This is a genomic window from Caulobacter sp. UNC358MFTsu5.1 (genome assembly GCF_000712075.1).
In the GTDB taxonomy this organism is placed as follows: Bacteria; Pseudomonadota; Alphaproteobacteria; order Caulobacterales; family Caulobacteraceae; genus Caulobacter.
Window position 1 is genome coordinate 797,224 of the sequence record NZ_JONW01000005.1, and the last position, 108,758, is coordinate 905,981.

116 protein-coding genes, 1 pseudogene and 1 riboswitch (2 of these 118 only partly in view) are annotated in these 108,758 nt (G+C 70.0%); of the genes and pseudogenes, 52 read left to right on the top strand and 65 right to left on the bottom strand.

Going from position 1 to position 108,758, the window contains the following annotated elements; translation table 11 throughout:
- The 5 genes from BR39_RS0105545 to BR39_RS0105565 form a co-directional block, all read right to left on the bottom strand.
- On the bottom strand, window positions 1-1,291 hold the 5' portion of the coding sequence (locus BR39_RS0105545) for a feruloyl-CoA synthase (RefSeq protein WP_029908547.1). It extends 515 nt beyond the left edge of the window; 1,291 of the gene's 1,806 nt are visible here — the first part of the coding sequence; the start codon lies at window positions 1,289-1,291; the stop codon falls past the left edge of the window.
- A 282-nt stretch (window positions 1,292-1,573) separates the two neighbouring features.
- The gene (locus tag BR39_RS0105550; protein WP_029908549.1) at window positions 1,574-2,815 is read right to left on the bottom strand and encodes an RNA polymerase sigma factor; all 1,242 of its coding nucleotides are present in this window, start codon (window positions 2,813-2,815) and stop codon (window positions 1,574-1,576) included.
- 6 nt (window positions 2,816-2,821) lie between these two features.
- Entirely contained in the window at window positions 2,822-3,175 is a 354-nt protein-coding gene (locus tag BR39_RS0105555) for a YciI family protein (protein ID WP_029908551.1), read from the bottom strand.
- A gap of 114 nt (window positions 3,176-3,289) precedes the next feature.
- Complete coding sequence (locus tag BR39_RS0105560; protein WP_029908553.1) at window positions 3,290-3,646, bottom strand: YciI family protein; 357 nt, start codon at window positions 3,644-3,646, stop codon at window positions 3,290-3,292.
- Between the two features lie 237 nt (window positions 3,647-3,883).
- The gene (locus tag BR39_RS0105565) at window positions 3,884-5,218 is read right to left on the bottom strand and encodes a dihydroorotase (protein ID WP_029908555.1); all 1,335 of its coding nucleotides are present in this window, start codon (window positions 5,216-5,218) and stop codon (window positions 3,884-3,886) included.
- A 143-nt stretch (window positions 5,219-5,361) separates the two neighbouring features.
- Here BR39_RS0105565 and pip point away from each other — a divergent pair, with 143 nt between their 5' ends.
- Together pip and BR39_RS25670 are read left to right on the top strand one after the other, a co-directional pair.
- A complete protein-coding gene (pip, locus tag BR39_RS0105570; RefSeq protein WP_029908556.1) occupies window positions 5,362-6,447 on the top strand; it encodes a prolyl aminopeptidase in 1,086 nt (361 codons plus the stop codon).
- Window positions 6,448-6,548: 101 nt separating this feature from the next.
- Complete coding sequence (locus tag BR39_RS25670; RefSeq protein WP_051695212.1) at window positions 6,549-6,938, top strand: hypothetical protein; 390 nt, start codon at window positions 6,549-6,551, stop codon at window positions 6,936-6,938.
- Between the two features lie 7 nt (window positions 6,939-6,945).
- Here BR39_RS25670 and BR39_RS0105580 read toward each other — a convergent pair.
- Window positions 6,946-8,120: pseudogene (locus BR39_RS0105580) on the bottom strand (glycosyltransferase family 9 protein); the annotation flags it as partial.
- Between the two features lie 155 nt (window positions 8,121-8,275).
- Between BR39_RS0105580 and BR39_RS0105585 the strand changes: the two are divergent.
- From BR39_RS0105585 to ccrM, 7 genes are all read left to right on the top strand, one after another.
- Window positions 8,276-8,767, top strand: coding sequence for a low molecular weight phosphatase family protein (locus tag BR39_RS0105585; protein ID WP_029908562.1), 492 nt, complete (start codon window positions 8,276-8,278; stop codon window positions 8,765-8,767).
- Window positions 8,768-8,910: 143 nt separating this feature from the next.
- Entirely contained in the window at window positions 8,911-9,693 is a 783-nt protein-coding gene (locus BR39_RS0105590; RefSeq protein ID WP_156035594.1) for a folate-binding protein YgfZ, read from the top strand.
- Window positions 9,694-9,788: 95 nt separating this feature from the next.
- Window positions 9,789-11,291: a serine hydrolase gene (locus tag BR39_RS0105595; RefSeq protein WP_029908566.1), complete on the top strand. Its 1,503-nt coding sequence runs from the start codon at window positions 9,789-9,791 to the stop codon at window positions 11,289-11,291.
- Window positions 11,292-11,346: 55 nt separating this feature from the next.
- Entirely contained in the window at window positions 11,347-11,931 is a 585-nt protein-coding gene (locus BR39_RS0105600) for a DNA-3-methyladenine glycosylase I (RefSeq protein WP_029908568.1), read from the top strand.
- Between the two features lie 221 nt (window positions 11,932-12,152).
- Window positions 12,153-13,145, top strand: coding sequence for a glycerophosphodiester phosphodiesterase family protein (locus BR39_RS0105605; RefSeq protein WP_231499405.1), 993 nt, complete (start codon window positions 12,153-12,155; stop codon window positions 13,143-13,145).
- Between the two features lie 85 nt (window positions 13,146-13,230).
- The gene (locus BR39_RS0105610; RefSeq protein ID WP_029908572.1) at window positions 13,231-13,863 is read left to right on the top strand and encodes a ribonuclease HII; all 633 of its coding nucleotides are present in this window, start codon (window positions 13,231-13,233) and stop codon (window positions 13,861-13,863) included.
- A 320-nt stretch (window positions 13,864-14,183) separates the two neighbouring features.
- Complete coding sequence (gene ccrM / locus BR39_RS0105615) at window positions 14,184-15,260, top strand: adenine-specific DNA-methyltransferase CcrM (protein WP_029908574.1); 1,077 nt, start codon at window positions 14,184-14,186, stop codon at window positions 15,258-15,260.
- A 7-nt stretch (window positions 15,261-15,267) separates the two neighbouring features.
- Here the strand turns inward: ccrM and BR39_RS0105620 are convergent, their stop codons facing one another.
- The 3 genes from BR39_RS0105620 to mutY form a co-directional block, all read right to left on the bottom strand.
- Window positions 15,268-15,987 carry a transglutaminase-like cysteine peptidase gene (locus BR39_RS0105620; protein ID WP_156035595.1) on the bottom strand — a complete coding sequence of 240 codons (720 nt, stop codon included), beginning with the start codon at window positions 15,985-15,987 and terminating at the stop codon, window positions 15,268-15,270.
- Window positions 15,988-16,099: 112 nt separating this feature from the next.
- Window positions 16,100-16,729 carry a glycoside hydrolase family 25 protein gene (locus BR39_RS0105625; RefSeq protein WP_029908579.1) on the bottom strand — a complete coding sequence of 210 codons (630 nt, stop codon included), beginning with the start codon at window positions 16,727-16,729 and terminating at the stop codon, window positions 16,100-16,102.
- 77 nt (window positions 16,730-16,806) lie between these two features.
- Window positions 16,807-17,868, bottom strand: coding sequence for an A/G-specific adenine glycosylase (gene mutY, locus BR39_RS0105630; protein ID WP_029908581.1), 1,062 nt, complete (start codon window positions 17,866-17,868; stop codon window positions 16,807-16,809).
- A 204-nt stretch (window positions 17,869-18,072) separates the two neighbouring features.
- On the opposite strand from mutY, the gene BR39_RS0105635 reads away from it, so the two are divergent.
- The 4 genes from BR39_RS0105635 (at window position 18,073) to smc (ending at window position 23,531) form a co-directional block, all read left to right on the top strand.
- On the top strand, window positions 18,073-18,615 hold the full coding sequence (locus tag BR39_RS0105635; protein WP_029908583.1) for a DUF721 domain-containing protein: 543 nt from the start codon (window positions 18,073-18,075) through the stop codon (window positions 18,613-18,615).
- Between the two features lie 125 nt (window positions 18,616-18,740).
- Window positions 18,741-19,376, top strand: a complete 636-nt coding sequence (locus BR39_RS0105640; RefSeq protein ID WP_029908585.1) for a thioredoxin domain-containing protein — start codon at window positions 18,741-18,743, stop codon at window positions 19,374-19,376.
- Entirely contained in the window at window positions 19,373-20,068 is a 696-nt protein-coding gene (locus BR39_RS0105645) for a DsbA family protein (protein ID WP_029908587.1), read from the top strand. The genes BR39_RS0105640 and BR39_RS0105645 overlap by 4 nt, the downstream gene beginning before the upstream one ends.
- Window positions 20,069-20,084: 16 nt before the next feature.
- Window positions 20,085-23,531 carry a chromosome segregation protein SMC gene (gene smc / locus BR39_RS0105650; protein WP_029908589.1) on the top strand — a complete coding sequence of 1,149 codons (3,447 nt, stop codon included), beginning with the start codon at window positions 20,085-20,087 and terminating at the stop codon, window positions 23,529-23,531.
- A 65-nt stretch (window positions 23,532-23,596) separates the two neighbouring features.
- Here smc and BR39_RS0105655 read toward each other — a convergent pair whose 3' ends face one another.
- From BR39_RS0105655 to BR39_RS0105675, 5 genes are all read right to left on the bottom strand, one after another.
- The gene (locus BR39_RS0105655; protein WP_029908591.1) at window positions 23,597-24,106 is read right to left on the bottom strand and encodes a F0F1 ATP synthase subunit B; all 510 of its coding nucleotides are present in this window, start codon (window positions 24,104-24,106) and stop codon (window positions 23,597-23,599) included.
- Window positions 24,107-24,116: 10 nt separating this feature from the next.
- Window positions 24,117-24,653, bottom strand: coding sequence for an ATP synthase F0 subunit B' (locus tag BR39_RS0105660; protein WP_029908593.1), 537 nt, complete (start codon window positions 24,651-24,653; stop codon window positions 24,117-24,119).
- A 104-nt stretch (window positions 24,654-24,757) separates the two neighbouring features.
- The gene (locus BR39_RS0105665; RefSeq protein WP_018061086.1) at window positions 24,758-24,985 is read right to left on the bottom strand and encodes a F0F1 ATP synthase subunit C; all 228 of its coding nucleotides are present in this window, start codon (window positions 24,983-24,985) and stop codon (window positions 24,758-24,760) included.
- 50 nt (window positions 24,986-25,035) lie between these two features.
- Window positions 25,036-25,806 carry a F0F1 ATP synthase subunit A gene (locus tag BR39_RS0105670; protein ID WP_029908596.1) on the bottom strand — a complete coding sequence of 257 codons (771 nt, stop codon included), beginning with the start codon at window positions 25,804-25,806 and terminating at the stop codon, window positions 25,036-25,038.
- A 25-nt stretch (window positions 25,807-25,831) separates the two neighbouring features.
- On the bottom strand, window positions 25,832-26,212 hold the full coding sequence (locus BR39_RS0105675) for an AtpZ/AtpI family protein (RefSeq protein WP_029908598.1): 381 nt from the start codon (window positions 26,210-26,212) through the stop codon (window positions 25,832-25,834).
- Between the two features lie 469 nt (window positions 26,213-26,681).
- Here BR39_RS0105675 and BR39_RS0105680 point away from each other — a divergent pair, with 469 nt between their 5' ends.
- The 3 genes from BR39_RS0105680 (at window position 26,682) to BR39_RS0105690 (ending at window position 29,959) form a co-directional block, all read left to right on the top strand.
- Window positions 26,682-28,646 (top strand): hypothetical protein, encoded by a 1,965-nt coding sequence (locus tag BR39_RS0105680; RefSeq protein ID WP_029908600.1) that lies wholly within the window; start codon window positions 26,682-26,684, stop codon window positions 28,644-28,646.
- Window positions 28,647-28,760: 114 nt separating this feature from the next.
- The gene (locus BR39_RS0105685; RefSeq protein ID WP_029908601.1) at window positions 28,761-29,090 is read left to right on the top strand and encodes a DUF6481 family protein; all 330 of its coding nucleotides are present in this window, start codon (window positions 28,761-28,763) and stop codon (window positions 29,088-29,090) included.
- A 74-nt stretch (window positions 29,091-29,164) separates the two neighbouring features.
- Window positions 29,165-29,959 (top strand): TSUP family transporter, encoded by a 795-nt coding sequence (locus BR39_RS0105690; RefSeq protein ID WP_029908603.1) that lies wholly within the window; start codon window positions 29,165-29,167, stop codon window positions 29,957-29,959.
- 11 nt (window positions 29,960-29,970) lie between these two features.
- On the opposite strand, the gene BR39_RS0105695 is transcribed toward BR39_RS0105690, so the two are convergent.
- The 7 genes from BR39_RS0105695 to ispH all read right to left on the bottom strand — a co-directional run bounded on the left by BR39_RS0105695 (window position 29,971) and on the right by ispH (window position 36,860).
- Window positions 29,971-30,414, bottom strand: coding sequence for a hypothetical protein (locus tag BR39_RS0105695; RefSeq protein ID WP_029908605.1), 444 nt, complete (start codon window positions 30,412-30,414; stop codon window positions 29,971-29,973).
- Entirely contained in the window at window positions 30,411-30,827 is a 417-nt protein-coding gene (locus BR39_RS0105700) for a hypothetical protein (protein ID WP_029908607.1), read from the bottom strand. Before BR39_RS0105700 ends, BR39_RS0105695 begins: the two co-directional genes overlap by 4 nt.
- A gap of 134 nt (window positions 30,828-30,961) precedes the next feature.
- Window positions 30,962-32,551, bottom strand: a complete 1,590-nt coding sequence (gcvPB, locus tag BR39_RS0105705; protein ID WP_029908609.1) for an aminomethyl-transferring glycine dehydrogenase subunit GcvPB — start codon at window positions 32,549-32,551, stop codon at window positions 30,962-30,964.
- Window positions 32,548-33,894 (bottom strand): aminomethyl-transferring glycine dehydrogenase subunit GcvPA, encoded by a 1,347-nt coding sequence (gcvPA, locus tag BR39_RS0105710; RefSeq protein ID WP_029908611.1) that lies wholly within the window; start codon window positions 33,892-33,894, stop codon window positions 32,548-32,550. Before gcvPA ends, gcvPB begins: the two co-directional genes overlap by 4 nt.
- An 89-nt stretch (window positions 33,895-33,983) precedes the next feature.
- Window positions 33,984-34,349: a glycine cleavage system protein GcvH gene (gene gcvH, locus BR39_RS0105715; RefSeq protein ID WP_029908613.1), complete on the bottom strand. Its 366-nt coding sequence runs from the start codon at window positions 34,347-34,349 to the stop codon at window positions 33,984-33,986.
- A gap of 18 nt (window positions 34,350-34,367) precedes the next feature.
- Complete coding sequence (gene gcvT / locus BR39_RS0105720) at window positions 34,368-35,495, bottom strand: glycine cleavage system aminomethyltransferase GcvT (protein WP_156035596.1); 1,128 nt, start codon at window positions 35,493-35,495, stop codon at window positions 34,368-34,370.
- Window positions 35,496-35,634: 139 nt separating this feature from the next.
- Window positions 35,635-35,726: riboswitch (glycine riboswitch) on the bottom strand.
- A 162-nt stretch (window positions 35,727-35,888) separates the two neighbouring features.
- Complete coding sequence (ispH, locus tag BR39_RS0105725; protein WP_029908618.1) at window positions 35,889-36,860, bottom strand: 4-hydroxy-3-methylbut-2-enyl diphosphate reductase; 972 nt, start codon at window positions 36,858-36,860, stop codon at window positions 35,889-35,891.
- Between the two features lie 182 nt (window positions 36,861-37,042).
- On the opposite strand from ispH, the gene BR39_RS26390 reads away from it, so the two are divergent.
- The 4 genes from BR39_RS26390 (at window position 37,043) to rnhA (ending at window position 41,122) form a co-directional block, all read left to right on the top strand.
- On the top strand, window positions 37,043-37,750 hold the full coding sequence (locus BR39_RS26390) for a hypothetical protein (protein WP_029908620.1): 708 nt from the start codon (window positions 37,043-37,045) through the stop codon (window positions 37,748-37,750).
- A complete protein-coding gene (locus BR39_RS0105735) occupies window positions 37,747-39,588 on the top strand; it encodes an arginine--tRNA ligase (protein WP_029908622.1) in 1,842 nt (613 codons plus the stop codon). The genes BR39_RS26390 and BR39_RS0105735 overlap by 4 nt, the downstream gene beginning before the upstream one ends.
- A gap of 125 nt (window positions 39,589-39,713) precedes the next feature.
- Entirely contained in the window at window positions 39,714-40,676 is a 963-nt protein-coding gene (gene thrB, locus BR39_RS0105740) for a homoserine kinase (protein WP_029908623.1), read from the top strand.
- Complete coding sequence (rnhA, locus tag BR39_RS0105745; protein WP_029908625.1) at window positions 40,673-41,122, top strand: ribonuclease HI; 450 nt, start codon at window positions 40,673-40,675, stop codon at window positions 41,120-41,122. Before thrB ends, rnhA begins: the two co-directional genes overlap by 4 nt.
- Window positions 41,123-41,227: 105 nt before the next feature.
- On the opposite strand, the gene BR39_RS0105750 is transcribed toward rnhA, so the two are convergent.
- Complete coding sequence (locus BR39_RS0105750) at window positions 41,228-41,647, bottom strand: rhodanese-like domain-containing protein (RefSeq protein WP_029908628.1); 420 nt, start codon at window positions 41,645-41,647, stop codon at window positions 41,228-41,230.
- An 85-nt stretch (window positions 41,648-41,732) separates the two neighbouring features.
- On the opposite strand from BR39_RS0105750, the gene ftrA reads away from it, so the two are divergent.
- The 5 genes from ftrA (at window position 41,733) to BR39_RS0105775 (ending at window position 46,542) form a co-directional block, all read left to right on the top strand.
- On the top strand, window positions 41,733-42,710 hold the full coding sequence (ftrA, locus tag BR39_RS0105755) for a transcriptional regulator FtrA (RefSeq protein ID WP_029908629.1): 978 nt from the start codon (window positions 41,733-41,735) through the stop codon (window positions 42,708-42,710).
- A 74-nt stretch (window positions 42,711-42,784) separates the two neighbouring features.
- Window positions 42,785-43,432, top strand: coding sequence for a hypothetical protein (locus BR39_RS0105760; protein ID WP_029908631.1), 648 nt, complete (start codon window positions 42,785-42,787; stop codon window positions 43,430-43,432).
- A 71-nt stretch (window positions 43,433-43,503) separates the two neighbouring features.
- The gene (locus tag BR39_RS0105765) at window positions 43,504-44,055 is read left to right on the top strand and encodes an RNA 2'-phosphotransferase (protein ID WP_029908633.1); all 552 of its coding nucleotides are present in this window, start codon (window positions 43,504-43,506) and stop codon (window positions 44,053-44,055) included.
- Between the two features lie 346 nt (window positions 44,056-44,401).
- Window positions 44,402-45,331 (top strand): VOC family protein, encoded by a 930-nt coding sequence (locus tag BR39_RS0105770; protein ID WP_029908635.1) that lies wholly within the window; start codon window positions 44,402-44,404, stop codon window positions 45,329-45,331.
- Window positions 45,332-45,354: 23 nt separating this feature from the next.
- Entirely contained in the window at window positions 45,355-46,542 is a 1,188-nt protein-coding gene (locus BR39_RS0105775) for a Gfo/Idh/MocA family protein (RefSeq protein ID WP_051695217.1), read from the top strand.
- Window positions 46,543-46,629: 87 nt separating this feature from the next.
- Here BR39_RS0105775 and BR39_RS0105780 read toward each other — a convergent pair whose 3' ends face one another.
- Window positions 46,630-47,241 carry a TetR/AcrR family transcriptional regulator gene (locus tag BR39_RS0105780; protein ID WP_029908639.1) on the bottom strand — a complete coding sequence of 204 codons (612 nt, stop codon included), beginning with the start codon at window positions 47,239-47,241 and terminating at the stop codon, window positions 46,630-46,632.
- Between the two features lie 175 nt (window positions 47,242-47,416).
- Between BR39_RS0105780 and BR39_RS0105785 the strand changes: the two genes are divergently transcribed.
- Window positions 47,417-48,754: a cytochrome P450 gene (locus BR39_RS0105785; protein WP_029908640.1), complete on the top strand. Its 1,338-nt coding sequence runs from the start codon at window positions 47,417-47,419 to the stop codon at window positions 48,752-48,754.
- A gap of 800 nt (window positions 48,755-49,554) precedes the next feature.
- Here BR39_RS0105785 and gvpC read toward each other — a convergent pair.
- Window positions 49,555-49,641 (bottom strand): gas vesicle protein GvpC, encoded by an 87-nt coding sequence (gvpC, locus tag BR39_RS27425; protein ID WP_156035646.1) that lies wholly within the window; start codon window positions 49,639-49,641, stop codon window positions 49,555-49,557.
- Window positions 49,642-49,856: 215 nt separating this feature from the next.
- Here gvpC and BR39_RS0105795 point away from each other — a divergent pair, with 215 nt between their 5' ends.
- The 4 genes from BR39_RS0105795 to BR39_RS0105810 all read left to right on the top strand — a co-directional run bounded on the left by BR39_RS0105795 (window position 49,857) and on the right by BR39_RS0105810 (window position 53,117).
- Window positions 49,857-50,867: a phosphotransferase family protein gene (locus BR39_RS0105795; protein ID WP_029908642.1), complete on the top strand. Its 1,011-nt coding sequence runs from the start codon at window positions 49,857-49,859 to the stop codon at window positions 50,865-50,867.
- Window positions 50,867-51,298, top strand: coding sequence for a hypothetical protein (locus tag BR39_RS0105800; RefSeq protein WP_029908643.1), 432 nt, complete (start codon window positions 50,867-50,869; stop codon window positions 51,296-51,298). The genes BR39_RS0105795 and BR39_RS0105800 overlap by 1 nt, the downstream gene beginning before the upstream one ends.
- Before the next feature lie 137 nt (window positions 51,299-51,435).
- Window positions 51,436-52,359, top strand: a complete 924-nt coding sequence (locus BR39_RS0105805; RefSeq protein WP_029908644.1) for an ABC transporter ATP-binding protein — start codon at window positions 51,436-51,438, stop codon at window positions 52,357-52,359.
- On the top strand, window positions 52,356-53,117 hold the full coding sequence (locus BR39_RS0105810; RefSeq protein ID WP_029908645.1) for an ABC transporter permease: 762 nt from the start codon (window positions 52,356-52,358) through the stop codon (window positions 53,115-53,117). The genes BR39_RS0105805 and BR39_RS0105810 overlap by 4 nt, the downstream gene beginning before the upstream one ends.
- 103 nt (window positions 53,118-53,220) lie before the next feature.
- Here BR39_RS0105810 and BR39_RS0105815 read toward each other — a convergent pair whose 3' ends face one another.
- Genes BR39_RS0105815 through BR39_RS0105825 form a run of 3 tightly spaced genes read right to left on the bottom strand, consistent with a single transcriptional unit; the run spans window position 53,221 to window position 55,108 of the window.
- Complete coding sequence (locus BR39_RS0105815) at window positions 53,221-53,673, bottom strand: NfeD family protein (protein ID WP_029908646.1); 453 nt, start codon at window positions 53,671-53,673, stop codon at window positions 53,221-53,223.
- A 4-nt stretch (window positions 53,674-53,677) separates the two neighbouring features.
- The gene (locus BR39_RS0105820; RefSeq protein WP_029908648.1) at window positions 53,678-54,634 is read right to left on the bottom strand and encodes an SPFH domain-containing protein; all 957 of its coding nucleotides are present in this window, start codon (window positions 54,632-54,634) and stop codon (window positions 53,678-53,680) included.
- Between the two features lie 48 nt (window positions 54,635-54,682).
- Window positions 54,683-55,108: a TIGR02301 family protein gene (locus BR39_RS0105825; protein WP_029908650.1), complete on the bottom strand. Its 426-nt coding sequence runs from the start codon at window positions 55,106-55,108 to the stop codon at window positions 54,683-54,685.
- A gap of 159 nt (window positions 55,109-55,267) precedes the next feature.
- Here BR39_RS0105825 and BR39_RS0105830 point away from each other — a divergent pair, with 159 nt between their 5' ends.
- On the top strand, window positions 55,268-55,477 hold the full coding sequence (locus BR39_RS0105830; RefSeq protein WP_029908651.1) for a hypothetical protein: 210 nt from the start codon (window positions 55,268-55,270) through the stop codon (window positions 55,475-55,477).
- On the opposite strand, the gene BR39_RS0105835 is transcribed toward BR39_RS0105830, so the two are convergent.
- Window positions 55,474-56,022, bottom strand: a complete 549-nt coding sequence (locus tag BR39_RS0105835) for a hypothetical protein (protein ID WP_029908653.1) — start codon at window positions 56,020-56,022, stop codon at window positions 55,474-55,476. The two genes, BR39_RS0105830 and BR39_RS0105835, sit on opposite strands and share 4 nt — an antisense overlap.
- 140 nt (window positions 56,023-56,162) lie before the next feature.
- Between BR39_RS0105835 and BR39_RS0105840 the strand changes: the two genes are divergently transcribed.
- Window positions 56,163-56,915, top strand: a complete 753-nt coding sequence (locus tag BR39_RS0105840) for a Crp/Fnr family transcriptional regulator (protein ID WP_029908655.1) — start codon at window positions 56,163-56,165, stop codon at window positions 56,913-56,915.
- A gap of 157 nt (window positions 56,916-57,072) precedes the next feature.
- On the opposite strand, the gene BR39_RS0105845 is transcribed toward BR39_RS0105840, so the two are convergent.
- The 9 genes from BR39_RS0105845 to yaaA all read right to left on the bottom strand — a co-directional run bounded on the left by BR39_RS0105845 (window position 57,073) and on the right by yaaA (window position 63,882).
- Window positions 57,073-58,038 carry a nitronate monooxygenase family protein gene (locus BR39_RS0105845; protein WP_029908657.1) on the bottom strand — a complete coding sequence of 322 codons (966 nt, stop codon included), beginning with the start codon at window positions 58,036-58,038 and terminating at the stop codon, window positions 57,073-57,075.
- A gap of 247 nt (window positions 58,039-58,285) precedes the next feature.
- Complete coding sequence (locus tag BR39_RS26685) at window positions 58,286-58,423, bottom strand: hypothetical protein (RefSeq protein WP_197026647.1); 138 nt, start codon at window positions 58,421-58,423, stop codon at window positions 58,286-58,288.
- A 138-nt stretch (window positions 58,424-58,561) separates the two neighbouring features.
- Window positions 58,562-59,344 (bottom strand): SDR family NAD(P)-dependent oxidoreductase, encoded by a 783-nt coding sequence (locus tag BR39_RS0105855; protein ID WP_029908659.1) that lies wholly within the window; start codon window positions 59,342-59,344, stop codon window positions 58,562-58,564.
- Window positions 59,345-59,543: 199 nt separating this feature from the next.
- Window positions 59,544-60,086 carry a DUF1993 family protein gene (locus BR39_RS0105860; RefSeq protein WP_029908660.1) on the bottom strand — a complete coding sequence of 181 codons (543 nt, stop codon included), beginning with the start codon at window positions 60,084-60,086 and terminating at the stop codon, window positions 59,544-59,546.
- Between the two features lie 45 nt (window positions 60,087-60,131).
- Window positions 60,132-60,455: a hypothetical protein gene (locus tag BR39_RS0105865; RefSeq protein ID WP_029908663.1), complete on the bottom strand. Its 324-nt coding sequence runs from the start codon at window positions 60,453-60,455 to the stop codon at window positions 60,132-60,134.
- Between the two features lie 4 nt (window positions 60,456-60,459).
- Window positions 60,460-60,918, bottom strand: a complete 459-nt coding sequence (locus BR39_RS0105870) for an NUDIX hydrolase (protein ID WP_051695219.1) — start codon at window positions 60,916-60,918, stop codon at window positions 60,460-60,462.
- Window positions 60,919-61,051: 133 nt separating this feature from the next.
- Window positions 61,052-62,113, bottom strand: coding sequence for a patatin-like phospholipase family protein (locus BR39_RS0105875; RefSeq protein WP_029908667.1), 1,062 nt, complete (start codon window positions 62,111-62,113; stop codon window positions 61,052-61,054).
- Between the two features lie 106 nt (window positions 62,114-62,219).
- A complete protein-coding gene (locus BR39_RS0105880; protein ID WP_029908669.1) occupies window positions 62,220-63,017 on the bottom strand; it encodes a 3-hydroxybutyrate dehydrogenase in 798 nt (265 codons plus the stop codon).
- 97 nt (window positions 63,018-63,114) lie between these two features.
- Window positions 63,115-63,882, bottom strand: a complete 768-nt coding sequence (yaaA, locus tag BR39_RS0105885) for a peroxide stress protein YaaA (protein ID WP_029908671.1) — start codon at window positions 63,880-63,882, stop codon at window positions 63,115-63,117.
- 157 nt (window positions 63,883-64,039) lie between these two features.
- On the opposite strand from yaaA, the gene BR39_RS0105890 reads away from it, so the two are divergent.
- A complete protein-coding gene (locus BR39_RS0105890; protein WP_029908673.1) occupies window positions 64,040-64,372 on the top strand; it encodes a hypothetical protein in 333 nt (110 codons plus the stop codon).
- Window positions 64,373-64,427: 55 nt separating this feature from the next.
- Here the strand turns inward: BR39_RS0105890 and BR39_RS0105895 are convergent, their stop codons facing one another.
- Window positions 64,428-65,837, bottom strand: coding sequence for an FAD-binding oxidoreductase (locus BR39_RS0105895; RefSeq protein ID WP_029908674.1), 1,410 nt, complete (start codon window positions 65,835-65,837; stop codon window positions 64,428-64,430).
- Between the two features lie 67 nt (window positions 65,838-65,904).
- Here BR39_RS0105895 and BR39_RS0105900 point away from each other — a divergent pair, with 67 nt between their 5' ends.
- Both BR39_RS0105900 and BR39_RS0105905 read left to right on the top strand, forming a co-directional pair.
- Window positions 65,905-66,183, top strand: coding sequence for a type II toxin-antitoxin system VapB family antitoxin (locus BR39_RS0105900; protein ID WP_029908676.1), 279 nt, complete (start codon window positions 65,905-65,907; stop codon window positions 66,181-66,183).
- Entirely contained in the window at window positions 66,180-66,578 is a 399-nt protein-coding gene (locus BR39_RS0105905) for a type II toxin-antitoxin system VapC family toxin (protein WP_029908678.1), read from the top strand. Before BR39_RS0105900 ends, BR39_RS0105905 begins: the two co-directional genes overlap by 4 nt.
- On the opposite strand, the gene BR39_RS0105910 is transcribed toward BR39_RS0105905, so the two are convergent.
- The 4 genes from BR39_RS0105910 to BR39_RS0105925 form a co-directional block, all read right to left on the bottom strand.
- The gene (locus BR39_RS0105910) at window positions 66,575-66,892 is read right to left on the bottom strand and encodes a hypothetical protein (protein ID WP_029908679.1); all 318 of its coding nucleotides are present in this window, start codon (window positions 66,890-66,892) and stop codon (window positions 66,575-66,577) included. The two genes, BR39_RS0105905 and BR39_RS0105910, sit on opposite strands and share 4 nt — an antisense overlap.
- 6 nt (window positions 66,893-66,898) lie before the next feature.
- A complete protein-coding gene (locus BR39_RS0105915; RefSeq protein ID WP_029908681.1) occupies window positions 66,899-67,876 on the bottom strand; it encodes an L-threonylcarbamoyladenylate synthase in 978 nt (325 codons plus the stop codon).
- Entirely contained in the window at window positions 67,807-69,135 is a 1,329-nt protein-coding gene (locus tag BR39_RS0105920; protein ID WP_051695221.1) for a YceI family protein, read from the bottom strand. The genes BR39_RS0105915 and BR39_RS0105920 overlap by 70 nt, the downstream gene beginning before the upstream one ends.
- 90 nt (window positions 69,136-69,225) lie before the next feature.
- Window positions 69,226-69,846 (bottom strand): YceI family protein, encoded by a 621-nt coding sequence (locus BR39_RS0105925; protein ID WP_029908685.1) that lies wholly within the window; start codon window positions 69,844-69,846, stop codon window positions 69,226-69,228.
- A 174-nt stretch (window positions 69,847-70,020) separates the two neighbouring features.
- Between BR39_RS0105925 and BR39_RS0105930 the strand changes: the two genes are divergently transcribed.
- A complete protein-coding gene (locus BR39_RS0105930) occupies window positions 70,021-71,766 on the top strand; it encodes an acyl-CoA dehydrogenase (protein ID WP_029908687.1) in 1,746 nt (581 codons plus the stop codon).
- 105 nt (window positions 71,767-71,871) lie between these two features.
- On the opposite strand, the gene BR39_RS0105935 is transcribed toward BR39_RS0105930, so the two are convergent.
- Window positions 71,872-72,354, bottom strand: coding sequence for a peroxiredoxin (locus tag BR39_RS0105935; RefSeq protein WP_029908689.1), 483 nt, complete (start codon window positions 72,352-72,354; stop codon window positions 71,872-71,874).
- A gap of 123 nt (window positions 72,355-72,477) precedes the next feature.
- On the opposite strand from BR39_RS0105935, the gene BR39_RS0105940 reads away from it, so the two are divergent.
- Entirely contained in the window at window positions 72,478-73,089 is a 612-nt protein-coding gene (locus BR39_RS0105940; RefSeq protein ID WP_051695222.1) for a YqgE/AlgH family protein, read from the top strand.
- 164 nt (window positions 73,090-73,253) lie between these two features.
- Complete coding sequence (locus tag BR39_RS0105945) at window positions 73,254-74,078, top strand: hypothetical protein (RefSeq protein ID WP_029908693.1); 825 nt, start codon at window positions 73,254-73,256, stop codon at window positions 74,076-74,078.
- A gap of 151 nt (window positions 74,079-74,229) precedes the next feature.
- Here BR39_RS0105945 and BR39_RS0105950 read toward each other — a convergent pair whose 3' ends face one another.
- Window positions 74,230-75,897, bottom strand: coding sequence for a bifunctional diguanylate cyclase/phosphodiesterase (locus BR39_RS0105950; RefSeq protein WP_029908695.1), 1,668 nt, complete (start codon window positions 75,895-75,897; stop codon window positions 74,230-74,232).
- A 44-nt stretch (window positions 75,898-75,941) separates the two neighbouring features.
- Window positions 75,942-76,520, bottom strand: a complete 579-nt coding sequence (locus tag BR39_RS0105955; RefSeq protein WP_029908697.1) for a GNAT family N-acetyltransferase — start codon at window positions 76,518-76,520, stop codon at window positions 75,942-75,944.
- A gap of 286 nt (window positions 76,521-76,806) precedes the next feature.
- On the opposite strand from BR39_RS0105955, the gene BR39_RS0105960 reads away from it, so the two are divergent.
- Window positions 76,807-77,103 carry a hypothetical protein gene (locus BR39_RS0105960; protein WP_029908699.1) on the top strand — a complete coding sequence of 99 codons (297 nt, stop codon included), beginning with the start codon at window positions 76,807-76,809 and terminating at the stop codon, window positions 77,101-77,103.
- A 54-nt stretch (window positions 77,104-77,157) separates the two neighbouring features.
- Here BR39_RS0105960 and BR39_RS0105965 read toward each other — a convergent pair whose 3' ends face one another.
- The 12 genes from BR39_RS0105965 to coxB form a co-directional block, all read right to left on the bottom strand.
- Window positions 77,158-77,835 carry a hypothetical protein gene (locus tag BR39_RS0105965; protein ID WP_029908702.1) on the bottom strand — a complete coding sequence of 226 codons (678 nt, stop codon included), beginning with the start codon at window positions 77,833-77,835 and terminating at the stop codon, window positions 77,158-77,160.
- Between the two features lie 126 nt (window positions 77,836-77,961).
- The gene (locus tag BR39_RS0105970) at window positions 77,962-79,230 is read right to left on the bottom strand and encodes a pitrilysin family protein (protein WP_029908703.1); all 1,269 of its coding nucleotides are present in this window, start codon (window positions 79,228-79,230) and stop codon (window positions 77,962-77,964) included.
- A gap of 64 nt (window positions 79,231-79,294) precedes the next feature.
- Window positions 79,295-79,654 carry a hypothetical protein gene (locus BR39_RS0105975; protein WP_197026648.1) on the bottom strand — a complete coding sequence of 120 codons (360 nt, stop codon included), beginning with the start codon at window positions 79,652-79,654 and terminating at the stop codon, window positions 79,295-79,297.
- Between the two features lie 21 nt (window positions 79,655-79,675).
- The gene (gene thrC / locus BR39_RS0105980; protein WP_029908707.1) at window positions 79,676-81,073 is read right to left on the bottom strand and encodes a threonine synthase; all 1,398 of its coding nucleotides are present in this window, start codon (window positions 81,071-81,073) and stop codon (window positions 79,676-79,678) included.
- Complete coding sequence (locus tag BR39_RS0105985) at window positions 81,073-81,834, bottom strand: SURF1 family protein (RefSeq protein ID WP_029908710.1); 762 nt, start codon at window positions 81,832-81,834, stop codon at window positions 81,073-81,075. The genes thrC and BR39_RS0105985 overlap by 1 nt, the downstream gene beginning before the upstream one ends.
- The gene (locus tag BR39_RS0105990) at window positions 81,827-82,189 is read right to left on the bottom strand and encodes a DUF983 domain-containing protein (protein ID WP_029908712.1); all 363 of its coding nucleotides are present in this window, start codon (window positions 82,187-82,189) and stop codon (window positions 81,827-81,829) included. The genes BR39_RS0105985 and BR39_RS0105990 overlap by 8 nt, the downstream gene beginning before the upstream one ends.
- 71 nt (window positions 82,190-82,260) lie before the next feature.
- Entirely contained in the window at window positions 82,261-83,136 is an 876-nt protein-coding gene (locus tag BR39_RS0105995; protein WP_029908714.1) for a cytochrome c oxidase subunit 3, read from the bottom strand.
- A gap of 73 nt (window positions 83,137-83,209) precedes the next feature.
- A complete protein-coding gene (locus tag BR39_RS0106000) occupies window positions 83,210-83,848 on the bottom strand; it encodes a cytochrome c oxidase assembly protein (protein ID WP_051695335.1) in 639 nt (212 codons plus the stop codon).
- 31 nt (window positions 83,849-83,879) lie between these two features.
- Window positions 83,880-84,023, bottom strand: a complete 144-nt coding sequence (locus BR39_RS26690; RefSeq protein ID WP_018061469.1) for a hypothetical protein — start codon at window positions 84,021-84,023, stop codon at window positions 83,880-83,882.
- Window positions 84,020-85,078: a heme o synthase gene (locus tag BR39_RS0106010; RefSeq protein WP_029908718.1), complete on the bottom strand. Its 1,059-nt coding sequence runs from the start codon at window positions 85,076-85,078 to the stop codon at window positions 84,020-84,022. Before BR39_RS0106010 ends, BR39_RS26690 begins: the two co-directional genes overlap by 4 nt.
- Window positions 85,079-85,177: 99 nt before the next feature.
- Complete coding sequence (ctaD, locus tag BR39_RS0106015) at window positions 85,178-86,839, bottom strand: cytochrome c oxidase subunit I (RefSeq protein WP_029908719.1); 1,662 nt, start codon at window positions 86,837-86,839, stop codon at window positions 85,178-85,180.
- A gap of 24 nt (window positions 86,840-86,863) precedes the next feature.
- Window positions 86,864-87,817 carry a cytochrome c oxidase subunit II gene (gene coxB / locus BR39_RS0106020; protein ID WP_029908721.1) on the bottom strand — a complete coding sequence of 318 codons (954 nt, stop codon included), beginning with the start codon at window positions 87,815-87,817 and terminating at the stop codon, window positions 86,864-86,866.
- A gap of 377 nt (window positions 87,818-88,194) precedes the next feature.
- Between coxB and BR39_RS0106025 the strand changes: the two genes are divergently transcribed.
- From BR39_RS0106025 to BR39_RS0106055, 7 genes are all read left to right on the top strand, one after another.
- On the top strand, window positions 88,195-88,521 hold the full coding sequence (locus BR39_RS0106025; RefSeq protein ID WP_029908723.1) for a PadR family transcriptional regulator: 327 nt from the start codon (window positions 88,195-88,197) through the stop codon (window positions 88,519-88,521).
- Window positions 88,518-89,084, top strand: coding sequence for a DUF1700 domain-containing protein (locus BR39_RS0106030; protein WP_029908725.1), 567 nt, complete (start codon window positions 88,518-88,520; stop codon window positions 89,082-89,084). The genes BR39_RS0106025 and BR39_RS0106030 overlap by 4 nt, the downstream gene beginning before the upstream one ends.
- A gap of 10 nt (window positions 89,085-89,094) precedes the next feature.
- Entirely contained in the window at window positions 89,095-89,877 is a 783-nt protein-coding gene (locus BR39_RS0106035; RefSeq protein ID WP_029908727.1) for a GIN domain-containing protein, read from the top strand.
- A gap of 151 nt (window positions 89,878-90,028) precedes the next feature.
- The gene (gene tldD / locus BR39_RS0106040; RefSeq protein ID WP_029908729.1) at window positions 90,029-91,459 is read left to right on the top strand and encodes a metalloprotease TldD; all 1,431 of its coding nucleotides are present in this window, start codon (window positions 90,029-90,031) and stop codon (window positions 91,457-91,459) included.
- 201 nt (window positions 91,460-91,660) lie between these two features.
- The gene (locus BR39_RS0106045; RefSeq protein WP_029908731.1) at window positions 91,661-93,706 is read left to right on the top strand and encodes a TonB-dependent siderophore receptor; all 2,046 of its coding nucleotides are present in this window, start codon (window positions 91,661-91,663) and stop codon (window positions 93,704-93,706) included.
- Between the two features lie 92 nt (window positions 93,707-93,798).
- The gene (locus tag BR39_RS0106050; RefSeq protein WP_029908733.1) at window positions 93,799-95,607 is read left to right on the top strand and encodes a polysaccharide deacetylase family protein; all 1,809 of its coding nucleotides are present in this window, start codon (window positions 93,799-93,801) and stop codon (window positions 95,605-95,607) included.
- Window positions 95,604-96,428 carry a family 16 glycosylhydrolase gene (locus BR39_RS0106055; RefSeq protein ID WP_029908735.1) on the top strand — a complete coding sequence of 275 codons (825 nt, stop codon included), beginning with the start codon at window positions 95,604-95,606 and terminating at the stop codon, window positions 96,426-96,428. The genes BR39_RS0106050 and BR39_RS0106055 overlap by 4 nt, the downstream gene beginning before the upstream one ends.
- Window positions 96,429-96,437: 9 nt before the next feature.
- On the opposite strand, the gene BR39_RS0106060 is transcribed toward BR39_RS0106055, so the two are convergent.
- The 3 genes from BR39_RS0106060 to BR39_RS0106070 form a co-directional block, all read right to left on the bottom strand.
- A complete protein-coding gene (locus BR39_RS0106060; protein WP_231499406.1) occupies window positions 96,438-97,226 on the bottom strand; it encodes a DUF4908 domain-containing protein in 789 nt (262 codons plus the stop codon).
- 367 nt (window positions 97,227-97,593) lie between these two features.
- Complete coding sequence (locus tag BR39_RS0106065) at window positions 97,594-98,319, bottom strand: beta-ketoacyl-ACP reductase (RefSeq protein ID WP_029908739.1); 726 nt, start codon at window positions 98,317-98,319, stop codon at window positions 97,594-97,596.
- Window positions 98,320-98,445: 126 nt separating this feature from the next.
- A complete protein-coding gene (locus BR39_RS0106070; protein ID WP_029908741.1) occupies window positions 98,446-99,621 on the bottom strand; it encodes an acetyl-CoA C-acetyltransferase in 1,176 nt (391 codons plus the stop codon).
- A gap of 221 nt (window positions 99,622-99,842) precedes the next feature.
- On the opposite strand from BR39_RS0106070, the gene phaR reads away from it, so the two are divergent.
- Both phaR and BR39_RS0106080 read left to right on the top strand, forming a co-directional pair.
- Window positions 99,843-100,520, top strand: a complete 678-nt coding sequence (phaR, locus tag BR39_RS0106075; RefSeq protein ID WP_029908743.1) for a polyhydroxyalkanoate synthesis repressor PhaR — start codon at window positions 99,843-99,845, stop codon at window positions 100,518-100,520.
- A gap of 141 nt (window positions 100,521-100,661) precedes the next feature.
- Window positions 100,662-100,985, top strand: coding sequence for a hypothetical protein (locus tag BR39_RS0106080; protein WP_029908745.1), 324 nt, complete (start codon window positions 100,662-100,664; stop codon window positions 100,983-100,985).
- Here the strand turns inward: BR39_RS0106080 and BR39_RS0106085 are convergent.
- Window positions 100,982-101,305, bottom strand: coding sequence for a DNA-binding protein (locus tag BR39_RS0106085; RefSeq protein WP_029908747.1), 324 nt, complete (start codon window positions 101,303-101,305; stop codon window positions 100,982-100,984). The two genes, BR39_RS0106080 and BR39_RS0106085, sit on opposite strands and share 4 nt — an antisense overlap.
- Window positions 101,306-101,333: 28 nt before the next feature.
- Here BR39_RS0106085 and BR39_RS27240 point away from each other — a divergent pair, with 28 nt between their 5' ends.
- Entirely contained in the window at window positions 101,334-101,456 is a 123-nt protein-coding gene (locus tag BR39_RS27240) for a hypothetical protein (RefSeq protein WP_255347287.1), read from the top strand.
- Between the two features lie 93 nt (window positions 101,457-101,549).
- Here the strand turns inward: BR39_RS27240 and BR39_RS0106095 are convergent, their stop codons facing one another.
- The 3 genes from BR39_RS0106095 to BR39_RS0106105 all read right to left on the bottom strand — a co-directional run bounded on the left by BR39_RS0106095 (window position 101,550) and on the right by BR39_RS0106105 (window position 104,354).
- On the bottom strand, window positions 101,550-102,821 hold the full coding sequence (locus tag BR39_RS0106095) for an acetyl-CoA C-acyltransferase (protein ID WP_029908749.1): 1,272 nt from the start codon (window positions 102,819-102,821) through the stop codon (window positions 101,550-101,552).
- 162 nt (window positions 102,822-102,983) lie between these two features.
- Window positions 102,984-103,409: a hypothetical protein gene (locus BR39_RS0106100; RefSeq protein ID WP_029908751.1), complete on the bottom strand. Its 426-nt coding sequence runs from the start codon at window positions 103,407-103,409 to the stop codon at window positions 102,984-102,986.
- A 195-nt stretch (window positions 103,410-103,604) separates the two neighbouring features.
- Window positions 103,605-104,354, bottom strand: coding sequence for a glycosyltransferase family 2 protein (locus BR39_RS0106105; RefSeq protein ID WP_029908758.1), 750 nt, complete (start codon window positions 104,352-104,354; stop codon window positions 103,605-103,607).
- A gap of 55 nt (window positions 104,355-104,409) precedes the next feature.
- Between BR39_RS0106105 and BR39_RS0106110 the strand changes: the two genes are divergently transcribed.
- The 3 genes from BR39_RS0106110 (at window position 104,410) to BR39_RS0106120 (ending at window position 107,966) form a co-directional block, all read left to right on the top strand.
- Window positions 104,410-106,122 (top strand): glycosyltransferase family 39 protein, encoded by a 1,713-nt coding sequence (locus BR39_RS0106110; protein WP_035018253.1) that lies wholly within the window; start codon window positions 104,410-104,412, stop codon window positions 106,120-106,122.
- Window positions 106,119-107,018 (top strand): hydroxymethylglutaryl-CoA lyase, encoded by a 900-nt coding sequence (locus BR39_RS0106115; protein ID WP_029908762.1) that lies wholly within the window; start codon window positions 106,119-106,121, stop codon window positions 107,016-107,018. Before BR39_RS0106110 ends, BR39_RS0106115 begins: the two co-directional genes overlap by 4 nt.
- A 108-nt stretch (window positions 107,019-107,126) precedes the next feature.
- A complete protein-coding gene (locus BR39_RS0106120) occupies window positions 107,127-107,966 on the top strand; it encodes a hypothetical protein (RefSeq protein ID WP_029908764.1) in 840 nt (279 codons plus the stop codon).
- Window positions 107,967-107,979: 13 nt separating this feature from the next.
- Here BR39_RS0106120 and BR39_RS0106125 read toward each other — a convergent pair whose 3' ends face one another.
- Window positions 107,980-108,758: the 3' portion of a glycosyltransferase family 2 protein gene (locus tag BR39_RS0106125; protein ID WP_029908766.1), read on the bottom strand. Its footprint extends 148 nt past the window's final position; the window shows 779 of its 927 coding nt (coding positions 149-927); the start codon falls outside the window, past its right edge; the stop codon is at window positions 107,980-107,982.

Here is a 108,758-nt window from a genome sequence, read left to right on the forward strand (position 1 = left end):
CCTCGGCCATGCCGAGGTAGCCGGGCGAGACCTGCGGGCCCTTCACGCGGATCTCGAACTTGTCGGGCGGACCGTCGGCCACGGGGACCAGCTTCACCGACGTGCCGGGCGTGGGCAGGCCCACCATGCCCGAGCGGGCGTTCAGCCAGTGGATGTTGCAGGCCGTCGGGCCGGTCTCGGTGGCGCCGTAGCCGGCGGCGAAGGTCACCCGGCAGCCGATCGTGCGCAGGGCCACGGCCTGGACCCGGTCGAGGATCGACTGGGCCATCGACGCTCCGCCGTACTGCAGCACCCGCACCTTCTCGAAGAACTTCGTCGCCAGGGCATGGTCGCGCTCCAGCTCGCCGACCAGCAGGCCCCAGCCGGCCGGGACCATGTTGTGATAGGTCGTGGCCACCTCGCGCAGGTTCCGCACGGTCTCGTCGAAGCGGCCGGTCACCGGCTGGCCGGCGTCGATGTACAGGGTCCCGCCCCGGTGCAGCACCATGTGCAGGATGGCGTTGGCGCCCAGGCTGTGGCTCCAGGGCGCGGAATTGACCAGCACCGGCGGGTCGGGGTCCTCGTAGCAGGCGGCGATCTGGGCGGCGTTCAGGGCGATGTTGGCGTGGGTGCAGATCACCGCCTTGGGCAGGCCCGTCGAGCCGGAGGTCAGCAGCAGCTTGGCGGTGTCTTCCGGCCGGCAGACGGGCGAGACGGGGTCGCCGGCGGCCAGGACGTCGAACGTCGTGTCGCCCTCGCGCGCGTTGCGGCTGGCCACCACCGGCAGCCCCTCCAGGAACGGCGCGGCCAGGGCGTCGGCGAAGGCCTCGGCGTCGTCGACATAGACCGCCGCCGGCTTCAGCCGCTCGACCGCGAAGGCCAGGCGGGTGAGGTCCGCGCCCTTCAGCCCGTACTGCGGCGAGACCGGAGCGATCGGCGCGCCCAGGCTCATGGCGGCGTAGCCGATCAGGGCGTGGTCGACGCCGTTGCGGGCCAGGATCAGCAGCGGCTTGCCGCGCGCGAGGCCCAGCCGAGACAAACCGCCGGCCAGCCGGGCGGCCTGGTCGGCGGCCTCGGCGTAGGTCACCGTCCGCCAGCCCTGGGCGCCCGGCCCTGGCCGCTCGGCCAGCCAGACGCGGTGCGGCGCCTGCGAAGCCCAGCGGGCCAGGGGCGCGGTCACGGTCTGGACGGTGCGGGAATAGGGGGTGGGGTTCTTGAGGATCAGGACGTCGCCGCGTCGCTCGACCTCCAGCGCCGGGGGCGCGTAGCGGGCGTCGCGGAACGGTGCGTGGGTCTCTGACGTCCCATCCATGAGTCGAAGTGTTAACCACGGTGGAGCGGGTGGCAATCCCACCCTTTGAGTCGATGAGCTTGCGGAATCCCTCTCTCTGAGAGAGAGGGAGGGGCCCGCCGCCGATAGTCGGTGGGAGGGTGAGAGGTTTCACCGCTGGCCGGTAAATCCAAGGCCGTTGAGCACTCCCAAAAAGGCCGCACAGACCATCACAACCGCTGCAGTGCGTCTTCTTCAGAGCTTGGTTCCGAGAGACTGTAACCTCTCACCCTCCCACCGCTTCGCGGCGGGCCCTCCCTCTCTCTATGAGAGAGGGAAATTCAAGGCATCTCCCCTTCTACGCTCCAGCCACAGCCGCTCGGCCGGGGCCGGGCCCAGGGCCAGGGCGCGGTCGTAGGCCTCCAGCGCCTCGCCGCTCCGCCCCAGCCGCGCCAGCAGGTCGGCGCGCACCGCGTGGAAGGGGCCGAAGTCGCGGAAGGCGGTGGAGTCCAGCCAGTCGACCTCGGCCAGGGCCAGGGCCGGGCCCGAGACCTCGGCCACCGCCACGGCGCGGTTCAGCCGCACCACCGCGTCGTCGCGCCAGCGCAGCAGGGCGTCGTAGAGCGCCAGCACCGTCGGCCAGGGCGGCGGCTCGTCCAGGTCGGCGCGCGCGCACCAGGCCGCGTGGATGGCCGCCTGCAGCTGGCGCGGACCGGGCCGCCGTCGGCCGGCGGCGCGGCGCAGCAGCTTTTCGGCGTCGACGATCAGCGGCCGCCGCCACAGGGCCGGGTCCTGTTCGGACAGCGGCGTCATCGCCCCGGTGTCGTCCAGCCGGGCCGGACGGCGGGCCTCGGCGTAGCGGACCAGGGCGGCGAAGGCCAGGCACTCGGGCTCGTCGGGCAGCAGGTCGGCCAGCACCGCGGTCAGGTCCAGCATCTCCTGGGCGTAGCCGGCGTGCTGGCCCGCCCCGGCCGCGTCCTCGTGGGCCTTGGCGTAGGCGATCTCCAGGGTCGACAGCACCGCCCCGATCCGCTCGGGCCAGGCCTCCGGGCCGGGCACCTCGAAGGCGATGCCGGCCTGGGCGATCTTGCGCTTGGCCCGCACCAGGCGCTGGGCCAGGGTCGGCTCAGGCACCAGGAAGGCCCGGGCGATCTCCTGGGTGGACAGGCCGCAGACCAGGCGCAGGGTCAGGGCCGCGCGGGCGTCGGGAGCCACGGCCGGGTGGCAGCAGACGAAGATCAGCCGCAGCCGCTCGTCGGGGATCAGGCGCGCATCGTCGACCATGACGTCCTCCGCGCTGGGGGGCTGGGGCGGCGGATCCGGAACCAGCCGGGTCCGCACGCCGCGCCGCCGCAGCATGTCCAGCGCCCGCCGCTGGGCGACGCTGTAGAGCCAGGCGGCGGGGTCGCGCGGCTCGCCGTCTTTCGGCCAGGCCTGGGCCGCGTTCAGGCAGGCCTCGGCGAAGGCCTCCTCGGCCAGGTCCAGGTCGCGGAACTTGGCGGCCAGGGCGGCGATCACCCGCCCGCCGTGCGCCCGCGCCGCCTGATCGAGGAGGCTCCTGGCCATGGGGGCTCAGGTGGTCCCGTCGATGATCGGCCGCACCTCGACCGAGCCGTCGCCCTGCATCGGCAGCTTGCGGGCCCAGGCCAGGGCGGCGTCCAGGTCGGGGGCCTCGATCACGTAGAAGCCGCCCAGCTGCTCCTTGCTCTCGGCGTAGGGCCCGTCATGCAGCGAGCACTGGCCGGCCACGCGGCGCACGGTGGTGGCGGTGGCTGTGGGCTTCAGGCCCGCGCCGCCGCGCAGCACCCCCTTCTGCGCCAGCTCGCCGGCGAAGGCCTCGTGCTGGGCGAAGATCTCGCGCCAGGCCGGGGTGTTCTCCTCGCCGTACAGGGCCTCGTCCTCGTAGATCACCAGAGCGTATTGCATGGGTCTGTTCTCCTTGACGACCGGGCCGGCCACGCGCCGCCGATCATGCACCAGAGACGCAGGCCCCTCATCGGACTCGACATTCGCCCTTTCGAATTATTTTCGAGGGCCGGTTCAGTCCGGACTATGGGCGATCGCGCGGACCTCGACCTTGCCGCCGGGGATGTGCGGGATCTTGCGCGCCCAGGCCTCGGCGGCGGCCATGTCGGGCGCGTCGATCAGGTAGAAGCCGGCCAGCTGCTCCTTGGTCTCGGCGAACGGCCCGTCGTGGACGATCTGGCCGTCGGCGTTGGTGGTGATCGTGCGGGCGGCCGGAGTGTTGGCCAGGCGCGCCGCCGACCAATCCATGCCGCTGGCCCGCAGCTCGCCCTGCAACACCTCGTGCCGCGCGACGATGTCCGGCAGGGCGGCCTGGCCCTCCGGTCGAGCCCAGTCGGCTTCCGAGGAATAGATCAGCAGCAGGTACTTCATCGGACCCTCCATCGGCGCGCGACCCGCGCCCTCGGCGATAGACGCGCGAGGCGGGGCGGATTCGACAGGGGGCGAGGAAAAAAGTCGAGGGCAATGCGGCGAACACTTGCCCCCTACGGGTCGCTTCGCGACCGTCTTCCCCCATAGGGGGAAGAGCCGCGCCGAGCGCGAAGGCTCCGCCCCCTACGGGGACGGACAGACCGCGAAGCGGTCAGGTGGGGGCAAGTGGGTGTGAGCCTAGCTCGCCAGCGTCTCCAGGAACCGCACCGGCGCGCCCGTCCCTTCCGCCACGATCTCGTCGTCGCGCATGACCACGGTCCCGCGCACGATGGTCGCCACCGGCCAGGCCTTGGCCTCGAAGCCGTCGAACGGGGTCCAGCCCGAGCGGGTGGCCATCCAGTCGTGGGTGATGGTCCGCTTGGCCTTCATGTCGACGATGGTGAAGTCGGCGTCGAAGCCCTCGGCGATGCGGCCCTTGTCGGCCAGGCCGAAGATGCGGTTCACGCCGTGGCTGGTCAGGTCGACGAAGCGCTCCAGAGTCAGGCGGCCGTTCGCGACATGGGTCAGCATGATCGGCACCAGGGTCTGGACGCCGGGCATGCCCGAGGGCGAGGCCGGATAGGGCCGGGCCTTCTCCTCGCGGGTGTGGGGGGCGTGGTCGCTGCCCAGGACGTCGGCGATGCCGGTCTCGATGCCGCGCCAGACCCCGGCCACGTGCTCGGCCGAGCGGATCGGCGGGTTCATCTGGGCGAAGCCCTTCAGGCGCTCATAGGCCTCGGGGGCCACCAAGGTCAGGTGCTGGGGCGTGACCTCGACGCTGGCGACGTCCTTGTGCTTGGCCAGGAAGTCGATCTCCTGGTGCGTCGTGACGTGCAGCACGTGGATGCGCTTGCCCAGGCTTTTCGCGATGCGGACCAGGCGCTCGGTCGACTGCATGGCGGCCTGGGCGTCGCGGACCTCCGGGTGGCTGGTCCAGTCGCCCGGACGGGCCAGGGCGCGGCGCTCGGCCAGGCGGTACTCGTCCTCGGAGTGGAAGGCGGCGCGGCGGTTGACGTGGCGCAGCACGTTCTCGACGCCGGCGTCGTCCTGCACAAGCAGGGTGCCGGTCGAGGCGCCCATGAACACCTTGATGCCGCAGCAGCCCGGCAGGCGCTCCAGCTCGCCCAGGAACGTCGCGTTCTCGTGGGTGCCGCCGACATAGAAGGCATGGTCGGTGTGCATGCGGCCCTTGGCGCGGGCCAGCTTGTCGGCCAGGGCGTCGGGGTCGGTGGTGGTCGGCTCGGTGTTGGGCATCTCGAAGACCGCGACCACGCCGCCCAGGGCCGCGCCGCGCGAGCCGCTCTCCAGGTCTTCCTTCCACTCCAGGCCCGGCTCGCGGAAGTGGACCTGGCTGTCGATCACCCCCGGCAGGACGGTCAGGCCCGTGGCGTCGAACACCTCGCCGGCGCTGGCTTGCGAGAGGTCGCCGATGGCGACGATCTTGCCGTTGCGCACGCCGATGTCGGTGAAGCCCCGCCCCGCGTGATTGACCACCTCGCCGCCGCGCACGATCAGGTCGAAGGTCTGGGTCATGGAGCGGCTCCTGCCGAGTGCTGGGGAGGGGTTTGAGGCGGTCTAGGAGCCTGCCCCAGCCGCCGCAAGACCAAATATCGACATTGACCCCCGCGCGCGACGAGCGCACGTCCCGTCAATCTTTTCAACGCGACGAGGCTCCCATGGACTTTTCCCGACTCCAGACCGCCAGCAAGGTCACGGACGAGTGGAAGTATCCGCAAGGCGCGCCGAACCGGACCGGCATGCTGCAGGTCGACAGCGGCCCCGACCACACCCTCTACTGGGAGGAATACGGCGCGCTTCACGGCGAGCCGGTGATGTTCCTGCACGGCGGTCCGGGCGGGGCCTGCGCGCCGGTGATGTCGCGGTTCTTCGATCCCAAGCGCTATCGCGTGATCCTGTTCGACCAGCGCGGCTGCGGGAAGAGCGCGCCCACCGTGGCCTCGCACGGCCCGGCGGTGGCGCTGCAGAAGAACGACACCGACCACCTGGTGGCCGACATCAACCGCCTGCGCGACGCCCTGGGAATCACCGGCCGGATGCACGTGTTCGGCGGCAGCTGGGGCAGCACCCTGGCCCTGGTCTACGCCATCCGCCATCCCGAGCACGTGGCCTCGCTGATCCTGCGCGGCATCTTCCTGGGGACGCGCGAGGACCTGCTCTACATGTACCAGGGCAACGCCGCGGTGTTCGACAAGACGCCCTACGCCCTCAGCGAACCCGGCGCCTACGTGACCTATCCCGACGAATGGAAGGCCTTCGTCGAGGTCATCCCGCCGGAGAAGCGCGGCGACGTGATGGGGGCCTACAAGGCGATCTTCGATGGCCGCCCCACGGCCGAGGCCGACAAGCAGGCGCAGCTGCGCGCGGCCCTGGCCTGGTCGGTCTGGGAGGGCGCGATCTCGAACATGATCCCCGAGCAGGGCGACCCGGGCAAGTTCGGCGAGGCCGACTTCGCCCTGTGCTTCGCGCAGATCGAGGCCCACTTCTTCGCCCGGGACCTGTTCCTGGAGCCCGACTACATCGCGCGGAACGTCGACAAGATCGCCGGCCTGCCGATCCACATCGTCCACGGCCGCTTCGACCAGGTCTGCCCCCTGACCCAGGCCTCGCGGCTGGTGGAGGCGCTGGCGGGCGTGGGGGTCAAGCCGGAGACCTACGTGCTGACCAACGCCGGGCACAGCGCCATGGAGGGCCAGACGGTGATCGCGCTGACGGCGATCATGGACGGGCTGGGGAAAATCTGAGAGCCGCCCCATATGCCCGTCATCCGTGGAGGTGTTCCGAGGGTGACGGGCGTGAGGGCGCCAAGTGCGACCGGCGAAGCAAGGAGGTCGGCGTTGCCTCCATGGCCAAGCTCGCCCATCCTCGGGAGATGAAGCGCATCCTGCTCCCGATGCTCGCCCTGGCCGCCGGTCTGCTGTCGACCAGCTGCGGGGGCCACGTGCCCGCCGCCCTCCCCAGGGCCGAGGCCGCGTCGTGTCGGGCGGGCGGCGGCTACGAAAGTCGGGCGGCCTTCGGATACCCGATCTGCCAGCATGACTACGCCGACGCGGGAAAGGTCTGCAGCGGCAAGAACGATTGCCAAGGCGGCTGCCTGTTCGACTCGGTTCAAGGCCCGGCGACGCCGGTGGGCACGGCGGTCATCGGACATTGCCAGCCGACGGCGTACTATCCGGGCTGCTACGCCCGGGTCGAGGGCGGGAAGACGTCCGGCCCGGAAATCTGTTTCGACTGAACCGATCCCGGGTCAGCCGGGGTCGCGACCTTCGTCGGCATGAGCGGAGCTAGGAGCCGCGTCCTCGAGAACCGGCGTGTCGACCTCGGGCTCCGCCACATCCTCCAGCACCGGCTGCAGCTCCGGCTCCAGGCCGGCGTCCTCGGGCGTGGCTTCGATCGGCGCCTCGGCCGGTTCCTCGACGGACGCCGCCTCCTTGGCCGCCTTCACCTCGGCCAGGAGGGCCTTGGCCGCCTTGACCACCGTGGTGACCGGCAGGTCGCTCATGTGGCGGATGGCCTGGGACAGGTCGGGGTCCACGGCCAGGAACTGCTCGAAGCTGCGCGGGCCGCGCACGGCCTTGGTCCACGGTCCCCATGGGCCGTAGCGGCGCTCGTCCGAGGGGCCGAACAGGCCGATCGTGGGAATGCCCGCGGCGGCGGCGATGTGCATCAGGCCGCTGTCGTTGCCGATGAACAGGTCCGCCCGCTTCAGGGCCGCATAGGCGGTCAGGAGGTCCACCTTGCCGGTCAGGTCGATGTAGCGGCCGCGGGCCGAGGCCATGCGCAGCTCCTCGACCATCCGCTCGTCGCCCGGACCGCCCAGGATCATCAGCCGCCCGCCTTCCAGCGGACCGCCGGGCCCCAAGAGCTGCTGGGCCGTCTGGGCGAAGCGCTCGATCGGCCAGATCTTGCCCACCCAGTTCGAAGCCGGGCCCACGGCCAGGATCGGCCCTTCCGGCTCGCCCCGGCGCGTGGCCAGCAGTTGGTCGGCCAGGGCCTGGACCTCGGGGGTGATGTAGAGGTGCGGGGCGGGCGGGTCGCCCTCCAGCTTCAGCACGCGGGCGGCGTCGATCACCTTGTGCAGGACGTCGGGCGACTTCTTCCAGATCGCCCGCTTCTCGCGGCGCAGGAACAGGGCCGTGCCGCTGCCGCGCAGGTCGACGACCAGGCCCCACTTCTTGTGGCGCACCTGGTTCCACAGCTTGAACCAGTGCCCCTTGCCCTTGCCCTTCTCCATGACGATCACCCGGTCCAGGCCGGGCACATGGGCGAACAGCGGCGCGGCCAACGGCCCGGAGACGATGGTGAAGCGGGCGTTGGGAATCTGGTCGGCCAGGAAGCGGATCAGGCCGGACGACAGCACGGCGTCGCCGATCCGCGTGGCGGTGATGAAGAGAATCGGGAAGGCCCGCTGTGTCATCCGTCCTTGTATAAGGCGGGTCGCGAGTCGGCGCATCCCTCGATAACGGCTCAGCTTTCCGTTCTTTGGCGGCGCCCGGGAGAGGTCAGGGCCGACGCCGGATCGTCACGAAACGGCGCCAGGATGCCCCGCACCGGACACCGGAGCGGACCTCGATGACCAGCATCTCTCCGTATCGCGTTCTCTTTCTGTCGCGGCGCGACACCGCCCGCAGCATCATCGCCGAGGCGATCATGAACCAGAAGGGCGCCGGACGCTTCGTCGCCTTCAGCGCCGGCGTGGCGCCGGGCGACAAGGCCGACCCCGTGGCCCTGCGCGCCCTGGCCCGGGCCGGCTACGACGCCTCGGACCTGAAACCCCAGTCGTACAGGGCCTTCGCCAAGGCCGAGCCGATGGATTTCGTCTTCACCCTCAGCGACACCGCGCGCGGCGAGCCCATGCCCGAATGGCCCGGCCAGCCGGTCACCGCCCACTGGGCCTGCGAGGACCCGCTGCGGGCCGAGGAGGATCCGGTCGAGATCGCCCTGGTCTACGCCCGCATGCTGGGCGGGCTGGAGCGGCGGATCGAGACCTTCATGCAGCTGCCCTTCCAGTCGCTGGACCGCATCAGCCTGACCCACCAGGTGGACGCCATCGGCAAGGCGTAGCGGCCGCGTTCCGTCGCCCCCAACCGTTGTCATCCCGGAAGCCTCCAGAGGCTGTCCGGGATGACAACCGAAATTCAAAGCTCCAATCGCGCCCAAAGGCTCGAACGCTGGCGGGGACCAGAGCCGGGGCCTATATCGGCGGGGTGAACCAGATCGCCGCCTTGCCCTCGCGGGCCGTCATCGCCGTCTCGGGCCCCGACGCCCGCAGCTTCCTCAACGGCCTGCTGAGCCAGGAGGTCGAGACCTTGGCGTCCAGCGAACTGCGCTTCTCCGGCCTGCTGACCCCGCAGGGCCGTCTGCTCTACGACCTGTTCGTGGCGGGCGTGGAGGACGGCCTGCTGCTGGACGTGGCGGCCGAGCACCGCGACGCCATCCTGACGCGCCTGACGATGTACAAGCTGCGGGCCAAGGTGGAGCTGGCGGCCAGCCCGCTTGGCGTGTTCGCGGCCTGGCCCGCGGCGGGCGGTTTCCCGGACCCGCGCCTGCCCGCCCTGGGCTCGCGTCTCTACGCCGAGGACCAGGCGACCACCGCCACGGAGGACGACTACGAGGCCCACCGCCTGGCCCTGGGCGTTCCCGGCCCCGCCGACTGGGGGACCGACAAGACCTACCCCATCGAGGCCGACTTCGACCTGCTGAACGGCATCGACTTCAAGAAGGGCTGCTTCGTCGGCCAGGAGACCACCAGCCGCATGAAGCGGCGCGGCACGATCAAGAACCGCATGCTGCCCATCGTCTTCGACGGCCCCGCCCCCGCCTTCGGGACCGAGGTGCTGGCTGGCGAGCTCCGGGCCGGCGAGGTGCTGTCGGGCCGCGACGGCCGGGCCATGGCCCTGCTGCGCCTGGACCGCATCGAAGGCGCGGACCTGACGGCGGACGGCCGCGCGGTGACCGTGGACCGGCCGGACTGGCTGCCCGCGGCCTGACCCCCGCGACCATGGACGATTTTTAAGATTCATTCGCATTGAGCGAACGCCGTCGTCCGGTCACTCTCCCGACAACGTGAGGTTGGGAGCGGCGGATGAAGCGGCTGGTCGGCGTGATCCTGGGCGGCTGCGCCCTTTTCCTGGCGGCCGGGGCCCAGGCCGCGCCGACCGCTCCGCTCTCTCCCCTCGACCACGGCCTGCGCCCCAGCGTGCTGGCGGCCGGCCAGGCGCCGCCGGGCTGGTCGCTGGCCGAGCGCATGGCCTTCCACAAGGTGCCGGGCGTGGCCATCGCGGTGGTCCGCGACGGCAAGGTCGTGGCCGTCGCCGGCTATGGCCTGCGCGAAGCCGGCACCGCCGACAGGGTCGACGCCGACACCCTGTTCTCGGTGGGATCGATCAGCAAGGTGGCGACCGCCACGACCACCCTGCGCCTGGCGGTCGCCGGCCGGCTGGACCTGGACCGCGATGTCGACGACTACCTGAAACGCTGGAAACTGCCCGCCTCGGACGCGGTCCCGGACCCGGCGGTCAGCCTGCGCATGCTGATGTCCCACACCTCGGGCCTGGGCGTGCACGGCTTCGCCGACTACCAGCCCGCCGAGCCGCTGCCGACCCTGGTCCAGGTGCTGGACGGCCGGAAGCCGGCCAAGAACGAGGCCGTGCGGTTCAAGACCGCCCCCGGCCGGGTCAGCGACTATTCGGGCGGCGGCGTCACCGTGGAGCAGGCGACGATCGAGGACGCCACGGGCCAGCCGCTGGCCGCCTTGGCGCGAACGCAAGTGTTCGGCCCCCTGGGCATGACCCGCAGCACCTTCGAGGGCCCCCAGTCGGCCGCGCAGGGCAACATCGCCAAGGCGCATGGCGGCGACGGCGTCGTCCGGGCCGCGCCGCGCGGCTGGGAAAGCTTCGCCGAGGCCGGGGCCTCGGGCCTGTGGACCAGCGCCAACGACCTGGGCCGGCTGGTCGGCGGCCTGATCGAAAGCTACCAGGGACGTTCGGACTTCCTGCCCCAGCCCCTGGCGACCGCCATGCTGACCGAGGTATCGCCCGGCCCGTTCGGCCTGGGGCCGCGCCTGGGCGGGGCCGGACCCGGCCGCTACTTCTTCCACCTGGGCGCCAACGAAAGCTACCTGGCTTTCCTGGAGGGCTATCCCGAGACCGGCGACGGCTTCGTGATCCTGACCAACGGCGCCAACGGCCTGGCCCTGATCGCCGAGGTGCGCAACGCCTTCTCCGACGCCGTGGGCCAGGGCGCCCACCCGCCGCTGCGCACGATCAAGCCCCGCCTGCCGCCCGCGGCCGACCTGGCCGGCGACTACCGCCTCGACCCCGCCGTGCCGATGGACGTCCGCCGGGCCCTGGCCGACAGCTTCGAATACGACGCCCTGAAGTTCACCGTGGCCGGCGACGGCGTCGAGATGACCCTGCCCGGCCAGGACAAGCCCGCGCCGCTGCTGACCCTGGGCCCCGCCCAGTTCGCGCAGTCGGGCCTCTACGTCTTCACCTTCGAGTTCCGCCGCGACGCCTTCGGCAAGGTGCGGGGCGTGACGGTGGCCATGCCCGAGACCGGCTCGACGGCCTACTATGTCCGAGAGTGACGAAGCGCGGATTTGTTCTTGAAAAGTTCCATATGATCGGGCCAAGCTCCGCCCCATGACCGAGATCCATCGCTGCACCTGGCGCGGCATGAACGGGGACCCGTTCTACGAGGCCTATCACGACACCGAATGGGGCGTGCCGGAGTACGACTCCCGCGCCCTGTGGGAGAAGCTGGTGCTGGACGGGTTCCAGGCCGGGCTGTCGTGGATCACCATCCTGCGCAAGCGCGAGGCCTTCCGCGCCGCCTTCGCCAATTTCGATCCGGACAGGGTGGCCCGCTTCGGCGACGCCGACCGCGCCCGGCTGATGGCCGACGCCGGCATCATCCGCTCGAACGGCAAGATCGACGCGACGATCGCCGGGGCCCGGATCTATTGCGACATGCGCGAGCGGGGCGAGGACTTCTCCGAGCTGCTGTGGGGCATGACGGGCGGCAAGCCGGTGCAGAACCACTGGCAGGGCGGCGACGTCCCGGCCCAGACGCCCCTGGCCGTCGACATGGCCAAGATGCTGAAGGCCAAGGGCTTCAAATATTGCGGCCCGGTGATCGTCTACGCCTTCATGCAGGCCACGGGCCTGGTCAACGACCACCTCGTCGGCTGCTTCCGCCACGAGGAATGCCGCAAGCTGGCGCGGTAGGGACATCGCTTTTCCCTCCCCTTTATGGGGAGGGGGGACCAGCGAAGCTGGTGGGTGGGGCCTGCTGGCGCATCAAACCCCACCCGACCCTGGTTCCGCCAGAGCCACCCTCCCCACGAGGAGGAGGGAAGGACGCCGAGACTCTCGTCACGGTCCTGTCAGCCTTCCGACGCTCCACTGTTGCGGGAATCAGCCATTCGGGCGCAGTGGGGAGCTTCACCATGCGCCTTGCCCGTTTCACATCCCGACGCCTCGCGGCGCTCACGGCGACGCTGGTCGCCGCCACGGCCGGACCGGTTGTGGCTCAGCCGGCCGACGACCTGCGCGACCGTCTCTACGACTGGTCGGACGGGGTGCTGGTGGTGGCGCACCGGGCCTGCCACGCCCCCGCGCCCTCGCGCGGCATGCCCAAGGCCGTGCCGGAGAACTCGCTGGCGGCGCTGGACCGCTGCGTGGCCCTGGGCGTCGACATGGTCGAGATCGACATCCGCCGCACGGCCGACGGGGCGCTGGTGCTGATGCACGACCCCACCGTCGACCGCACCACGAACGGCCGCGGCCGGGTGTCCGACCTGACCCTGGCCCAGGTCCAGGCGCTGCGCCTGGACGCGCCGGGCGGCGGGCCGACCGAGGCGCCGCCTACCCTCGAGGCGTTCCTGGCCCGGGCCCAGGGCCGCATCCTGATCAATCTGGACGTCAAGGAGCCGATCGCCGAGCAGGTGGCCCAGGTCGTCCTGGCCAGCGAGACCGCCGGCCAGGTGCTGGTCAAGGCGCGGCCCGAGGCCGGCGCCGCGCCCATGGCCGACCTGCCGCCCTATCGCAGCCTGGCCTTCATGCCGATGGTCGGGGCCGTGGGCGGGCGCGCCCTGGGCGATCCAGCCGGGATCGCCGCCCTGCAGGTGCTGGCCGAGAACCGCGTCCCGGCCATCGAGCTGTGCGACCTGCGGCGCTCGGAGTTCAAGGCGGTGCGGGCCCAGGCGCGGCTGGCGCGGGTGCGGCTGTGGAGCAACGCCCTGGCCCGCAAGGGACTGAAGGGCGTCTGGGCCCGGGCCTGGGCCGGCGGGGCGGCGGCCGACGGACGCCACACCTGGCGGCGGCTGATCGACGACGGCGTCAGCGTCATCCAGACCAACCGCCCGGCGGCCCTGCTCGACTATCTCGACGCCCGGGGCCTGCGCGGCAACGCCCCGCCGGTCGTCAACGCGGCGCTGTAGACGTCGGACCTTTTCGCGACCGCCCGAAACGGATTATGAGCGGGGCGTGACCAAGTCCTCCGCCCTCGCCCGAACCGGCCCCGACATGATGCTGGAGGCCGCCTGCGGCCCCGGCCACGTGTGCGGCGTGGACGAGGCCGGGCGCGGGCCGTGGGCCGGGCCGGTCAGCGCCGCGGCGGTGATCCTGGACCCGACGCGCATCCCCGCCGGCCTCAACGACTCCAAGAAGCTGACCGCCAAGGCGCGCGCGGCGCTGGAGATCGAGATCAAGTCGGTGGCGGTCGCCTGGTGCGTGGGCCTGGCCAGCGTCGAGGAGATCGAGGAACTGAACATCCTGCACGCCGCCGGCCTGGCCATGCGGCGCGCGGTCGAGGGCCTGGGGGTGACGCCCAGCTTTGCCCTGGTCGACGGCAACTACCGCTTCCCCCTGCCCTGCGAGGTCAAGACGGTGGTCAAGGGCGACAGCCTGTCGTGCTCGATCGCCGCCGCCTCGATCCTGGCCAAGGAGGCCCGCGACCGGATCATGGTCGAGATGGACGGCGTCTATCCCGGCTACGGCTTCGCCGGCCACAAGGGCTACCACGCCGCGATCCACGTCGAGGGCCTGCGCCGCCTGGGCCCCTCGCCGATCCACCGGATGAGCTGGGCGCCGGTCAAGCTGGCCCTGGCGGGGGATCTGCTGGACGGCGCGGCGTTCGAGGACGGGTTGGAGGGGTAGGGCCCTTCTCCGCCATCCTTTCGCCCGTCATCCTCGGACTTGTTCCGAGGACCCCTGTGTCCGCCCCCCCTGTCCATGCAAGCTGGGGCGCAGCAGCGGCGCTCTCCTCGGCCGTCGGCAACATAGCTGAACGAGGGGTCCTCGGAACAAGTCCGAGGATGACGGCGAGAATGTTCTTGAATTCAATCAAGAGCTTGAGTCCGGCCAGACTCAAATCCACAACCAAAGGCTGGGTTAACAAGCGGGTAACCACGTCCCTCAACACACTATTTACTAGCTAGACTCATGATTCCGCTCAGTGTTTTTGACGGGAAGCGGACATGTCCTTCGGGCCTGAAACCATCATCCAGGGCGACTGCATCGAGGCGATGAACGCCCTGCCCGAGAAGTCCGTGGACCTGATCTTCGCCGATCCGCCCTACAATCTGCAGCTGGGCGGCGACCTGCTGCGTCCCGACAATTCCAAGGTCGACGCCGTCGACGACCACTGGGACCAGTTCGAGAGCTTCGCCGCCTACGACAAGTTCACCCGCGAATGGCTGAAGGCCGCCCGCCGGGTGCTGAAGGACGACGGCGCGATCTGGGTGATCGGCAGCTACCACAACATCTTCCGCGTCGGCGTGGCCGTGCAGGACCTGGGCTTCTGGATCCTGAACGACGTGATCTGGCGCAAGTCCAACCCGATGCCCAACTTCAAGGGCACCCGCTTCGCCAACGCCCACGAGACCCTGATCTGGGCCTCCAAGAGCCAAGGCGCCAAGCGCTACACCTTCAACTACGACGCCCTGAAGATGGCCAACGACGAAGTGCAGATGCGCTCGGACTGGACCATCCCGCTGTGCACCGGCGAGGAGCGCATCAAGGGCGCCGACGGCAACAAGGCCCACCCGACCCAGAAGCCGGAGGCGCTGCTCTATCGCGTCATCCTGTCGACGACGAAGCCGGGCGACGTGATCCTGGATCCGTTCTTCGGCGTGGGCACCACCGGCGCCGCCGCCAAGCGCCTGGGCCGCAAGTTCGTCGGCATCGAGCGCGAGGCCGAGTACATCGCCCACGCCAAGGAGCGCATCGCCAAGGTCGTTCCGATCGCGCCGCAGGACCTGGACGTGATGGGTTCGAAGCGCGCCGAGCCGCGCGTGCCGTTCGGCACGATCGTCGAGGCCGGCCTGCTGAACCCGGGCGACACCCTGTTCTGCTCGAAGGGCTCGCACGCCGCCAAGGTGCGGGCCGACGGCTCGATCACCGTCGGCGACCTGTCGGGCTCGATCCACAAGGTCGGCGCCCTGGTGCAGTCGGCCCCGGCCTGCAACGGCTGGACTTACTGGCACTTCAAGACCGACAAGGGCCTGGCCCCGATCGACGTCCTGCGCTCGCAGGTGCGCGCGGGGATGAACTAGCCGCCGCTCAGGCCTTTCCTCCCTGGCGCTTCACCGCGCGCAGATAGGCCTCCTGCCAATAGTCGCCGCCGACGTGGTCGACCCTGTCGACCCGCCAGAAGCCGAACTCGTTGACGGCGTAGGCGGGCTCGAAATAGCGCAGGCTCGTCGCGTCCTCGATCGAGTACACAAGGTTGTACATGACCTGGAAGACCTTGTCGGACAGGCGCACGGCCAGCAGGGCGTGGCCTTCGGGCGGGCGGGTCAGCAGGGTCATGCCCATGACCAGGAACAGGTTCTCGCGCGCGTATTTCAGCCGCTTCAGCCCCCAGCGCTTGACCAGGGCGATGTCCTCGCAATCGCCGCCCTCCTTCAGGGTCGTGTACGCCTCGGCCCACACGTCTTCCGGCCCGTCCTTCCTCCTGGCGACGTTCGCGTTGACATAGGTGTTGACCGCCTTGAGCTGATCCATCTGCGACAGGTTCTTCGCCGCCAGCTGGTCAAGAAATTCCCGGTATTTCCGGATCGGCCGCTCATTGCTGGTTTCCATCAACGGCTGGCGCGCATCGACCCTGGCCGTCAAGTTCTTGAGCTTGGCCGCCACGTCGGGCGGCGGCGGAATCTTGATGGTGATCCAACCGCCCACCAGCGTGTTGGCGCGGGACGCGGTGGGCAGCATCGCGGCCAGGAGGCCCGCCCCGGCCAGCCGGTGGAAACGCCGGCGTCGAACGTCTTGGATTTCCGGCATGCCGACCACGCCCAACGCTGTTTGGAGCGTCAGGCTAGGAGGCCGCCGATCCCGCGCCCATCGGGGGTTTACCGCAGCCGCCGTATCCCTTTCGCCGGAGGGCGCCGAGCGTTTAGGCGCCCCCGTTCAGCCAGAACACCCGAAGGGCGTCGGCCCCGCCGAAATACTGGTCGCGATCGCAAGGACCGATCCCCGGCGCAGCGTGCGGCTGCGGCCCGTTGACCCCGTCCGTGTACTGCCACAGCGTCCAGCCCGACCAGTTGGGCGGCACGACCGCGGCCGAGCCGTACTGGGCCAGCCAGAACCAGCACAGGGACAGCACCGGGTCCTTCTCGTTCCCCAGCAGCTCCTTGACGTAGTTGCCCGAATAGAGCCCGGGCCAACGGCCGGCCTGGTCGCTGATCCGCGTGACGAAGGCCCGGGCCTGGTCCAGGTTCATGCTGGAGCCGTTCGGGTTCTGCTCGAAATCCAGGACCAGCAGCATGCCGGCGTTGTCCGGCCCGACCGTCTGCAGGAAGTGATCGGCCTGGGCGACGGGATCGTCGCCGGTCCCGAAGTGATAGGCGCCCCACATCAGGCCCGCGGCCTGAGCGGCGGTCCGCCGGACCGCGTAGTCGGGATCGACGAAGCCCAGCCCCTCGGTGGCCTTGTGCAGCACGCCCGTGATCCCGCCGGCGGCGGCCTGGACAAAGTTCGGGCTGGCGTTGTGGTGCGAGAGGTCGATGACGGTGTTGATGGCCATGGACGGGCTCCTCGGCTCGTGATGGGCGCGAGCTTGCCACCAAAGCCGGAAGTTGTCCCTCGCCGAAACTCGCCCGATCAGAGCAATCGATCGGCGGCCCGCGCGGCTTTCAAGAACACGCTGGGCAGGGCCGACAGGCCTTCGCGCGGGGTCCAGACGACGTCGCCCTCCACGAGCTCGGCGCCGTTGCTCTCGGCCCGCAGCACCCACAGGGTCAGGGCGAAGTGGGTGAAGACGTGCTCCACCACCCCGACGTCGCGCCAGACGCCGGAGCTTGGAGCGGCCTCGGCGGCTTCCACGTCCGTCCACGGACGATCGCGCCAATCGCTGGTCGGCAGGCCCAGCATGCCGCCCAGGAGGCCCTTGGGCGGGCGGCGGACCAGAGCGACCGCGTCGCCGCGCGTCAGGACATAGGCCACGCCGTGCCGGCGCGGGCGGTCGGCCTTCCGGGTCTTGCGCGGATAGGTCTCGGGCGCGCCGGTCTTGAGGCCCTCGCACCAGGCCGAGATCGGGCAGCGGTCGCACAGCGGCCCCTTGGGCCGGCAGACCGTGGCCCCCAGGTCCATCAGGGCCTGGGCCCAGTCGCCGGGACGCTCGTTGGTGACCAGCTGGCCCGCCAGCCGCTTCAGCTCCGGCTTGACGTCGGGAACGGGCTCCTCCACCGCGAACAGCCGGGCCATCACCCGCTCGACATTGCCGTCGACGACGTTGGCCTCGCGGTCGAAGGCGATGGCGGCCACGGCGGCGGCGGTGTAGGCGCCCACGCCCGGCAGGGCGCGCAGCCCCTCCTCCGTGTCGGGGAAGACCCCGCCGTGATCGGCGGCCACGGCCCGGGCGCAGGCCAGCAGGTTGCGGGCCCGGGCGTAGTAGCCGAGGCCGGCCCAGGCGGCCATCAGCTCGCCGTCCTCCACCGCCGCCAGGTCCGACACGGTGGGCCAGCGCCGGGTGAAGCTCAGGAAATAGGGCGTGGCGTGCGGCACGGTGGTCTGCTGCAGCATCACCTCCGACAGCCAGACCCTGTACGGGTCGGAGCGCCGCCCGGCCTTGCCCGCCGCCGGGCCGGTGCGCCAGGGCAGGTCGCGCGCCTGGGCGTCGTACCAGGCCAGCAGGGCGGCGCGGAGGGCGGGGATGTCGAGCATGGGACGAGCTATGCAAAACCCCTCTGTCGTTGTCATCCCGGAAAGCGCGCAGCGCTTGTCCGGGACCCAGGACAGCCGCAGGGCAGCCGCACCGCCTTCGCCCAGTCCCCTGGGTCCCGGACAGCCTCTGCGAGGCTTCCGGGATGACAACTTTTTGCATCATGTTTGCATCGTGGCCCTGGCTATCTCTGCTAACCTGAACCCATGCGCCGTCGCCCCCTGCCCACCGCGGAAGAAGCCCTCGAGATCCTCAAGCGCCGCCGCACGCGTCCGCAGGTGCGTCCGCCGCCCCCGGCCGGCAAGTCGCTGGCCCCGCTGATCAAGAAGCTGGACGAGAAGTTCGGCCAGGGCCCGGGCGTCCTGCAGGCCCGCTGGAAGGAGATCGTCGGCGAGACCCTGGCCCGGCGCACCGAGCCCGTCCGGGTCATCAAGAGCCGCACCGGCGACGGCGGCACCCTGGAGCTGCGGGTCGACGGCCCCGTGGCCTCGCTGATCCAGCACCAGGCCCCGCAGATCACCCAGCGCCTGGACCTCCTGCTGGGCAAGGGCGCGGTGACCAAGCTGCGCATCGTCCAGGGCCCGGTGAAGGTCCAGGCCGCCCCCGTCGCCGCCCGCCCCCGCAGGAAGCCGCCGCTGGACGCCGCCCAGGAGCGCGACCTGGCCGACAGCCTGGCCGACCAGCCCGAGGGCGGCCTGAAGGACGCCCTGTTGAAGCTGGGCCGCGGCGTGCTGCGCGACCCGCGCTGAGCGGCGTCTCTGGATTGACAACCACGCGTCCGATAGGCTGATGCCTCGCCTTATCCGCGCCCTTTTCACGCGACTAAAGAATCGCGCTTAACTTCACTGTTCACGCCTCTTCCAGGGAAGATCACATGCGTCCGTTGACCCGCCGGCTCCTGACCGTCGCCGCCCTCTCCGCCACACTGGGCGCCACGCTCGCCGGCTGCGACAAGAAGGCGGCCGTGACCGCCGACGACATGTCGCTGGGCAACGCCAACGCCAAGGTCACGGTCGTCGAGTACGCCTCGACCGCGTGCCCGCACTGCGCCCGCTGGAACGCCGACGTCTTCCCCGCCTTCAAGGCCAAGTACATCGACACCGGCCGCGTCCACTACGTGGCCCGCGAGTCCCTGACCGGCGATCCGCGCCTGGCCGCCGCCGGCTTCCTGATCGCCCGCTGCGCCGGCAAGGACAAATACTTCCAGGTCGTCGACGCCCTGTACCGCGCCCAGGAGCGCATCTACCAGAGCGGCGACATCCGCGGCGAACTGCAGGGCGTGGCGCAGGCGGCGGGCCTGAACGAGGCCCAGTTCAACGCCTGCGTCAACGACGAGAAGGCCCTCAAGGCGCTGAACGATCGCGTCGAGCGCACCGCCAAGGAAGACAAGATCACCGGCACCCCGACCTTCATCGTCAACGGCAAGAAGGCCGGCGGCGACGACGGCGGCGAGCAGACCCTGGAGCAGCTGAGCACCCTGATCGACCAGGCCGAGGCCGCCGCGAAATGATCCTGAGCCGGCGCGCCCTGATCGGAACGGGCCTCCCGGCCCTGGGCTGGGCGGCTTCGGGCGTGGCGGTCATCGCCATGCCGACGGTCGCGCGCGCCGCGCCCCTGCCGCCCGCCGAGGGCGACATGGGCCTGGGTTCGCCCAAGGCCCCGGTGCAGGTGGTGGAGTACGCCTCGCTGTCGTGCTCGCACTGCGCCCACTGGAACAACGACGTGTTCCCGGCCTTCAAGAAGCAGTTCATCGACACCGGCAAGGTCCGGTACGTGTTCCGCGAATACCTGACCCAGCCCTACGAGTTCGCCGCCGCCGGCTATCTGCTGGCCCGGCGGGTGGGCCCGGCCCGCTATTTCGAGGTCATCGACGCGATCTTCAGGCAGCAGACCGCCATCTTCGAGAGCGAGGACCTGTGGGGCGGGCTGCTGAAGATCGGCAAGAGCTTCGGCCTGACCGAGGCCCAGTTCACCGCCGCCCTGGAGGACAAGAAGGCCCTGGAGGTCGTCAACGCCCGCATCACCAAGGCCGGCGAGCGCGACCAGATCGAGGTGACCCCGACCTTCTTCGTCAACGGCGAGCGGATCGAGGGCGGCCAGCCGATCGAGATCTTCGCCGCCGCCATCGCCAAGGCGACGCCCAAGGCGGGTCCCAAGCCCGCCGCCGCCCCCAAGTCGGCCGCGAAGCCGGCCAAGGGCTGAGAGGCGGGCGCGCGCCGTGCAATTCCAGCGCCTGCGCCTTTCGGGATTCAAATCCTTCGTCGAACCGACCGAGTTCCGGATCGAGCCCGGCCTGACGGGCATCGTCGGGCCCAACGGCTGTGGCAAGTCCAACCTGCTGGAAGCCCTGCGCTGGGTGATGGGCGCCAATTCGGCGAAAGCCATGCGCGCGGGCGGCATGGACGACGTGATCTTCGCCGGCAGCGGCAACCGCCCCGCCCGCAACCACGCCGACGTCACCCTGACGATCGACAACAGCGACCGCACCGCGCCCGCCCAGTTCAATGACGACCCGACCCTGGAGGTCGTGCGCCGCATCGACCGGGGCGAGGGCTCGACCTACCGCATCAACGGCCGCGAGGTGCGGGCCCGCGACGTCCAGCTGCTGTTCGCCGACGCCTCGACCGGCGCCAACTCGCCGGCCCTGGTCCGCCAGGGCCAGATCAGCGAGCTGATCGGCGCCAAGCCGCAGAACCGCCGCCGCATCCTGGAAGAGGCGGCCGGGGTCTCGGGCCTGCACACCCGCCGCCACGAGGCCGAGCTGCGCCTGCGGGCCGCCGAGGCCAATCTCTCGCGCCTGGAGGACGTGGCGCGCGAACTGGAGACGGCCCTGGGCCGGCTGCGTCGCGAGGCCCGCCAGGCCGAGAAGTACAAGCGCCTGTCCGCCGAGATCCGCGCCGTGCAGGGGGCCGTACTCTACGCCCGCTGGACCGAGGCGCGCGACACGCTGGAGCGCACCCAGTCCGAGACCACCCAGGCCGCCCGCGCCGTCGAGGAGACCGCCCGCGCCGCCGCCACGGCCCAGACCGCGATCCTGGCGGCCGAGACCGCCATGCCGCCGCTACGCGAGGAGGCCTCGATCGCCCAGGCGATCCTGGGCCAGCTGGCCATCCAGAAGGACCGCGCCGAGCGCGAGGCCGAGGCCGCCCAGGCTGAGTTCGAGCGGCTGTCGGCCGACCTGACCCGCATCGACGACGACCGGGCCCGCGAGGCGCAGGGCCTGCAGGACGCCGTCCAGGCCCTGGCCCGCGCCGACGCCGAACTGGTCGAGCTGCGCGCCCAGATCGCCGCCGCGCCCGCCCGGGGTCCCGAGTTGGCCGCCGCCGCCAAGGCCGCCGAGGACAATCGGGCGAAAGCCGACGCCGAGGTCGAACAGCTGGCCGCCCGCGCCGCCGCCGAGGACGCCCGGGCCCGCGCCGCCGCCCAGCGCCTGCAGGAGGCGGAGAGCCGCCTGGCCCGCACCGTCCGCGCCCTGGACCAGGCCAAGGCCGAACGCGCCGCCGTCGGCCCCGTGGTCGACCCGGCCGCCGCCGAGGCCCGCCAGCGCTTCGCCAACGCCGAGGCAGGCCTGGCGTCAGCCCGGCAGGCTCTTGAAGACGCCGAGGCCGTCCGCGTGAAGGCCGCCCAGGCCGAGGCCCAGTCGCGCGACCTGGCCCGCAAGGTCGAGGACCAGCTGGGCCGCCTGCGCACCGAGGCCCGGGGCCTGGCCCAGCTGACCGCCCCGCGCGCCAAGAGCGGCTTCTCGCCGGCCCTGGACGCGGTGACGCCCGAGAAGGGCTACGGCGCGGCCCTGGCCGCCGCCCTGGGCGACGACCTGGAAGCTGCCCTGGACCCCCGCGCCGCCTCGTTCTGGGCCGGCGCCGACGCCAAGACCGTCGCCTGGCCCGACGGCGCGACGCCGCTGGCCCCGCTGATCAAGGCCCCGCCGGAACTGGCCGCCCGCCTGTCGCACGTGGCCGTGGTCGAGCGGGCCGACGGCGACCGCCTGGCCAAGGGCCTGCCGGTGGGCGCGCGGCTGGTCTCGAAGGAAGGCGACCTGTGGCGCTGGGACGGCTTCGTGGCCCGGGCCGACGCCCCCAAGCCCGCCGCCGTGCGGCTTGAGCAGCGCACGCGCCTCGCCGAAGTCGAGGCCGAGATCGACCAGGTCGCCCCGCGCGCCGAGGCCGCGACCGCCGCCCTGAAGACTGCCGCCGACGCCCTGCGCGTCGCCGAAGAAACCCTTCGGGACAAGCGCCGGGGTCCGCCCGAAGCCGAGCGCCTGCTGACCGGGGCCCGCGAGCAGGTCGCGCGCTACGAGCGCGAGGCCGCCCAGCGCGAGGCCCGCGCCCAGTCGCTGGACGACACCATCGCCCGCTTCGAGGCCGAGCGCGCCGAGGCGCAGACGGCCCTGGACGCCGTCCGCGCCGAGAGCGCCGGGACCGAGAGCGCCGAGGACCTGGCGCCCCGGCTGACCGCCGCCCGCCAGGCCGCCACGGCCGCCCGCGAGGCCGCCGCCGCCGCCCGTTCGGCCCTGGACCAGGAGACCCGCGAAACCGCCGGCCGCCAGCGCCGCCTGGAGAGCCTGGAGCGCGACCACGCCGACTGGACCAAGCGCCGCGAGGCCTCGGCCAAGCGCGAGACCAGCCTGGACGCCGACCGGATCAAGGCCGCCGCCGCCCTGGAGGCCGCCCGCGAGGCGCCGACCGTCCTGGCCGAGAAGCTGGTCGTGATCGTCGAGCAGTTCGCCGCCGCCGAGGACCGCCGGGCCAAGGCCTCGGACGCCCTAGAGGCCGCCGAGACCGCCCGCCTCAACGCCGACCGCGCCGCCCGCGCCGCCGAGCAGGCCGCCTCGGAGGCCCGCGAGAAGCGCGCCGGCCTGGTGGCCACCCTGGACGCCGCCCGCGACCGTTTCGCCGAGGTGGCCACGGCCATCCGCGAGCAGGCCCGCATGGAGCCCGAGGAGCTGGGCCGCCACGTGGCCGGCGAGGCCGTGGCCGTTCCGAAGGACGCCGCGGGCGTGGAAGCCCACCTCTTCGCGCTCGAACGCGAGCGCGACGCCATCGGCCCGGTGAACCTGCGCGCCGAGGAAGAGGCCAACGAATACGCCGCGCGCCTGGAGACCATGCGCACCGAGCGGGCCGACCTGTCGGGCGCGGTGGGCAAGCTGCGGGCCGGCATCGAGGAGCTGAACGCCGAGGGCCGCGAGCGCCTGCTGGCCGCCTTCGAGGTGATCAACGCCCACTTCCAGACCCTCTTCCAGGCCCTGTTCGGCGGCGGCCAGGCCGAGCTGCGCCTGATCGAGAGCGACGACCCTCTCGAGGCCGGCCTGGAGATCTTCGCCTGCCCGCCCGGCAAGCGCATGGCCAGCATGAGCCTGATGAGCGGCGGCGAGCAGGCCCTGACCGCCAGCGCCCTGATCTTCGGCGTCTTCCTGGCCAATCCGGCCCCGATCTGCGTGCTCGACGAAGTCGACGCGCCGCTGGATGACGCCAACGTCGACCGCTACTGCAACATGCTGGACGAGATGCGCCGGCGCACCCGCACGCGGTTCATCGCCATCACCCACAATCCGGTGACCATGAGCCGGATGGACCGCCTGTTCGGCGTGACCATGGCCGAGCGCGGCGTCAGCCAGCTGGTCAGCGTGGACCTGTCGACCGCCGAGCAGTTGGTCGCGGCGCAGTAGGCTTCAAAAGAAAAACGCGCCCCTCGCGGAGCGCGCCTTTCGTCTTTTCGCCGTATCCGAAACCGCTATTGCAGCTTCGAACCGACTTGGCTGATCGCCGCGTCGACGAGACCGTCCGAGGCGCCGGCCGCGAGGCGGGCGACCAGGATCTGCTCGGCGGCCTGGGCGGCGAGGTCGACAGCGGCCGACTTGACGTCGGCGGCGGCCTGGGCCTCGGCCTGGGCGATCTTGCGCTCGGCCATTTCGGCGCGGCGGGCGATCTGCTCTTCCAGCTTGGCCTTGGCTTCCGACGCGATCAGCGCGGCGTCGGCCTTGGCGGCTTCCAGCATGCCGGCGGCCTGGCGTTCGGCTTCGTCCCGTTGAGCCTTCACCTCGGCGAGCAGGGCCTGGGCCTCTTCCCGCAGCTGGTGAGCCTCGTCGAGTTCAGCCTGGATCTTCTCGGCGTGGGCGTCCAGCGCCTTGAACAGGGCGCCGGGCAGGACCTTGAGCACGACCAGCAGGCCGATGAACAGGGCCAGGCCGATCAGGACCCACAGCTCGGGGTTGGCGAGATCGAAGAGGGCTTCGTGTTCCATCGTCGTCTCCTTAGGCCAGCGAGGCCTTGAGCTCGGCGGCCGAAGCCGCCTTGCCCGTCAGCTTCTCGACAATGGCGCCGGCCGTTTCCGAGGCCACCGTGCGGACGTGGCCCATGGCCTCGTCGCGGGCGGCCTGGATGCGGCCTTCGGCGGCGGCCAGCTTCTCGGCCAGCACGGCCTCTTCCTTCGCCTGACGCTCGGCGGCCTCGGCCGAAGCCTTGGCCTTGGCGTCCGCCGCGGTCTTCTGGGCCTTGGCGCGAGCCTCGGCCACCTCGGCGGCGGCCGCGCGGGCCTGCACCTCGGCTTCGTCCTTCAGACGACGGGCGTCGGCGATGTCGCCGGCGATCTTGGCCCCGCGGGTCTCGATCGCGCCGCTGACCCGAGGCAGGAGCGCCTTGGACAGCACCGCGTAGAGAACGGCGAAGATGAGCACGAGCCAGACGATCTGGCCGCCCCAGTGCTGGAACTGCAGCTGGGGAAGCCCGCCGCTTTCCTGCCCGTGGGGGGCCTCGGTCGACTCGACCGTGCCGTGATGTTCCGTCGCCATGGGCGAAGAAGCCTCTTAGTTTGGAGCCCGCCCCAACGCGGGGAAGGCTCGAAGAACGGTTCTGGGGCGCGTCGGTCCGCCGGACCGGCCGCGCCCCAGGGTTATCACTTCGAGAACAGGATCAGGAAGGCGATGACCAGGGCGAAGATGCCCAGGGCTTCGGTCAGAGCCATGCCCAGGAACAGCATCGGGCGCTCTTGAGCGGCCGCGGTCGGGTTGCGCAGGGCGCCTTGGAAGTAGTTGCCGAACATGATGCCGAGGCCGATGCCCGCGCCGATCATGCCGAGCATGGCCAGGCCGGCGCCGATGAACTTAGCGGCGGAAGCGTCCATTGTTGAGACTCCTTAGGGAAGACTGTGTTGGTTGATAGACTAAAGGGTGATCAGTGGCTGTCGAGGTGCACGACGTCGTTCAGATAGACGCAGGTGAGCACCGCGAACACGAAGGCCTGGAGGAAGGCCACCATGAACTCTAGGGCCGTCAGGGCGACGACGGAGGTCAGCGACAGGATGCCGATCGGCCAGTAGATCGGGGTCATGGCCAGCAGGATGGCCACGAAGGTCGCGAAGATCTTCAGCACCACGTGGCCGCCCAGCATGTTGCCGAACAGACGGAGGGCCAGGGTGATCGGGCGGATCAGGAACGAGATGATCTCGATCGGCACCAGGATGACGTAGAGCACCGGCGGCACGCCCGACGGGGCGAACAGCTTGAAGAACTTGAGGCCGTTCTTGGCGAAGCCGACGCCGATGACCGTCAGGATGACCATCAGGCCCAGGGTCAGGGTCACGGCCAGCTGCGAGGTCGAGGTGAAGCCCAGGAAGTTGCCGGTCCAGCCGAACAGCATGCCTTGCAGGTTGGCGAACAGCACGAACGAGAACAGGGCGAAGACGAAGGGCAGGTACTTCTTGCCGTCGTGGCCGATGATCGAGCTCGTCAGGCCATCGACGATTCCATAGAGCATCTCGCCCACGGTCTGCAGGCGGCCGGGAACCACCGCGCCCTTGCCGGCGAAGCTGTAGAAGGTGACGATCAGGAACGCCGACAGCAGCATGGCGGCGACGGAATTGGTGATCGACATGTCGATCACGCCCAGGCCCGGGACAGTGAAGGACGGCAGCTCCACGATCTTTTGGATCATGAACTGGTGCATCGGGTCGATCGGCGTGGCCAAGGCCCTAGTCTCTCTTCTGCTTGGGGGCGGTGGACCCGCCTCCCGTGTTCTCGTCGTCCGTGGCCCCCGGGGCCTTGGTCGACGCCTGCGCGCTCAGTTTCATCGCCTTGCGGACGATGGTGTAGATCGAGATCCCCATGCCGATCAGCAGACCGCCGACCATGCCCCAGGGCCCCGTGCCGGCGTAACGGTCGAGCAGCCAGCCGAAGCCGAGCCCCACCAGAACGCCCCCGATCAGATCCGCCAGGAGACGATAGCCGTCCTGGGACGATTTCTCGTGCTCGGCGCGCCCCGGTTGCTCCGCCGCTTTCCGCGCCTCGAAGGCGGCGATCCGAGCGTCGAGGCTCTGCGGAGCCTTGTCGTTCGGTTCGTCGGCCTTGGGCATGGGTGCGGTCAGGTCCGAAAACGCCCGCGGCCGCCCCAATAGAGGCGGATTTCCGGCCGGCTTGATCGCGGCGGAACCTATAGGGCGCGCTGCGGTGCGTCAAGGTTGGGCGGTATACTCTCAAGTCGCGGTTTTATAAGGGATTTTAGGGTTTTTCGAGCCGAGTGTCGGAATCATCGCGCCCTTACGTGATCGGCGAACGCGGGTTCCGTTGGGTGACCTCCACCTTCTTCCCTCCCCTTTATGGGGAGGGGGACCAGAGAAGCTGGTGGGTGGGGCCTGCTGACTCATCAAACCCCACCCGACCCTGGCTGCGCCAGGGCCGCCCTCCCCACAAGGGGGAGGGAAGCGCGCTTTCGCGTCCGGCCAAGATTCCCCTCGCCTGATTTGTCATACCAACCCTATGGTACCGCAACCAAGTCCGAGCGCCTCGACGCGCCGGCGGGCCTATCGAGGGAAGAAACCAGCCATGATCCGCGTCACCCGCAGTCTGCTCGGCGCCGCGGCGCTGTGCGCCTTGCTCGCGCCCGCCGCCTGGGCCGCCCCGGCCAGGCCCCAGCCGGCGGCCGCCTACAAGAACTTCCGCGCGGCGATCTACATCGCCGTCAACGACGCCAAAGCCCTGTCGGACAAGGCGGTGTTCGACGCCCAGTTCGAACGCGCCAGCCGCCAGCTGCGCTTCGACAAGGTCTATCTGGAGGTCTACCGCAGCAGCAACTTCGCCACCGACGAGCAGATCGAGCGGGTCAAGGGCTGGTTCGAGGCGCGCGGCGTGCAGGTGGCCGGCGGGATCACCCTGGCGACCGGCGGCGAGGGCGGCCAGTTCGGCACCTTCGACTATGAGAACCCCGCCCACCGGGCCGAGTGCGAGAAGGCCGTGCGCCTGGCGGCCAAGCACTTCGACGAGGTGATCCTCGACGACTTCTTCTTCTACACGTCCAAGAGCCCCGCCGACATCGCCGCCAAGGGCGACCGCTCGTGGAGCCAGTACCGCCTGGAGACCATGCGCGCGGTCAGCCAGGACCTGGTCCTGGGCCCCGCCAAGGCGGTCAATCCCAAGGTGCGGGTGATCATCAAGTACCCCAACTGGTACGAGCACTTCCAGGGCACGGGCTACGACCTGGAGAAGCAGTCGCAGATGTTCGACGGCATCTACACCGGCACCGAGACCCGCGATCCGGTGATCACCGACCAGCTGCTGCAGCAGTACGAGAGCTATTCGATCATCCGCTACTACGACAACATCCGGCCCGTCGGCTCGAACGGCGGGCCGGGCAACGGCGGCGGCTGGGTCGACACGTTCTCGACCCTCTATATCGACCGCTACGCCGAGCAGCTGTGGGACACCCTGCTGGCCAAGGCGCCGGAGATCACCCTGTTCAACTGGCGTCCGATGAACGAGCCCAAGGCGGTCGAGCCCGGCGCCCGCCCGTGGAGCGACAAGGCCACCAGCTTCGATTGGAAGGCCATGGTCGCCAGCTACAAGCCGTCGGGCCGGGCCGGCGACCCGGGTCCCGGCTGGGGCCGCGCGGCCGGCTGGTCGCTGGAGAAGATCGACAAGGACCTGGGATGGCTGGGCAAGCCGATCGGCATCGCCGCCTACAAGCCCTACCAGTCGTCGGGCGAGGACTTCCTGCACAACTACCTGGGCAATGTGGGCATTCCGATCGAGCTGTCGCCCAACTTCCCCAAGGGCGCGGACGTGGCGCTGCTGACCCAGGCGGCCGCGAAGGACCCGAAGATCGTCGAGGAGATCAAGGGCAACCTCCTGGCCGGCAAGACGGTGTTCATCACCTCGGGCCTGCTCTCGGCGCTGCAGGGCAAGGGGATCGAGGACATCCTCGAGGTGCGCGACACCGGCCGCAAGGTGGCCCTGCACGACTTCCTGAACGGCTACGGCGCGGGCAACGGCGAGAGCCTGAACGACCCGAAGCGCGAGACCCCGCCGGTGCTGTTCCCGGAACTGGCCTTCTACACCAACGACAGCTGGGGGATCATCCGGGGCGTGGCCAACGCCAAGGGGTTCCCGATCCTGCTGATGAACCGCTACGGCGGCGGGGTCCTCTACGTGATCACCATGCCGGAGAACCCTGGCGACCTCTACAACCTGCCCCAGGGCGTCACGACCGAGATCAAGCGCTACCTGCAGCGCGACTTCCCCGTGCGGCTGGACGCGCCCGACCGGGTCAGCCTGTTCGCCTACGACAACGGGACCTTCGTGGTGCAGTCGTTCCGCGACGACGACACGGACGTGAACCTGTCGCTGCTGGGAGCGGGGGTGAAGCTGCGCAACCTGTCGACCGGCCAAGTGGTCGAGGCCAGGCCCGCCGACGGCAAGGCCGACGCCTGGCGCCGCCAGGGCGTGCCGGTCCGCACCGAGTTCGCCGCCCGGGTCGCGCCGCACAGCTACGCGGTCTACCGGATCGAGAAGTAGCCGGCCAAATCCCCGGCGCGACGGGACCTGTGTCCTTTTGCGTCGGGGATGATCAATTGCTTTTCGCGGCGTTTTGGGGTCTTAGGGGCGCACTTTCCACCAACCAGAAGATTCATGTCGCACCTGAAGAACACCGGCTTCGCCGATCGCATCACCGCCGCCGCCGAAGCCAAGAAGGCCATGCTGGCCAAGATGAAGGTGAAGCCCACCGTTCAGGATCCCAACTTCGAGCAGCGCCACGCCGAGCGCGAAGCCGAACTGGAACGCGTCCGCGCCGAGCGCGCGGCGGCCAAGGAAGCCGCCCGCCTGGAAGCCCTGGCCAAGGAAGAAGAGGTCCTCGCCGAGAAGCGCAAGGAGCGCAAGGAGCGCAAGGCCCTGACCGCCGCCGAGCAGAAGGCCCGCCGCGACGCCAAGTACGCCGCCCGCAAGGCGCGCCAGAAGTAATCCAACGACTACCGCTCGCCTTTCGCGTGGTCCCGACCCGTCTGTAAGGGCGGGCCACGTGAGGGCTTGAGTTCATGCACGTCGATTTCGCCCTGCTGGCCACGATGTTCGCCGTGGCCATGGTCGCCGGGGCGTTCGACGCCATCGCCGGCGGCGGCGGCCTGCTGACCGTCCCGGCCCTGCTGCTGACCGGCATGAACCCCGTCGCGGCCCTGGGCACCAACAAGCTGCAGGGCGCGGTCAGCGCCATCTCCTCCACCAGCGCCTTCGCCCGGCGCGGCCTGATCGACTGGAAGACCGCCCTGCCCGTGGCCGGCGGCGCCGCCGTCGCCGGCCTCTGCGGCGCCCTCTGCGCCAGCCTGCTGTCGCCGCGCGTGCTGGCGGCCCTGGTGCCGGTCCTGCTGATCGTCATCGCCCTCTATTTCGGGTTCTCGAAGGGGCTGAAGGGCGAGGACGTCCATCCGCGCCTGACCGTGCCGGTCTTCGCCTTCTGCGTGGCCCCGCTGATCGGCTTCTACGACGGGATCTTCGGCCCCGGGGCCGGGGCCTTCTACATGGTGGCCATCGTCACCCTGCTGGGCTACGGCGCGCTGAAGGCCACCGCCCACACCAAGCTGGCCAACGCCGCCTCGAACCTGGGCAGCCTGTCGCTGTTCATCCTGAAGGGCGCGGTGATCTGGCCGATCGGGCTGGTCATGGCCGCCGGGGCGTTCCTGGGCGCGCAGGTCGGCTCGCGCCTGGCCATGCGGTTCGGCGCCCGGCTGATCCGGCCGCTGCTGGTGGTGATGTCGTGCGCCATGGCGGTGAAGCTGCTGAGCGATCCGGCCAATCCGCTGCGGCACGCGGTCGTCGGGCTGTTCGGCGGCTAGGGCCTAGGGCGTCAGACCGGCTGCTTCTTCAGCCAGCGCCGGCGCAGGTACTTGCGGCCGCGCTTCAGCACCCGCCAGGACGCCTTGCGCAGGAACAGCTTCTCGGAGCGCAGCAGTTGCTGCCAGGCCACCAGCATGATCTCGGGCTCCCGGCGCATCAGCCGGCGGATCGGGAAGATCAGCTTGGGATGGCGGCGCTGCCAGCGCAGGAAGCGGCGCTTGGCCTGGAACGAGTTGCGCAGCACGATCATCAGGCCGACGACCAGCAGCGGCAGGCCCAGGTGGCCCGGCAGGGGCGTCAGCACCACCCCGGCCAGCAGCACGAGCACGCCGAAGGCCAGCGCCGCCCAGCGGGCGACGCGGCCCGCGGTTTCACGCAGGACCAGGGCCAGACGGCGACGGCGGCGGTAGAGCCTCGAAGGCAGTCTGGCGAGCGTTTCGGCGGTCGAGCTCACGGACGCTTCTTGAGCGCGGAGCGCTTGAAGGATTGGCGCCAGCGCTTGGCCACGCGCCAGCGGCGCGGGATGACCAGGCGCTCCATGCGCAGGACCTGCTGCCAGGCGACCGGGAACACTTCCGGCTCGCGGCGCAGCAGGCGGCGCAGCGGGAACAGCAGCTTGGGGTGGGCGTGCTGGAAGCGCACGAACTGCTTGCGGGCCCGGAACGAGTTGCGCAGCACCAGCATCAGGCCGGCCACGGTCAGCGGCACGCCCAGCGGGCCGGGCAGCGGCGCGATCAGGAAGCCCGCGACGATCAGGATCAAGCCCAGCGCCACCAGGACGACGCGCGAAATCCGCCCGAGAAGCTCGCGGGCGAGTTCATCGGCGACGGAGAAGCGCACGGGCGGCATGGCGAGGGCGAGGTTCATAACGGGGCGAAACGGGTTCCGTGGTCCGTTCGATCCCGGCGACAGACCGGCCTCCTCGGCTCACAGAACCCGATATGAGAACGGGGCGCCCTTCCGTAAAGGCGCCCCGTTGTCGCTTTGTACGACTGTGACCGCTATTCCGCAGCCAGTGGCGCGGCGGCCACAGGTTTCCACCGCAAGCGTGGTTTACGCGCGGCAAGGGTCTCGTCCAGGCGCTTGAGCGGCGCGTGGTACGGGGCGCCCTTGAAGCGCTCGACCTCGCCGGCCCCATCCTTGTTTTTCAGGGCCGCCCCGGCCAGGGCGCGCAGCGCCGTGACGAAGCGGTCCAGCTCCTGCTTGCTCTCGGTCTCGGTCGGCTCGATCAGCATCGCGCCGTGGACGACCAGCGGGAAGTACATGGTCATCGGGTGGAAGCCCTCGTCGATCATCGCCTTGGCGAAGTCGAGCGTGGTCACCCCGGTGCCTTCCAGCCAGGCGTCGTCGAACAGGGCCTCGTGCATGCACGGGCCGTTCGGGAAGGCCGGGCTCATCAGGTCCGACAGGCGGGCCTTGATGTAATTGGCGTTCAGGACCGCGTCCTCGGCCACCTGGCGCAGGCCGTCGGCGCCGTGGCTGAGCATGTAGGCGTAGGCGCGCACGAACATGCCCATCTGGCCGTGGAAGGCGCTCATCCGCCCGAAGGCCTGGGCGGCGGGCCCCTTGGCCTCTTCCACCAGGTGGAAGCCGTGCTCGTGGCTGACCACCCACGGGGTGGGGGCGAACGGGGCCAGGGCCGCCGACAGCACCACCGGACCCGCGCCCGGACCGCCGCCGCCGTGCGGGGTGGAGAAGGTCTTGTGCAGGTTGATGTGCATGGCGTCGACGCCCAGGTCGCCCGGGCGCACCCGGCCGACGATGGCGTTGAAGTTGGCGCCGTCGCAGTAGAAGTACGCCCCGGCCGCGTGGGTCAGGCGGGCGATCTCGACCACGTCGCGCTCGAACAGGCCGCAGGTGTTGGGGTTGGTGACCATGATGGCGGCCACGTGGTCGCCCAGCTTGGACTCCAGGTCGGCCAGGTCCACGCGCCCGTCGTCGGTCTGGGCGATCTCGACCACGGTGTAGCCGCAGAAGGCCGCCGTGGCCGGGTTGGTGCCGTGGGCGCTGGTCGGGGCCAGCACCGTCTTGCGGTGGCCGTTGCCTGCCGCCTCGTGGGCGGCGCGGATCGCCAGCAGGCCGCACAGCTCGCCGTGGGCGCCGGCCTTGGGCGACAGGGCGACGGCCGGCATGCCGGTCAGGGTCTTCAGCCAATGCGCCAGGCGGTCCATCAGCTCGATGGCGCCCTGCACCGTCGACTGCGGCTGCAGCGGGTGGATGTCGGAGAAGCCCGGCAGGCGCGCCATCTTCTCGTTCAGGCGCGGGTTGTGCTTCATCGTGCACGAGCCCAGCGGATACAGCGCCAGGTCGATGGCGTGGTTCTTCTGCGACAGGCGCACGTAGTGGCGCACCGCTTCCGGCTCGGACAGGCCCGGCAGGCCGATCGCCGAGGCGCGGACCAGGTCGCCCAGGTCATCCGCCGCGGGGGCGTCGGGCAGGTCGACGCCGGTCTTGTCCCAGGCGTCCAGTTCGAAGATCAGCGCCTCGTCCTGCAGCAGGCCGCGGGCCCCGGTCAGGGTCGGGTGGACGTAGTCGTTGGCGTCGGTAGCGGTTTCAGGACGGGTCGGCCGTCCGACGGAATTCATGCTCATTGGGCCAGCACCTTGCTCAGGGCCTTGGAGAAGAGGGCGATGTCGCCGTCGGGCGTGGTCTCGGTGGCGGCGACCAGCAGGACGTCGTCCAGGCCGGCGGCCGGGTCGAGGCGCGAGAAAGGCACGCCGGCGATGACGCCGTTGGCGGCCAGGGTCTCGACCAGCTCGGCCGCGTTGCCCGGAACCTTGATCGCGAACTCGTTGAAGAAGCGCGGGGTCAGCACCTGCACGCCCGGCACGGCCGCCAGGGCGTCGCGCAGCTTCACGGCCTTCTGGTGGTTGACCAGGGCCAGGCGGCGCAGGCCCTTCTCGCCCAGCAGGCTCATGTGGATGCTGAACGCCAGGGCGCACAGGCCGCTGTTGGTGCAGATGTTCGACGTGGCCTTGTCGCGGCGGATGTGCTGCTCGCGGGTCGACAGGGTCAGGACGAAGCCGCGACGGCCCTCGGCGTCGACGGTCTCGCCGCAGAGGCGGCCCGGGGCCTGGCGGACGTATTTTTCCTTGCAGGCGAACAGGCCGACATAGGGACCGCCGAAGTTCAGGCCGTTGCCGATCGACTGGCCCTCGGCCACGACGATGTCGGCGCCCATCTCGCCGGGCGACTTCAGCAGGCCGTACGACACGGCCTCGGTGGTGACCACGATCAGCAGGGCGCCGGCGGCCTGGGCGGCGGCGGCGATCTTGGTCACGTCAGTGGCGGTGCCGAAGACGTTGGGGGTCTGGACGACCACGCAGGCGGTGTCGGCGTCGATGGCGGCGATCACCGCGTCCTCGGCGTCGATGGCGGCCGGCAGGCGGTCGGTGGTGACGCCGGCGGCGTGGGCCAGGGTCTCGACCGTGCCGACATATTGCGGGTGCACGCCGCCCGACAGCACCGCCTTGTTCCGGCGGGTGACGCGGGTGGCCATCATCACCGCCTCGGCGGCCGCGGTGGAGCCGTCATAGAGCGAGGCGTTGGCCACTTCCATGCCGGTCAGGGCCGCGACCTGGGTCTGGAACTCGAAGAGTACCTGAAGAGTGCCTTGGGCGATTTCCGGCTGGTAGGGCGTGTAGCTGGTCAGGAACTCCGACCGCTGGATGATGTGGTCGACCGTGGCCGGCACGTGGTGGCGATAGGCCCCCGCCCCCACGAAGAACGGGCCTTCCGAGGCCGCGCGGTTGCGGCGCGACAGGGCCAGCATCTCGCGCTCGACCTCCAGCTCGCCGGCATGGAACGGCAGGTCCACCGGCTGGGCGCGGCGGGCGACGGCCGGAACGTCGACGAACAGCTCGTCGATCGACTCCGCGCCGATGACGCCGAGCATGTCGGCGCGATCTTCGGGTGTGAGGGGGAGGTAGCGCATGATCTTGATTCCGCTCATCCCCGCGAAAGCGGGGACCTAAGCTGAGGAGGCCGCATGGATCCCCGCTTTCGCGGGGATGCGCGGAGTTATTAGAGCGTGCCGAGGAAGGCTTCGTACGCGTCGCGGTCCATCAGGGCGTCCAGCTCGGCGGCGTTGCTGAGCTTGACCTTGGCGAACCAGCCGCCGGCTTCCGGCAGGGCGTTGACGGTCTCGGGGCTGTCGCTCAGCGTCTCGTTGGCCTCGACCACCTCGCCCGACACCGGGGCGTAGACGTCCGAGGCGGCCTTGACGCTCTCGACCACCGCCAGCTGGTCGCCCTGCTTCACGGTCTTGCCGACTTCCGGCACCTCGACGAACACCACGTCGCCCAGCTGCTCGGCGGCGTAGGCGGTGATGCCGACGGTGGCGATGTCGCCGGCGACTTCGACCCACTCGTGGTCCTTGGTGAACTTCATGGTCTTGGCCCTTTTGACTTAAAGTTTGCGCACGTAGCGGGTGGGGACGAACGGGCTGGCGACGACCTCGGCGGCCGCCGGCTTGCCCCGGACGATGACTTTCAGCTTGTCGCCGAGAACCGCGAATTGCGGGGGCACGAAGCCGATGGCGATGGCGCCGCCGTAGCTGGGGCCGAAGCCGCCGCTGGTGACCTTGCCGATGACGTTGCCGTCGGCGTCGGCGATCTCGGCGCCTTCGCGGGCCGGGGCGCCTTCCAGCACCTTCAGATTGACGCGCACGCGCTTGAGGTCGCCGGCCAACTCCTTAGCGATGCGGTCGGCGCCGAGATAGTCGCCGGCCTCGCGGCGGCTCTTGCCGACGGCGAACGGCATGCCGGCCTCGATCGGCGAGACGGTCTCGTCCATGTCGTGGCCGTACAGCGGCAGGCCGGCCTCCAGGCGCAGGCTGTCGCGGGCGCCCAGGCCGATGGCCTTGACGCGCTCGTCCTCCAGCAGGGTGTTCCAGATGCGCGCGGCTTCGGTCGCGGGGACCGAGATCTCGTAGCCGTCCTCGCCGGTGTAGCCCGAGCGCGAGATCAGGACGTCGGTCCCGAAGGCGGTCACGGCGGCGCTGTCCATGAACACCATGCCGGCGGCCTCGGGGATATGGGCGGCCAGGACGGCGGCGGCCTCGGGGCCCTGCAGGGCCAGCAGGGCGCGGTCTTCCAGGCGCTGGACGGTCGCTTCGCCCTTCAGGGCTTCGGCGATGATCGCGTAGTCGTTGTCCTTGCAGGCGCCGTTGACGACGATGAACAGGCCGTCGTCGTCGGGGCGGGCGGTCATCAGGTCGTCGATCACCCCGCCCTCGGCGTTCAGCAGCACGGCGTAGCGCTGCTTGCCGGGCTTGAGGCCCTGGTAGTCGGCCGAGACCAGCTTCTCGAAGCTCTTGGCGGGATCAGCGCCGCGCAGCCGGGCCTGGCCCATGTGCGAGACGTCGAACAGGCCCGCGTGCTCGCGGGTCCACAGGTGCTCCTTCAGCACCCCGTCCTTGTACTGCACGGGCATGTGGTAGCCGGCGAACGGCACCATGCGGGCGCCGGCGGCGACGTGCGCGTCGTACAGCGGGGTCTTCTTGAGGTCTTGCTCGGACACGCTTTGGGCTCCAATCGGGGTCGGCGACGCCGCCCGGCTCTCGCCAGGTGGTCTCGCCCCCGCTGTCCCTTTGACCTGAGAGATTCCGGTCCAGCCAGCTGAACCTTGCTCCTTCGGCGGGCAGCCGTTTCCGACTGCCTCTTTCCAGCGTTCCTAAACCCGCGCGGTCCTTTTGCCTGAGCGTTTCCGGGGCGGTTGCGCCTTCGGCCTCGGGACGAGAATCCCGACGTCTCCCGCGAGGGTCGAGGCGTGTTTGGGCGACGGTGCGGGCGGAGTCAACGGGGAAGGCGCGGGGGTGTCGCCTATAGCTTGTCGCCAACGTCGATCGCGGCGCCCCTGATCTTTCAACCGTCATCCTCGGACTTGTTCCGAGGATGACGATCTAAAATAGAACGGGTGGAAACGCCCTCAGGCCGTCAGCAGGCGCGGCAGTTTGAAGGTCACCGTCTCGCGGGCCTCGACCAGTTCCTCGACGGTGACGTCGTAGCGCGTGGCCAGGGCCTCGATCACGCCCTGGACCAGGTCCTCGGGGGCCGAGGCGCCGGCGGTGAGGCCCACGCGGGACACGCCCTCGAACCACGACCAGTCGATGCCGCGGGCGTCGTCGATCAGCCGGGCGTCCCGGGCGCCGGCCCGCTTGCCGACCTCCATCAGCCGCACCGAGTTGGACGAGTTCCGCGAGCCGACCACCAGGATCAGCTCCGACGCGCCGGCCAGCAGCTTCACCGCCTCCTGGCGGTTGGTGGTGGCGTAGCATATGTCTTCCTTGTGCGGCGCGGCGATGCCCGGGAAGCGCTGCTTGAGCAGGTCGACCATCTCGGCGGTGTCGTCGACCGACAGGGTGGTCTGGGTGAGGAAGGCGACGTTGGCCGGGTCCTTGGGGACCCAGGCGCGGGCGTCGTCGATGTCCTCGATCAGGGTGACGGTCCCCTCGGGCAGCTGGCCCATGGTGCCGACGACCTCGGGGTGGCCGGCGTGGCCGATCAGCACGATCTCGCGCCCGGCGTCGAAATGCTTCTGCGCCTCGACGTGGACCTTGGAGACCAGCGGGCAGGTGGCGTCCAGATAGACCATCTCGCGGGCCTTGGCCGCGGCCGGCACGGTCTTGGGCACGCCGTGGGCCGAGAACACCACCGGACGATCGTCGGGCGCCTCGTCCAGTTCCTCGATGAACACCGCGCCCAGGGCCTTCAGCCGATCGACGACGTGACGGTTGTGGACAATCTCGTGGCGCACATAAACCGGCGCGCCGAACTTCTGGATCGTCCGCTCGACGATCTGGATCGCCCGGTCGACGCCGGCGCAGAAGCCGCGCGGACTGGCCAGCACCACGTTGAGTTCGCGGCGGCCGGGGCTGGAGATGGGCGAGTGGGCGTTCATGGCGCCGAACCTAAGGGTTCCGAGCCCCCCGCGCCAGCGTCCGGCCGCCCCCTGGACGAAAAGTCCGCCGCATCCTGTTGAAACCTGCTGTACATTGCGACGTCACGCATATGCCTTTATCAGGCTCCATGACGCTGGCGGGGATTTCCCGCTCAAGCTTTCCTTCTCGAACCGGACGTTTCATGCGCCGCAACCTTTCCGTCGCCCTCAGCGCCCTGATGGCCCTCTCGATCGCCGCGACGGCGACGACCGTTCACGCCCAGCAGGGCGGGCGTCCCGGCGGCGGTCAAGGCGGCGACGACGACCAGGCCGCCAAGAAGAAGAAGCGCGACGACGAGTGGAACCAGCCCAAGGCCCCGCTGGCCCAGCTGCGCAACGCCGGCCCGTGCCCGTATGTGAAGGTGCTGTACGACGCCAGCCGCTATGTCGAGTTCAAGGACGGCAAGGAATCGGCCGCCCAGGCGATGTACACCGGCGAGATCCAGGGCCTGTCCTCGGGCTGCGCCTACAAGAGCAACGACCCGATCAAGATGCAGGTCCAGATGCTGTTCGAGATGGGGCGCGGTCCCCAGGCGACCAGCGACCAGAAGACCTATCGCTATTGGGTCGCGGTGACCGAGCGCAACAAGAGCGTCCTGGCCAAGGAATATTTCGACCTGCCGGTGAAGTTCGCGCCGGGCCAGGATCGCGTCTATGTGAACCAGACCCTGAACACCATCACCATCCCGCGGGCTGACGAAAAGGTCAGCGGCGGCAATTTCGAGGTCCTGATCGGCTTCGACGTGACCCCGGAAATGGCCGCCTTCAACCGTGACGGCAAGCGCTTCCGCGTCAACGCCGGCCAGACGCAGCAAGCCCAGACCCAAACCGGAAACACGCCCAAGCCATGAGTGATTTGAAGCGGTCCCTGAGCGAGGCGGCCGCGGCCGCCTTCCAGGCCGCCGGACTGTCCCCCGACTTCGGTCGCGTCACCGCGTCCGACCGGCCCGACCTGGCCGACTTCCAATGCAACGGGGCCCTGGCGGCCGCCAAGAGCGCCAAGCGCAATCCGCGCGAGATCGCCGTGCAGGTCGTCGACATCCTGAAGACCGACCCGCGCCTGGCCTCCGTCGAGATCGCCGGCGTCGGCTTCATCAACATGCGCGTCAGCGACGACGCCCTGGCCGCCCGCGCCAACGAGATCGCCGCCGACCCGCGCGCCGGGGCCGAGCCCCTGGCCAATCCGCGCCGGGTGCTGGTCGACTACGCCGGCCCGAACGTGGCCAAGCCGATGCACGTGGGCCACCTGCGCGCCTCGATCATCGGCGAGTCGGTCAAGCGCCTGTACCGCTTCCGCGGCGACGACGTGGTGGGCGACGCCCACTTCGGCGACTGGGGCTTCCAGATGGGCCTGCTGATCAGCGCCATCATGGAGGAGGACGCCTTCATCCGCGCCCTCCTCGAGCGCCTGGTCGAGGCCCCGCGCGGCTTCTCCAAGGCCGACGAGGAAAAGGTGATGGCCGAGTTCGCCCAGCGGGTGTCGCTGGAGGACCTGGACCGCATCTACCCCGCCGCCTCGGCGCGCCAGAAGGAAGATCCGGAGTTCAAGGAGCGGGCCCGCAAGGCCACCGCCGAACTGCAGAACGGCCGCTTCGGCTACCGCCTGCTGTGGCGTCACTTCGTCAACATCAGCCGCGTGGCCCTGGAGCGCGAATTCCACGCCCTGGGCGTCGACTTCGACCTGTGGAAGGGCGAGAGCGACGTGCAGGACCTGATCGCCCCGATGGTCCGCCAGCTGGAGGTCAAGGGCCTGCTGGTCGACGACCAGGGCGCCCGGATCGTCCGCGTGGCCCGCCCAGGCGAGACCAAGAAGAAGAAGCTGCCCGACGGTTCGGTGGTCGAGGTCGAGAGCCCCGACCCGCTGCTGGTCGTCTCGTCGGAAGGCTCGGCCATGTACGGCACGACCGACCTGGCCACGATCCTGGACCGCCGCAAGAGCTTCGACCCGCACCTGATCCTCTACGCCGTGGACCAGCGCCAGGCCGACCACTTCGAGCAGGTGTTCCGCGCCGCCTACCTGGCCGGCTACGCCGAGCCGGGCGGTCTGGAGCACATCGGCTTCGGCACCATGAACGGCAGCGACGGCAAGCCGTTCAAGACCCGCGCCGGCGGGGTGCTCAAGCTGCACGACCTGATCGAGATGGCCCGCGAGAAGGCCCGCGAGCGCCTGCGCGAAGCCGGCCTGGGCGCGGAGCTGTCGGACGAGGCCTTCGAGGACATCGCCCACAAGGTGGGCGTGGCGGCCCTGAAGTTCGCCGACCTGCAGAACTTCCGCGGCACGTCCTACGTCTTCGACCTGGACCGCTTCACCAGCTTCGAGGGCAAGACCGGCCCGTACCTGCTGTACCAGTCGGTGCGCATCAAGAGCATCCTGCGCAAGGCGGCCGAGCAGGGCCTGTCCTCGGGGGCGGTGATCGTCGGCGAGCAGGCCGAGCGCGACCTGACCCTGCTGCTGGACGCCTTCGAAGGCGCCCTGTCGGAGGCCTACGACAAGAAGGCCCCCAACTTCATCGCCGAGCACGCCTACAAGCTGGCCCAGACCTTCTCGAAGTTCTACGCCGCCTGCCCGATCCTCGGCGCCGACGACCCCGCCGTCCGGGCCTCGCGCCTGGCCCTGGCCGAAACGACGCTGAAGCAGCTGGAACTGGCCCTGAACCTGCTGGGCATCGACGCTCCGGAACGGATGTAAGATCCGCCGGGGCGCTCGAAGTCCTCGAGCGCCCCGGACGGACTTCAGCTTTTCTCGGGGACGACCGATGAAAAGCAGGCCTTCGCGCTCTTGACCGCCAGCGCCCGCTCCCGCATCCCCGCGCCATGGCCGTCTACACCGACATCACCGACGACGAACTCGCCGCCTTCCTGGCCGACTACGACCTGGGTCAGGCCGTGGCGTTCAAGGGCATCGCCGAGGGGGTGGAGAACTCCAACTTCCTGCTGGAGACCGAGACCGGCCGGTTCATCCTCACGGTCTACGAGCGGCGCGCCAAGCCGGAGGACCTGCCCTATTTCCTGGACCTGCTGACCTGGCTGGCCGACCGCGGCTATCCCAGCGCCAAGCCGATCGCCGACCATTCGGGCGCCACGCTGAAGACCGTCCGCGGCAAGCCCGCCGCCCTGGTCGAGTTCCTGCCCGGTCTGTCGGCCCGCCGTCCGACCGTCGCCCACTGCCGCGAGGCCGGCGAAGGCCTGGCCTGGCTGCACCTGGCCGGCGAGGGCTATCCGGCCCGCCGCGCCAACGACCTGGGCCAGCCGCACTGGGCCCCGCTGTTCTCCAAGCACCGCCAGGCCGCCGAGGGCCTCAAGCCCGGCCTGGCCGCGACCATCGACAAGGACCTGGCCGAGCTGGCCCTGTCGTGGCCGCGCGGCCTGCCGTCGGGCGTGATCCACGCCGACTATTTCCCGGACAACGTCTTCTTCAAGCCGGACGGCAAGTTCGCGGCGGCCATCGACTTCTACTTCGCCTGCGACGACGCCTTCGCCTACGACATCGCCGTGACCCTGAACGCCTGGTGCTTCGAGTCCGACGGCAGCTTCAACATCACCGCCGCCCGGGCCCTGATCGCCGGCTACGAGCGCCGCCGGCCGCTGAGCCCGGCCGAGCGCGACGCCATCCCGATCCTGGCGCGCGGCGCGGCCATGCGCTTCTTCCTGACCCGCCTGGCCGACTGGGGCGCGACCCCGGCCGGGGCCCTGGTCAAGCCGAAGGACCCGCTGGAATACGAGCGCAAGCTGGCCGTGCACCGCGAGGGCCTTTCCCTGTTCGGGGCCGGCGCGTGACCCCCAAGCTGGTGATCTATACCGACGGCGCCTGCCGCGGGAATCCCGGCCCCGGCGGCTGGGGCGCGCTCTTGATGTACGGCGACAAGAAGAAGGAAATCTGCGGCGGCGAGCTGGCGACCACCAACAACCGCATGGAGCTGATGGCCGCCATCCAGGCCCTGGAAGCGCTGAACAAGCCGACCAAGGCCGAGCTGCACACCGACAGCCAGTACGTGATGAAGGGCGTCACCCAGTGGATCCACGGCTGGAAGGCCAAGGGCTGGAAGACCGCCGACAAGAGCCCGGTCAAGAACGTCGACCTGTGGCAGCGCCTGGACGCCGCCCGGGCCCGCCATGAGGTCGACTGGCGCTGGGTCAAGGGCCACGCCGGCCACGTCCACAACGAACGCGCCGACGAACTGGCCCGGCTGGGCATGCTGAAGGCCCTGGGCGAGCGGGGCTAGCCCGGCCGGGGACACGTCCGGTCGGGGACATGCCCTTGGGCGTGTCCCCATCAGCATTCACGGAGCCAGGCGTTGGGGACACGCCGCGAGGGCGTGTCCCCGTCACTACGCCGCCAGCTTTCCCGGCTCCGCGCCGGTCGCGAAGGCCAGGCCCTCGTCCTCCCAGCCGGTGACGCCGCCGATCATCAGCTTCACGGGGCGGCCCAGGGTCGCCAGCTTCAGCGCGGCGCGGTCGGCGCCGTTGCAGTGCGGGCCGGCGCAATAGACCACGAACAGGGTGTCGGCCGGCCAGGCCGCCATGCGCGGGGCGTCGATCTCGGCGTGGCGCAGGTGGATCGCGCCCGGCACGTGGCGGCGGGCATAGGCCTCCGGCGAGCCCACCACGTGCAGCAGGACGAAGTCCTGTTCGCCGGCCTTCATGGCGGCGGCGACGTCGGAACAGTCGGTCTCCAGGGCGAGGCGGGCGGCGAAGTGGGCGGCGGCGACCGGGGACGCGGCGGCGGGGATGGCGGAAACAAAGCTCATGACGACCTCCTGGGTTGGCGAGGAAGACTTGCCCCAGCCGGCTCTCCGGCGTTAGCTGGCAGGATAGACATCGACCGTAAAGATCATGCCAAACGTCACCGCCCCCGCCGGGCCCGCCAACCGCCGCGTCGTCGCCCTGGCCTATGACGGCCTGTGCACCTTCGAGTTCGGGGTGGCGGTCGAGCTGTTCGGCCTGCCCCGGCCCGAGATGGGTCCGGACTGGTACGCCTTCGCCACGGCGGCGATCGAGCCGGGACCGCTGCGCGGCCTGGGCGGGGTGCAGGTGGTGGCCGACGGCGGGCTGGAGCTGGTCGAGCAGGCCGGCACGATCATCGCCCCCGGCTGGCGCGGCGCCGACACGCCCGTGCCCCGGCCGCTGATCGACGCGCTGCGGGTCGCCCATCGCAACGGGGCGCGGGTGATGTCGATCTGCTCGGGGGTGTTCGTGCTGGCGGCGGCCGGCCTGCTGGCGGGTCGGCGGGCCACCACCCACTGGCGCTATGTCGACAAGCTGCGCGACCTCTATCCCGACATCGATGTGCTGCCCGACGTGCTCTATGTCGACGAGGGCGACGTCATGACCTCGGCCGGCAGCGCCGCCGGCCTGGACCTGGGCCTGCACCTGGTGCGCCGCGACTTCGGGCCGGAAGCGGCCAACAGCGTGGCCCGGCGGCTGGTGATCCCGCCCCATCGCGACGGCGGCCAGGCCCAGTTCATCCAGCGGCCGGTGCCCGCCGCCCACGAGGCCTCGCGCCTGTCGCCGATCCTGGACCGCATGCGCGCCGACCTGGCCCGCGAGCACACGGTCAAGGCCCTGGCCGACGCGGCGGGCATGAGCCCCCGCACCTTCCTGCGCCGCTTCGAGGCCGCCACCGGCACGACGCCCGCCCGCTGGCTGCTGGCCGAACGCCTGGCCCGGGCCCGCGACCTGCTGGAGACCACCCCCTTCGGCGTCGAGCAGATCGCCCAGGCCGTCGGCTTCGGCGCCCCGGCCCTGCGACATCACTTCAGGAAGTCGCTGGCGACGACGCCCCAGGCCTACCGGGCCCGGTTCGGGGGTTAGGGCGGCGCACCCTTCCGCCGCCCCCGGCCCACGGCTAAGCTTGCCGCGCGAAGCGTATCGAGGGGTCGTTACCGATGAAGTTCTTGTTCCGGACCGTTCCGGTGGTCGCCGTCCTGGCCGGCGCCGCGCTGGCCGCCTGCGACCAGACCCCGCCGCCGGTCGAATTGACCGGCAAGGTCAAGGAGGTCGTCGATCGCACCAAGACCACCCAGGCGACCTACGCCGTCTACAATTGGAACGAGGAGTCACGCAGCGGAACCCCGGTCCTGGAATGGGGGGCGGAATTCCACTCGGGCGACAAGCATCGGGTGGAGACGCCGCGAGATCGCGTGATCGCCGACTGCAAGGCGCAAACCGGAGCGGCGCTGTCGTTGACCACGGGCAAGACGGTCGAAGGCCCCTTCGTGGCCCGCGCCGCCTGCGGCATCAACACCAACAAAGCCTTCCTGGCGATCGCCTGGCAGGGGCAGGTCAAGACGCCGTTCGGGACGGCCGACCATGTCCGCCTGGTCGATAAGGACGACATCCGCACCTACGACGTCACGCAGGCCGGCGTGATCGTGCGCTCGACCTACGCCCAGAACAGCCCCGAGGGCCGGCTCGGTCTGTCGTCGGAGGCGGTCAGCGTCCTCTCCGAACTGCCGGCTACGGACATGTTCGACAAGGCCTCGCTGGTCAGGAGCTATGTTCCAGACCGCTTCAAGACGGCGCCGAACCTCTAGGCGCGCTCCTCCATCTCCAGAGGCCCTGGACTCCATTGCCAAGCTTCGAGCGATCCCGGCATATCCGCGACATGAGTATCGACAAGACCACCGCCGTGGGGATTTCCAAGCTCCTGTCGTTCTGGCTGCGGCATCGCCCCGACGAGGGCGACCTGGTCCTGGACGGCGAAGGCTGGACGTCGGTCGAAGCCGTGCTGAAGGCGCTGGAGAAGGCCGGCCGGCCCGCCTCCCCGGAAGCCCTTCGGCACGTCGTGGACACCAGCGAGAAGAAGCGCTTCGAACTCTCCCCGGACGGCGCGCGCCTGCGGGCCCGGCAAGGCCATTCCGTCGAGGTGCAGGGCGATTGGGTCGCCGCGCCCCCGCCCGAGGTGCTGTTCCACGGCACGGTCGAGCGCTTCCTGCCCGCCATCCGCCAGGAGGGCTTGCGACCGATGGCGCGGCATCACGTCCACCTGTCGCCGGACATCGACACCGCGCGCCAGGTGGGCGGCCGGCGGGGCGACGCCGTCATCCTGCGGGTGCTGAGCGGCGAGATGGCGCGCGCCGGCCACGCGTTCTTCCGGACGGGGAACGGGGTCTGGCTGGCCGCGGCCGTGCCGCCGGAGTTCCTGGAAAACGCCTGAGCGGCGGCGGCCCAGACCGACACAACATCACCCGTCCGCAACGAACCGGCCGCGAAATGACCTTGGTCGCGCCGTTGCGAAGTCGGGTTCGGATCCCAATCTCTCTTTCGACGCGGACAACCCGGCTCCTCCCCCCGGCCGGCCCCAGCGTCCTGTAAGCGCAGCGCCCGTGCCCTCCCCCCTCGGCACGGGCGCTGTTTGCGTTCAGGGCCTGGCCAGACCTTTTCTTGGCAAGCCCGACCTTGGTCGGCGTCTGTTTTCCCTGGTAACGCTACCACGTCGCGCTATCCTGCGGCCCGACACCCTCGCCCGTCCCGAGAGCGGAGGGTCGCGCGGGAGTGAGACGATGATGCGAGCCCTGGCTTGCGCCCTGATCCTGCTGTCCGGCGGAACGCCCTGCGCGGCCCGGGCCGAGGCGGCCCGACCGCCCATCGTCTCGGTCTCGCACCTGGCGGTCCACGCGGCCGACCCGGCCAGGAGCGAGGCCTTCTACGTCAAGGGCCTGGGCGCGGTGAAGGGGCCCGATCCCGAGAACCCGGCCGGCGCGCGCTACTATTTCAGCCCGACCCAGTTCGTCGAGGTGCTGCCCCTGCCGCCGGGTCCGTCCCGGATCGACCGGCTGGACCACGCCGCCTTCAACACCCCCGATGCGGAAGGCCTGCGCCTGTACCTTGAGGCCAAGGGCGTGACCGTGCCGGCCAAGGTCGAGACCGGCGCAGACGGCGAGCGCTGGTTCGACGTGACCGATCCCGAGGGCGTGAAGGTCCAGTTCGTCCAGCCGCCGGCCAAGCCGCCCGCGATCGCGGTCAATCCGCTGTCCAGCCGGATCATCCACGTGGGCTTCATCGTCCACGACCGGGCCAAGGCCGACGCCTTCTATCGGGGCGTCCTGGGCTTCCGGCCCTACTGGTTCGGCGGCATGAGCGACGACAAGCCCAGCTGGGTGTCGCTGCAGGTTCCCGACGGTTCGGACTGGCTGGAATACATGCTGGTCGCCCCGCCAGACGGCCGGGGTCCGCCGCCCGGCATGAGCCAGGCCACGGCCGGGGTGCTGGACCACTTCTCGCTGGGCGTGCCCGACACGCGGCTGGCCTACACCCTACTGTGGAACGGCGACCGCCTGGAGGGCCAGAAGGAGACGCCCAAGATCGGCCGCGACGCCAAGTGGCAGCTGAACCTGTTCGACCCCGACGGCACGCGGGCCGAGATCATGGAGTTCCACGCCATCGGCAAGCCCTGCTGCTCGCCGTTCACCGCCGACGATCCGAAACCCTGACCGGCCAGCCGAAGGAGCCCTCCATGCCCAGCCGCCCTTCCCGACGCGATCTGATCGCCGCCGCCGGCGTCGCCGCCGCCCTCGCCCCGGCCGCCGCAAAGGCCCAAGCCCAGGAGCCCGCCATGCCCACCTCCGACAAGATCGGTTTCGCCATCGTGGGCCTGGGCAAGCTGAGCCTGAACCAGCTGATCCCGGCCCTGAAGATCGCCAAGGGGGCCAGGCTGGCCGCCGTGGTCAGCGGCCATCCGGAGAAGGCCAAACGAGTGGCCGCCGAGAACGGCCTGCCCGCAGACGCGGTCTACGGTTACGACGACTACGACCGCATCGCGAAGGACCCGCGCATCCAGGTCGTCTACATCGTGCTGCCCAATTCGATGCACGCCGAGCACACGATCAAGGCCTTCAAGGCCGGCAAGCACGTGCTGTGCGAGAAGCCGATGGCCACCACCCTCGCCGACGCCGAGGCGATGATCGCCGCCGCCAAGGCCGCCGACCGCCACCTGATGATCGCCTATCGCTGCCACTACGAGGCCCAGAACCTGGACGTCATGCGCCGCCTGCGGACGCGGTCGATGGGCAAGGTCCGGCAGATCAACACCACCATGGGCCGGCAGGCCGACCTCTCCGACCCGTCGGACGTCTGGCGGCTGGACGGCAAGATGTCGGGCGGCGGGGCCCTGGGCGACATGGGCGTCTACGGCGTCAACGCCGCCCGCTACCTGCTGAACGAGGAGCCGGTCGCGGTCCAGGCCTGGGCCCAGACCGACCGGTCCGATCCCCGGTTCAAGGAGACCGAGGACCTGATCAACTGGCAGTTCCGCTTCCCCTCGGGCGTGATCGCCAACGGCTCGACCTCGTTCGCCTACGCCCCGACCATGGCCTTCGAGGTGATCTGCGAGCAGGGCCGGCTGGTCGCCGACCCGGCCGCCTTCTACGGCGGCAACCGCCTGACCGTGGTCAAGGGCGGCCAAGCCCTGCCGCCGGTCCCCGCCCCCGCGGGCGACCAGTTCGCCCGCGAGATGGACTGGATGGCCGACGTGGTGCGCGGCAAGGCGCCGATGGTCTCGCCCGGCGAGGAAGGGCTGCAGGACATGCGGCTGATGCAGGCGATCCTGGAGTCGGCCGCCAAGGACGGGGCGACGGTGAAGACCGACTGGGGGTACAGGCGGGCGGTGGACCCGGCCGGAGTGGTGGACGTGGCGAAGGCTTGACCGACCGGGGACATGCGCTCGCGCGTGTCCCCAAATCTGGCAGTGCGTCTGGTGGGGACACGCCCAAGGGCATGTCCCCGGTCGGCGTTACGTCCCCCGCAGCAACCGCCACCAGCTCTGCGCCAGCTCGTCCAGCAACGGCTCCAGCGGCGCGGACGCCCGCTGCACCACCATCACGTAGGACAGCCGCTCGAACTGGACGAGCTGCATCAGCATCCGCGTGCGCGCCGCCGGCAGCTCTTCCGCCGAGAACCGGCCCAGATAGTTGGGCATGGCGTCGATGAACAGGTTGATGAAGCGCAGGTAGTCGTCGGCCAGGTCGGGGTCGGCGACATTGGCCTCGGTGGCCACGGCCAGCAGGTTGCGGCGTTCGTCGGTCTGCTCGGCCATGCCCTGGGCCAGCCAGGCGCGGACCTCTTCCAGGCTGGGGTCCGGGATCGCGTCCAGCGCCGCGAAGGTGGCCTGGATGTTGGGGACCAGCCGGTCGCCGATGGCGTTGGCCACGTCCTCCTTGTTGCGGAAGTGCAGATAGAAGGTGGCGCGGTTGGCGCCGGCCTCGGCGGCGATCTGCTCGATCGTCACGGCGCGAAAGCCTCTCCGACCAAAGAGCGCGACGGCGGCGTCGATCAGCCGCTCGCGGGTCAGCTGGCGCTGGGCCTCGCGCAGGCCGCCCGTCTTCTCCGCCGCCGCTCTCGCCAAACCGTCCTCCGTCGCGCCTAGGGCTGGGGACAGGCGCATGCGCCTGTCCCCTTCAGCAAACTGCCATGCGCCCGGATTCGACGCCAGTCGATTGACACGACACCTGTCGTCTGAACTACTCGATCCCAGCCACGCGGCGGAGCTCGCGGGCCGAAAAGGGAGGAAGCGCATGGCCATGCAGCTCGTCAGCGAGACCGCCATGGACGGGATCGAGGGGCCCGGCGCCCCCACCCTGTTCCCCACCCTCGACGGGGTGGACCTGTCCAACATCGAGCAATTCACCCGCGGCCAGCCCTATGGCGACTTCGCCAGGCTGCGGGCCCAGGCCCCGGTGATGTGGCATCCCGAGCCCTATGGCGGCCCGGGCTTCTGGGCGATCACCCGCCACGCCGACATCATGGCGGTCGAGGCCGATCCCCAGACCTTCTCGTCGCGCAAGGGCGGCATCCTGATGGCGCACGGCGATCCGCAGAAGCGCCACGCCCTGCTCTACCGCGCCTCGATGGACACCATGATCAACCTCGACGGCGCCGAGCACATGCAGCTGCGCCGCGAGCACATGCCCTACTTCACCCCGGCCTATCTGCGCGCCCTGACCGAGACCGTCCGGGCCGAGATCGGCCGGCTGCTGGACGAGATGGCGCCCCTGGGCCGCTGCGACCTGGTCGAGATGTTCTCGTCCAAGCTGCCGCTCTTCACCCTGTGCGAGATCCTGGGCGTGCCGGCCGAGGACCGCGGCAAGTTCCTGAAGTGGATGCACTATCTGGAGATGGCCCAGGACCTGGCCCTGAAGCAGGCCCTGGCCCCGATCACCCCGACGCTGGAACTCATGCAGTTCGTCCAGGACTTCAACACCAACGTCGAGGAGATGTTCGAGTACGGCCGCACCATGCTGCTCAAGCGGCGGGCCGATCCCCAGAACGACCTGATGAGCGCCATCGCCCGCGCCCAGGTGGACGGGACCCTGCTCAGCGACGAGTACCTGGACGGCTCGTGGCTGCTGATCGTCTTCGCCGGCAACGACACGACGCGGAACACCCTGTCGGGCACGATGAAGCTGCTGACCGAGTTCCCCGACCAGAAGGCCCGGCTGATCGCCGACCCGTCGCTGATGACCGGGGCGGTCAACGAGTTCATCCGCATGGTCAGCCCGGTGATCTACATGCGCCGCACGGCCACCCGCGACGCCGAGATCGCCGGCCAGGCCATCCGCGAGGGCGAGAAGGTGGTCATGTACTACGGCGCGGCCAACCGCGACGAGGCGGTGTTCGCCGACCCCGACCGGCTGGACATCACCCGGCCCAACGCCGACAAGCACATCGCCTTCGGCTACGGCCCGCACGTCTGCATCGGCAAGCGCGTGGCCCAGATCCAGCTGGAGGAAGCCTACCGCCAGATCCTGGGCCGCTTCCCCGACATCCGCTGGACCGGCGGGATCGACATCGCGCCCAACAACTTCGTCCACGCGATCAGCAAGCTGGAGGTCGAGTTCACCCCGGGCGGGCGGGCCTGAGCATGGCCCTGACGCGCGGGGACGATTATCCGATCCACCAGACGGCCGAGCCGGTGGCCTATGCCGGCACCGACCGCAATTTCTACGACCGCTACTTCTTCAACGGCTACGAGGCGACAGGCGACGGCGACGCGATGTTCGCCGCCGCCTTCGGGGTCTATCCGCACCTCAACGTCGCCGACGCCGCCTTCTGCTGGATGAAGGACGGCCGCCAGGTGAACCTGCACGCCAGCCGCTGGCTGGAGATGGAGCGGATGGACCTGTCGGTGGGGCCCATCGCCATCGAGGTGCTGGAGCCGCTGCGGCGCCTGCGGATCACGGTCGAGGCCCCCGACCAGGGGATCAGCGCCCAGATCACCTTCGAGGGCCGGTCGTTCCCGATCGAGGAGCCGCGCTTCACCCGCCGGATCGGGCCCCGCACCCTGTTGGACTACACCCGCCTGACCCAGAACGGCCGCTACGACGGCTGGATCGAGGTGGACGGCGTGCGTCACGACGTCTCCGGCTTCGTCGGCACCCGCGACCGCTCGTGGGGCGTGCGGCCGGTCGGGGCGCGCGATCCGCAGGAGATGGCCCCGCAGGTCCTGCCGCAGTTCTTCTGGCTGTGGACCCCGTGCGTCTTCCCCGACGGCGACCTCTTCTTCCACACCAATGACGACGAGCACGGCCGGGCCTGGAACCGGCGGGCGGTCTGGGCGCCGCTGGGCTCGGAACGCGACGGGGTCACCGACTTCGACACGGTCAGCTACTCCATCGGCTGGCGCTCCGGTACGCGACACGCCGACTTCGGCATGATCAGCCTAGGGGGCGGCAACGAGATCACGCTCGAGCCCCAGGCCGAGTTCTTCATGCTGGGCCTGGGCTACGGCCATCCGGTCTGGGGCCATGGGCTGAACCACGGCAGGCTGAAGGTCGAGCGCGAGGACCTGGTCCTGGCCGACCTGGACCGCACCCTCCCCTTCCACCTGCACGTCCAGGCCCTGTCAAAGGTGACCTGGCGGCGGCCGGACGGCGGCGCCAGCGTCGGGCGCGGGGTGTTCGAGCAGCTGGCCCTGGGCCCGCACACGCCCTCGGGCTTCAAGTCGATCCTGGACATGGCGCCATGAGCGGGCTGCAGGCCGGCCTCGAGGCCTACCTCACCGACCTGTGGGGCGCGCCGACCTCGGTGAGCAACCTGTCGCGCATCCCCGGCGGGGCCAGCCGCGAGACCTATCGCCTGGACGCCGACACCGGCGGGGTGACGCGCGGCATGATCCTGCGTCGCGACCCGCCGGGCAGCCTGATCGAGACCGACCGCCGGCTGGAGTTCCTGGCCTATCGCACCGTCCACGGCCACGTGCCCGTCCCCCAGGCCGTCGCCCTGGAGGAGGACGGCGGGCCGCTGGAGCGTCCGTTCTTCCTGATGGAGCGCATCGACGGCGGGACGGTGCCCTCGCCGTTCGTGTTCGATCCCTACGCCGAGCACGCCGCCGCCCTGGGCGCACAGTTCTTCACCACCCTGGGCAGGCTGGCCGCCCTGCCGCACGAAGGGACGCCGATCCGCGAGGTCGCCGAGGCCCCCGCGCCAGAGGACTGCTGGCGCATCGCCCTCGACCACTGGTCCGGCGTGATCGAGGCCGACGAGCAGCATCCGCAGCCGATCGTCCGCGCCGCCGTCCGCTGGCTCTATCGCCATCCGCCGCCGCCGGCCCAGCGGGTGTCGATCGTCCACGGCGACTACCGCACCGGCAACTTCATGCACGATGGGGCCGGGACGATCCTGGCGATCCTGGACTGGGAGATGGCCCATCTGGGTGACCCGATCGAGGACCTGGGCTGGGCCTTCGACCCGTTGTGGAACCACTTCGACGAGAACCGGGTCGCGGGCCTGGTCCCGCAGGCCGAGGCCATCGCCTTGTGGGAGGCGGCCAGCGGCCTGAAGGTCGATCCGAAGGCCCTGGCCTGGTGGTCGCTGTTCAACGCCGTGAAGGGTCAGGCGATCTGGACCTCGGCGGCCAAGGAGTATCGCGACGGCGGCTTCACCGACCCGATCCTGGCGATCTCCGGCTGGTACACCGCCCGGCGGCATGACGTGATCCTGGCCAGGCGCCTGGCCCAGCTGGAGGGGATCTGATGACCCCGGCCCTGCCCGACATCCTGCGCGGCAACTTCATGGCCCTGGCCATCCCCGGACCGCCCGAGCAGCAGGGCGAGTTCATGACCGGCCGCGTCGGGGTGATCGCCCTGCTCTCGCTGCTGGCCGCCCAGGAGGTGGAGCGCGGGACCCAGGCCCGGGTCTGGGAGAACGCGGCCATTTCCGCCGTGCTGGCCGAGGCGGCCGAGACCTACGGCGTCCAGTACGCCGAGATCGCCTCGACGGGCCCCGTTGACCTGTCGCTGGAGGCCCTGGACCGCGCCAACGCCGCCCTGCGCCGGGGGCTGATCGCCCTGCACGAGGCCGTAGAGGCGGCCGGCGACCTCCTGCGGCACAAGATGATCGTGGGGCTGTACGGCCAGATGGCCGAGCGACGGAACCTGGAGCTGCCGCCGTTGCCGGCGCGGTAAATTTTCCTCCCCCGTGGAACGGGGGAGGAGAAACTTCGGCTCATATCCCTCATGAGCCCTAGCCAAGTTCGCGCCTGCGCCCCATCTGCCACGCGCGGCTTCGCTCCGGGAGGGGGCGGACGCAGCCCAGGAATCCCATGGCGATCATTTCCGTTTCCGGTCTGACCAAGACCTATGCTTCCGGCCATCAGGCCCTGAAGACCGTCGATCTCGAGATTCGGAAGGGCGAGATCTTCGCTCTCCTGGGTCCCAACGGGGCCGGCAAGACCACGCTGATCAGCATCATCTGCGGCATCGTCAATCCCAGCACCGGCGTCGTCACGGCCGACGGCCACGACGTGGTCAAGGACTACCGGGCCGCCCGGACCAAGATCGGCCTGGTGCCCCAGGAGCTGAACACCGACGCCTTCGAGACCGTCTGGGCCACCACCCGGTTCAGCCGCGGCCTGTTCGGCAAGCCCCGCGACGACGCCCATATCGAGAAGGTCCTGCGCGACCTGTCGCTGTGGGACAAGAAGGACGCCAAGATCATGACGCTGTCGGGCGGCATGAAGCGGCGGGTGATGATCGCCAAGGCCCTGAGCCACGAGCCGACCATCCTGTTCCTGGACGAGCCCACCGCCGGCGTCGACGTCGAGCTGCGCCGCGACATGTGGGAGATGGTCCGCAAGCTGCGCGAGAGCGGCGTCACCATCATCCTGACCACCCACTACATCGAGGAGGCCGAGGAGATGGCCGACCGGATCGGGGTGATCAGCAAGGGCGAGATCATCCTGGTCGAGGACAAGGACGTGCTCATGCGCAAGCTGGGCAAGAAGCAGCTGACCCTGCAGCTGCAGAGCCCGCTCACGGCCGTGCCCGCCAAGCTGTCGGACTACGCGCTGGAGCTGGCCGCCGACGGCCACGAGCTGATCTACACCTTCGACGCCCAGGCCGAGGAGACCGGCATCGCCGGCCTGCTGCGCCGGCTTTCGGAGGAAGGCGTCGACTTCAAGGACCTGCACACCAGCCAATCCTCGCTGGAAGAGATCTTCGTCAGCCTGGTGAGGGACGCGAAATGAACATCCACGCCATCCAGTCCATCTACCGCTTCGAGATGGCCCGCTGGTTCCGCACCCTGGCCCAGAGCGTGATCTCGCCGGTGCTGTCGACCAGCCTCTATTTCGTGGTGTTCGGCTCGGCCATCGGCTCGCGCATGCAGGCCATCGACGGGGTCAGCTACGCGGCCTTCATCATCCCCGGCCTGATCATGCTGTCGCTGCTGGGCGAGAGCATCTCCAACGCCTCGTTCGGCATCTACATGCCCAAGTGGGCCGGCACCATCTACGAGCTGCTGTCGGCGCCCGTCTCCTGGATCGAGACGGTGATCGGCTATGTCGGCGCGGCGGCGACCAAGTCGGTGTGCCTGGGCCTGCTGATCCTGGCCACGGCCCGGGTCTTCGTGCCCTACGAGATCGCCCACCCGTTCTGGATGCTGGGCTTCCTGGTGCTGACGGCGGTGACCTTCAGCCTGTTCGGCTTCGTGATCGGGGTCTGGGCCACCGACTTCCAGAAGCTGCAGATCGTGCCGATGCTGGTGGTCACGCCCCTGACCTTCCTGGGCGGCAGCTTCTATTCGATCAGCATGCTGCCGCCGATCTGGCAGAAGATCACCCTGTTCAACCCGGTGGTCTATCTGGTCAGCGGCTTCCGCTGGAGCTTCTACGGCGTGTCGGACCTGAACCCGATCGTCAGCTTCGGCGCCACCCTGTGCTTCCTGGCCGCCTGCCTGACGGCGGTGTGGGCGGTGTTCAAGACGGGGTACCGGCTGAAGGTCTAGGACGACGAGAAACTGACCGGGGACATGCCCTTGTGGCGTGTCCCCAAGTTTCGCACGGAGCCTAGTCTTGGGGACACGCCGCAAGGGCATGTCCCCATCCGGTTCACCGCACCGTCAGCACCGCGCCCTCGACGGCCACGACCTGCACCTTCTGGCCCGCCGCCGGCGCCACGCCTTCGGGGGCCACGGCGGCCCATTCCTTGCCGTCGACGAACACCCGGCCCTTGCCGTTGGCGAAGCCGTCCAGCGCCTCGCCGTCGCGGCCGACCAGGCGCAGCGACGGGTCGTTGAGGTCGGGATTGCCGGCGTCCAGCACCGGCCGCAGGAACCGCCGGGCCAGATAGGTGGTGGCGATGGTCAGCACCGCGAACAGGCCCAACTCCACCGGCAGGCCCGGCTGGACCGCCAGGGTCAGCAGGCCCACCAGCAGGGCGCTGGCGGCCGGCCACAGCAGCCAGCCGGTGCCGGTGGCCACCTCGACGGCCAGGAACACGGCCCCGACCGCCAACCACACCCAGAACGGATGCGTCGCGTAGAACAGCATCAGGCCGTGCATGGCGTCAGCCTCCGCGCTTGGGCGTCGGCGGCACGGCCGGGCGCGCCCCGCCGTCGTCGCCGCCCAGCGTCTTGATCAGCTGGGCCACGCCGGCCACCGAGCCGGTCAGGCCGGCGAAGTCGGCCGGGACGATGACCGTCTTCTGCTGCGGGCTCTTGGCCAGTTCGGCGAAGGCCTCCACGTACTTCTGGGCGATGAAGTAGTTGATGGCGTTGACGTCGCCCTTGGAGATGGCCTCCGACACGAAGGCCGTCGCCTTGGCTTCGGCCTCGGCTTCCCGTTCGCGGGCCTCGGCGTCGCGGAAGGCGGCTTCGCGGCGCCCCTCGGCCTGCAGGATGGCCGACTGCTTCTGGCCCTCGGCGCGGGCGATCTGGGCCTGCTTCTCGCCCTCGGCTTCGGTGATCACGGCGCGGCGCTCGCGCTCGGCCTTCATCTGGCGGGCCATGGCGTTGGTGATGTCGGCCGGCGGCGTCAGGTCCTTGATCTCGATCCGCGCCACCTTCACGCCCCAGGGGCCGGTGGCGTGGTCGATGGTCGACAGCAGGCGGGTGTTGATCGCGTCGCGCTGGCTGAGCACCTCGTCCAGCTCCATCGAGCCGACCACGGTGCGCAGGTTGGTCTGGGCCAGCTGGGTGATGGCGTACATCAGGTTGTCGACTCGGTAGGCGGCTTGCGAGGCGTCCATCACCTGGATGAAGACGATGGCGTCGACCTTCACCGACACGTTGTCCTTGGTGATGACCTCCTGCTGAGGCACGTCCAGCACCTGCTCCATCATGTTCACGCGCCGGCCGATGCTCTCGACGAACGGGGTCAGGATGCTGATGCCCGGCTTGAGGGTGCGGGTGTAGCGGCCGAACCGCTCGACGGTGAACTCGCGCCCCTGGGGCACGATCTTGATGACGTTCACGACCAGGAAGATCGCCAGCGCCACGAGCACCAGCGGAACCAGATAAGACAGCACTTCAAGAGCCTCCCACAACCATTGGAAGGCAGCCTAGCGCCTGGCTCAGTTCTCCGCCACGGAATCCGGCGCCGCTTGGTCGGGCGAGGCGCGGGTCACCATCGACTTGGACAGCTTGGCGGCCAGGGCCTGGCCCTTGCGGGCCACCTGCTGCTCGGCCTCGCGGCTGGCCTCGTCGCACTGCGGGAACTGGCCCTGGCGGGCGGCGAAGCCGGTGTTGAACCGCTCGCGCAGCTGGGCGTCGAAGGCCTGGTCGGCCTTCTCCACCTCGGTCAGCCGGACCATGCGCGAGCGCCAGTACTGGTCGCCGCCGCCCTCGCAGACCTGCCGCAGGGCGTGGCTTTCGCCCAGGGTGAAGGCCAGGTCCAGCAAGGATTGCCGCTCGGTCGGCCCCCGGTCCTGGGCGACGGCGGCCCCGCCTCCGAACAGGACGGCGCAGGCGAGCAAGGCGTTGAGCGGCAGGCGTTTCATGGCCGGCACTATCTCCGCTGGCCGCGCCGTTGTCACGGTTCCGCGCGCCTCACGCGAACCGTGCGGATGCACAAAAAGACTCGAACAGGCCTTGCGATGGCCACGGATCGGAGCGACCCTGTGGATAACGTGGGGAACAACACGCGCAGGGAGGCCGACATGGCTGAAGTGCATTACGGCGTGGTTCGCGTCGGAGAAACCTGGGCCATCATCGGCGACCAGCTGAGGGTGGGCGCCTACGCCACCCGCCGCCAGGCCGAGACCGCCGCCCGCCGCCTGGCCGAACAGGTCACCGGCGTGGGCCTGCCGGTCCGCATGCACCTGCAGGACGACCTGGGTCAGTTGCACCAGCCGACCCTGCTGAGCTAGGCCGCCTCCACGTCCCCATCGCCATCCCCGCCGTACAGGAAGCCCCGCACGGCCCTCCAGACCTGCACCAGCGAGGCCGCGAAGCCGATCACCGAGGCCACGACCTGGAACAGCGCCCACACGGCCGTGGCCAGCGGGCTCTCGGTGAACAGCGAGACCAGCGGATAGATGATCTGGCTGACGGCGATCCGGAAGCCGGCATAGGCGGTGGAATATTCGATCACCGCCCCGCCGATGGCCGCCACGACCAGCACCGCCAGGACCGGAGCCCACAGCAGCGGCAGGACCAGCAGCAGGCCCAGGGCCGTGACCAGGCTCTTGGTCGCCAGGCCAGCCCGCGACAGCGCCGTGGCGCCGACCCCGTAGGCCATGGCCGCGCCCAGCAGGACGAAGGCGGTCGGCAGGATCCAGTCGGCCACGTCCACCAGGTCCAGCCCCGCCACCAGGCTGGCGCCGGCGGCGATGATCAGCGCCAGCAGGAAGCCGCCCAGCCACAGGGCGCTGTACTGGCCGAGGCGATGTCGGATGACGGCGCGGTCCCGCATGTCGTCTCTCCCCCAAGAGCACTGAGTTAACCAAGCGTCGCCGGACGGTGACTCGGAACCCGGCCGGCGTCGACAGGAAACTGATCGCCGCGTCGCGCGCTATCGTCTCGACGAGCTTGACTGGCCTCCAGGAGGCGACCATGGCCGACACCGCCGAAATGGCTGTCGCGAATACGATCCCCCCGCCGGGCTGCGCGGGCAACCGCCTGCTGGCCGCCCTGCGCCCCCATGACCTGGCGCTGCTGGCGCCGTACCTGTCGCCGATGACCCTGGCCGTCGGCCAGACCCTGTTCGAGGCCGGCGAGGACGTCGTGACGACGGTCCTGCCCTGCTATTCGACCATGGCCTCGCTGCTGGTCGTCACCCGTGACGGCGACGAGATCGAGGTCGCCTCGATCGGCCGCGAGGGCGCGGTCGGCGGCATCGTCAGCGCCGGCTTCAAGCCCGCCTACGGCCGGGCCGTGGTCCGCATCCCAGGCGCGGCCCTGGGCATCCCGACCAACCGGCTGGAGGAGGCCAAGCTGCGCTCGCCGGCCCTGGCCGACCTGTTCGCCCGCTACGCCGACGTGCTGCTGGCCCAGATGATGCAGTCCTCGGCCTGCAACGCGTTGCACAGCATCGACCAGCGCATGTGCCGCTGGCTGCTGTCGACCCACGACCGGGCCAACGACGCCACCATCCGCCTGACCCAGGAGACCCTGGCCGACATGCTGGGCGTCCAGCGCACCACGGTCACCGCCGTGGCCAAGGCCCTGCAGGACGAGGGCCTGATCCGCACCGGACGGGGCCGGATCGAGATCCTCGACCAGCCGAGACTGGAGCGCCGGGCCTGCGAATGCCACGCCCAGGTCGAGGCGCACTTCCAGCGGATGCTGCCCGAGGTGAAGGTCTGAGGGGTTTCGGCGGCGAACACCTGCCCCCTACGGATCGCTTCGCGATCGTCTTTCCCCGCAGGGGGAAGAGCTTTCAGCGAACGCGGCGCAAAGGCTCCGCCCCCTACGGGGGCGGACAGACCGCGTAGCGGTCAGGTGGGGGCAAGTGGGTGAGCCACTACCCTTTCAACCCAGCCACCCGCCCGATCGCCGCCTCGGCCTCTTCCATGATCCGCCGCACGATCTCGCCCGCCGGCAGCACCTCGCGCACGCCCCCGGCGCTCTGGCCCATGGCGAAGCACGAGCGGTCCGGGTCCAGCCCTTCGATCTGGCCGCCGATGCCGCCCATGGCCCCGGCCTGGATCGAGGCGATGGCCTGCTGCGGGAAGGGCAGGATGTCGGCGGGGCGGGACTCCCAGTCCTCGACCCAGGCGTTCTTGCGCACCCGCATCGGCTTGCCGGAATAGGAGCGGGTGCGGACGGTGTCTTCCTCGGACGCCTCGACCACCGCCTGGCGATAGAGATCGCCCGCATGGGCCTCGGCCGAGGCGATGAAGCGGGTGCCCATCCAGACGCCCTGGGCGCCCAAGGCCAGGGCGGCGGCCAGGCCGCGCCCGTCGAACAGGCCGCCGGCCGCCACCACCGGGATGTCGACCGCGTCCACCGCCTGGGCCACCAGCGGCAGGGTGCCGACCAGGCCGGTGTGGCCGCCGCCCTCGCCGCCCTGGCAGATCACCGCGTCGCAGCCGGCGGCCTGCGCCTTCACCGCGTGCTTGACCGCCCCGCACACGACCATGACCTTCAGCCCCGCCCCCTTCAGCTTCTCGATGATCGGCAGGGGCACGCCCAGGCCCGCGACGAAGGACGAGGCCCCGCCCTCGATGATCGCGTCGACCGAGGCGGTCAGGGCGTCGGGCGTGGCGGCCAGCAGGTCGACGCCGAACGGCTTGTCGGTCAGGTCGCGGACCTGGGCCATCTGCAGGCGGATGAAGTCGGGACTGGTGCCGGCCATGCCCAGCACGCCGTAGCCGCCGGCGTTGGACACGGCCGCGGCCAGCTGGGCGTACGAGACCCCGCCCATGCCGGCCAGCAGGATCGGATGCTCGACGCCGAGCAGGTCGCACAGCGGGGTGTGCAGGGTCATGGGGGTCTCCTCCCGGGCTTTTGGGGCCGGATTTTCGGGGAGGATGGGCGCTTCTGCAGGGGGCGGAAAGCGTGCCGCGAGGGCAGGCGTGTCACGCTGGAGCTTCGTCCCTCCCCCTTGTGGGGAGGGTGGCCCTGGCGGAGCCAGGGTCGGGTGGGGTCAGCTGAATTTCAGGCGAGGCCGCAAGCCCCGCCCACCGGCTTCGCCGGTCCCCCCTCCCCACAAGGGGGAGGGACAAGAGCGATATCTAGTCCCGCCGCAGGACTTCCGGCTGCGCCTCGGCTTCCGACGTCCAGAAGCAGGCCGCCATCGAGGTCAGGATCATCGCGATCAGGGCCAGCATGCCGCGCGGCGGCGTCAGGCCCACGATGTCTTGCGGGGTCATCTCTCGTTTCCTCTGGCGACGCCCGGATCTTTCGCCCGAGCTGTCGACAGGGAAAGCTTCTCACCGGCCCGAAGGTTCCGCAAGTCCCTTATTTATAACGGGAATTCGTGGACCCGGCCGTCCAGTTTTCGTCTTCCGTCAGAAGATCGAATAGGCCCCGTCGATCACGAAGGTGTCGCCCGAATGATAGCTGGACGCGTCGGAGGCCAAGTAGACGGCCACGCCGCCGAAGTCGGCCGGCTGGCCCCAGCGGCGGGCCGGCACGCGCGGGATCACCTTCTCGGCGAAGGCCGGGTTGTCCTGGGCGCCCTGGGTCATGTCGGTGGCGATCCAGCCGGGCAGGATGGCGTTGGCCCGCACGCCCCAGCGGGCGTGCTCGACGGCGACCGACTTCATCATCGAGATCACCGCCCCCTTGGTCGCCGCATAGGCCTCGTTGCGGGCCGCGCCCTCGATGGCGGCCAGCGAGGCGATCCCGACGATCGAGCCGCCCGGATCGCCGCCCTCGGCCCGCTCCACCATGTGCCGGCAGGCCTCGCGGAAGGTGAAGAACACGCCGTCCAGATTGACCGCCAGGGTCTTGCGGTAGGTCTCGGTCTTCATCTCCACGAAGCTGGGCGCGCCGTAGCCGACCCCGGCGTTGGCGAAGACGGAGTCCACGCGGCCGAGGGCGGCCACGGCCTCCTCCATGCCCTCGCGGACCTGGTCCTCCTGGGAGACGTCGACCACCTGGGCCTTCACCCGGGTCCCGTGCTTGAGGAGCTCGACCTCGGCGGCCTGGTTGCGCTCGGCGTTGCTGCCCCAGATGACGATGTCGGCCCCGGCCTGGGCCAGGGCGGTGGCCATGCCCAGGCCGATGCCGCGATTGCCGCCGGTGACCAGGGCCGTGCGGCCGGTCAGGTCGAAGGGTTTGTAGGCCATGCGCGTTTCGCTCCCGAACGTTTGTTTGGATGGGAGCTGCTGAGGGGCGGAACGTCAAGGCTTCCGCGACGAACACTTGCCCCCTACGGACCGCTTCGCGGTCGTCTTCCCCCGGAGGGGAAAGAGCAGCACCTGAAGGCTCCGCCCCCTACGGGGGCGGACAGATCGCGTAGCGATCAGGTAGGGGCAAGTCGGTGACCTACCTCGCCCCCGGCATCGTCCCCGGCCGGATGTACGGCAGCACGTGCGCCACATAGTCCGGCTTGCCCAGGGCCACGCCCTTGTGGCGCAGGATGTCGTAGGCGGTGACCAGATGGAAATAGAACTGCGGCAGGGCCCAGTCGCGCAAGAACTGCTCGCCGGTCATGTCGAAGACGATGCCGTTGGGCATGACCAGCTCGATCGCCCGCTCGGCGGCGCCGTCGAAGGCGCTCTGCGGCGTCGCCGTCAGCTTGTCGACCGTCGCGGCGATCAGGGCCTTCAGCGCCGCGAAGTCCAGGGCGACCTCGGCCAGGTCGGGCGGCGTCTGGCCGGTCAGGCGCGCGAGCGTCTGGCGGGCCTGGTGGCAGCTGAACCGCACCTGGTCCGACAGCGGGAACATGTCGGGCGCCAGCCGAGCATCGATCAGGTCGGCCGGCTGGAGGCCCTGGGCGGCGGCGAACGCCTCGCCCTTGTCGAGCTGGCCCGACAGGTTGCGCAGCATCTGGGTGAAGGTGGGGACGGCCAGGGCGTGGAGAGTCATGGCGGAGGTCTCGATCGACGCGGACGGATTGGACCTACGTTAGCCCTATCGAAGGCTCATCCGATAGGGCGACTGAATGATCGCCGAGGTCACCAGCATCACCAGGAGGAAGAAGACGAACGCCGATCTTGTCAGCCAGAACAGCGCCCGCAAAAGTCCGTCCTTGGTGCGCCCGAACAGGATCATCCTGAGATGGCCTCGCACCATCTCGGGACCGGACGCCTTTGCATCGTGACGATAGCCGCCCTTGATGTTGTCGATCCCGACGACATGGGCGCGCCACAACGCCATGAGCATGAAGGCGAAATAGAAGGCCGCGAAGGTCCCGGTCAGGCGCTCCAGCGGCAGCCTTGCGAGTTGGGCCAGCATCCTCCTATTCCCCGAACCGCTCGAACGTCTCAGCGATCACCTCGCGCGTCACGTCCCACTCGACCATGGCCAGCGCCTCGTCCAGCGACACGAACCGCGCCTCGGCCGCGTCGTCGCCGGCCACCGGCTCGCCCGACACCCACCGCGCCGCGTAGTCGATCATCACATAGTGCCGCGTCGTCTCGCCGGTGGTGCGCGACGTGAACAGGCCGTCGACCACGTCGACCAGGCCCAGCAGCTCGGCCTGCACCCCGGTCTCCTCGGCCAGTTCGCGCAGCGCGGCGACGACCGTGGTCTCGCCCCGCTCCAGGCGTCCGCCGGGCAGGCTCCACTGGCCCAGGCGCGGCGGGGTGCCGCGCTTGATCAGCAGCACCTGGTCGCCGCGCAGGCAGATCACGCCGACGGTGGGGACGGGATATTCGGCGGCGGGCGCGGCGGGCTGGACGGCGGAAGCGGAAACCATGGCGCGCCTGATACGCCCCCGACGGGTCGGGTGGAAGGCCCCTCCGCCCGGGGACATGCCCTTGCGGCGTGTCCCCATCAGTTCGCGCCGCGCCAACTTGGGGACACGCCGCAAGGGCATGTCCCCCGCTCCGCTACGGAACCCCGTCCTTCGGATCGAAGCTCGAACTGACCCCCACCTGGGTCAGGCAGTGGCCCAGCCAGTCGTCGGCCGCCTTGCGGCCACGCTCGCGCAGGTCGGTCAGGAAGCTCCACTCGGTGTCGAACTTGCTGCCCAGCGACAGGTCGGCCAGGGCCTTGTCGGCAGTGATGGCGTGCATCAGCATCCGCCGGTAGCGGCCGCGGGCGTTGTCCTTCAGCAGGCCCTCGTCCAGCAGCTTGCGCACGAAGCCGATGGCCCGCAGCTCGCTGGCGAGCGCCGCGTTGAAGGTGATCTCGTTCAGCCGGTCCATGATCTCGCCCGGCGTCTTGGGCGTCTCCTCGCGGACGAACGGGTTGAGGCTGACCAGCAGGATGTCGTCGGGGGTGTCGTCGTAGAACAGCGGCCACAGGGGCGGGTTGGCCAGGAAGCCGCCGTCCCAGTAGGGCTCGCCGTCGATCTCCACCGCCTGGAACACCTGGGGCAGGCAGGCGCTGGCCATGATGTGACGGGCGGTCAGCTCGGTCTCGCGGAACACCTTGGCCTTGCTGGTGCGCACCTGGGTGGCGGCGATGTACAGCTTGATCGGCGAGCGTTCGCGCAGGGCCTTGAAGTCGATCTCGCCCTCCAGGGCGTCGTGCAGCGGGTTCAGGTTGAACGGGTTGAACTCGTAGGGGCTCATCGACAGGGCGAAGGTCTCGGCCAGCCGCCAGCCGGGACTGTTCTTGATCCAGTCGGCCCCGCCGGCGAAGGCGCTGGTCCAGATGCTGGTGTCGCCGAACACGTTGCGGCCGCCGTTGCGGTTGACCTGCTTCCAGAACCGCTCCAGTCGGGCCTTGGCCCCGTCCCGCCCGCCGTCGATCAGGCCCTGGGCCAGGCAGACGGCGTTCATCGCCCCGGCCGAGGCGGCGGTCACGGCCAGGATGTCGAGGTCTTCCTCCTCGAGCAGGCGGTCCAGCACGCCCCACTCGAACGCCCCGTGCGAGCCGCCGCCCTGCAGGGCCAGGCTGATGGGCTTGGGGCCCGAGGGCTTCTTCTTGAACGGACCGATGGGCATGCGGACTCCGTCATACGATCGGGGACATGCCCTCGCGGCGTGTCTCCATCAGCTAGCGCCGAGCCAGGACTTGGGGACACGCCCGAGGGCATGTCCCCGGCCGGGACTACTGCGCCGTCCAGCCGCCGTCGACGCTGAAGGCCGCGCCGTTGGCCGAGGCGCCGGCGTCAGACACCAGGTACAGCAGGATGCCGTTCAGCTGGTCGAAGGTGACGAACTGCTTGGTCGGCTGAGCGGCCAGGATCACGTCCTTCATCACCGCCTCTTCCGAGATCCCGCGGGCCTTGGCCTGGTCGACGATCTGGGCCTCGACCAGCGGGGTCTTCACGAAGCCCGGGCAGATGGCGTTGCAGGTGACGCCGAAGGTGGCCAGCTCCAGGGCCGCCGTCTTGGTCAGGCCCAGTATGCCGTGCTTGGCGGCGACATAGGCGGCCTTGAACGGCGAGGCCACCAGGCCGTGGGCCGAGGCGATGTTGACGATCCGCCCGCGCCCCTGCTCCTTCATGATCGGGATCGCCGCCCGCGTGGCGTGGAAGGCCGACGACAGGTTGATCGCGATGATCAGGTCCCACTGGTCGATCGGGAACTCCTCGATCGGGGCCACGTGCTGGACGCCGGCGTTGTTGACCAGGATGTCCAGCTCGCCGAACTCGGCTTTGGCGGCCTTGACCATGTCGGCGATCTGGTCGGGTTTGGTCATGTCGGCGCCGTGGTACAGCACCTCGACCCCGTGCTTCTCGGCCAGCTCGGCGCGGGTCTTCTCGATGGCGGTCATCTCGCCCAGGCCGTTCAGGACGATGTTGACGCCCTGGGCCGCCAGGGCGTCGGCCAGGGCGTGGCCGATGCCGCTGGTCGAGCCGGTCACGATGGCGACCTGCCCCTGCAAACCGAAATCCACGGCCATCGCGAGCTCCCTGACAATCCTGCCAAATTTGCTGCATCGCAGCATATAGCTCGCTGTTGCGATGAGCGAGCCCTTATAAATTCATCGGTAGATGAATTCAGGGCTGGAGGCGAGCGAAAACCCAGTCGGCGGGCGTGGAGAGGTCGGCGCGGAACTTGTAGCCGTCCAGGTCGAAGGCCTTGAGGTCGGCGGCCTTGTCGATGCGGTTGTCGATGGCGAAGCGGGCCATGCGGCCGCGGGCCTTCTTGGCGAAGAAGCCCAACACCCGCAGGGTGTTGCCCTTCTCTTCCTTGAAGTGGCAGGTCACGGTCGGCAGCTTCAGGGCCTTGGCGTCGACGGCGCCGAAATATTCCTGGCTGGCCAGGTTCACCAGGGTGGGGTCGGCGTGGCCCTCGGCGGCGGCGTTCAGGGTCTTGGAGATCGCCTCGCCCCAGAAGTCGTAGAGGTTGGAGCCCTTCTTGGTCTTCAGCCGCGTGCCCATCTCCAGGCGGTAGGCCTGCAGGGCGTCCAGCGGGCGCAGCACGCCGTACAGGCCCGACAGGATGCGCAGGTGGTCCTGGGCCCAGTCCAGGGCCGGGCGGTCCAGCTCCCGCGCGTTGAGGCCGGCGTAGACGTCGCCGTTGAAGGCGATGACCGCTTGCAGGCCCTCCTCGACAGCGGCGTCGAAGTGCTGAAAGCGCTCGCGGTTCAGCTCGGCCAGCTTCTCGGAGATGTGCATCAGTCGGCGCAGGTCGGCCACCGTCAGCTTGCGCGTCACCTTGGCCAGCTCGGCGATCTGGGGTTTCAGCTCGGGCGTGGTGAGGGGCAGCACCTTGTCGGGGGCGGTGAAGTCCAGCGACTTGGCGGGGGAAATGACCATCAGCATGGCGGTCCAGATAGAGGCTCGAGCGGGCCGAAGCTAGTGCGTGACGGCCGAAAGTGGGGCCGGTTTCGGCGCCCGTCACGCACCGGGTCTGGAGTGCGCGGCTGGACAATGGCGGCGCTCGCCGCGATGTTGCCCGCCCTTTCGACGGACACCACCGATGCCTCAGCTTCTCGGCCTCACCGCCGCCCTCCTCTGCCCGCTGGTCATGTTCGTGGGCCTGTTCGTCGTGCTGCGCACGCCGGCCCTGAAATGGCGCATCGCCTGGGCGGTGCTGTGCTTCGTCGGGATCGGGGCGTTCTGGATGCGGGCGTCGGACGGCGCCTGGGGCTTCGTGCCGGCCGCCATCAACATCCTGGGTCCGGGCCAGCAGGTCGGCTACTTCAAGGCCACGGCCCCGCTGGGCGCCATCGCCGCGATGTTCGTCTGCGTGAGCGTCCGCCGCGCTCAGCAGGCGGCGGCGGCGAAGCGGCGGGACGAAGACGCCGCGTAGAAAGTATTTCCAATCCGCTCATCCCGGCGGATGCCGGGATGAGCGGGATCAAGAGTTAGAACAGCACCCGCGGGTTCATGATCCGTTTGGGATCGAGCGCCGCCCGCACGGCCCGCAAGGCCTCGACCTCGACCGGGCTCTTGTAGCGCAGGGCCTCGACCGACTTCATCGCCCCCAGGCCGTGCTCGGCGCTGATCGAGCCGTCCATCGCCGCGACGATGTCGTGGACCACCCGCGCGCCCTCGTCGCGCAGGGCGTCGTGCGGATCGTCGGCCGCCCCGTCGGCCCTCAGCACGTCGTAGTGCACGTTGCCGTCGCCGACATGGCCGAAGGCCACGACCCTGACGCCCGGCGACAGCCTTTCGACCGCCATCGTGGCCTGGTCGATGAAGTCGGCGACCTTCGACACCGGCACAGAGACGTCGTGCTTCCAGGCCGCGCCCTCGGGCTTCTGGCCGCCGGACTGATTCTCGCGCACGGCCCAGAAGGCATGGGCTTGGCTCTCGGTCTGGGCGACCGCGGCGTCCTGGATCAGGCCCGTCTCCAGCGCCCCGGCCAGCAGCCGCTCCATGGCCGCCTCGGCCGCGCCGGGCTCGCCCGAGGCCGTCTCGATCAGCACGTACCAGGGGTGCACGGCCTCCAGCGGCTCGCGCAGGCCGGGGATGTTCTTCAGCGCGAAGGCCACGCCCAGGCGGCCCATCAGCTCGAAGGCCTCGACGGCGCCGCCGGTCTCGTCCTTGGCCTTGGCCAGCAAGGCGATGGCGTCGTGCGGCGTGGCCACCGCGGCGATCGCCACGCAGCGCGAGGCCAGCAGGGGATGGAGCTTCAGGCTGGCGGCGGTGATGATCCCCAGCGTGCCCTCGGCCCCGATCAGCAGGTGCTTGAGGTCGTAGCCGGTGTTGTCCTTGCGCAGGCGTTTCAGACCGTTCCAGACCTCGCCGTTGGGCAGCACGGCCTCGACGCCCAGGATCTGCTCGCGCATCACGCCGTAGCGCAGCACCGCCGTGCCGCCGGCGTTGGTCGAGGCCAGGCCGCCGATGGTGCAAGACCCTTCCGAAGCCAGGCTCAGCGGGAAGCGGCGATTGACCGACAGGGCGACCTCGTGGGCCTTGGCCAGGGTGACGCCGGCCTCCAGCACCATGACGTCGTCGAAGGCGTCGACGTCGCGCACGGCGGTCAGCTTCTCGGTCGACAGCAGGACCTCGCCCTGCGGGATCTGGCCGGCGACCAGGCCGGTGTTGCCGCCCTGCGGGGTGATCGCCACGCCCTCGGCGGCGCAGATGCCGACCACCGCCGAGACCTGTTCGACCGTGCGCGGCAGGGCCAGCAGCGGCGTCTGGCCCGACCAGCGGCCGCGCCACTCGTTCAGCTTCGGCGCCAGCCGGTCGGGGTCCTGGCTCCACCCGCCTTCGCCGAGCACGGCCTTGAGGCGGGAAACGACGTCGGCGGGAACGGGCTTGGTCATGGCGCGGAGGATACGCTTCCGAGGCCGTCGCTGCCAGTATATACTCCAGTCTATACCGGAGACGCCGATGGGCATCCTGATCAAGAACCCCGAGGCCGAACGCGCCGTGCGCGAACTGGCCGAACTGACTGGCGAAAGCCTGACGACCGCCGTCGAGATCGCGGTGAAGGAGCGGCTGGAGGCCAAGCGCGCGGCCGCGCCGAAACACAAACCGCGCAGCGTCGCCGAGATGGACGCGATCACCTGGAAATACCTGACGCCGGAAGCTCGCGCCGGGCTCATTCCGCCGATCACGAAAGCTGATTATGACGCGCTCAACGCAATCCCCGGCGTGGATGACGAATGAGGCTGGTTGTCGATACCTCAGCCCTGGTCGCAATCGCACTACGCGAGCCGGACCGAGGTCCGTTTGTCCAAACCCTGGAAGCCGCTGACGAAATCCTGATCTCACCCATGAACTACGTCGAGACGGGCGTGGTTCTGACCACGCACGGACTGTTCAGCGCGCGCGACGCGATCGACGCCTGGCTCGCTGACTATCGCGTCCAGGTCGCGTACGAGCCCGCGATCGAAGCCGCGGCGCTCGACGCCTATCTCACCTACGGCAAGGGTCGCCATCCCGCCCGCCTGAACCTGGCCGACTGCTTCGCCTACGCCCTGGCCCAGCAGCTGGACGCCCCGCTGCTCTACAAGGGCGACGACTTCCCGCTGACCGACGTCCGCTCGGCGCTGGACGCCTAGTCCGCCGCCGGGTCCGGCAGGCCGCGAACGTCGCGCCAGTATTCCTCGCGGACGTCGTCGTCGATCGTCGGGGGATCGCCCGCGCCCTTGTAGAGGCGGTCGTCACCGCCCTTGCGGGCCTTGGCGATCCAGAAGGGCTGACCGGTTTCGCTGTCGCTGAAATTGGCCTTCAGGCCCGAATTGCGCAGGGCCTGGAACGTGCGGCCCGCGTAGTACAGCGTCTCGCCGGTCTTCGAGAGCCGGACCCGCCCGATCCGCGCCGGACCGTTCAGGCCCTTGGACTTGTCTTCAAGGTACATGATGCGGAATTTCATCCGCCCTTATCCCACGAACCCGGCCGCCCGTCTCAGTCGGTCGTTGATCGCCTCGCCCAGGCCTTCGTCCGGAATCGGCGCGACGGCGATGCCGACGGGTTTCGTGCGGTCGGCGGCGCGGAGGAAGGCGAACAGGTTCGCGGCGGCCTCGGCCAGGTCGCCCGACGGGCTGAGGTTGAACACCCCCTCGCCGTCCGGCCACGGCCCGAACGCCAGATACGCCTCGCCGGCCTCCGGCGCCGTCGCGTCGATCCGCACGGGGGCGTCCGGCGCGTAGTGCAGGGCTAGGCGGCCGGGCGAGCGCTTGGCGTCGTTATCGGCCTCGGCCAGCGGGCCGACCACCGCCTCCAGCTGGGCGCGGGTCACGGCGCCGGGGCGCAACAGGCGGACGGGACCGTCCAGCACGGCCACGACCGTGCTTTCCAGCCCCACCTGGCAGGGCCCGCCGTCCAGGGCGGCGGCGGTCTTGTCGCCGGTCTCGGCGAAGGCGTCCTCGAAGGTGGTCGGGCTGGGCCGGCCCGAGCGGTTGGCCGACGGCGCCACCACCGGTCCGCCGAACGCCGCCAGCACCGCCCGCGACAGCGGGTGGCCGGGCACGCGGATGGCCACGGTGTCCAGCCCGGCCCGGGCCAGGTCGCAGACGGCGGTCGTGTCGCGCACCGGGGCGACGATGGTCAGGGGGCCGGGCCAGAAGGCGGCGGCCAGGGCCTGGGCGCGGTCGTCGAAGGCGGCGATGCCCGCCGCCGTCTCCACGTCGTGGACATGGGCGATCAGCGGGTTGAAGCGCGGCCGGCCCTTGGCCTCGAAGATGGCGGCCACGGCCGTGGGGTTCGAGGCGTCGGCGCCCAGGCCGTAGACGGTCTCGGTCGGCAGCAGCACCAGCCCCCCGTCGCGGAGGGCCCGCGCCGCGGCCTCTATTTCCGCTTGGCCGTGATGGCGAAGCTGACCTTCACCTTGCCGCCGATCTGATCCGTGGAAGCCCATTCGCCCTGTCCAACCCCGAACGCCGTCCGGTCCAGGGTGGTTACACCGCGCGCAATGGCCGTGTCGCCGTCGATCTTCAGGGTGAAGGGCAGGCTGAGCGGCTTCTTGACGCCGCGCAGGTCCAGGGTCCCGTCGGCGACGAACTTGTCTTCGCCGGTCTTGCGGAACTTGGTCGCGGTGAAAGTGGCCTTCGGGTGGGCGGCGGCGGCGAAGAAGTCGTCGCTGGGCAGGCTCTGGTCGCGCTGGTCGTCGCCGGTGGCGGCCGAGGTCATGTCGATGCTGACCGTCAGCTTCGAGCGGTCCAGCGCCTCGGGCGAGAACAGGATGTCGGCGGTCCAGCGCTTGAACTGGCCGTCGATGGCGTCGCCGGCCCAGGTGGCCGAGAACGACAGGGTCGAGCCCTTGGCCACGGACCAGGCGACCGGGTCCTTCAGGGCGTTGTCGGGCGCGGCCGGGGCGGCCGCTTCCGGCGTCGCCGCGGGTGCGGCCGGCGCGGCGGCGGCCGACGGCGGCGCGGCGGCCGGCGCTTCGGCGACCTCGGCGGGGGCGACCGGAGCCGGGGCGGCGTGCTTGATCGCCGGCCTGTAGGCGTAGCCCGCCGCGACCACGGCGATCAGCCCGACGGCGGCCAGCCAGGCGCGGGGCTCCAGCCAGCCCGGCTTGGCGCCCGGCGCCATGTGGCCCAGCACCTCGTCGCGATCGAGGATCTGGTGCTTGGCCACCGCGCCCAGGTGCAGGGCCAGCAGGCCGTAGGTCAGCTTGACCAGCAGGCCGTGACCGACCTCGCCGGCCTCGTGCCAGGCGTGCTTGGGACCGGCGGCCAGCTCGGGCAGGCCCGGGATGTGCGGCCAGGGGATGGTCCCGTAGAGCAGGGTCGGGATGTCCAGCTTGCTGGCCGACACCATGATCCAGCCGGTCACCGGCAGGCCGATCATGATCACGTAGAACGCCACATGGACGACCTGCGAGGCGATCGTCTCCCAGCGCGGCTGGTTCACCGGATGCGGCGGCGGCTTGTGGAACAGCCGCCAGGCCAGGCGCGCCAGGCTGAGCAGCAGGATCGTGATGCCGATCGACTTGTGCAGCTGGAAGATGGCGTAGGTGGCCGGCCCCTTGGGCTCGTCGCCCATCCGCCAGCCCAGGATGATCTGGAAGACGATGGCGGCGGCGATCAGCCAGTGCAGGATCACCGCCACGGTCGTGTAGCGCGGAGGACGACCCGCCGCCGAGGCGGTCTCGATAGGCGCTTCGGCGGTCATGGTCGTCCTCGTCTCAAGCTAAGTCCGGGTCCGGACCAAAGCCCGGACCCATGTCGTTTCCAAGGCCAAGCTCGCGCCCGGCCCCACGCCCTACTTCTTCGGATTGAACTCGACTTCGATCAGCAGATCGACGTCGTCGCCGACCATCGGGACCAGGTGGGTGAAGCCGAAGTCCGAGCGCTTGATCTTGCCGGTGGCCGAGAAGCCCATGATCTGCGAGCCGAACGGGGTCTTGGCGTAGCCGTCATAGACCACATCCAGGGTCACCGGCTTGGTCACGCCCCGGAAGGTCAGGTCGCCGGTCAGCTTGCCCGGCTCGACCTTGGTCGAGACGAAGGTGATCTTCGGATACTGGCCGGCGTTGAAGAACTTCGGATCCGTGCCGATTTCCTTGTTGAAGTCCGGCAGGCCGGTGTCGACGGCGGCGGCGTCGATGGTCACCGAGATCTTGGTGTCCAGCGGCTTGGCCGGATTGTAGTCGTACGAGGCGTCCACCGACCCCTGCGCGAAGCGGAAGGTGTATTTCGAGGCGCCGAAGTGGCGGACCTTCATGGTCACGCTGGTGTGGCGCTTGTCGATCGTCCAGGTCCCGGCCGGGGCCTGGGCCGGGTCGGTGACGGCGGTCTGGGCGGAGGCGACGGCCGGCAGAACGGCGAGCGGCGCGGCCAGAAGGGCGCCGGCCAGAAGGGCTGAGGCGTAGCGGCGGTTCATGGGGACAGTCTCCAAACTGTAATTGCAGCAGTTGCTGAACCCCCAACTTAGGAAGCTTGACCCGAGGATGAAGAGACGGCGCTTCACGAAGCCGTGATCGGCGCGGCTTTGCACCGCGCGCCCCAGCATCTAAACGAAGTTCACCTGAGCTCTCCGCCCGATCGGACCCCTGCCATGACCTACCGCGCGCCCGTCCGCGACCTCGCCTTCGCCCTCAAGCACGTGGCCGGCTTCGACCGCCTGGCCGCCGCCTTCCCCGAGGCCGACGCCGACACGGTGGAGGCCGTGCTGGAGGCGGCCGGGGTGTTCGCCGGCGAGGTGCTGGCGCCGCTGAACCGAGCCGGCGACCTGGTCGGGGCCAAGCTGGAGAACGGCGTGGTCCGTTCGGCGCCCGGCTTCGCCGACGCCTACCGCCGCTTCGCCCAGGACGGCTGGACCGGTCTGGCGGCCGCGCCCGAGCACGGCGGCCAGGGCCTGCCCAAGACCCTGGAGGTGGCGGTGCTGGAAATGGTCCAGGCCGCCAACATGGCGTTCGGCCTGTGCCCGATGCTGAGCCTGGGGGCCATCGAGGCCCTGGCCCACCACGGCTCCGACCGCCAGAAGGCCCTCTACCTGCCCCGCCTGGTGTCGGGCGAATGGACGGGGACCATGAACCTGACCGAGCCCCAGGCCGGTTCGGACCTGGCCGCCCTGACCACGATGGCCACGCCGGACGGGAACGGCGGCTACACCCTGTCGGGCCAGAAGATCTTCATCACCTGGGGCGACCACGACGCCGCAGACAACATCCTGCACCTGGTGCTGGCCCGCACGCCCGACGCCCCTCCGGGCGTGAAGGGCATCTCGCTGTTCCTGGCCCCCAAGGTGATGGTCGCCGAGGACGGCGCCCTGGGCGCGGCCAACGACCTGCGGGTCGGCGGCCTGGAGCACAAGCTGGGCATCCACGGCTCGCCCACCTGCGTGATGCTGTACGAGGGCGCCAAGGCCGAGCTGGTCGGCCAGCTGGGCGCGGGCCTGGCCCACATGTTCACGATGATGAACGCCGCCCGCCTGCAGGTCGGGGCCCAGGGCACCGCCATCGCCGAGCGGGCCTACCAGCAGGCCCTGGACTTCTCGCTGGAGCGCGCCCAGGGCCGCTCGGCCTGGACCGGGGCCTATCCCTCGCGCCTCTACGACCACCCCGACATCCGCAAGACCCTGGTCCTGATGAAGGCCAAGATCGAGGCGGCGCGCGGCATCTGCCTGTCGACCGCCGTGGCCGCCGACCTCTCGACCCACGCCGCCGACGAGGCCGAGCGGGCGACCGCCAAGCTGCGCGAGGAGCTGCTGACCCCGATCGCCAAGGCCTGGTCCACCGACGTCGGCGTCGAGGTGGCCTCGCTGGGCGTGCAGGTGCACGGCGGCATGGGCTTCATCGAGGAGACCGGTGCGGCCCAGCACTATCGCGACGCCCGCATCGCCCCGATCTACGAGGGCGCCAACGGCATCCAGGCCATCGACCTGATCGGCCGCAAGCTGGGCCTGTCGGAAGGCCAGGCGATCGCCGACCTGATGGACGACATGCGCGACACCCAGGAGGCCCTGGAAGCGGCCGGCGGCGCGCTGGGCGGTTTCGCCCTGCGCTTCAAGGCGGCCCTGGACGCGGTGGGTTCGGCCACCGTCTGGCTGGTCGAACGCCGGGCCAAGGCCATGCCCGACGCCCTCTCGGGCGCCACGGCCTATCTGAAGCTGCTGGGCGACACGGTCGGCGGCTGGATGCTGGCCAAGGGCGCCCTGGCGGAACCGCAGGGCCTGCGCCTGGCCCTGGCGCGGGTCTATGGCGAGAACGTGCTGGCGACCGTGCCCGGACAGGCGGCGGCGGTCACCGGGGGATCGGCGGACCTCGAAGGGGTGACGCCGGAGATGCTGGGCGCACACTGACTTGCCCAAAGAAAAAGGACCGGGGACATGCACTTGTGCGTGTCCCCAGCCCCTTGTCTCCGTGCCTCGGTTGGGGACACGCGCGAGCGCATGTCCCCGGCCTGGTTACAGCTGGCCCAGCAGGTAGTCCGCCGACGAGACCTTGAATTCGCCGGCCTCTTCCACGTTCAGGCTCTGGACCACGCCGTCCTTGGCGATCAGCGAGTAGCGCTGCGAGCGCAGGCCCATGCCGAACTTGGAGCCGTCGAAGTCCAGGCCGATGGCGCGGGTGAACTCGCCGTTGCCGTCGGCCAGCAGCAGCACCTCGTCGGTGATGCCCTGGTCGGCGCCCCAGGCCTTCATCACGAACAGGTCGTTGACCGACACGCAGGCGATCACATCAACGCCCTTGGCTTTGAGTTCCGCCGCGTGCTCCTTGAAGCCCGGCAGGTGCTTGGCCGAGCAGGTCGGGGTGAAGGCGCCGGGCACCGCGAACAGGGCCACCGTCTTGCCCTTGAACAGGTCGTCGGTCGTGACCGGGGCCGGGCCCTCGGCCGTGCTGGTCATGAAAGTGGCCGAAGGAAGCTTGTCGCCAACCTTGATCGTCATGTGCGGTGTCCCTGAGTGTCTGGGTGTTCGTTGAAAGCGCGCAACGGAGATAAAGGCGCCGAGACCGATCGCCAAGGGCAGGTTGGACTTGAAACCGACGCGTTCCGAACCGATCCTCTAGTCATGGACACGTCTCGCGAGGCTCACCCAGGCAAGGACAAATCGGGGAACGGCGCCGGCTTCCTGGCCGGACAGATGCTGGTGGCCATGCCCGGCATCGAGGACCCGCGCTTCGAACGCGCCGTGCTCTATGTCTGCGCCCACGACGCCGAGCAGGCCATGGGGCTGGCGGTCAACCGTCCGGTCGAGGGCCTGACCCTGTTCGAGCTGCTCAACAATCTAGGGGTGGCCCCCGAGATCGAGACCGGCGGAGACCTGGTGATGCTGGGCGGGCCGGTCGAGCGTGAGCGCGGCTTCGTGCTGCACACCGACGACTACGTCTCGCCCGACTCCACCGTGCCGGTGGCCGACGGCCTGGCCCTGACCGTCACCCGCGACGCCCTGGACGCCCTGGGCAGCAAGGTCCGCCGCCCGCGCCACGCCATACTGGCCTTGGGTTATTCCGGCTGGGGCCCCGGCCAGCTGGAGCAGGAACTGCGCGACAATGTCTGGCTGATCTGCGACGCCGACGAAGCGCTGCTCTTCGGCGACGACTACGACAACAAATGGACCATGGCCCTGGCCAAGATCGGAATCACCGCTGATCACCTGTCGTCGCAAGCGGGTAGAGCTTGAGTACTTCGTCAAGACGACGACGGGCCAAAAACCAGTAATTCACCTTATTATACTGACCGGCGTGAGCGCGTATACTCCGCCATAGTCACGCTGTTGCTTTTCAAGCCGTCATTGGGGGACCCGGCTCGCGCGCGCATGCGGGACGTGTGGGTCAGGACAGTGGCATGGCTTACCTTCGTCTCATATCGCCGTCGAACGACAACTGGGCGACCCGGGACGAACGCAACCCGCCGCCGGACACCTGGGGCCAGCGCCGCTACGGCGTGATGCCCCCGCCCCGCCGCCGGTTCGCCGGTAACATCCTGCTGGGCATGATCGCCATGCCGATGGGCGTCTGGGGCCTGTGGCTGCTGCTGGGCGCCGAGCCGGCCGGGACGACGCCCCAGCCGCTGGTGTTCCAGGTCCCGCCCGCCCAGGCCACGCCGGCGGCGTCGCCCGGGGCCTCACCGGACATGTTCGGGACGGTCGCCGTCGCCGACGCCCCGCGCGGCCTGAAGATCGTGCTGACCACCGACGCGCGCCCCGTGACCCATCCGGAAACCTGGGGCGCTCTCCCGACCGCCGCCGGCGCGCCGGTCGTGGCCTCGCCCCTGGCCGACGTCGTGCCGGTCGAGGACGCCTCGGCCTGCCGCGACGCGCCCACCCTGGCGGCCCAGATGACCTGCATCGACCCCACCCTGCGCGAGGCCGAGCAGCGGATGACCCTGGCCTACGAGGCGGTGCTGGCGGCCGGCGTGTCGCCGGCGGCCCTGGGCCGCTCCCAGGCCCGCTGGCTGGCCACGCGCGAAGCCATGGCCCAGACCTCGCCCGAGAACCTGCTGACCGCCTACCGGCAGCGGGAAAGCCAGCTGCGCAGCTATGCGGTGGCGTGGGAGCAGCGGACGGGGTCGGTGGGCCAGACGCCGCCTCCCAAACCCGTCATCCTGGGCTTGGGTTCGAAGCCCCCCGCGACCAGCGCCAAGGGCGTCGGCGGGGAAGCCACGACCTGAGCGATATCCAAATCCGCTCATCCCGGCGAATGCCGGGACCCAGATCCTAAAGCTGGGAAGCTGACTGGATGGGCTCAAGGCTCATGGCGTCAGCCACACCGCCATTCCATCTGGGTCCCGGCATTCGCCGGGATGAGCGGAGGAAAGGGCGTTACCCCCGCGCCTTCACCGGCGCGGCGCCGTCGACATAGGCCTCGTTCAGATAGACCTCGGCCTCCTGCGGCGACAGGGCGGGCGCGTAGCCGAAGCCCTGGCCGTAGTCGCAGCCCAGCGACTGCAGGGCGCGGGCCATCTCGGCGTTCTCGACGCCCTCGGCCACGACCTCCAGGTCCAGGTCCTGGCCGAGCTTCACCACCGAGCGGACGATCTTGGCCGAGCCGGCGTTGCTGCCCATGGTCCGCACGAAGTAGCGGTCGATCTTCAGCGTGTCGAACGGCAGGCGGGTCAGGTACGACAGCGACGAGAAGCCGGTGCCGAAGTCGTCCAGCGCCAGGCCGGCGCCGGCCTCGCGCAGGGTCTTGAGGATCACCGCGGCCCGCTCGGGATCGCGCATGATGTCGCTTTCGGTGACTTCCAGCTTCAGGGCGCCGCGCGGCAGGTCGTGCTCCTTGAGCACCTGGCGCACGTCGTGGACCAGGCCCGGGCGATCGATCTCGCCGGTCGACAGGTTGACGCTGACGGTCAGGGCGCCGACGGCCGGGTGCGAGGCGCGCCAGGCGGCCAGCTGGGCGGCCGAGGTGCGCATCATGTGCTCGCCCAGCTCGCTCATCAGGCCCATCTCCTCCACCAGCGGGAGGAACTCGTCCGGCGGCAGCATGCCGCGACGCGGGTGGATCCAGCGGGCCAGGGCCTCGAAGCCCGACAGGGCGCCGGTCGACAGCCGCACCACGGGCTGGAAGAAGGGGGTGATCTCGCCGCGGCCGATGGCGCCGCGCAGGTCGGCCTCCAGGGCCAGGCGCGACAGGCCGTCGGTCTCCATCGAGCGGCCGTAGGCGGCGGCCCCGCCGCGGCCGGCCGAGGCGGCGGCCTCGACGGCGAGCTCGGCGCGGCGCAGCAGTTCGGCCGCCTCGGGGGCGTCCTCGCCGCCCTCGGCCGAGACGGCGCCGATCGACAGGGTCGGGTGGATGTCGAAGCCGGCCACCCGCAGGGGCTGCTCCAGGGCGGTGCGCAGCAGCTCGGCGGGCTCGAAGCCGGCCGGGTCGCACAGCACCGCGAACTCGTCCTCGCCGATCCGGCCCAGCAGGGCTTCCGACGGGAAGGCGGCGGCCAGGCGCGAGCCCAGGGCGGCCAGCACCAGGTCGGCGCGCTCGTGGCCCAGGGCCTCGTTCAGGCGGCGCAGGCGGTCGACGTCGGCGACGACCAGCTCGTGCACGCCGGTGCGGCCCAGCCGCTCGCGGGCCTGGGCGATGAAGCTCTTGCGGTCCAGGAGGCCCGTCAGGCTGTCGCGCTCGGTGGCGGCGAACTTGACCTCGGGGGCGATGACGCCGGCGGCGCGCACCCCGTCTTCCAGCCACGTGCCGCGCCAGATGCAGATCTCGCCGTTGCGCACGCGCAGGCGGGCGACGATCTCGCTGCCCGGCGGGCGGACCTTGAGGATGTCCTCGGCCTGGGCGCGGTCCTGCGGCAGGGTGAGGGCGCGGAAGGCGGCGGAGGAGCAGTCGGGGGCCAGCGGTCCCAGGCCCAAAGCCCTGGCCGCGCCGTTGACGCGCAGGCGGTCGGCCTCGGGCTCCCAGAGCCAAAGCGCGACTTCGGCGGCGCCCAGGGCCTCGAGGGTGGCCGTGGCGTCCCATACGCGTCGCTGACTGATCTTGAACGACATGCCCTGATCCCACGCCCCAAGGGCGCAACGCACGGGCGAGCGCGCTAACTCCGCGCGACCATCCCGAACAGACGATGATCTCGCCACTCGCCGTTAATTTTCAGATAAGCGGGCGCATATCCCTCTTCGGAGAAGCCGGATTTCAGCAAAACGGCGGCCGAAGGCTGGTTTTCCGGCATGCAGGCGGCCTCCAGCCGGTGCAGCCCCAGCTCGCCGAACGCGAAGGCGACCGCCGCCCGGACGCCGTCCTGCATGTAGCCCTGGCGGGCGTGGGGCTGGCCGATCCAGTAGCCCATCACCCCGCACTGGGCGACGCCGCGGCGGATATGGAACAGCCGCACCCCGCCGATCAGGGCCCCGTCGTCGCGGCGGAACATGAAGAACGGGAAGGCCTCGCCCAGCTCCAGCTCGCGGGCGTAGGCGGCCAGCCGGGCGCGGTAGGCCTGACGGGTCAGGTCGTCCTCGGGCCAGGTCGGCTCCCACGGCTTGAGGAAGGCCGCCGACTGGGCGCGCAGCTCGGCCCACGGCTTGTAGTCGTGCAGGCGCGGCAGACGCAGGAACACCTTGTCGCCTTCGAGGCGGGGGCCGGGATCGGGCTGGAAGAGGCGCAGGAAGGCGGTCAAGGCGGACAGGGTCTCGTTGAGACGCGCACCTTCGGGGGTCGAGCCGCCCGAGGCAAGAGGTTGCAGTTATCCACAGGGTCGCAGGTCGGGGCCGAAGGTGGGGACACACACTCACCCCACGGCCTCGCCAGACCTTCCCCCGCCTTGCCGTGAGTGTGTGTCCCCCAAGTCGGCCGCGGCGCCTCTATCCCCGCGACTTCCAAACCCGCCCTCAACGAATTCAACGCCCTACACGAAAACGCACGTTTCCGATCCCCACCCTCCGGGGCGGGCGCATCCTATCGGCATGATCCAGACCCAACACACCCCCGCTCCGCCCCTGACCCCGGCCATCGCCTGGCGCCAGGCCCTGCAGACCAAGCTCATGGACGCGCTGGACGCCGCCTGGGCGATCATCGAACGCAGCGTCGATCCCGTCGAGATCCGCGAGGCCCTCGACCGGGCCAAGGCCATCGGCGCGATCGCCGTCATGGGCCGCAAGGTGGCCCTGCTCGAACCGACGCCGCGAACGACGCCGGCCAAGGCCGAGCACGCGCCGCGGGCTCTGGAGAAGCTGAAGGGCGGCCGGCGCGGACGGCTGTGAGCGTCGCCCCCCTTTGAATCCCTCTCTCTTTGAGAGAGGGATTCCGGAGGCGGCCTACTTCATCCGCTCGTACGCATACTGCCCCGAGCCGCCCCATTCCTTGGTCCAGTGCGGGGCGACGGCCATGATCTGGGCGGCGGTCGGATAGGCCGAGAACTGCAGGCCGCCGTTCGCGCCCGCCATGGCCAGGTCGAACTGCACCACCCCGTCGGAGCCGGCCTTCCAGTGGCCCGTCCATTTCGGCGTGTCGGTGATCTTCTCGCGATAGGCGACCGCGCCGTCGGTGGTGAAGTTGAGGATGGCGTTGTGGCGCTTCTGCTCGACCCACAGGCCCAGGATGTCGCGCTCGGCCTTGGTCTGGGCCTGGGTCTTGGCGGGCCGGATCACGGCGCCCGGCGGCAGCCGGATGGGCGGGCGCGGCGGAAGCTTGATCACCTTGGGCGGCACGAAGGTGGCCGGGGCGTCGGGCGTGGTGGTCGGCGTCTCGCCGGGCGCCGGCGGGGTCGGGACGGTCGCCGTCGCGTCGCCCGCCGCCGGTGGGGGCGTGGCGGGCGTGTCGGCCGGCGGGGTGGTGGTCTGCGTGGTTTCCGTCGTCGTGGTGGTGGTCGGCGGAGCCGCGGGCGGCGTGGCCGGGGTCTCGACCTTCGGGGCCGGCGGCTTCTCGGCCTCCTTCTTGTGGCAGGCGGCCAGCGCCAGCGCGCAGAGGCCCACGGTGATCCAGCGTCCCGTCATCTCGTTCCCTCCGAAGGCGTTCGTCGCCCAAGGAGCCATTCAAGCACAAGTCCTGATTGAGATGGACACTTTTTACGAGAGCTTGGCTGTTGACGCTTCCTCCCTCTCCCTTTGGGAGAGCGGTTTCTAAGCCAGCGCCGCCCCGAACACGTCCCCCGCCTTCAGCGCCGCCTTGGCGCCGAGGATGGCGCTGGCGGCCTTGCCGGGGCCCAGGATCGTGCGGCCCAGGCGCTGGAGGTCGTCGACCGTGACCGCGTCCACCGCCTGGGCCAGCTCGGCCGGGGTGTAGAGGCGGTCGAACATCAGGGCCTGGCCGGCGGCCTGCTCGGCGCGCGACAGGGGCTGTTCGCGGGCCATGAACATGTGGGCCTTCAGCTGGGCCTTGGCGCGGGCCAGTTCGGCGTCGTCGATGCGGGCGGCCAGCAGGGCGATCTGCTCGGCGCAGACCTTGGCGGTCTCGGCCGCGTCGCCGGCCGCGCAGCCGGCATAGACCCCCAGGGCGCCGGCGTCGGCGTAGGTGTCGGCGTAGGCGTCGATATTGTAGGCCAGGCCGCGCTTCTCGCGGGCCTCCTGGAACAGGCGCGACGACATGCCCCCGCCCAGGGCCTCGGCGAAGATGCGCAGGGCGAAATAGTCGTCCTCGCGGGCGCTGACGGCCGGCAGCATGAACACCAGGTGCGCCTGCTCCAGCTTGCGCGCCTCGCTCTTGCGGCCGCCGATGAAGCCGGCGGGATCGCTGGCCAGGGCGCCGGGGGCGGCGGGCATCGCGCCGAATTCGCGGCGGGCCAGGTCCAGCACCTCGTCGAGGTCGACGGCGCCCGAGCAGCTGACGATCAGCCGATCGGCGGCGTAGAGCTGGCCGCGCCAGTGCGACAGGCCCTCGGGGGTGGCGGCATTGACGCTGTCGACCGTGCCCAGGATCGGCCGGGCCAGCGGGTGGTCGCCCCAGGCGGCGGCCTGGACCAGGTCGAAGACGTAGTCGTCGGGCGCATCCGCCGCCTCGGCGATCTCCTGGGCCACGACCTGCTTCTCGCGGACCAGGTCGCCGGCGTCGAGGGTGGGGCGCAGGACCAGGTCGGACAGGACCGACATGCCCAGGGGAAGGCCGCCCTTCAGGGCGCGGACCTGGAAGCTGGTGCGCTCATAGCCGGTGGCGGCGTTGATCTGGCCGCCCTCGGCCTCGATCACCTCGACGATGTCGCGGGCCGAGCGTCCGCCCGCCCCCTTGAACACCATGTGCTCCAGCAGGTGCGACCAGCCGGACCGCGCCGGATCCTCGTAGGCCGCGCCGCGCCCGGCGACGACGGAGAGGGCGATGGTCTCCAGGCCCGGCATCGGGTCATGGACGACGCGGACGCCGTTTTCGAGGGTGTGGAGGGTGGTGGCGATGTTCATCTGCCCACGCACATAGCGGGGCGGAGCCCCGGGCGCCAGGGCGGCGCGTGCGGCCAAGCGCCTCTCAGCGCCCCAGGAGCCAGGCGGCGCCGGCCAGGAGCCCCAGCGCCAGCAAGCTCCAGAGCCATCGCCGCGCGGCCGCGCGCGAGCGCTTCTCGACCAGCGTTTCGTAGAAGGGCGCGACCGTGGCCGTCGGATCGATGCCGAGCGTCACGCCGTGCGCCGGGCCCCAGTCTTCCAGCTCGGTCTTCAGCGTGGCCCAGAGATCGGCCGCCCAGGCGGGCGCCGAGCCGCGCCAGACGTCCTCGGGCGGGAGATAGGCGACCCCGGCCACCAGTTCGAGGACGAACTTGCCCGCCGGTCCGACGACGACCAGCTCTTCCTTCCACCGCCCCTCGAAACGGAAAGTCCGCGTATCGCCCATCTCGCCCCCCAGGCGCCTGGTTCAGCTCGCCGCGAACATCCGCACGAAGGCCTTCACGGTCTCGGCGTCGGCCGGCAGGCGGTCGAACTTCTCGGGCTTCTTCGACAGATCCGGGGTGGCGCGCGGGGTGGCCGGGACGACGCCGGCGGCGGCCGACACCGCCTCGGGGAACTTGGCCGGGTGGGCGGTGGACAGCACCACGACCGGGGTCGCCGGGTCGGCCAGGCGCAGGCCCTGGGCGGCGGCGACGCCGACGGCGGTGTGCGGGTCGATGACCTCGCCGGTCTCGTTCAGGGTCGACAGGATGGTCTTGGCGGTGTCGGCCTCGCTGACCGAGGCGCCCTGGAACAGCTCGCGCATCTTGGCGTGGGCGCTGGGCGGGATGTCCAGCACGCCCGTGCCGGCGAAGGCGCGGAAGGCGCGGCCGGTCTCGACCCCGTCGCGGCCCACGGCCTCGAAATAGAGGCGCTCGAAGTTGGAGGCCACCTGGATGTCCATGGCCGGGCTCTGGGTGGCGGCCACGGCGCCGCGCGAATAGCGGCCCTCCTCGAAGGCCCGGGCCAGGATGTCGTTGCTGTTGGTGGCCGCCACCACGCGGGCCACCGGCAGGCCCATGCGGGTGGCGACATAGGCGGCGTAGGCGTCGCCGAAATTGCCGGTGGGCACCACGAAGGCCACCTTGCGGGCCGGGGCGCCCAGGGCGACGGCGGCGGTGAAGAAATAGACGCTCTGGGCGGCGATCCGCGCCCAGTTGATCGAGTTGACGCCCGACAGGTCGACGGCGTGGCGGAACTGGTCGTCCTGGAAGGCCTGCTTGACGATGGCCTGGCAGTCGTCGAACGAGCCCTGGATCGAGACGCAGGCGACGTTGGCGTCGGTGGCCGTGGTCATGAACCGGCGCTGGACCTCGCTGATCCGGCCTTCGGGGAACAGGGCCACGATGCGGGCGTGCGAGCGGCCGCGGAAGGCCTCGACGGCCGCGCCGCCGGTGTCGCCCGAGGTGGCGCAGATGATGGTCATGGTCCGCGCCTGGCGCGACAGGACATAGTCGTAGAGCCGCCCCAGCAGCTGCATCGCCACGTCCTTGAAGGCCAGGGTCGGGCCGTGGAACAGCTCCAGCAGGAAGCGGCCGGGGGCCAGCTGCTTCAGCGGCGCGACGGCGGCGTGGGCGAAGGTGGCGTAGGCCTCGTCGCACATCTGCTGCAGGTCGTCGGCCGGGATGTCGTCGCCCACGAACTTGCCGACCACGGCGGCGGCCACCCGGGCGTAGGGCTGGCCCGCGAAGGCGGCGATCTCTTCAGGGCTGAAGGTCGGCCAGCGCTCGGGCACGTACAGGCCGCCGTCGGGGGCCAGGCCCGCCAGGACCGCGTCCAGGAAACCGATCGAGGGGGATTCGCCCCGGGTCGAAACGTAGCGCATCAGGATCTCATCTTCCGCCAGAGCATGGCGGCATAGATAAACAGCAGGGTTACGGCAAGACCGAACCACGTAAGCGCGTATTCCAGGTGCCGATTGGAAATTTCTGCCGGCAGCGGCGCGGGGGTCAGGCCGGGGGCGGCGGGCGTCTCGTGTTCGACGACGATCATCATCGGCTCGAAGCGCTGTCCGGTGATGATGATCTCGTCGACGACGGCGTCGGCGCCCTCGGCTTTCGGGCTGGGAGGCGGGGCCGCCTTCTCGATCTCGGCCTGGCTGGGCATGGCCATCTTGGGCATGGCGGCGGTCCGCAGGATGCCCGTCAGCTGGACCGGCGGCGCGGAGGCGAAGGCGGGCGCGGTCATCGCGCCGCTGGACGCCTCGATATAGCCGCGGTCCACCAGGAACACGGGGCCGTTCGGTCCCTGGGGCCGACAGGTGTCCATCGCCCGCCAGACGATCTCGCCGTCGCGCAGGGCGTAGCGCGGCGGGATCGGAAAGCTGAAGCCCCCCTCCGGCCGGCAGGTCGTCGTGACCCGCGTCCACTCCAGGTCCTTCGGCGCGCGATGGGCCTTGAGCACCACGTCCAGCGGCTGGGCCGGCGCCGTCTTCAGCGCCTCGATCCGCTTCAGCAGGCCTTCCTTCCAGTGCAGGCGCTTCACCTGCCAGGTCCCCAGGCCGCACAGGATGGCGAAGGCGATCAGGGTGGCGATGGTCAGGCCGATCGGGAAGCGGCGGTCTTTTGGAGCGGGAGCGTCAGACATCGTGGCGGCCGGCCTCGGAGGCGTGGTTGGCGATATGGGCGGCGACCATCAGGCCCTTGGCGGGGCGCATCAGGGCCAGGCAGGCGATCAGCGTGACCGGCAGCCAGACGACCAGCAGCAGCCACACCGGCCAGGCGAAGGCGAACATCGAGAACAGCGCCCCGAAGGCGCACAGGAAGCCGGCGATCAGGATCACGAAGGTCGCCGCCCCGTCGCCGGTCTCGTGGGCGCCCAGGTCGAAGCCGCAGGCCTCGCAGGTGCGCGAGACCTTCAGGAACCCGTCGAACAGCATCCCCTCGCCGCAGTTCGGGCAATGGCCGGTCGCGCCGGCGAGGTAGGGGTTGGTCTTGCTCATGGGAGAGGGTCCGGAAAAGAAAAAGGCCCGGAACACCGCTTGGCGTTCCGGGCCCTCTCGAAGCGGATGATCTAGTGCGGCGAGCCGCCGAAGATCACGTAGATGAAGGCGAACAGGAACAGCCAGACCACGTCCACGAAGTGCCAGTACCAGGCGGCGGCCTCGAAGCCGAAGTGCTGCTTGGGCGTGAAGGCCCCGTTCAGCAGGCGGATCAGGCAGACGATCAGGAACAGGGTGCCGACGAACACGTGGAACCCGTGGAAGCCGGTGGCCAGGAAGAAGGTCGAGCCGTACAGGCCCGAATTGGCGGCCGCTTCCGAGTAGAACAGGTGCTCGTGGTTGATGTGGCTGTACTCGTAGACCTGGATGGTCGTGAACAGCGCGCCCAGCAGGATGGTCAGGATCAGGCCCCACTTGGCGCCGTTGCGGTCGCCTTGCTGCAGGGCGTGGTGCGACCAGGTGATGGTCGTGCCCGACAGCAGCAGGGTCAGGGTGTTGACCAGCGGCAGGTGCCAGGGCGAGACGGTCTCGACGCCGGCCGGCGGCCAGGTGGCCCAGGCGGCGCGGACTTCCTCGATGCCCGACAGGGTGCGGTGATGGTGGAACAGGGCCATCTCGAAGAAGATCCAGAACCACGCCACGAAGAACATCACTTCCGAAGCGATGAACAGCACCATGCCGTAGCGCAGGCCGATCGAGACGACGGGGGTGTGGTCGCCGGCGTTGGCTTCCTTCACCACGTCGCGCCACCAGCCGAACATCGTGTAGAGCACGCCGGCCAGGCCGGTCGCGAACAGCCACCACTGGCCCTTCTCGATGCCGAAGACGCCGCCCTTGATCCAGGCGATCAGGCCGATGGCCATCAGCGTGGCCGAGGCCGAGCCGACGAACGGCCACGGGCTGGGGGGCAGGATGTGATAGTCGTGTTTGACGGCGCCGTGGGCCATGTGCGTGCTAACCCTTTAATCCCTCGGAATGCCCCGGCAAGTTCCCCCGCCCGACGCACTCATGTGTGAAACGCTATAGCGCCCTCGGCGGCTTGCCGCCAAGGGGTTCGACGATACGGGGCGGCGAGGCCGCGTCTTTCTTCCCGGGCGCGTCCGGAACGGCCGGGAAGAAGGTGTAGGACAGGGTGATCGTCTGCTTGTCCTTGGTGTCGGCGTCGGTGACGAAGCCGGGATCGACGAAGTAGACGACCGGGAACTCGACCGTCTGGCCGGGCTCGATGGTCTGGTTCGAGAAGCAGAAGCATTCCAGCTTCTGGAAATAGGCGCCGGCCTGCTCGGGCACGACGTTGTACAGCGCCCGGCCGGTCAGCGGTTTGTCGCCGTGGTTGGTCACCTTGTAGAAGGCCAGGCCGGTGTCGCCGATGCGGATCTGCTGGCTGGTCTGCATGGGCTGGAAGTCCCACGGCAGGGTCCGGACATTGGCGTCGAAGCGGACCTCGACCTTGCGGTCCAGCACCTTGGTCGGCTTGGCCACGGCCTTGCGCACCGTGCCGTCGAAGCCCGTGGCCTGGCAGAACAGCTTGTACAGCGGCACCGCGGCGTAGGCGGCGCCGACCATGCCGAAGAAGGCCAGGCCGCACAGCAGGGCGACCTTGCCGTGGCCGCGCTTGGCCGGACGGTCGGGCGTGCCGACCTTGTTGTCGGCCTCGATCTTGGCCAGGTCCTCGGGCGACAGGCGGTCCTTAGAAGTGGGGGCCAACATTGCCTCCCAGCTTCACGACGGTGACCACGAACACCAGGATGACGAACGCCGCCAGGCCCAGGCCCAGGGCGATGTTGCGGCCGCCGCGCGCCTTGGCGGCGGGATCGAGGTCCTTACGGCTCATAGCGGCAGCTCCAGGGTGGGCAGGCCCAGCACCGCCTCGGCCAGCAGGGCGGCGAACAGGGCGAACAGGTAGAGGATCGAGAAGGCGAACAGGTTGCGGGCGTTCTTGGCGCCGCCGGCCAGGGCCTTCTTGTCGGCGGTCTCGTTCTTGGGGGCCGGCGCCTCGTCCTTGACCTCGTAGAGGTCGCGGTCGGCGGGGCGCGGGTCGGCCGCGTCGCCGGCGTTGCTGGCGAACACCCGCCAGGCCAGGACCAGGAACACCAGACCGCCCAGGCCCGAGACGGCCAGATAGAGCCAGCCGCCCAGGCCGGTGAACACCGGGGCCACGCAGATCGGGATCAGGATCAGGCTGTAGAGCAGGACCTGCTTGCGGGTCTCCTTGGCGCCCTTGACCACCGGCAGCATCGGCACGCCCGCCTTGGCGTAGTCGGTCGAGATGTACAGCGACAGGGCCCAGAAGTGCGGCGGGGTCCACAGGAAGATGATCAGCACCATCAGCCAGGCGTTCAGCGGCGCGTGGCCCGTGGCCGCGGCCCAGCCGATGGCGGGCGGCAGGGCGCCGGCCAGGCCGCCGATGACGATGTTCTGGGCCGTCCAGCGCTTGAGCCACATGGTGTAGACCACGGCGTAGAACACGATGGTGAAGGCCAGCAGGCCCGCGGCCAGCCAGTTGATCGCCACGCCCATCAGCATGACCGACAGGATGGACAGCACCACGCCCAGGGTGGCGGCTTCCTCGCCCTTGACCAGGCCGGCGGGCACCGGACGGCCGCGCGTGCGGCGCATCTTGGCGTCGATGTCGGCGTCGTACCACATGTTCAGCGCGCCCGAGGCCCCGGCCCCGACGGCGATGCAGAACACCGCCACCGCGCCCAGCAGCGGATGGATCGGGGTGCGGGCGGCCAGCAGGCCCGTGAGCGCGGTGAAGACGACGAGCGACATCACCCGCGGCTTCATCAGCTGGAAATAGTCCTGCCAACGGGCGTGGCGGACCGTTTCGGTCGCCTCGGCGTCGGGGTTCAGGACATGCCCAGAGAGGACGGGGGTACGGGCCATAATACTTAAGGGTCTTCAGGTCTTGATGGGCGAAGGGCGCGGGCTGGATTTTCATCCGGCCCGCGCCCCCGCGTTTAGGCGTGTCTTAGTCTACCAGGTTCAGTGGCTGTCGGCCTTGATGACCGGCGGATCGCTGAACTGGTGGAACGGCGGCGGCGAGGACAGGGTCCATTCCAGGGTGGTGGCGCCTTCGCCCCACGGATTGGCCTCGGCCTTGCGGCGACGGACGGCGGCTTCCAGCAGGATCACCAGGAACACCACCACGCCCACGGCCGTGATCGCGTAGCCGATCGACGAGATGTAGTTCCAGTGCGCGAAGGCGGCCGGGTAGTCGACGTAGCGACGCGGCATGCCCTGCAGGCCCAGGAAGTGCTGCGGGAAGAAGATCAGGTTGACGCCGACGAACATGATCCAGAACTGCACGCAGCCCAGGAATTCGTTGTACTTCACGCCCCACATCTTCTCGAACCAGTAGAAGAAGCCGGCGAAGATGGCGAACACCGCGCCCAGCGACAGCACGTAGTGGAAGTGGGCGACGACGTAGTAGGTGTCGTGCAGGCTGTAGTCGATGCCGGCGTTCGACAGGACCACGCCGGTCACGCCGCCGACGGTGAACAGGAAGATGAAGCCGATCGCCCACAGCATGGGCGTCTTGAAGCTGATCGAGCCGCCCCACATCGTGGCGATCCACGAGAAGATCTTCACGCCGGTCGGAACCGCGATGACCATCGTGGCGGCTACGAAGTAGGCGCGCAGGTTGATGCTCATGCCGACGGTGTACATGTGGTGGGCCCACACGATGAAGCCGACGAAGCCGATGGCGACCATGGCGTAGGCCATCGCCAGGTAGCCGAAGATCGGCTTCTTGGAGAAGGTCGAGACGATGTGGCTGATGATGCCGAAGCCCGGCAGGATCAGGATGTACACTTCCGGGTGGCCGAAGAACCAGAACAGGTGCTGGAACATGACGGGGTCGCCGCCGGCGGCCGGGTCGAAGAAGTGGGTGCCGAAGTTACGGTCGGTCAGCAGCATGGTGATGGCGCCGGCCAGGACGGGCAGCGACAGCAGCAGCAGGAAGGCGGTGATCAGCACCGACCAGGCGAACAGCGGCATGCGGTGCAGGGTCATGCCCGGCGCGCGCATGTTGAAGATCGTGGTGATGAAGTTGATCGCGCCCAGGATCGACGAAGCGCCGGCCAGGTGGAGGGCCAGGATCGCCAGGTCCATCGACGGACCGGTGTGGCCGGTGGTCGAGAGCGGCGGATAGATCGTCCAGCCGCCGCCGAAGCCCTTGCCCGGGCCGCCGTCGACGAACATCGAGGTCAGTAGCAGCACCCAGGCGGCGACCAGCAGCCAGAACGAGATGTTGTTCATCCGCGGGAAGGCCATGTCCGGCGCGCCGATCATGATCGGGACGAACCAGTTGCCGAACCCGCCGATCATCGCCGGCATGACCATGAAGAAGATCATGATCAGGGCGTGGGCGGTGACCACGGCGTTGTAGCCGTGCTTGGACTGCTCGATCAGGCCCAGCAGGCTGACCGACGAGTTGGGGCCGAAGATCTGGATGCCCGGCTCGGCCAGTTCCCAGCGGATCAGGCCCGACAGGGCGCCGCCGACCAGGCCCGCCATGATGGCGAACAGGATGTAGAGGGTGCCGATGTCCTTGTGGTTGGTCGAGAAGAACCAACGCGCGAAGAAGGGCGGTTTTTCGTCGGCGCTGTGGGCGTCGTGGTGATCGATGTCAGCGGCGTGAGCCATCGGACTTAATCCTGCAATCGTATCTTAGGCCGCCGGCGCGGCGGGAGCCGCGGCCGGAGCGGAAGCGGGGGCGGCGGCCGGGGTCGCGGCGGCGGGAGCGCCGGCGGCGGGGGCCGGAGCGGCGGCGGCGACCGGAGCGGCCGGCGGCGCGGTCTTGGTCTTCACCCAGGCGTCGAAGTCGGCCTGGCTGACGACGTGGATCTCGATCGGCATGTTCGAGTGGTCGACGCCGCAGAGTTCCGAGCACTGGCCGTAGTAGACGCCGATCTTGTCGGCCTTGAACCAGGTTTCGTTCAGGCGGCCCGGGATGGCGTCGGTCTTCAGGCCGAAGGCCGGCAGGGCGAAGGCGTGGATGACGTCGGCGCCGGTGACCTGCACGCGGATCACCTGGTTCACCGGGACGACCATCGGCTTGTCAGCGGCCAGCAGGTACGGCACGCCCTTGGCGTCGGCCTCTTCCTTCTTCAGCGGCACCGAGGTGATCTCGCCGATCTTCTGGTCGGGATATTCGTAGCCCCAGTACCACTGGTAGCCCGTGGCCTTCACCGTCAGGTACGGCTTGGGCATGTCGTTGTAGGCGAACAGCAGCCGGAACGAGAAGATGGCGATGATCATCAGGATCAGCACCGGACCGACGGTCCAGATGATCTCGACGGTGGTGTTGTGGCTGAACTTGGCCGGGACCGGGTTGGCCTTGGCGTTGTAGCGGATCACGATCCAGATCAGCAGGCCCAGGACCAGCAGGGTGATGGCCGTGATGATGGGCATCAGGATGTGGTTGTGGAAGGCGATCGCCTCGTACTTCAGCGGCGAGGCCGCCTGCTGAAGGTCATAGGCGCCGGGGGTCGGCTGACCCAGCAGTTCGGCGCCCTTGGCGAGGGCTTCCCCCGCGAACACGCCCGAAAGGGCCATCGTCGTGGCGGCGACGGCGGCTACGCCCGTCAACTTCCGCCGCATCCCCTGAATTTGCGCCTTCATATCCCTCACGGCCCGTTTCGGCGGCGATTTGGCGTCGCGATCAACCCCACGCCGCGCCGACATGCACAATACGACCAGCGACACGGGACTTAGGCAATCGACTTCGTCAGGCGACGGGGAATCGAAGGCTTCTCGTCCCGGCGTCTCTGGCCGGTCGCTGGCGTGCATACGCGCTCCAATCCCGGTTGCCAAGCACCAGAGGCGTTCCCTCGGACGCCTTGCGCTGGGTCAAGGCTTTCCACCTGAGAACCACTCTCAACAACCCCTCCTTCAGGGCGATTTCGAGCTACGTACCATTACTAACTTGTAACGCCAGCTACCTTGCAATCAACACTACCTTGCGTCACAAGAGTGACCAGCAACGGGAACCTAGCGCCGTGACGGAAGCCATCGAAGTCCAATTGAAGAAGGGGGTGCTGGGACTGTGCGTCCTGGCCCTGCTGTCGAAGGCCGACAGCTACGCCTACGAGATCGCCAGCAAGCTGGCCAAGGCCATCGATATGGGGGAAGGCACTATCTACCCCCTGATGCGCCGCATGCAGTCGGACGGCCAGGTCGAGACCTATCTGGTCGAGTCCCAGGCCGGTCCGCCGCGCAAATACTACCGCCTGACCGAAGCCGGTCGGAGCAGCTTCACGGCCCAGAAGGCCGAATGGGCGGCCTTCAGCTCGGCCGTCGAAAACATCCTGGGAGCCGCCGCATGACGCGCGCCGAATTCCTCGCCCGCCTCAAGCGCGGGCTGGCGGGCATGCCCGCCGCCCAGATCGCCGACATCGTCGCCGACTACGAGGCCCACTTCAACGACGCCCAGGAGGCCGGCCGCAGCGAGAGCGAAGTCGCCGCCGCGCTGGGCGAACCCGAAAGGCTTGCCCGCGAGCAGCGCGCCGAGCAGGGGGTCAAGCGCTGGGAGGAGACCAAGAACCCCTCGGCCGCCGCCGGGGCGATCTTCGCCATCCTCGGCCTGGGGGCGCTGGACATCTTCATCCTGGCCCCCGTGCTGATGGGGATCCTGGGGACGCTGTTCGCCTTCTTCATGGCCGCCATCGCCATCTTCATCGCCGGCGGCGCGGTGGCCACGATCGGTCCGTTCGCCAGCCAGCCCGGCGGTCCCGCCGTGGCCTTCCTGCTGGGCATCGGCCTGATGGCCGGGGCCACGGCCTGGGCGTCGGTCACCGGCCTGCTGAGCATCTGGCTGGTCAACGGCCTGGTCTGGTTCGGCCGCCTCCACTACCGGCTGCTGAAGCCGGCCATCGAAACCCAGGTCTGAGGGGACCGCCATGATCCGCAACCTGACCATCGTCGCCGTCGCCAGCTTCGTGCTCGCCGTCGGCTGCTTCGCCGGGGCCGCCGCCCTGGGCGGGCCGGAACTGCTCAAGCACGGCTGGAACTTCCCCGCCGACTGGAACATCGACATCAGCGACGACCATGACCACGTCCGCGTGGGCCACGGCTCGGACGACGGCGACGGCGGCGACGCCACGACCCGCGACCTCGCCTGGAGCGGCGCCGACTCCCTGCAGATCGACGTGCCGGCCGAGGTGACCTTCACCCAGGCCGCCGCCGGGGCGGGCGGCAGCGTCAAGGTGACCGGGCCCAAGGACCTGGTCGACCGGGTGACGATGGAGAACGGGCGCCTGGGCCTTCGCGACGGCGACGGCGACATCGCCTTCCACGCCCGCCGCGACAGCGACCAGCTGTCGATCGAGGTGATCGCCCCCGGCGTGCGCAGCTTCACCGTCAACGGCAGCGGCGACCTGCACCTGAAGGCCTACGACCAGCCCGACCTGGCCCTGGAGATCAACGGCAGCGGCAATGTCGAGGCCGAGGGCAAGGCCAGGAAGATCGACCTGCGGGTCTCGGGCTCGGGCGAGGCGGACCTGCGCAGCCTCGACACCGGCGACGCCAAGATCGCCCTGGCCGGCAGCGGCGAGGCCCACGTCGCCCCGCACGGCGCGACCGAGATCGACGTGGCCGGCAGCGGCGACGTCTACCTGACCAGCAAGCCGACCGTGCTCAGCTCGAACGTCGCGGGCTCGGGGGAAGTGCACCAGGACTGGTGATAAAGGAGGGGACACACACTCGCCCAAACCATCTTGCCGGTCCGGCATGGGCATTTGAGCGAGTGTGTGTCCCCCGTTTCGTCTCCCATCCCCGCGCCGAATCGTCGCCGGGGTGATGACGTCGGCGGATGAAACGCTTACCTGTGACGCCATGAACGCTCCCATCACCGCCCCCTCCCTGCTCGCCTCGGCCGACGTCGATCCCGAGCGCGCCCGCGCCATCCTGGGCGAGGCCCTGGCCGGGGCCGACGACGGCGAGCTGTTCGTCGAGCGTTCCGAGAGCGAGGCCTTCGTGTTCGACGACGGCCGGCTGAAGAGCGCCTCCTACGATTCCGGCGAGGGCTTCGGCCTGCGCGTGGTGGCCGGCGAAACGGCGGGCTACGCCCACTCCGCCGAGATTTCCGAAGCCGCCCTGGGCCGCGCCGCCGATTCGGCCAAGCTGGCCCGCCGCGGCTATGCCGGCGTCAGCGCCGAGGCCCCGCGCGCCACCAACGAAAAGCTGTACGGCGAGGACGATCCGGTCTCGTCCCCCGCCTTCTCCGACAAGGTCTCGCTGCTGCAGGAGATCGACGCCTTCGCCCGGGCCCGCGATCCGCGCGTGGTCCAGGTGATGGCCTCGATGGCCGGCGAGCGCCGCGTGGTCGAGATCCTGCGCGCCGACGGCAAGCTGCTGCGCGACGTGCGCCCGCTGGTGCGGGTCAATGTCCAGGTCACCGTCGAGAAGGACGGCCGCCGCGAGGCCGGCTCGTCGGGCGCCGGCGGCCGCGCCGGCTTCTCGGCCTGGATTTCTCCGGACAAGTGGCAGGCCCAGGTCGACGAGGCCCTGCGCATGGCCCTGGTGAACCTGGACGCCGTGGCCTGCCCGGCCGGCGAGATGGACGTGGTGCTGGGCCCGGGCTGGAACGGCGTGCTGCTGCACGAGGCCGTCGGCCACGGCCTGGAGGGCGACTTCAACCGCAAGGGCATCAGCGCCTTCTCCGGCCGCATCGGCGAGCGCGTGGCCGCCAAGGGCGTGACCGTGTTCGACGACGGCTCGATCCCCGGCCGCCGCGGGTCTCTGACGATCGACGACGAGGGCACCCCGACCGAGCGCACCGTGCTGATCGAGGACGGCATCCTGGTCGGCTACATGCACGACCGCATGTCGGCCCGGCTGATGGGCATGAAGGCCACCGGCAACGGCCGCCGCCAGTCCTACGCCCACATGCCCATGCCGCGCATGACCAACACCGGCATGCTGGCGGGCAATGACGATCCGGCCGAGATGATCGCTTCGATGAAGAAGGGTCTCTACTGCGCCAATTTCGGCGGCGGCCAGGTCGACATCACCAACGGCAAGTTCGTCTTCCAGTGCACCGAGGCCTACCTGGTCGAGGACGGCAAGATCACCGCCCCGGTCAAGGGCGCCACCCTGATCGGCGACGGCCCCTCGGCCCTCACCCGCGTGACCATGATCGGCAACGATTTCGACTTCGACCCCGGCATCGGCGTCTGCGGCAAGCAAGGCCAGGGCGTGCCGGTGGGCGTGGGCCAGCCGTCGCTGAAGATCACCGGCCTGACCGTGGGCGGGACGGCGGTCTAGGAAACACCCTCTCTCATAGAGAGAGGGATTTTGGACGGCGTAACCCTCTGAATCCCCAAACAAAACCACCCACCGCCAAGGTGATCGGCGAAAACATTTCACAAATGTAATCTACCTTTCGGTTTTGTAACTAGGCCGGAAGCGTCCGCACGCACAGGTTCGCGGCCAACAAAGCGGGGGCGCTTTGGGGGTGAACGCGTCATGAGTCTGGCTTCCGTCATTTTCGCTCTGGGCCTGGCCGCGCCGGAAGCCCAGGCCGCGGCGCCGGCCGCGACGCCCGAGGTCCCCGCGCCCGCGGCCGACGCCCAGCGCGGCGTGATCAGCTATCCGCCCAGCTTCTTCGCCGAGCAGCATCCCAGCACCGCCCTGGACATGGTCAACCGCCTGCCCGGCTTCCGGCTGGAGAGCGGCGACAGCGCCCGCGGCTTCGCCGGCACGGCCGGCAACGTGCTGATCAACGGCGAGCGCCCCACCACCAAGAGCGAGACCCTGCAGGACATCCTGACGCGCATCTCGGCCACGGCCGTCGAGCGCGTCGAGCTGATCCGCGGCGGCGCGCCGGGCATCGACATGCAGGGCCAGACGATCCTGGCCAATGTGGTGATCAAGTCGACGGTCCAGGTCGAGAAGGTCGCCAACCTGCAGACCTACCTCTATCCCGACGGCCTGTTCGGCCCGCTGCTGGAGTTCCAGGCCTCGCGCCGGGACGGGATCAACGAGATCGAGGGCTCGCTGAAGGGCACGGTCGACCGCACCGACCAGACCTTCGACGGCGGCGCCCGGGTGACCAGCTTCCCCGACGGCCGCCCGACCATCAAGGAAGCCCTCAAGGGCTACGACCAGATCCAGAACTATGTGGCGCGCGGCGCGATCCAGCGGGCGGCCCCGGGCGGCAAGATCCGCGTCAACGGCAAGATCGAGTACTTCTCGTTCGACCGCGACGTCGTCTACACCCAGTACGAGCCGGGCCCCGGCCGCCAGGACAGCGGCGAGACCGACAAGAACTGGACCGGCGAATTCGGCGCCCGCTACGACGCCAAGCTGTCGGGCCGCACCGACCTGCAGCTGGTGTTCCTGCAGAACCTGGGCGACGAGCGCTACGGCTCGACCTTCGTCGCCCCAGGGCGCGACGAGGTCTATCGCGAGCGCGACAAGACCGGCGAGAGCATCCTGCGCGGCGAGCTCAAGCAGCGCCGCTCGACCGCCCTGTCGCTGGAGGGCGGCCTGGAGGGCGCCTACAACTTCCTGGACGGCGAGATCGGCTACACCGCCAACGGCGCGCCGGTCGACATCGGCCCGCCCCACGTGAAGGTCGAGGAGCTGCGCGGCGAAGCGGCCGGCAAGGCGGTCTGGCGCGCCAATCCCAAGCTGAACGTCGAGGCCGGCGCGCGACTGGAGGTCTCGCGCATCACCCAGAGCGGCGGCGTGGACCTGGAGCGCAGCTTCTTCTACCCCAAGCCCCGGGTGGTGGTGACCTGGAACCCCACCGGCGTCGACCAGCTGCGGATGCGGATCGAGCGCGAGGTCGGCCAGCTGGACTTCGGCGACTTCATCGCCTCGGCCGACCTGACGGCCGGCAGCCAGGACGGCGCCGACGCCAACCTCGAGCCCCAGCGCTCGTGGGTCGGCGAGGTGGCGTGGGAGCGGCGGTTCTGGGGCGCGGGCTCGCTCTCGGCCACCCTGACCCACTCGGAGATCCAGGACGTCGTCGACTACAAGCCCCTGCCCGGCGGCGGCGACGCGCCCAGCAACATCGGCGACGGCCGCTCCGACCAGTTCGTGATCGCCGCGACCGTGCCCACCCAGAGGCTGGGGATCTCCGGCGGCCAGGTGAAGGCGCGCTTTTCCTGGTTCGACAGCGAGGTCACCGACCCGGTCACCTTCGAGAAGCGCCGCATCACCAACGCCACGCCGTTCGTCTGCAGCGTCAGCTTCGTCCGCGACATGCCCGGCGGCAAATGGAGCTGGGGTGTCTCGACCAGCTGCGCCAACGAATACAGCCGCTTCCGCTTCAACGAGGTCCGCACCCAGCGGGCCGAGCAGTATTTCGAGGGCTTCGTCGAGTGGAAGCCCCGCCCGGACCTGACGGTGCGCACCACCCTGTCCAACTGGACCTCGCGCAACGTCACCCGCGAACGGACGATCTACCAGGGCTCGCGGGCCGACAACGTGGTCGACAAGATCGAATACCGCAGCCTGCCGTTCGAGCCCTACCTGTTCATCCAGGTGCGCAAGCGGCTGGGCTAGGCGCGCCCCGCCGAAGGGAACTGCGCGTTTCGCATCGGGGTTAGTCCTCTGGCGGACCCGGGCTTGAGGTCCGAGTCGCGGAACGCCTCCCAATGCCCCGCACGTCCCCCAAGCCCCGCCTCGTGATCGCGCTGGCCGTCGTGGTCCTGGCCGGCCTGGCGGCGGGCGGATGGTGGTGGGCCTCCCGGCCCGATCCGGCGGCGATGAACGTCTATCCCGGCGTCAGCGGACCCCGGCCCGTCACCCGGATGGTCGCCCCGCCCCGCGCCGAGATCGCCCAGTTCGACCGGGGCGGCGACCATCGGCTGGCGATCCTGGTGACCGACCCGAACTCGGGCTGGCTGGGCCTGGTCCGCGGCCTGCGCGCCCAGGGCGTGCCGATCACCGTCACCCAGGACGTCGCCAAGGCGCTGAGGCACAAGGTGGTGCTGGTCTATCCGATCATCTCGGGCCGGGTGCTGACCGCGCCGGACCTGCGGGGCCTGGCCGGCCACGTCCGCGACGGCGGGACGGTGCTGGCGTTCAACCTGGCGGGCGGCGGGCTGGACGAGCTGTTCGGCGTCGGTCCGGGGCGCGAGGGCAGCGAGCGCACGCGCCTGACCTGGACCACCGCCGGCGCGACGCCCGAGGAGACGCAGATCGTGATCTCCGGCCATGGCGAGGCCAAGGTCGAGAGCGTCGGCTACGCGCCCGGCACGGCCCAGGTGGCGGCCCGCTTCGACGACGGCTCGGTCGCCGCCAGCTGCCGCACGGTGGTGGGCCAGGCCTGCGTCCTGGGCGTGGACCTGGGCAACCTGGCGCAGCGCGCCATGAACGGCCGCGCCGAGTCCATGGCCCGCAGCTATGTCAACGCCTACGAGCCCTCGCTGGACACCCTGTTCTGGTGGATCAAGGACCTCTATGTCGCCGGCGAGCCCATGCCCTGGCTGGTGTCCAGCGCGCCGGCGGGCAAGACGGTGTCGATCCTGCTGACCCACGACGTCGACTACGGACCGTCGGTCGGCAACGCCCTGGCCTATGCCGCCATGCTGCGCCAGCGCGGCCTGAAGGGGACGTTCTTCGTCCAGACCAAGTACATGAAGGACTTCAACGACCGGCCGTTCTTCGACGCCGCCGCGATCCGCGACGTCCACGCCCTGGTCGAGCAGGGCATGGAGGTCGGCAGCCACACCGTGGCCCACGCCGGGGCCTTCGAGGCCATGCCGCTGGGCACGGGCCGCGAGCGCTATCCCGGCTACCGTCCGTTCGTCCAGGACGTCGCCACGGTGCGCAAGGGCTCGGTGCTGGGCGAGTTGCGGGTGTCGAAGTTCCTGCTGGAGCGGCTGGCGGGGGCGCGCGTGGTGTCGTTCCGGCCCGGCCGGCTGTCCTATCCGTTCACCTTGCCCCAGGCCCTGACCGCGACCGGCTATCGCTACTCCTCGTCGATCACGGCCAACACCGTCCTGACCCACCTGCCGTTCCAGCTAACCCAGGACCGGGCCGACGGCGCCCTGACGCCGATCTTCGAATTCCCCGTCACCATCGAGGACGAGGCCAAGCCGCCGCTGGACCAGAGGCTGGACGCGGCGGACGCGGTGATCGCCCGGATCGCCCGCCGCCAGGGCGTGGCGACGATCCTGATCCACCCCAACGTCACGGCCGGGAAGCTGGACTTCGAGACCCGGCTGACCGACCGCTGGCGCGATCGCGCCTGGATGGGGACGGTCGAGGCGTTCGGCGACTGGTGGTCGGCCCGCGACGGGCTGGAGGCCGACGTCTCGCCGCGCGGCGACGGCTGGGTCCTGGACGTCGCCGCGCCGCGCGGGGCCTCGGGCGTCGAGATCGTGCTGCCCAAGGCCGGGGGGCGGAAGGTGGCGCTGGCCCTGCCGGCCGGGGGGCGAACCTCGGTGGCGATCCCATGAGACGCGGGCGCCTGGCGATCCTGGCCGGCGGCCTCGCGGCCCTGCCCGCCACGGCCGGCGCCCAGACCCTGATCTGGTCGGACGAGTTCGACGGCGCGCGCCTGGACCCCGCCAAGTGGACGCCCAGCCAGGACTGCTGGGGCGGCGGCAACGACGAGCGCCAGTGCTATGTCGACGACGCCCAGGCCCTGCGGGTCGCCGACGGGATGCTGAGGATCACCGCCCGTCGCCGGGCCGTGACCGGTCGCGCCAAGCCCCTGGGCGATCCCTCGGCCGAGCAGGTCGGCCGGCGCTACGCCTCGGGACGGGTCCAGACCCGGGGCCTGGCCTCGTTCCGCTACGGCCGCATCGCCGTGCGGGCCCGGCTGCCGGCGGGCCAGGGCCTGTGGCCGGCGATCTGGATGCTGCCCGAGCACGACAACTACGGCCCCTATCCCCGATCGGGCGAGATCGACATCGCCGAGGCCGTGAACCTGGGCGTGCGCTGCCCCGGCTGCCGCGACCGGGTGCAGGGGGCGGTGCATCACGGCCCCAGCCTGGCGGCCAACCGCATGTGGAGCGGCGCCGCCCGCCTGGGCCCCGTCGACGGCTTCCACGTCTTCGCCCTGGACTGGACGCCCGAGCGCATGACCTGGTCGCTGGATGGCAAGCCCTATTTCAGCCAGCCCGCCCGCAAGCCGTTCGACCAGCGCTTCCACCTGATCCTCAATCTGGCGGTCGGCGGCCGCTGGCCGGAGATCACCGGCCGGAAGGGCGTTGACGACAAGGCCCTGCCCGCCACGCTGGAGGTGGACTGGGTGCGGGTCTACGACCGGCCCTGACGGGCGGCCCTACTTGTTGACGATCTTGATGATCCGCTTGGACGACGGGCGGCCCGACAGGCCCTTGCCGGGGGCGTAGGTCACCGTCAGGTCGCCGCCCTTCAGGCTGGCGCCGGGCTTGTGGCCCTCGGCCAGCAGGACCCGGGTGACGCGGGCCAGCAGGTTGCGGTCGCCGTCGCGGGCCATGCGCTCGAAGGCCTCGGCGGTGACGGTGGCGGTGTCGGCGACCAGGACCGAGGTGGCGGGGGTAGCGTCGTCGACGGTCTCGAACGCCACCCGGTGCTGAGCCGCGCGGCTGGCGCGGGCGCTGGCCTGGACCAGGCGCTGGAACAGGGCGTTGACCGAGATGAACGGCGGCGGCTGGATCGAGCTGGCCTTGCCCATCAGGGCGGCGGCGTCGCCGGCCGGGCGCTCGGTGGTGAACAGGGTCATGCCGCCCAGCTTGCTGGCCCGCAGGACCGGCTCGCCCAGCTCGTTCTTGTAGATGGTGTCGCCGCGCGGCGCGGGCTGGGGCGACAGCACCCAGATCTCGGAGCTGTTCTCGAACTTCAGCAGCGGCTGGGGCGCCGCGCGGTCCAGGATGAAGGCGTCGCCGGTCTCGGCGGCCACGTAGCGGGCGACGGGCGGGGCGGGCGACTTGCGGGTCTCGCTGCCGCGGTGGCCCAGGAAGGCGTCGCGCAGGCTCGACTGCGCGTGGGCCGCGCCAAGGGGAACCGCACCGACGATGGCCGCGAGGGCGAACGCCAGCAGGATCGCCCAGCGTCCTGGCCCCGTCGTCACCGCCGATTGACTCTTCATACCCAGGGTCATGCCCCGCGAGTGGGGCGAATCTTGGACCCAGAAGACCTTGTTGCCGCCACGCAATTTCCCGAAGGACACTCTGAAATGCTTGGAAGAATTTCCCCGCCGGCCGGAATCTTCAAACCGGCGGGGAGTCTTCGTCAAGTCGTCATGTCTTTTTGACGCGGCGTGTGGCGTTTAGGTCGCGTCTGGAGGGGAAGGTTCGCGGCTCCATCGAGGCCGTGAATTCAGATTGTCATCCCGGAAACGCGAAGCGTTGTCCGGGACCCAGGGCAACCGCACAGCCTTCGCCCAGCCCCCTGGATCCCGGACAGCCCCTGCGGGGCTTCCGGGATGACAACGGGATGAGGGGCTTCAGGCCGCCCTACGCCGCCATGTACTGGCCGCCGTTGATGGTCAGGGTGGCGCCCGTCACGAAGCCCGCGCGCTCGCCGGCCAGGAACGAGACCACGTCGGCGATCTCCTCGCCCTTGCCCAGGCGCCCGACCGGGATGCCGGCGATGATGCTGGCCAGCACGGCCTCGGGCACCGCCGCGACCATCTCGGTGTCGATATAGCCCGGGCAGATCACGTTGACCGTCACGCCCTTCTTGGCGTTCTCCTGGGCCAGGGCCTTGGTGAAGCCGATCAGCCCGGCCTTGGCGGCCGAGTAGTTGGTCTGGCCCATCTGGCCCTTCTGGCCGTTGATCGAGCTGATGTTGATGATCCGGCCCCAGCCGCGCTCGCGCATGCCCTCGATGACCGGACGGGTCATGTTGAAGGCCGAGTCCATGTTCACGCGGATGACCTCGGACCACTGGTCGTAGGTCATCTTGTGCAGCATGCCGTCGCGGGTGATGCCGGCGTTGTTGACCAGCACCTCGACGGGCCCGAGCTCGGCCTCGACCTGCTTCACGGCGGCGGCGCAGTCGTCGAACGAGCCGACATTGCCCTTGACCACCATCACGCCCAGGCTCTTGGCGCAGGCGGCCGCGGCCTCCTCGTTGCCGGAATAGCCGGCCGCCACCTTCAGACCATCGGCGACGAGCCGCTCGCAGATCGCTCGACCGATGCCCCGGGTGCCGCCGGTCACGAATGCAACTCTCGCCATGATGATCTCCGCTGTGTTCCCCGATGGTTGCACGCGGGGGACGCCATGGGACAAGCCCTCATGGCGTCCGTCATGAAAAATTTGCCGAAACAGCCAATCAAAACAGACGTCTGATCGGCGTGGTCGTCAAACCGCCTCGACGCACATGGCCACGCCCATGCCCCCGCCGATGCACAACGTGGCCAGGCCCTTCTTGGCTCCCGAGCGCTTCATCTCGTGGACCAGGGTGGTCAGGATGCGCGCGCCCGAGGCGCCGATCGGGTGGCCGATGGCGATGGCCCCGCCGTTGACGTTGACCTTGGCCGGGTCGAGGCCCAGCTCGCCCACCACGCACAGGGCCTGGGCGGCGAAGGCCTCGTTGCTCTCGATCAGGTCGAGGTCCGAGGCCTTCCAGCCGGCCTTCTCCAGCGCCTTCTTGGAGGCGGGGATCGGGCCGGTGCCCATGATCTCGGGCTCGACGCCGGCGTTGGCCCACGAGGCGATGCGGACCAGCGGGGTCAGGCCGCGCTTCTTGGCCTCGTCGGCGCTCATCAGCACCAGGGCCGCGGCGCCGTCGTTCAGGCCCGAGGCGTTGGCGGCGGTGACCGTGCCGTCCTTGGTGAAGGCGGGCTTCAGGCCCGAAACGGCGTCGATCGTCACCCCGTGGCGGATGAACTCGTCCTTATCGACGACCGTGTCGCCCTTGCGGCCCTTGATGGTGACCGGGACGATCTCGGCGTCGAACTTGCCGGCCTTCTGGGCGGCCTCGGCGCGGTTCTGGCTGGTGACGGCGAACTTGTCCTGGGCCTCGCGGGTGATCTGCCAGCGGGCGGCGATGTTCTCGGCGGTCTGGCCCATGTGGTAGCCGTGGAAGGCGTCCCACAGGCCGTCCTTGATCATGGTGTCGACGAAGCTGAGGTCGCCCATCTTCTGGCCGTTGCGCAGGGCCTGGGCGTGCGGGGCCTGGCTCATGCTCTCCTGGCCGCCCACCACCACGATGTCGGCGTCGCCGGCGGCGATCTGCTGGGCGCCCAGGGCCACGGCGCGCAGGCCCGAGCCGCACAGCTGGTTCAGGCTCCAGGCCGGGCTCTGCACCGGGATGCCGGCGTTGACCGAGGCCTGGCGGGCCGGGCCCTGGCCGGCGGCGGCCTGCAGCACCTGGCCCAGGATCACCTCGTCGACGTCGGCCGGCGCGATGCCCGCCCGCTCGACGGCGGCCTGGATGGCCAGCTTGCCCAGCTCGTGGGCCGGCAGGCTGGAAAGGGCGCCGAGGAACGATCCGACCGGCGTGCGGGCGGCGGAAACGATGACGATGTCGCTCATGGCGAAATAGCTCCCGTGACGTGTTTCCGGGCGCTTCTCGCATCTGCGGCGCCCATGATTTTGCAGTGCGGCATAAACTTGCACAAAGCCGTGGCGTTCGTCACGCGCACATTTTCACGGGATGTTGCGAGCTCCAAGCGCCGCCGGTACTGGCGCCTCGCCTTTGCATTCGCGATAGTGCGATGCGAAAAGGCGGAGACAACGCTGTCCTAGGGAACGAAATGTCCGAGAACAACGAAAACGGCGAAACGCCCTCGGCCAAGGCCGGTGAGAAGGGCGCGGGCCAGAAGGTCGTCATCAAGAAGTACGCCAACCGTCGTCTCTACAACACCGCGTCTTCTTCCTACGTCACCCTCGAGCACCTGTCGGACATGGTGAAGGAGGGGATCGACTTCGTCGTGTATGACGCCAAGACCAACGACGACATCACCCGCTCGGTCCTGACCCAGATCATCTTCGAGGAAGAGAATCGCGGCGGCGGCCAGAACCTGCTGCCGATCCAGTTCCTCCGCCAACTGATCGGCTTCTACGGCAATTCCATGCAGGCCTTCCTGCCCAGCTATCTGGAAATGTCGCTGGAGAGCTTCACCAAGCAGCAGGAGCGCATGCGCAGCCAGTTCGCGGGCCTGACCCCCGGGGCCCTGGGCGCCAAGGGCATGCCGGGCATGGGGGTCTACGAGGAGCAGATCCGCCAGAACATGGCGCTGTTCGACCGGGCCATGAAGATGTTCTCGCCGTTCGCCTACGCCCGGCCCGAGGACGCCGCCGCCCCGCCGCCGCCCGCCGAGCCGCCGCCCGCCGCCCCGGCCCCGCCGCCCAGCGAGGACTCCCTGGCCGACCTCAAGCGCCAGCTCGAGGCCATGCAGCAGCAGATCGAGAAGCTGGCGACCAAGCCGTAGGGCCGCGCCCGCGATCTATTTCAAAAACGAACCGTCATCCCGGGCCTCGTGCCCGGGATGACGGCCAAAGGGTGGGTGCTAACGCCCCTTAACCAAGCAAACCCACCCGTCCTTAACCGTCGTGGACCACAACTCTTCACCATGAACGGTCCGATCGACCCCATCCGACGCGCGCAAGCCGCGCGCCGGGCGCTGCCCGCGCCCCGCGACGCCGACCGCCCCGAGGCGGACGGCGAGGAAGACGTGACGTTCGTGCGCGACGAGCAGCCGGCTCCGCCGCCGCCCCGTCGCGGCGCCTTCGCGACCTTCGCCGCCCACCTGATGGGCCAGAGCGGCCAGAAGCGCGGCCTGCGCGGTGGGCAGGAAGTGCTCGACGCGGCGCGTTCGACCTATCTCGGCACGGAATATTCCGGCCCGGCCGACCGCCGTCCCAAGGCGGGCCTGATCAAGAAGACCGAGATCTAGGCTTTCAGGCGGGCGATCTCCGCCTCCAGCGCGGCCACCCGCGCCTCCAGCGAAGCCACCTTCTGCTCCAGGGAAACCGCCTCCTTCGGCAGGGCCGCCACGTGCGCCCCCACGCCCGCCCGGCGCGCGGCCTCGGCCAGCGGAACGCCCAGCAGCTCGGCGAAAGCGGCGATCTGGGCCGCCGTCAGCTCGCGCTGGTCCTTGTAGGCCAGGGTCAGTTCGTCGGTGGTCATGCCGGCCACGGCGGCCAGCACCGCCCGCGTCAGCCCCCGCTCGGCGAGCCGCGCGTCGTACCAGAGCTGGTCGAAGAACAACGCCATGGGACCAAGGCTAACGCAGGAGGCGGCGTTGGCGCCAGTCTTGCTTGGTCGCGAGGGACTTCAAGCCTCGAGACCCATCATGCTGCTGACCGCCGTGACCCGCTTCTTCGACATCGCCGTCGTGACCCTGATCTTCACGGCCCTGACCTGATCCGACCGGGGACATGCCCTTGGGCGTGTCCCCATCAGCATGCACCGAGCCAGGACTTGGGGACACGCCGCGAGGGCATGTCCCCGGCCGCGCCTAGACGTTCTCCAGCAGCATCATCGTCCCCTGGCCGCCGTCGGCGCAGATGCTGACGATGGCCTTCTCGCCCTTCGGCCGGGTGGCCAGTTCCTTGACCGCCTGGCTCAGGATCCGCGCCCCGGTCGCCCCGAACGGGTGGCCGACCGCCAGGCTGCCGCCGGTGGGGTTCATGCGCTCGCGCGGGAACTTGCCGAGGTCGGTCTCGACCCCCGCCTTGGTTCGCCGGAACGCCTCGTCCTCCCAGGCGGCGATGTGCGACAGCACCTGGGCGGCGAAGGCCTCGTGGATCTCCCACAGGCCGATGTCGGCGTAGGTCAGGCCGTTGCGGGCCAGGAGGCGCGGTACGCCGTAGGCCGGAGCCATCAGCAGGCCCTCGTGGCGCAGGTCGATCGAGGTGACCTCGTAGTCGACCACCTTCACCCGCGGGGTCTTGGCCGGCAGGCGCGCCAGCCCGGCCTTGGACGCCACCCAGATCGCCGCCGCCCCGTCGGTCAGGGGCGAGGAATTGCCGGCCGTCAGGGTGCCCTGGCCGCTGGTCTTGTCGAAGGCCGGCGCCAGCTTGGCCAGCTTCTCCAGCGTCGAATCCTTGCGCGGGATGGTGTCGCGCTTCAGGTCGCCGATCGGGATCACCAGGTCGTCGAAGAAGCCGGCCTCCCAGGCCGCCACCGCGTGCTGGTGGCTCTCGAAGGCGATCTGGTCCTGGTCGGCGCGCGAGAGCTTCCATTCCTTGGCGGTGATCTCGGTGTGCTCGCCCATCGACAGGCCCGTGGTGCGGTTGGCGACCTTGGGAATCCAGAGCTTCAGGTCGCTGGGCTTCAGCCGGCCCAGCTGGGCCAGGCGCGCGCCCGGGGTCTTGGCCGACTGGAAGCCCTTGAGCCAGTCGGAGAAGCCGATGCTGGCCCCGATCTGCACCTTGCTCATGCTCTCGACCCCGCCCACCAGGGCCAGGTCGCGGCCGCGCCCGTCGATCATGCCGGCGGCCTCGATCACCCCGATCATGCTGGTCGAGCAGGCCATGATCGTCGAGAAGGCCGGGATGGTCGGGTCGGCCCCGGCGTCCAGCAGCACCTCGCGGGCGATGTTGCTCCAAGTCAGGTTGGGGATCACCGTGCCCCAGATGGCGAAGTCGGGACGGGCGCCTTGGGCCAGCATGGCCTGCACCACCGGAACCGACAGGGCGATGGCGTCATAGCCCTTCAGCGGCCCGTCGACCTTGGCGAAGGGGGTGCGGACCCCGGCCGCCAGCCAGATGTCGGGTTTGGACGCCATGATCGTGATCCTTCGCGGAAAGCTACGATGTCAGCATCGACGGGCTTGGCCGCAAGGTCTTGTCGAAATTCGTGGCGGGGACATGCCCTTGCGGCGTGTCCCCATCAGCATCCACGGAGCCAGGACTTGGGGACACGCCCAAGGGCATGTCCCCGGCGGGCCCTAGTGCGCGTCGCTGAAGTCGATGTCGCGGCGGGCCGAGACGATGGTCACGATGAAGCCGGCCAGCACGTCCAGCAGCACCATCACCGTCAGCAGGAAGAACACCGAGGTGCCGAAGGCCGGGGCCAGCAGGAACTCGACCAGGCAGACAATGAACAGCACCATCGACAGCGAGTGGTTGATGATCGCGATCTTGCGGCTGGTGGTCGACTTCAAGAGCTCGACGAACAGCACCACCAGCGAGGCGGCCAGCAAGAGGTCGCCCAGGCTGACGGCCCAGTCGGCCTTGGAGGTCATGTGGATCGTGAACAGCTGCTCGGCCAGCCGCGCCTGGGCGGTGGTGGCGTTGAAGCCGCCGGCCAGGGTCAGGACGATCAGGTTGTAGACCAGCACCGGCAGGGCCAGCAGCGGAAACGCGGCGAACATCTCTGGCTCTCCCCCGAAGGCCGATTGAGGAACGATGGTTAACCGGTTTTGCGGATTCCCGAAAGCCGGCGCCGCTCAGCGCGCGAGCCGGTCCCGCAATACCCGCGCTGAACCGGGGACATGCCCTCGCGGCGTGTCCCCATCAGCATCCGCCGAGCCAGGACTTGGGGACACGCCCAAGGGCATGTCCCCGGCTCAGGCCTCGTCCACGCCTTGCGGGTTGCGGGCCCGGGTCTGCAGCCACATCACGCCCAGCAGGTCGGACACCGAGGCCTTGAGCCGGCCGAAGTTGGTGTATTTCGACACCCCGCTCTCGCGGTGCCGGTGGTTCACCGGCTGGAACGCCACCTCATAGCCCTCGCGCAGCATCAGGGCCGGGATGTAGCGGTGGATGTGATCGAAGTAAGGCAGGCGCAGGAAGGCCTCGCGGCGGAAGGCCTTCAGCCCGCAGCCGGTGTCGTTGGCGGTGTCCTTCAGCAGGCGCTTGCGCACCCCGTTGCCGAACTTGGAGGCGAAGCGCTTGGCGTTGCTGTCCTGGCGCTTGACCCGCTCGCCGCCCACCAGGGCCAGCTCCGGCGGGCCGGCCTTCAGGGCCTTGGCCAGGCGCGGCGCGTCGGCCGGGTCGTTCTGGCCGTCGCCGTCCAGGGTGACGACGATCGGGGCGCGGGCGGCCAGCACGCCGCTACGCACGGCGCGGCTCTGGCCCGAATTCTTGCGGTGGGACAGCACCCGCAGCTGCGGGATCTCGGCCTTCAGCGCCACCAGCAGGGCCTTGGTGTCGTCGCGGCTGGCGTCGTCGATGAAGATGATCTCGTGGTTCTCGCCGGCGAAGGCGGCGGCGATTTCGCGCGCCAGGGCGGGCGCGGCGCCCCCTTCGTCGAAGACCGGCACGACGACGGAATAGTCAGGAGCTTCCGAGGAGATGGGGGAGGCTTGAGCGTTCATCGGCCTCTAATACCCGAAAAATAGCCAGAAAGAAGGATCGTGCTATTCCAGTATGATGACGCTTGAATCTCGCCTGGATGACTGGAGCCGCGGTTGGCGCGGCCCGCTGTTCGCCGCCCTGGTGGCGCTGATCGCCGGACTGCCCGGCCTGTTCGCCATGCCGCCGCTGGACCGCGACGAATCGCGCTTCGCCCAGGCCACCGCCCAGATGCTGGAAACCGACGACATGGTCGTCATCAAGTTCCAGGACCAGCCGCGCTTCAAGAAGCCGGTCGGCATCCACTGGCTGCAGGCGGCCAGCGTCACCGCCTTCTCGGCGGCCGAGGACCGGGGGATCTGGGCCTATCGCATCCCGTCGCTGCTGGGCGCCATGCTGGCGGCGGCGGCCTGCGCCTGGGGCGCGGCGGCGCTGCTGAGCCCCAAGACCGGGCTGCTGGCCGGCGGCATACTGGGCGCGACCATCCTGCTGTCGACCGAGGCCTTCATCGCCAAGACCGACGCGGCCCTGTGCGGCTTCACCACTCTGGCCATGGCCGCCCTGGCGCGGATCTACGCGGCGCACCTCGCCGGCGAAAAGGTCCCGCGCTGGACCAAGCTGGCCTTCTGGATCGGCCTGGCCATGGGCGTGCTGATCAAGGGTCCGGTCGGGCTGATGGTGGTGGCGCTCAGCGTGGTCGCCCTGTGGATCTGGGACCGCAAGGCCCCGTGGATCAAGGACCTGGGCTGGGGCTGGGGCGTCACCGTGCTGGCGGCCATCGTCCTGCCCTGGGCGATGGCGATCACCGTGGCCACCGACGGCGCCTTCTGGTCCTCGGCCGTCGGCGGCGACCTGGCCCCCAAGCTGGCCGGCGGCCAGGAAAGCCACGGCGCCCCGTTCGGCAGCTACGCCCTGGCGGCGTTCCTGCTGGTGTTCCCGGCCACCCTGCTGCTGCCCGCCGGCCTGGTCCAGGGCTGGACCGGGCGCAAGGAGGCGGGCGTGCGCTTCGCCCTGTGCTGGCTGATCCCGACCTGGCTGGTGTTCGAGCTCCTGCCGACCAAGCTGGTCCACTACACCCTGCCGGCCTTCCCGGCCCTGGCCATGCTGATGGCCGCGTCCCTGCGCGCGCCGCTGGGCCGGATCGCGCGGGGGATCGGCGCGGTGCTGTCGGCCCTGGCCGGCGTGCTGTTCGCGGGCCTGATCGGCTATCTCTACAAGGAACACGGCGACCCCGGCGACCTGCCGGTCGCGATCCTGACCGCCCTGCTGTTCCTGGCCGCCGGGGTGGTTGGCGCGGTGCTGGTGATGCGCAAGACCGCCGCCACCGCCCTGGTCGCGGCGGGCGTGCTGGGCGTGCTGGCCCACGGCGCCCTGGTGGGCCTGTTCGTGCCGCGCCTGGAGCCGCTGCTGCTGTCGCCCCGCCTGGAGACGGCGCTGGAGACGGCCGATCTGGCCCCGCGCGGCGGCGCGCCCGGACCGGTGGCCGTCACCGGCTACGCCGAGCCCAGCATGATCTTCCTCCTGGGCACCACCACCCAGCTGACCGATCCGGCGGGCGCGGCCAAGGCCGTGGCCCAGGGCCGCCCGGCCGTGGTCGAGGGCCGCCAGGAGAAGGCCTTCCAGGCCGCCCTGACCGCCCTGGGCCAGACCGCTCGGCCGGCCGGCGTCGTCGAGGGCTTCGACTATTCCGACGGCGACAAGGAGCGCCTGACGCTCTATCGCGGCGCGCCGATCCGCCCTGATGACGAGGCCGGCGACGAGGACGCGCCCGAGCAGGAGACCCGCCCATGAGCCGCTTCATCCAGATCGTCGAGGTCGGCCCGCGCGACGGGTTGCAGAACGAGAAGCTGTCCCTGACCGTGGCCGAGAAGCTGGACATGATCCGGCGGCTCGAGGCGGCCGGCGCCCGGCGCATCGAGACCGTCTCGTTCGTCAATCCCAACCGCGTGCCGCAGATGGCGGGGGCCGAAGAGATCCAGGCGGCCCTGACGCCGGATCTGGACCACTCCCGCATCGGCCTGGTGCTGAACATGCGCGGCTGGGAGCGCTGCGTGTCGGCGGGCTGCGACGAGGCCAATGTCGTGGTCTGCGCCACCGACGGCTTCGGCCTGGCCAACCAGGGCGCGACGGCCAGGCAGCAGCTGGACGCGCTGGGCGCGATCTGCGAGCGCCGGGCGCTGGAGGGCGGCCCGCCGATCACCGCCACGATCTCTGTGGCCTTCGGCTGCCCGTTCGACGGCGAGGTCTCTGAAGACCAGGTCGTGACCCTCGCCCGGGCCGCGGCCCTGTTCGGCGTGGCCGAGATCGCCATCGCCGACACCATCGGGGTCGCCGATCCCTGGACCGTCCGCCGGCGGGTGGAGGCGGTGCGCGAGGCCGCGCCCGACACCCGCCTGCGCCTGCACTTCCACGACACCCGCAACACCGGCCTGGCCAACGCCTATGCCGGGGTCGAGGCCGGGATCGACGTGCTGGACGCCTCGGTCGGCGGCCTGGGCGGCTGCCCGTTCGCCCCGAACGCCACCGGTAACATCGGCACAGAGGACCTGGTCTACATGCTGGAGCGCGGCGGCTACGAGACCGGCTACGACCTGGACGCCCTGATCCAGATCGGCCGCGACGTCAGCGAGCGCCTGGGCAAGGCCCCCGCCTCGTCCCTGGGAAAGGCCGGCAAGTTCCCCGCCTGACGTCGCTACTTGTAGTGACAGGGCGAAGTTGACTCATCTCCTGGGTGATCTTCTAGTCCGCCGCGCCGCGACCGCCAGGAAAGGGGGCGCGATGAACGGGGGACCGCCATGACCACCACCATCACCTTCCACGACGACTTCCCCGCCGGCTGCCCGTCGGCGGCGGGCCCCTACCGCAACGGGGGCCTGGTGTTCACCAATTCGGTGGGCAACGCCTGGTGCAGCCCGTTCGTCAACGACTTCGTCGGCACCTACGGCTCGCCCAGCCAGCTGTTCGTCAGCCGCGACGACGGCGGGACCTTCGACTTCGCCTCGCTGCAGGTGTGCAACCCCAACACGGCGATCCCGCCGCAGGTCACGACCTTCGTCGGGACCCGCGCCGACGGCTCCACGGTCAGCGCCCAGTTCAGCACGCCGAACGGCGACACCACGCCCCAGACCTTCGCGCCGACGGGCTTCGACGACCTGACCAGCCTGGTGGTCAGCCTGGGCTTCGTGGCCTTCGACAATTTCGTCTTCGAGGGCGTGTCGGCCAAGACGGTGCTGTTCGACCAGGACTTCCCGCCCGGCTGCCCGTCGGCCTCGACCGCCTACGCCTCCCAGGGCCTGACCTTCACCAACTCGGCCGACAACACCTGGTGCAGCGGCTTCGTCAACGGCTTCGTCGGCAGCTACCAGGCGCCCTGCACGGTGAGCGTCGCGCCGGCCGCGGGCCAGACGTTCGATTTCCTGTCGCTGCAGGTCTGCAACCCCAATCCGGCCATCACCGCCCAGCCGGTCACCTTCACCGGGACGCGTCCGGACGGCTCGACGGTCAGCGCCACGTTCTCGACGCCGTCGAACAACACCGCGCCCCAGACCTTCGCGCCCGAAGGCTTCGGCGGCCTGGCCTCGCTGACGATCGCCCTGGGCTTCGTGGCCTTCGACAACTTCGTGTTCGCCGACTAGCGGCGGCGCGGGCCTAGATCGGCCGCCCGGTGATCTTCCAGAGCAGCGGGCGGGTGATGCTCATCAGCAGGATGGCCGGGGCCAGCAGGACGGCGATCACGTAGCGCTGGACCGTGTCGGCCCGCTTGATGAAGTAGCGCGACAGGCCCACGCCCTTGTGGAACTCGACCTTCACCGGGTGCTCCAGGCTGGTGTGGCCCAGGTGGACCACCTGGGCCGCCGGCTGGAACAGCACCTCGCCGCCGGCCTGGCGCGCGCGCCAGCACAGGTCGATGTCCTCGACGTGCAGGAAGTAGCCCTCGTCGAAGCCGCCCAGCGCTTCGAAGTCCTGGCGGCGCAGGGCGAAGCAGGCGCCGGAGATGGTCGGCATCGGGACCGGCCCGTCGGGCGTGGGCTCGTGCTCGCGGTGGATCTCGAATTTCTGCAGGCCCGGGAACCGCGAGGTCAGGTGGCCGAAGCTGAGCAGGGTGGTGACCGGTGTCACCTCGCCCCGCCGGCCGCCGCGCTGTTCGGTGCCGTCGGTGTTCATCACCCGCGCCCCGACCACGGTCGGGACCGGCCGGTCCTCGAAGGCCGCGACCAGCGCCTCGACGCAGCCGTCCTGCAGGTTGGCGTCCGGATTGAGGAAGACGATGTATTCGCCCCGCGCGATCTCGGCGCCCATGTTGGCGCCGCGCGCGAAGCCGACATTGCCGTGGCCCTGACGCAGCACGACGCGCGGCTCGGCCATGCCCAGCTTGCGCAGCCGCTCGGCCTCGTTCTCGGGCGAGCCGTTGTCGATGATGACGAACT

Bases quoted from the DNA above. Each gene is read 5' to 3' on its own strand.
- BR39_RS0105550 (WP_029908549.1), bottom strand. From the start codon at position 2,815: ATGGCCAGGAGCCTCCTCGATCAGGCGGCGCGGGCGCACGGCGGGCGG.
- BR39_RS0105555 (WP_029908551.1), bottom strand. From the start codon at position 3,175: ATGCAATACGCTCTGGTGATCTACGAGGACGAGGCCCTGTACGGCGAG.
- BR39_RS0105560 (WP_029908553.1), bottom strand. From the start codon at position 3,646: ATGAAGTACCTGCTGCTGATCTATTCCTCGGAAGCCGACTGGGCTCGA.
- BR39_RS0105565 (WP_029908555.1), bottom strand. From the start codon at position 5,218: ATGACCCAGACCTTCGACCTGATCGTGCGCGGCGGCGAGGTGGTCAAT.
- pip (WP_029908556.1), top strand. From the start codon at position 5,362: ATGGACTTTTCCCGACTCCAGACCGCCAGCAAGGTCACGGACGAGTGG.
- BR39_RS25670 (WP_051695212.1), top strand. From the start codon at position 6,549: ATGGCCAAGCTCGCCCATCCTCGGGAGATGAAGCGCATCCTGCTCCCG.
- BR39_RS0105585 (WP_029908562.1), top strand. From the start codon at position 8,276: ATGACCAGCATCTCTCCGTATCGCGTTCTCTTTCTGTCGCGGCGCGAC.
- BR39_RS0105595 (WP_029908566.1), top strand. From the start codon at position 9,789: ATGAAGCGGCTGGTCGGCGTGATCCTGGGCGGCTGCGCCCTTTTCCTG.
- BR39_RS0105600 (WP_029908568.1), top strand. From the start codon at position 11,347: ATGACCGAGATCCATCGCTGCACCTGGCGCGGCATGAACGGGGACCCG.
- BR39_RS0105605 (WP_231499405.1), top strand. From the start codon at position 12,153: ATGCGCCTTGCCCGTTTCACATCCCGACGCCTCGCGGCGCTCACGGCG.
- BR39_RS0105610 (WP_029908572.1), top strand. From the start codon at position 13,231: ATGATGCTGGAGGCCGCCTGCGGCCCCGGCCACGTGTGCGGCGTGGAC.
- ccrM (WP_029908574.1), top strand. From the start codon at position 14,184: ATGTCCTTCGGGCCTGAAACCATCATCCAGGGCGACTGCATCGAGGCG.
- BR39_RS0105620 (WP_156035595.1), bottom strand. From the start codon at position 15,987: ATGCCGGAAATCCAAGACGTTCGACGCCGGCGTTTCCACCGGCTGGCC.
- BR39_RS0105625 (WP_029908579.1), bottom strand. From the start codon at position 16,729: ATGGCCATCAACACCGTCATCGACCTCTCGCACCACAACGCCAGCCCG.
- mutY (WP_029908581.1), bottom strand. From the start codon at position 17,868: ATGCTCGACATCCCCGCCCTCCGCGCCGCCCTGCTGGCCTGGTACGAC.
- BR39_RS0105635 (WP_029908583.1), top strand. From the start codon at position 18,073: ATGCGCCGTCGCCCCCTGCCCACCGCGGAAGAAGCCCTCGAGATCCTC.
- BR39_RS0105640 (WP_029908585.1), top strand. From the start codon at position 18,741: ATGCGTCCGTTGACCCGCCGGCTCCTGACCGTCGCCGCCCTCTCCGCC.
- BR39_RS0105645 (WP_029908587.1), top strand. From the start codon at position 19,373: ATGATCCTGAGCCGGCGCGCCCTGATCGGAACGGGCCTCCCGGCCCTG.
- BR39_RS0105655 (WP_029908591.1), bottom strand. From the start codon at position 24,106: ATGGAACACGAAGCCCTCTTCGATCTCGCCAACCCCGAGCTGTGGGTC.
- BR39_RS0105660 (WP_029908593.1), bottom strand. From the start codon at position 24,653: ATGGCGACGGAACATCACGGCACGGTCGAGTCGACCGAGGCCCCCCAC.
- BR39_RS0105665 (WP_018061086.1), bottom strand. From the start codon at position 24,985: ATGGACGCTTCCGCCGCTAAGTTCATCGGCGCCGGCCTGGCCATGCTC.
- BR39_RS0105670 (WP_029908596.1), bottom strand. From the start codon at position 25,806: ATGCACCAGTTCATGATCCAAAAGATCGTGGAGCTGCCGTCCTTCACT.
- BR39_RS0105675 (WP_029908598.1), bottom strand. From the start codon at position 26,212: ATGCCCAAGGCCGACGAACCGAACGACAAGGCTCCGCAGAGCCTCGAC.
- BR39_RS0105680 (WP_029908600.1), top strand. From the start codon at position 26,682: ATGATCCGCGTCACCCGCAGTCTGCTCGGCGCCGCGGCGCTGTGCGCC.
- BR39_RS0105685 (WP_029908601.1), top strand. From the start codon at position 28,761: ATGTCGCACCTGAAGAACACCGGCTTCGCCGATCGCATCACCGCCGCC.
- BR39_RS0105690 (WP_029908603.1), top strand. From the start codon at position 29,165: ATGCACGTCGATTTCGCCCTGCTGGCCACGATGTTCGCCGTGGCCATG.
- BR39_RS0105700 (WP_029908607.1), bottom strand. From the start codon at position 30,827: ATGAACCTCGCCCTCGCCATGCCGCCCGTGCGCTTCTCCGTCGCCGAT.
- gcvPB (WP_029908609.1), bottom strand. From the start codon at position 32,551: ATGAGCATGAATTCCGTCGGACGGCCGACCCGTCCTGAAACCGCTACC.
- gcvPA (WP_029908611.1), bottom strand. From the start codon at position 33,894: ATGCGCTACCTCCCCCTCACACCCGAAGATCGCGCCGACATGCTCGGC.
- gcvH (WP_029908613.1), bottom strand. From the start codon at position 34,349: ATGAAGTTCACCAAGGACCACGAGTGGGTCGAAGTCGCCGGCGACATC.
- ispH (WP_029908618.1), bottom strand. From the start codon at position 36,860: ATGAACGCCCACTCGCCCATCTCCAGCCCCGGCCGCCGCGAACTCAAC.
- BR39_RS26390 (WP_029908620.1), top strand. From the start codon at position 37,043: ATGCGCCGCAACCTTTCCGTCGCCCTCAGCGCCCTGATGGCCCTCTCG.
- BR39_RS0105735 (WP_029908622.1), top strand. From the start codon at position 37,747: ATGAGTGATTTGAAGCGGTCCCTGAGCGAGGCGGCCGCGGCCGCCTTC.
- thrB (WP_029908623.1), top strand. From the start codon at position 39,714: ATGGCCGTCTACACCGACATCACCGACGACGAACTCGCCGCCTTCCTG.
- BR39_RS0105750 (WP_029908628.1), bottom strand. From the start codon at position 41,647: ATGAGCTTTGTTTCCGCCATCCCCGCCGCCGCGTCCCCGGTCGCCGCC.
- ftrA (WP_029908629.1), top strand. From the start codon at position 41,733: ATGCCAAACGTCACCGCCCCCGCCGGGCCCGCCAACCGCCGCGTCGTC.
- BR39_RS0105760 (WP_029908631.1), top strand. From the start codon at position 42,785: ATGAAGTTCTTGTTCCGGACCGTTCCGGTGGTCGCCGTCCTGGCCGGC.
- BR39_RS0105765 (WP_029908633.1), top strand. From the start codon at position 43,504: ATGAGTATCGACAAGACCACCGCCGTGGGGATTTCCAAGCTCCTGTCG.
- BR39_RS0105770 (WP_029908635.1), top strand. From the start codon at position 44,402: ATGATGCGAGCCCTGGCTTGCGCCCTGATCCTGCTGTCCGGCGGAACG.
- BR39_RS0105775 (WP_051695217.1), top strand. From the start codon at position 45,355: ATGCCCAGCCGCCCTTCCCGACGCGATCTGATCGCCGCCGCCGGCGTC.
- BR39_RS0105785 (WP_029908640.1), top strand. From the start codon at position 47,417: ATGCAGCTCGTCAGCGAGACCGCCATGGACGGGATCGAGGGGCCCGGC.
- gvpC (WP_156035646.1), bottom strand. From the start codon at position 49,641: ATGGCCCCAGACCGGATGGCCGTAGCCCAGGCCCAGCATGAAGAACTC.
- BR39_RS0105795 (WP_029908642.1), top strand. From the start codon at position 49,857: ATGAGCGGGCTGCAGGCCGGCCTCGAGGCCTACCTCACCGACCTGTGG.
- BR39_RS0105800 (WP_029908643.1), top strand. From the start codon at position 50,867: ATGACCCCGGCCCTGCCCGACATCCTGCGCGGCAACTTCATGGCCCTG.
- BR39_RS0105805 (WP_029908644.1), top strand. From the start codon at position 51,436: ATGGCGATCATTTCCGTTTCCGGTCTGACCAAGACCTATGCTTCCGGC.
- BR39_RS0105810 (WP_029908645.1), top strand. From the start codon at position 52,356: ATGAACATCCACGCCATCCAGTCCATCTACCGCTTCGAGATGGCCCGC.
- BR39_RS0105815 (WP_029908646.1), bottom strand. From the start codon at position 53,673: ATGCACGGCCTGATGCTGTTCTACGCGACGCATCCGTTCTGGGTGTGG.
- BR39_RS0105825 (WP_029908650.1), bottom strand. From the start codon at position 55,108: ATGAAACGCCTGCCGCTCAACGCCTTGCTCGCCTGCGCCGTCCTGTTC.
- BR39_RS0105830 (WP_029908651.1), top strand. From the start codon at position 55,268: ATGGCTGAAGTGCATTACGGCGTGGTTCGCGTCGGAGAAACCTGGGCC.
- BR39_RS0105835 (WP_029908653.1), bottom strand. From the start codon at position 56,022: ATGCGGGACCGCGCCGTCATCCGACATCGCCTCGGCCAGTACAGCGCC.
- BR39_RS0105840 (WP_029908655.1), top strand. From the start codon at position 56,163: ATGGCCGACACCGCCGAAATGGCTGTCGCGAATACGATCCCCCCGCCG.
- BR39_RS0105845 (WP_029908657.1), bottom strand. From the start codon at position 58,038: ATGACCCTGCACACCCCGCTGTGCGACCTGCTCGGCGTCGAGCATCCG.
- BR39_RS26685 (WP_197026647.1), bottom strand. From the start codon at position 58,423: ATGACCCCGCAAGACATCGTGGGCCTGACGCCGCCGCGCGGCATGCTG.
- BR39_RS0105855 (WP_029908659.1), bottom strand. From the start codon at position 59,344: ATGGCCTACAAACCCTTCGACCTGACCGGCCGCACGGCCCTGGTCACC.
- BR39_RS0105860 (WP_029908660.1), bottom strand. From the start codon at position 60,086: ATGACTCTCCACGCCCTGGCCGTCCCCACCTTCACCCAGATGCTGCGC.
- BR39_RS0105865 (WP_029908663.1), bottom strand. From the start codon at position 60,455: ATGCTGGCCCAACTCGCAAGGCTGCCGCTGGAGCGCCTGACCGGGACC.
- BR39_RS0105870 (WP_051695219.1), bottom strand. From the start codon at position 60,918: ATGGTTTCCGCTTCCGCCGTCCAGCCCGCCGCGCCCGCCGCCGAATAT.
- BR39_RS0105875 (WP_029908667.1), bottom strand. From the start codon at position 62,113: ATGCCCATCGGTCCGTTCAAGAAGAAGCCCTCGGGCCCCAAGCCCATC.
- BR39_RS0105880 (WP_029908669.1), bottom strand. From the start codon at position 63,017: ATGGCCGTGGATTTCGGTTTGCAGGGGCAGGTCGCCATCGTGACCGGC.
- yaaA (WP_029908671.1), bottom strand. From the start codon at position 63,882: ATGCTGATGGTCATTTCCCCCGCCAAGTCGCTGGACTTCACCGCCCCC.
- BR39_RS0105890 (WP_029908673.1), top strand. From the start codon at position 64,040: ATGCCTCAGCTTCTCGGCCTCACCGCCGCCCTCCTCTGCCCGCTGGTC.
- BR39_RS0105895 (WP_029908674.1), bottom strand. From the start codon at position 65,837: ATGACCAAGCCCGTTCCCGCCGACGTCGTTTCCCGCCTCAAGGCCGTG.
- BR39_RS0105900 (WP_029908676.1), top strand. From the start codon at position 65,905: ATGGGCATCCTGATCAAGAACCCCGAGGCCGAACGCGCCGTGCGCGAA.
- BR39_RS0105905 (WP_029908678.1), top strand. From the start codon at position 66,180: ATGAGGCTGGTTGTCGATACCTCAGCCCTGGTCGCAATCGCACTACGC.
- BR39_RS0105910 (WP_029908679.1), bottom strand. From the start codon at position 66,892: ATGAAATTCCGCATCATGTACCTTGAAGACAAGTCCAAGGGCCTGAAC.
- BR39_RS0105915 (WP_029908681.1), bottom strand. From the start codon at position 67,876: ATGGGCTTCCACGGATCAGATCGGCGGCAAGGTGAAGGTCAGCTTCGC.
- BR39_RS0105920 (WP_051695221.1), bottom strand. From the start codon at position 69,135: ATGACCGCCGAAGCGCCTATCGAGACCGCCTCGGCGGCGGGTCGTCCT.
- BR39_RS0105925 (WP_029908685.1), bottom strand. From the start codon at position 69,846: ATGAACCGCCGCTACGCCTCAGCCCTTCTGGCCGGCGCCCTTCTGGCC.
- BR39_RS0105930 (WP_029908687.1), top strand. From the start codon at position 70,021: ATGACCTACCGCGCGCCCGTCCGCGACCTCGCCTTCGCCCTCAAGCAC.
- BR39_RS0105935 (WP_029908689.1), bottom strand. From the start codon at position 72,354: ATGACGATCAAGGTTGGCGACAAGCTTCCTTCGGCCACTTTCATGACC.
- BR39_RS0105940 (WP_051695222.1), top strand. From the start codon at position 72,478: ATGGACACGTCTCGCGAGGCTCACCCAGGCAAGGACAAATCGGGGAAC.
- BR39_RS0105945 (WP_029908693.1), top strand. From the start codon at position 73,254: ATGGCTTACCTTCGTCTCATATCGCCGTCGAACGACAACTGGGCGACC.
- BR39_RS0105950 (WP_029908695.1), bottom strand. From the start codon at position 75,897: ATGTCGTTCAAGATCAGTCAGCGACGCGTATGGGACGCCACGGCCACC.
- BR39_RS0105960 (WP_029908699.1), top strand. From the start codon at position 76,807: ATGATCCAGACCCAACACACCCCCGCTCCGCCCCTGACCCCGGCCATC.
- BR39_RS0105965 (WP_029908702.1), bottom strand. From the start codon at position 77,835: ATGACGGGACGCTGGATCACCGTGGGCCTCTGCGCGCTGGCGCTGGCC.
- BR39_RS0105970 (WP_029908703.1), bottom strand. From the start codon at position 79,230: ATGAACATCGCCACCACCCTCCACACCCTCGAAAACGGCGTCCGCGTC.
- BR39_RS0105975 (WP_197026648.1), bottom strand. From the start codon at position 79,654: ATGGGCGATACGCGGACTTTCCGTTTCGAGGGGCGGTGGAAGGAAGAG.
- thrC (WP_029908707.1), bottom strand. From the start codon at position 81,073: ATGCGCTACGTTTCGACCCGGGGCGAATCCCCCTCGATCGGTTTCCTG.
- BR39_RS0105985 (WP_029908710.1), bottom strand. From the start codon at position 81,834: ATGTCTGACGCTCCCGCTCCAAAAGACCGCCGCTTCCCGATCGGCCTG.
- BR39_RS0105990 (WP_029908712.1), bottom strand. From the start codon at position 82,189: ATGAGCAAGACCAACCCCTACCTCGCCGGCGCGACCGGCCATTGCCCG.
- BR39_RS0105995 (WP_029908714.1), bottom strand. From the start codon at position 83,136: ATGGCCCACGGCGCCGTCAAACACGACTATCACATCCTGCCCCCCAGC.
- BR39_RS26690 (WP_018061469.1), bottom strand. From the start codon at position 84,023: ATGAGCCGTAAGGACCTCGATCCCGCCGCCAAGGCGCGCGGCGGCCGC.
- BR39_RS0106010 (WP_029908718.1), bottom strand. From the start codon at position 85,078: ATGGCCCGTACCCCCGTCCTCTCTGGGCATGTCCTGAACCCCGACGCC.
- ctaD (WP_029908719.1), bottom strand. From the start codon at position 86,839: ATGGCTCACGCCGCTGACATCGATCACCACGACGCCCACAGCGCCGAC.
- coxB (WP_029908721.1), bottom strand. From the start codon at position 87,817: ATGAAGGCGCAAATTCAGGGGATGCGGCGGAAGTTGACGGGCGTAGCC.
- BR39_RS0106030 (WP_029908725.1), top strand. From the start codon at position 88,518: ATGACGCGCGCCGAATTCCTCGCCCGCCTCAAGCGCGGGCTGGCGGGC.
- BR39_RS0106035 (WP_029908727.1), top strand. From the start codon at position 89,095: ATGATCCGCAACCTGACCATCGTCGCCGTCGCCAGCTTCGTGCTCGCC.
- tldD (WP_029908729.1), top strand. From the start codon at position 90,029: ATGAACGCTCCCATCACCGCCCCCTCCCTGCTCGCCTCGGCCGACGTC.
- BR39_RS0106045 (WP_029908731.1), top strand. From the start codon at position 91,661: ATGAGTCTGGCTTCCGTCATTTTCGCTCTGGGCCTGGCCGCGCCGGAA.
- BR39_RS0106050 (WP_029908733.1), top strand. From the start codon at position 93,799: ATGCCCCGCACGTCCCCCAAGCCCCGCCTCGTGATCGCGCTGGCCGTC.
- BR39_RS0106055 (WP_029908735.1), top strand. From the start codon at position 95,604: ATGAGACGCGGGCGCCTGGCGATCCTGGCCGGCGGCCTCGCGGCCCTG.
- BR39_RS0106060 (WP_231499406.1), bottom strand. From the start codon at position 97,226: ATGAAGAGTCAATCGGCGGTGACGACGGGGCCAGGACGCTGGGCGATC.
- BR39_RS0106065 (WP_029908739.1), bottom strand. From the start codon at position 98,319: ATGGCGAGAGTTGCATTCGTGACCGGCGGCACCCGGGGCATCGGTCGA.
- BR39_RS0106070 (WP_029908741.1), bottom strand. From the start codon at position 99,621: ATGAGCGACATCGTCATCGTTTCCGCCGCCCGCACGCCGGTCGGATCG.
- phaR (WP_029908743.1), top strand. From the start codon at position 99,843: ATGTCCGAGAACAACGAAAACGGCGAAACGCCCTCGGCCAAGGCCGGT.
- BR39_RS0106080 (WP_029908745.1), top strand. From the start codon at position 100,662: ATGAACGGTCCGATCGACCCCATCCGACGCGCGCAAGCCGCGCGCCGG.
- BR39_RS0106085 (WP_029908747.1), bottom strand. From the start codon at position 101,305: ATGGCGTTGTTCTTCGACCAGCTCTGGTACGACGCGCGGCTCGCCGAG.
- BR39_RS0106095 (WP_029908749.1), bottom strand. From the start codon at position 102,821: ATGGCGTCCAAACCCGACATCTGGCTGGCGGCCGGGGTCCGCACCCCC.
- BR39_RS0106100 (WP_029908751.1), bottom strand. From the start codon at position 103,409: ATGTTCGCCGCGTTTCCGCTGCTGGCCCTGCCGGTGCTGGTCTACAAC.
- BR39_RS0106105 (WP_029908758.1), bottom strand. From the start codon at position 104,354: ATGAACGCTCAAGCCTCCCCCATCTCCTCGGAAGCTCCTGACTATTCC.
- BR39_RS0106110 (WP_035018253.1), top strand. From the start codon at position 104,410: ATGACGCTTGAATCTCGCCTGGATGACTGGAGCCGCGGTTGGCGCGGC.
- BR39_RS0106115 (WP_029908762.1), top strand. From the start codon at position 106,119: ATGAGCCGCTTCATCCAGATCGTCGAGGTCGGCCCGCGCGACGGGTTG.
- BR39_RS0106120 (WP_029908764.1), top strand. From the start codon at position 107,127: ATGACCACCACCATCACCTTCCACGACGACTTCCCCGCCGGCTGCCCG.